This window comes from Paenibacillus sp. 276b (assembly GCF_900107875.1).
Classification (GTDB): Bacteria; Bacillota; Bacilli; order Paenibacillales; family Paenibacillaceae; genus Paenibacillus; species Paenibacillus marchantiae.
Map to the genome: position 1 here is coordinate 749,727 of NZ_FNRR01000002.1, position 115,017 is coordinate 864,743.

Genomic DNA, 115,017 nt, shown 5'->3' on the forward strand with positions numbered 1-115,017 from the left:
GAAGTTACTTTGGCGGATTGATATCAGGTTTGTTTACACTTGTAGGAGTTCTAATGGCTATCAAAAGAGAACAAATAAATAAGACGCTAGATGACTTTGGAATTAAAGCAAGGATGCTAGACGAATTAATACATGAAATAGATATGAAGTTTGCTATTGGGATTGATAAATTGAACGATCCTGCTAATGATGTTGAATTCGTGAATTTAGAAACAGAGTTTGATGCCATTATTTTTAATGAATTAAGAGAAACGAAAAAATTTTCTTCTGAAATTAATGCAGATGCTTATTACGTTATGCTGGACTTCCAAAAAAAATTGACTTGTATCTATCAGGAGCTTTATGAGAAGGTTTTAAATTACGTTATGGATTCTGTAAACAATAATAAACTAATAGGAGAAGAAGAATTTAGATCATATTTTAATAGAGAACTTGTCGTTTTTCATAGTTCTGATTTTTATGATTTACATAATGAAATAATTATTGAACTAAATGATATCAGAAAGAAATTAGAAAACGATTTTAGAAAAAATTACGAAAAAAACAAATTAAAATAAATATGACTACCTATAATCGAAGTGGCATCCGATAACATAATATTCACGCTGCGGACATCCGTCCTTGGCCCGGCATACTCCGGACACCCGACAGCCTTGGGTCGTGAATACAGGAACGTTATATGACATACCACAATTGACAGAGGAGATTAAGGCATGAAATATCTAGTAATAGCATTAGTTTTTCTAATTGCAGTTTTACTTTGGAGACAGTCGCAACAGATGAAGTTAATTAAAGCACTAAAAAAACAAATAACCACCGAACCAATAAAAGTCGAAACCGACAGTAACCCAAATGAAGAAGTTCTTTTTTGGATGAGATTTCCTTTATATAGTTGCTTGGTGTTTATTCTAGTATTATTTGCTCTTATGTTCATAAGCATATCAGGCTTATATAGTTTTTCCTCGCTTCAACTATTGTTCTTGACCCTTTCTTCTTTATTTTTTGTTTCATCAGATTTGTGTCTAGTTGGTATTAATATGAATTCAAATGGAATAGCACCTAAATGGGTTGAAGCCGTATATAAAAAAACATCTAGAAATTCATATAAGAGATTTTTTTGGATTGCATTCATTTGTTTCATCACATCCTTTATACTGCATTCTTTTGAACCTAACTCTTTGAAGGGAATTACCGATATTATTAATCAAAGCTATGGCATACTTTCATTATGTTTTGTTCTTTTTATATATGGAATTAGGAGTTTAGAGGAAATATCAAAGCACTTGAAAAAAATGTAATATAACTTAGCTAATCTTCGAAGAGTGGTACGTCATATAACATAATATTCAAGCAGCGGCTCGGATGGAGCTTTGGTCTATAGGAAGGATTTCAGGGAAGAATTCCAACAGATACCGCTTCGCAGTTCATGAATATAGGAACGTTATACAAAACCCATAAACCAAACAAAACAAAAATACAACACATTTGAAAGTTGAGGATGAGATTAATGGAGAATCGAGTAGAAGCTTGGAGGGGGAGAAATTTCTTAACAGACCAGTGAATTTGCTGTGACTGTGAGGTTGGATAGGAAGCTGAGAGTTGATCTTATTATTGACACCGAAAGTTTATATCGGTGTTTTTTTATTTTTAATTCGATTTCCGCATTAAAGCAATCATAGTTTATCTTAAAATTAGGATTAGATGAAAATATTAGTATTCAACATCGGGCAAAGATAATCGCATTAAAGACTACTCTTATCTAGCATTAACAAGACATGGCGTAGTTTAGACCCATCAGAGAGGTGGATGTATGAGCCGGTTGCTTGACTTATTGGAAGAGGAACGGCGCAAGCTTAATCAGCTTGGAGAGGCATCCTTGAAGCAAGCGATTCCGTTGTGGGACAATCCCGAGGTTCAGGAACAGAGCCGAAGGGTGGACAAACTAGTGGCACGAGTGAGTGAAATGAAGGCGAGACATAACCGAGTTGTACGATGATGAGTGAGAGTACATAATGCGTAGGGGAGGAGAAGCTATGGATTTTCCACCGTGGATACAACGAGTGATTCAGGCAAGGCTGGATGAGGTATCTGCTCTAATTGAATATGATCCTGAACTTAGTCGTGTACGTGGGGAAACAGACGAAGCGTTCGGAGCATTGTTTGGAGGAGAGGATGTCGAACAGACAGCGGAGTATATCGAATGGGAGAATCGTTATATTGTCAGCAAAGGAATAGAGAATGAGTGGTTGTACATGCAAGGGCTTAGGGATGGTATTCAGCTCACAGTATCCATACTGGGCCAGTCAACGCCGGAGGAGAGCAATACAAAGACTCATCAACCCTCTAACGCGAACCCATAAGACAGGGGAAGCGACCTCAATCTCTACCTAAAAAACAGCCGAAGCGTGAATAACTCGCTTCGGCTCGGGTTTTTGATGCTCTACTTTTCCAAAATCCAAAAACTTACTTGCCGCTCACCGACTTAAACCAATCATTCACTTCTTGCGTGATCTGATCTCCGCCGTTGGATTTCCAGTTGGCGACGAATTGGTCAAAGGCATCAACCGGCAGTTGGCCGTAGATGATTTTGTTGAAGGTTTCCATCTCGGACTGGCGGAGCAGGTTCCATTTGGATACCATGGTTGGTGTGGCAGCGCCAGTGAAGTAGTTTTGTTTACGGATGTCGATCTGGGACATAACGACTTTACCTGCATACCAGTTTTCCGGTTTACGGAATTCGGCCATTTGTTTCTCGTACGGTGTTTCAGGCTTCTCGCCGTTTGCCAGCTTCACGAGTGTTTTCATGTACAGATCCGGAATACGAGCCGGGCCGGTCAGGAACGGGAATTCGTTGGAGAAGTCTTTGATCTTCTCTTTGTCACTGGTCGGTTTTCCGTCAATGATATCCCAGTCGTAACCTTTGGCGAAACCGTATTCATACTCACTTCCCGCAGCCGGGTTAGCCAGGTTATCGAGCAGGTAGTTGTAGTACAGGAAGATGGCTTCTGGATGCTTCGCATCCTTGTTAATCATGATACTTGCGTTGACACCAGAATTCTGCCACTTCGTACCGATCTTGCCGTCTGGGCCAGCCGGAACGGGGTAAGCTTTATATTTTGATCCAGGTACGTTCTTCAGCAGGTCAGGTGCCGGCCAGTCGGGTACCCAGTTTGCGCCAGGCAGAATGCCCGCTTTGCCAGCGGTCCAGCTCTCAGCGGATTTACCTTCATCCCACAGGGCGGAGTCGGTATGGATATAACCTTTGTTCATCCATTCAGCCAGCTTGGCAAGTGCTTGTTTCGCACCCGGGTTAACGGAGCCGTACTCCAGATTGCCGTTTGCGTCTTTGTTCCATTGCTCCTCGATTGTGCCATATGCACCGAACAACCAGTCGAGTTGACCCATCCAGGTGTTGGTGTTATTTTTCAGCGAGATCGCCAGCGGGAATACTTTGTCTGGAGACAGACCGTCCGGGTTCTCGTTTTTGAATTTGTCCATGATGTTCTCAAGGTCTGCGATGGTTTTTGGAGCTTCCAGGTTCAGCTTCTCCATCCAGTCCTCGCGGAGCCAGAGCAGTGTATCGTCGTTATCCGTATACTCCATGATCGGCATGTTGTATTTCTTGCCGTCCTTGGTGAACGGATACCACAGTTCAGGATGTGCAGCTGCGTGATCTTTCAGGGTCTGACTCGCGTACTTGTCGAACAACTCATCAATGGCGATGAATTGACCGGAGTCGATCAACTGATTGGTCAATACCGCATTGGTCGGTACGGATACGAAATCAGGCAGCTTCTCGCCAGAGGCGATAGCCAGTTGAAGCTTTTGTCTGTATTGATCGTCATTGGCCGGATACCAGGTATCTTTATGCTTCATACCCAGCGTTTCCAGCATCCAGCGATCGTGTACGTTATTTTCTTTGGTATCCCCTTGAACATATTTCTTCGGCATCAATACCGAACTGAATTCGATGGGTGGGTCGTATTTACCTTTGGCAAAAGCAGCTTCTGCTTCAGCTGAACCGACGGTCGCCGGTGTATCATCTTTGGTACCATTGTCACTGGCTGTATCGCCACTGCCGCACGCAGTGATCGTGATGAGCGCGATAACCATGAGCAGTGACCACCATGTTTTGAATTTGATCATTGTTCAATCCCCCTACGATGTATGATCTTTACAGTGTAACTGTACCAATTTGGGTGGGAGGGCATCTATATGAGTTTTTTAGTTTCGATAGGACTCTATTATGTTATTTATTCTGGTCTCTATATTCTTGCGGTGTGACGCCAAACTGGCGCTTGAACACTTTAATAAAATAAGCCGGGTCCATATAGCCAATCTCCATGCTGATTTCATATACTTTTTTGGTGGTCGTAACGAGCTTGTGACAGGCCCGATCCATGCGCAGGCGCGAGATATAATCACTGATGCCTTCACCCGTTTCGATCTTATAGATCTTGGACAAATGGGTCGGATGCAGATTAACATGATCGGCCAGTACACGCAAGGAGACATCCAGATGCAGGTTTTTATCTGTAAAATCCTGAATCTTCTTCACATACTCGGAACGGATGTCTTTGATCTCGTTGGACGTGCCTTCCTTGAGTTTGCCAAGTACACTGAGCGACCATTTGCGCAGCTTACTGATGGTAGTAAAGGCTTCTCCACTCTGTAACAACCCGACATCGTCACCCATTAAATTAGCTAAAGTCAGCCTGTTCCGGTGTGCGAGATTGGTGAACGAAGCCGTAATTAGAAATCCAGCCTCCATACAATGCTCCCACGACTCCGACCATTTCTCATCCAGCTCCGCACAGACGGCTAGTATTTTTTCTTCTGCCGCATCCCATTGACCACTCTCTAACAGATGAATGAAAGTGGGCGGGGTATACAGGACATCCAGCGGGCCTTGTGCCGACGGAGTCTCCACGTCGCTGACCCGCATGACGAATTCACGCTCGTCCCCGACAATTTGCCGGAAATAAGCGGAGGCCTGCCGAAAACGATCATATAGCTGATCGGGAAACGCGAACCATTCGGTGATGACGATGGAGAGGGAACCTTTCAGGAACTGCTTAACTTTGGACTGAAGTTGTACCGAAAGCTTCTCCAGTATGGTTTCTTTGCCAATGTCGGTGTTGTTCACTTTCAGTTGAAGCAGAAACACCAGATATCCATGCTCCTCCTTCACGCCCCACACTTCCATAAACTCACCCATAATCTCTTCCGCCATATTGATGACCGCATATTCAAGCAAGGTTTGATCGTTGTTGTCATATTGCCCGAATTCTTCTTCCATACGTACAAGCATTAACGCGCAATCCCCGGCGTGGAAGGGCAGATCGTAATTGGCAAGTTTTCGTGCCCATTCGCTGGAGGAAATTCGATGTCCTTGCAAAGCCTCAAGCAGCAGTCGACCCCGCAAATGCGGTAGGTTCTCTCGAAGGGTGAACTGGGTTCGTTTCAGTGAACTTACGAGTTCCCATTCGGTGTTTAATTGATCGATGGCTTTCTGAACGGCTCCCATTAATTCATCGTCTGTTGGCGGCTTCAGCAAGTAATCGACGGCCTCGAACTGGATGGCTTTTTTGGCGTAATCGAATTCGGAATGTCCGGATAAAAGAATACACTTTATTTTTTTGTCACGGACTCTGATCCGTTCGATCAGTTCAATACCTGTCATTTCGGGCATTTGAATATCCGAGATTACAATATCTATAGGGTGCGTATCAATCAGCTGAAGTGCTTCGTGCGCCGAGTATGCTTTGTGCACCTGTTCGATCCCCAGCGTATGCCACGGTTTGGTCATGGACAGGTTATCTACCCAGTGTGCTTCATCGTCTACGATGATCATTTGCATGATGTTTGTCTCCCTTGGTGGTTGGTATATAAGGCCAATAATTAAAATCAAAGGATACGTGAATTGAACAAAGTCGCTACGGATTTGAAGGGTTCTTTCGATCGCTGTTCAAGCCCCATTTTCTGAATTAGATGATTATAAGGTTAAAATGATGCTTGAAAGGCGAACACTTCGTTTCTACAGAATCCCTTCAATCCTTCGCTTGGTTCACATGTACTCTAACCATTTATTTTAAACAAGGCCTTATATAAAGGTGGAATTGTAATAATGGCGGAGCCTATGCCCCTATTCAGCCTTCTTTCAAGAAAGGCTTTCATGCGGGCACTTCCGAATGCTTTGCTTCTTCAGGTTTTTTCTGTCCTCTGCGTTCACGTGTAAATGGTTCGTTCAAAATTAAATATTCAAATTATCGTTAGTATCGATATCATTTATTATCGATATTTCCTTTATCGGAATCAGTATCCTCTTTGGGGATCTCCCAGATCATCTCGGTTCGGAATCCGCCGAGAGGGGATGGGCCGAATAGAAGGTAGGATTGATTGCCGAATAGATGCATGATTCGCTGATTCGTGTTCCATAGGCCACAGCCCATTTCCTCCTGCAGCGGCTGCTGCATTTTCAGATTCAACGCCTCCAACTGATCCGGGCTTAAGCCGGGTCCATCGTCATCGATGTAAATTTTGCAGAACCCGTTCGAGCTCTCGCCAGTAATTCGAATTTCACCTGATGAATACGACTTCGCTACACCGTGAATGACGGAATTCTCCACAATCGGTTGCAGCATTAATCGTGGTACGGACTGTGCAAGCATATCCTCAGGGATGTCGATGTGGTATTCAATTCTGCCATTGCGCAGCTTCTGGATATCCAAATAGTTGACGAGCAGATTGATCTCTTCCTTCAGAGAAGATGTCTCCCGCTCCACACGTGTCGTATAACGGTAGTAGGCACTTAGGTTATGCGCCATGGAGACGACGGCTTGCTCGTCCTTCATCTGGGCCATGTTGATGATATAGCCAAGACAATTATACAGAAAATGAGGATTGATCTGCGCCTGTAACTGTTTCAGTGTAGCTTCTTTGGCCCTGATCTTTTCCTGGAACACGTTCTCGATCAGGTCTTGAATCTGATGGGACATATCATTGAATCGATGGAACAAAAACGAGAATTCATTCTGATCCTTGCTATGCAGACGTACGGAATAGTCTCCGCGCTGCACACGGCGTAAGCCCTGGATCAGCTTTTTGATCGGATATTGAATGTTTCGATATAACAGGATCGAAGCGGAAATGCCCACCACAAACAGCAGAATCATAAAGAGATAGAACAAATTCCGACTGAGCGAGATCGGCTGTAGAATCTGATAGAGAGGTACCACATCGACCAAATGCCAATCCAGATAGGAAGATTTCACCGAGCTAACCAGATACTTTTTCCCGTTCAGCTTGACGACATCCTGTGTGGTATCCTCTGGCGAGTGCTCGTCCAGATAACGAATAAGTTCCTCGGATAGTTGCTTGTCTGCACTGCGATTCAGAATGGGTGAATTTCCTTTGTGATAAAAGAAGGGATCGCCTTGTCCACCTGCCTTATACGTATCCAGCATGTTCTGAATGTTCTCATAACTGAAGCTGGCTTCAATCACCAGATTGCTTCCCGTCAACATACCCGGCTGGGCCAAGGAATCTGTAAAGAACCAGTAAAAGGATTTCATATCCTCTTTGGACTCGGCACCATCACCGTAAGTCCATTGTCCGCTCATATTTCTTTTCAAATAATCCTCATCATAACCGGTTGTTCTATTATAGTTGGCAATGACATCTTGATTCTGCTGTGAATGCACAGCGTATCGGGTAGGCCATATATCGGTAACACCGGATTGAAGCATCAGTTTTTCCTGAATAACATATCGGGTCTGCATCTTGTCATATCGATCATTCCATATGTTCAAGCCATTAAATGCTCTGACATTGGGATCTCTAGAGAGAATAAGACTAAAATCCATCATCTGATTGATTCGTGAATCGATCTGACTGGATAAAAACGTGAGCTGCTTCGTATTGGAGACCTGTAGCTCTTTGCTTACAACATCATAAGTGACGTTGTTCGAGTAGGTATACATGATAATAATGGGGATGAACAGGACCACAATTAAACAGTTTATTTTGGCAAACAGACTAAACCGGGATCTGGACGTTCTTCCCAGAGTTATAAAGCGCTTCCATGTATTCATAAAAAGTCTCCTTCAAATTCTGTGTAAACAACCTCTTCAGATGATGTTCCTAACAAAACACTATCAAGCCTAACAATGTTATATAGTCAGACCTGAGAAATGCCTGATACTATTTATAGCAGAGATCCCCATTACACACAAAAACTTTTTTTGGGAACAGGAGCGCGCTATGGAGGCTAATATGGAAGCTAACCGGGTACCTCAGGCGGACATTGGGAGCAAGCCGAACAGAAAAACAAAAAAACGCTACAAACAACCATGGATTCTGCACTTGATGGTGTTGCCGGCGGCCATTATGGTCTTTATATTTTCATACATTCCGATGTCCGGGATTTTGATGGCATTTCAAGACTATAAACCTGCACTGGGTTTTTTCGATTCCGAATGGGTCGGACTGAAGCACTTCAGATACATGTGGGAAAATGATTATTTCCTGCAAATTACGTGGAATACGCTGTTTTTTGCCTGTTCCAAGATCATTATGAACCTAATTATTCCGTTTGTCTTCGCCTTATTGCTCAACGAGGTACGGAAGATGGCGCTGAAAAGAACAATTCAAACGCTCGTATATTTGCCGCACTTTTTGTCTTGGGTTACGCTGTCAGGCATTCTGATCGATATTCTGGCGCAGACGGGTATTGTCAATCAGTTCCTGGTCTCCGTATTCGGCATTAAGCCAATCTTCTTCCTGGGGGATGGCAGCTGGTTCCGATTCACGATTATTGCGAGTGATGTCTGGAAAGAGTTTGGCTTCAACACGATCATCTTCCTCGCGGCACTGTCTGGCATTAACCCTGCACTGTATGAAGCAGCTGAAGTGGATGGGGCAGGACGCTGGAAGCAAACGATGTATATTACCATCCCGGCACTTATTCCGATTGGGATCGTAATCGCAACCCTGGCACTGGGTAATGTGCTTAACGCCAACTTTGACCAGATCTTTAACTTATATAGTCCGTTGATTTACCAGCAAGGAGATATTATCGATACGTTTGTGTATAGAGAAGGTCTGCTAAGTGGGCAGTTCAGTTTCGCTACCGCCGTGAATCTATTCAAATCGGTCATTAGTTTGATCCTGATTGTGATCTCCTACCGACTGGCTTACCGATTCGCCGGATACCGAATTTTCTAGAAAGGATGACGAACTCATGTATCATAAAACGATGCCTTACCGCATATTCAGCATAATCAACAATGTGTTACTGACCATCCTTTCGCTGCTCTGCTTGCTGCCTTTGTATCACTTACTCATGGTATCACTGAGCGCATCTGCTCCTGCCAATGCTGGACTGGTGACGTTCTGGCCGATTGGTTTTACACTGGAGGCGTATGCTAAGACGTTTGCCAATAGCAATTTCCTCTCCTCCCTGTGGGTGTCTGTGGAGCGGACGGTACTGGGAACAGGGCTCGCGTTAATCGTCAATACGATTGCAGCCTACGCGCTCTCCAAAGAGACGCGGGTGTTCCGTGCACGCAACATCTATCTGTGGTATTTTGTCATCACGATGCTGTTTAGCGGTGGTCTCATTCCGGGGTACATCCTGATTCTGAAGCTGGGACTGATGAATACATTGCTGGCCTTGATCCTGCCGGGATTGGTTGCGGTGTTCAACATTATTCTGCTGCTGAATTTCTTCCGAACTGTACCGAAGGATCTGGAGGAAGCTGCATTTATTGATGGGGCAGGGCACTTGCAGACATTTATCAAAATCTATCTGCCCGTCTCTGTACCTGTCATTGCAACGGTTTCCCTCTTCATGATGGTTGGACATTGGAACTCGTACTTTGACGGGATCATCTACATCCGTGATGCAGAAAAGCTGCCACTCGCGACATTCATGCAGACGATCATCGTGCAGGCCGACATGTCGAAGCTTGATCCAGAAGCGGTGAAGAACCTGTCCCAACGGACCATTCGGGCCTCACAGATCTTTATCAGTGCGCTGCCGATCCTGCTCGTGTATCCTTTCTTGCAAAGGTATTTTGTAACGGGAATCGTGGTTGGGGCTGTGAAGGAGTAGTTAAATGTAAGGGTTAGAATAGGGTTGTGAAAAAGGAGTCACTGAACTGGGGAAGGCCAGGGAGGTGGCTTCTTTTTTGTGTATGGAAAAAGACGTGGCGGATATGTAGTGCATTACCTTTATTTGAATAAAATGGTACGATGAAAAAATAAAATGCAAGTATATCCTGACTATTCATAATGAGGAGTTGTACATAGTGAAAAAGATGATGATGTTTACACTTGCTGTAGCGTTATTAAGCTGCTCCATGGCTCATACCGTTTCAAGTGCACCTAAGAAAATCAGCGTGATTTTTAATGAAAAGGAACTCAAAACACAGGCAGGTGCCGAAGCGAAAATGATAGACGGCCGAGTATATATCCCGGCTAATATCCTTCAAGGTGCGAGATTCTCAGTAGAGTATAAAAACTCAACGCTTCATCTGGTCAATAGCTATTTTCTGTACACCAGAAATTTGATGGAGATGCATGTATTTAATCATGTCTTTACAACTCGATTCAACAAGATAGATCAGGAAGTGGTTCACATTTTGGGCAATGTGCTGCTGGAAGAGCCGGTAGATTTCTCGAAATTACACGAGTTCATAGCGGAAGCTGAATCAAATGCGGGAATCCGACCGGAGGACTTTACTCCCGTGCTAGACTTTAATTCGTTTGATTTTGCACCTGCGAGAGAAAGTGTAGAAGCATACAAAAAAGCAAGCCGTGAGTTAATCGCTTATGTCGATACTGGAGACAAAGAGAGGTTGAAGTCGTTTTACGAAGAAAGAAAACAGGCACTTGAATATTATAATTCATACACATATGTATATGATCTTATTTTTAAAGCGAGTTTTACGAGTGCAGTAAGATAGGAAAAGAAATATCTCTCAAATCGCATGATCAACGTTAAATTTATGCATTTTGGGTGAAAGGAGAAATGTCAATGATTCAAAACCATAACTCATGGTCTGTTTGTATATCCAGTGATTTTGAATTGAACTTTTTGATCTATGTAGCGAGTACGTATGGCCTTCTTAAAGAGGACATCAATGAGAATATTCTATGGCCATCCCGGCAAATGGTAGAATCAGATGAACTTCATCAAAAACTTGAAATACAATGGAAATGGTTCTGGGATCGCAGCATTAACCAAAAGGCGCATAAAAATAATAATCATGTATCATTTGTGCTAGGACTGCCCGACTTTGAGTTAGTTGAACAACATGAATTAAGGGAGGTATTGGTTCATTTATGGCCATCCTTTAGGCAGTGGTGGTACATGCCTGCGGGCGGGCAAGCTGCAATGAATTACTGGGAAGGGATACCTGACCTTATACGTTATGTTCAAGAATTTGAAGATGAAGTGGGTAGAAAAATTAAACCGTTTCACTTAAATGTGGATTTAATCTATAACGGTCCCAATGAGCTGATTGAAGTAACGGAAGAATACATTATTATGCCAATCAAAGTTGAATATTTAATGAAGAGGGATTGGTGGATGAGTAGGTTTACAGAACGATATTAAGAACGTAAACATAACTCTGGAGTTGATGGATTACACATATACAACCTATCTGAGTAACCATAATATCACCGATATCACCATGCTGGAGAAGTTTCTTCTCTCGACAGTAAAATAATGAATGACACAAAGGTAGGGTCGCTCTTCGGAGCGACCTTTTTGCCGTGTTAAAAAGTAGTTGTTCTTAAACTCGAGAGATTAGCGTGATGGTTAACGTGATTTATTTGCACAAAAAAGGCTTCAAGCCACCGAACTTACAACAAAACTTCAGACCCTATATAGGGGTCGTAATACCGTCATAGAGTCGGATTATCGTTGGCATAATTCAATCCTAACTGATACGCCAGTTTCAGAAGTGCCTCATAATGCTCAGGCTGCGCATCCAGCGTTTCATATAAAAATTCAACGCTCGACTGAGGCACGCCGCAGTAATTGGCAATACCCACATTAAGCAAATTGGTGATCGATTCATCATAGTTTCGCTTTTGCATCTGTTCTTCCGTCACGCCTGCTAGAGCAATCCATAACATCTGCTGATGATGAAGCTTGTTCGAGCCGTAGGCAAACCCGTTGTTCATTACACGATCCACATACCCTTTCAGCATGGCTGGCAGATGCCACCACCAGAGAGGAAACACAAAAGCGACAGCATCGTGCTTCTTCAATCGCTCGATCTCCGCTTCTATCTCAGGGGAGAAAACCTGATGTTCCTTGGTAAAGTCAGGTTCATCTATGCCTTGGAGAACAGGGTTGAAGCCAATGCCATGCAAATCCAATATCTCAAAATCGTGACCAGCCTCGGCAAGGCCCTGCACGAAATGCTCGGTAACCTGGAAGGTCAGGGAATCTTTTCTCGAATGCGACACAACGACTAATACATTCATCTTATCTTTCACTACCTTTCTGCATTGCTGTCTTGTAGCCATGAATCGCTGGCTGATGCTATTATAAACAGGTATGAAAACATCTGGAAGTACGCACTTTGATGTACTATAGGAAGAATGAGGTGCCATAGGAACATCAAAGTACCCTGAATCACTGCCTCGAAATGGAGTTCAAATAACGAAACGAAGAGAAATATGAAGGTTATGATTTTACCTCGGCAACAGCTTGATGAAGGAGGGTTAAAAGTTGACGGAACATGGAAAAACGAGCACTCCAAAGAAATATAAAGTCGGTGTGGAGGCGGCCTTGGAAGTGATGGGCGGAAAGTGGAAGCCGTTGATTATTTATCATTTGATGACAGGGCGAAAACGTACATCGGAGCTGCGTCGGTTGATACCGGACATCACGCAGAAAGTGCTGACAACGCAGCTCAGAGGTTTGGAAAAGGACGAGATCGTGCAGCGAAAGGTGTATTCGGAGGTTCCTCCAAAAGTGGAATATGAGTTAACGAGTTACGGTTGGGGACTCAAACCTGCTTTGGACTTTTTGTGCTATTGGGGGGAGGAGCACCTTGAGAAGGTTCACGGGGATAAGTTCAAGGTGTTGGAGGAGTTTGACTCTCCAGAGTGTTGAAGAGGCGAACCTGGTCGAGTTAAGTAAAGGACCATCGCTTAAGCGCAAATGTTGGTGATTAATGGAGATGTGGAGCAATATGATTAACGAGAGGCTTAGCTTCATCATATAAATTCCATCATATTCACAAGTAGAAATAGGAGGGATAGCTTATCAAATATATGACTACATATCCACGGTCCAAGTGGAATTTAATCGTTATGCTGATTCTTGAATGTTTTTTTTTCAGGAATTATTCCGTTAGTCAAGGCGGTATTTCCAGGTTCATAATAATATTTTTGATGATCTATACTTTCATCTATATCATCATCCTTATCAAACGTTTATTTTTCACCAAACCAAGCATTACTCTGGGAAGCGATTATGTGATATCTACGAAAAACCAGAAATATGAAGCAACTCAAGTTGACTGCATCTATATGAATTACAAGCGGATTGGTTTCAAACTTCATGGTCGGCGATTAGTTCCTATGGATTTATGTTTTTACTTTGATAGTAGCCAAGAGATAGAGGGTTTAAAGCACTTAAATGATTGGGCAGAACATAATAAAAAACAAGTGAAACAGAAGTTCTTTCAAACATTAATGTAGTCTTCTACGTTGGTTAGAGCATCTAGAAGGATTCGTCGAGATAGGAGAGATCACTCATGAAATATCGAACAAAAGAATGGTATGAGACGTGTCAGCGTACTGGACTTCATTTTGGGATGAGGGTACATAGAGGGGCTTACGAATTGGACGAAGCACTTTTTCTGAGGCTGTACAAAAGAAAAGAAAAAGCGCATGTAAATGTGGAACGTGAGATATATAACATCGATCCTCGTTCTATGCTGAAGCATGATGGTACGGTTCTTGTACGTGCTGACCAGTTTTTTAGTGAGGAAGCGGTAGCTGAAGAGGATAAGATGATTTATCATATGCCGCCAGAACAAAGAGCGCATATTGAGAAGCTTATAGCGGAGTATGATGTCCGCCCACCTTTTGACGAGGGAAAATGCAAAGAAGAGTATAAAGAAATGATGGAATGGAGTGTCCAAAGCCAGAAAGAGCGTTTACCCCAAAACATCGTTGAGCAAATTGCGGATATCCGTTTGTTTACGCTTGGGTATTGCACAAGAGAAATATTGCTTCAGTTAAAGAAACAGAGTGCGGAAAATACGAGAGAGATGGACCGCGTATCGAAAGAATACAGGGAGGCCATTTTAGCGCAGGATATTTCGGATGAAATTCGTAGCCGGGTTCAATTTCATGATTGTACAGTGACGGAACTGCTAACGGGAGAGGAAGTTGTCATTCGTTTTGATACCAGTGGAGGCTTCACTAATATGAATAAACTTACGCTGATTGCACCCGAAATTATCAAGCAAGAAGGAGAGATTGTAGGCAGTTACTGGCTGTATCAGGAATTGTACCGGATTGATAACGGATATGAACTTCATGTTTTATTTTATGGAGAAAATATGCCTGAACTGATCGTTCGCTGTGCTGACATTATTGTAGAGGAAGAGTGAGACAGAGGCGGCGGTAGAGAAACTAAAGCTTCTCGCAACAATAACGTTACACAAGGTAATTTTATGTTAAAAGAAATCAGAAAAAAGAGATAATACCACTGATTAAACAGGTATCATCTCTTTTTTATATGAAACGTAATGTCGATACTGGATAAGTTATTTTAATTAATCCCAATTCCATATCTCTACTCGATTCAAATGGAAATGTTGGAATTCCGGGACCTTTGTAAGTTTCTCTAACTCTCGTACGGGACCAGTAACAACCGCGCCATATACTTGAACGCCATTCTTTTTTAAATAGGCAAGACGTTGTTTATCCAGTTCAGCACCACTGTACTCAATATGGTTTGACATCCATTCTAGATCAGACATCATGGCTTGAACCTGTTCTTTCATCTGTCCTGCATCGTCAGATACAAAGTAATTAAACCATCTTGCACCATTGTCATTGAATTCATAAAGAGGCTTAAGGCTAAGATGAGGAATATTATAGTCGAATATTCCTGCGCGTGAATAGGAAACACCAGGCTCGGTGAATTCGCCTGAATAGATCGGCATGGCGGTCACCGCAACATCGTAATCTGAGAGAAGCTGCATCAGTTGGTCGGGAGACGCTAGATTTTTCAAGGATAATGACATCTCTGCGACATGTCCATCATCAATTTTACCTAGCCGCTTAAGGCTACTATTTTCCTCAGAATCATTATGATCAGATTTGCCACCCACTAGTGAATAAGGGAGATAGAAAGGGCCTGGGTTATTGCCATTCATATACGCTCCTGTATTAGTAATCGTATAGGTGAATTTACCGGTTATACTGAGTTCAGCTTGAATTTCACCTGTGATTACCTCCCATGAACCTACGTGTCGATATATTTTCAAATTAGCTTTTTGAGTTAAAAACGGGGTTACTTCAAAAGGTTGAACATTTATTTTTTTTTCTACACGAAGTCCGTCACCATGCATTTCAACAACAGATATAATGGACCGCATGAAATTGTTACGTACCGCTGATTGATCAAAATAGATATGGAGTGACGATACATAGATGTGATATACCATAAATACTAGAAAAAGAGCTCCTCCTGCATTTAGGAAAAACTTCCATCTCGTTTTCCAAACCATTCGTTTAAACTGCTTATGACCCCATTCAGGACGCTGATACTCAAAATCCTCTTCCTGAAATACACGTTCCTCATCATGTGGTGTTTTAGACATTCTCAAACGTCTCCTTTCATTTGAAGCATCTCTGCTTTGAATCGTTCTCTGGCGCGAAAAAGAGTGACCTTAACCTTGTTCATGTTCATATCCAGAATCTCGCAAAGTTCTTTATAAGATAACTCGTTCATTTCTCGTAGCACCAAAATGGTCCTATACTGTTCGGGAAGTTTCTTCATCACTTGTTGAATACGAAGGGTACGTTCACGAGCTGTGAGCACTTCCTCAGGGGAACGATATGTATTTTCTGTCGCTTGTTGCTCCATCTCTCGATTCATTTGAATTTCTCCACGATATTTACGATACCAATCAATAAATAAATGCCGAGCTACTTTGTATAGCCAGGCTCTGGCGTAATTTGCATGCTCGGCTTTCATGGATACCATGGCTCTGTAAAAGGTTTCTTGAACTAACTCCTCAGCTGTCTCCTGAGATCCACACATACGGTATAGATAGAGATGCAGGGAGGATTGGTACTGCTTGAATAGTTCGGCATATAGATCACTCCTCATTTCAAGTTTCCTCCTCCTTCTCTTTAGACAACGGGTCAAGTCAAATAATGTTACAGTAAAATTGAAAAAATTTAGGAGGTTTCTTTAGGAACTAAAATAAGAAAAAGGAGTAACCATAAGTAAGAGAACAAAAAACATATCATTAATGAGAAAGTTTAGAAAAAAACTTATAAATTGGGCCCGAAAGATATAGTGTAGCTTAACAACTTAAAATTCTCTTGGAATGCCAGGTGTGGCTGGGGTTATCCGAAATGAACAAGGAGAGATCTTGTTCGGTCGTAAACATAATGAAACCAACTGGGGCTTAATTGCTGGGGCAATCGAGCTCGGTGAGACACCTGCTCAAGCGATGATAAGAGAAGCATGGGAAGAGACAGGACTTATCATAGAACCGGAGAAAGTGATAGGGATCTATGGTGGTGAAGAGCAGCGGTTTACATACAGTAATGGTCACCAGGTTGAATATTTAACGATCGTATTTGGATGCAGTATCAAGTCTGGACAACTGGCATCCGATAATGAAGAGATGAAAGATCTGCAATTTTTCCCCGAGCATGAGCTTCCACCTATTGCAAACAAGTATTCAGACTATATTTTTAGTTCTAACCAAGAGGAAAGGGCGCATTTTAAATAATTCTATGAATCTATATGGGAAGAAACCAAATGGTATTGATATTGAGTGGACGACCAGCACATTTGGTTATTTATCCATTCCGGTGTTTGTCTTGGGGATTGTATTTTATTTCTTTCCTGATATTTTATATAAATGCTTTGTTCTGATGAGATATAGGGGAATCAAACCAAATTGGGAATTTGAGGACAACCCTCCAAACAGAGATATTCCAAAATTGATAGAAGTGATATTAAAAGCATTAGGCTGCATCATGATGATATTAGGAATCATATGGTTTTGGTTTTCGGAAGAGTTTTATCATTTTTGGTTTGTTTAGCAATAGTACGCATCTTATAAGCAGGAGTGAAATGAATGAAAGCATGGTTGTTAGATTACTATCCACCGAATAATACGATTGAGTTTAGCGATTCGGAGGAATCAGATCAGGTTTATGAGGCATTAGGCAGTGATAAGCCGATTATTCAGGAATGGTCTGCACCTAACGTAGAATTTAATGATGTGGGCAAACCAGCCGATATTTTAAACAGATACACAGGAGCGCTTGTCATTAGTAGGAAAGTGAAAGAACTATTGGAACAGAATCACATTGAACATATCGAGTTCTTGCCACTTTCAACGGCTACTGAAGAGGAATACTATATTTTACACGTGATGAGTGTTATCGATTGTATAGACACGGTAAACTCTAAAGTAAGGACTTATTATGACGACGTTCCTCAATTCGATGAGTATTCACTCGTTTTAGATCATAAAGCTTTACAAGGACAACACATATTCAGAATTAAACTACCAAGCGAGGATAGAGAGTTATCTTACATATATGTTTCAGATTTTTTGCAAGAGATATTAAGTCATTCCATCGTGGGTTATCAATTGGTGGAGATCTGGGATTCGGAATTTTCCTGGAAAGCCAAAGAAGAAAAGCATGAGCGGATGGGTCAGGAAATTGATAGCTCCTTGCTAGAAGTGTTTGATTTTGATAAAGCCAAGAAGTTCGCTCGTAAAAATAAAGGCCATATGGTGTACTCCGGTGAGTGGGCGATCAAGGCAGATAAGGAAAAGCAAATTTGGTTAGGGAACCTTCAATTGGATGGGAGCTACTCATGGATCAATCCCATCTATTATCCTCCCATTTTGTTGGAACTTCAGTGGGGAATTCCAGAAAGAAGTAAAACGATGTTTAGCCGTTTGAAAGAGAGTGTTGGCTTTAAATAACAAAATATTCAGCTAAGAATTACCTGGAAGGAGGAGTGGGCGTGAGAAGCTCCAGGTTTACACCGTATTTAAGTTTCATTGGTTTAGGATTAATTATTATGACTTTGGCCATAAATCTTATTTTTCATTATGGAAGGGGATTGGATGAAGGTTCCCTTATGCTTTTGTCGGTTGCCAATGCCGTGTCATTGTTTTTCACTTTAGTATGGGGATTGTTTGGGCTTATTGAGTTGTATTTATTATTGATATCGAATAAGAAACTTAAATCCGGATTGGATACTGGAAATATTAGTAAAGAAGAGTACATGAATAAAGCCAAAAATCTTAAATTCTGTTATGTTGTAAATATAAGTTATCTGGTTATGCTTTTAATTCAACTTGCATATGTCATTATGAATTGGGACGAGGTCGATGTTTAGGAGGAACTATAATTGAAAGCATTGTCGATCATTGGTATTGTGTTATTTACATTAACGTTTTTAATGATATTCGGGCTAGTGCCAGAAGATCCCGATAGCGCAGCAATCTTGGGACTTTTAAGCATGCTGTACGCCATACCCTTCTCAATTATTGCTTTGGTTGTATCTTCTCGGAGGAAAAAACAACCTGTAAATGTCCATGAACAACTTTTGCAGCTAGGTGAGTTGAGAGAAAAAAATATCATTACTGAGTTTGAGTTTGAACAAAAGAAAGAGAAGCTGTTCTCTAAAATTAAGTAGTTCAGAGACAACTACATACCATAATGGAGGCCCACCTAAGATAATAGTTATCGGGGGAGGCCTCCATTATTAATAATATCTCCCTTAATTAAAGGATTTAAATCAACCTTACTCATTCGTAATCTTTATCGTTTCATCGGTTATGGTCTTACCATCACTCCCCAATGCCTGAACAATCACATGGTGATGCACAGACTTACCCGCAATATCCCACGTTATCTTCCAACCATCGTCCTCGTTAGTATCATACCCAATAAGTTCTCGTTCTCCCCAAGTCTCAGTTCCTGTTGGAACGGCCCAGAAAAGAAGTGTTTCTGCGTTGGTCGCCTCTACTGTGACATTTAACTCTGTGCTATCTGTAGGAATTATAATCCAACCTTCTTTTTCGGGAAAGTTAGTCTCAACATTTGCAATCATGGGCATAGCCTCATTTCTTGGGATAACCTCAGTGTCATGATTATCAGTAGGAACTTCTGAAGCGCAGGCTGTGAGAAGAAGGAAGAGCAGAAGAATCGGGAAAAATGCTCTATTTGTCATGATGATTACCTCTTTCTATATAGTGGTATTCACAAATCCTCCAGAGTAATTCCCTCGCACTTGGTTTGACAATACGTTATATGCATGTAAACATAACAGTTAATCAATTACAGTTTAATATAAGTAAGGAGTTGTAAATCAGGATGGAACTCTTTGGAGCTTTTATAGCGTTGATCCTATGTTTTATTGTGTTTCTTATCGTTGCTGCAGTTATACGTTATGCGATAGATTCTTCAAAAACATCGAAAAGACTTGAGGATCTAATAAAAGAAGTACACTATTTGAGAACTGAAATTAAAAAACAAAATAACAATAAACAAGGCGATAATAAATATATTATTGACGAGAAAGTATAGTATAGGTGCCTATTCAAGAAGCAATACCTTGCATCATGCAGGTCGTTTTATGGAAGGAGGGTTAAGGTGCGAAGTGATTTTATTGAGCTCGTGGAAGAGAGTGATGAGAGGTACAAATGTTATGTTTTGAAAAATACAGTCCAAATATTTAAGCAATCCATAAAGGATGAGGATTTAAATGATGTCCGACTCTATATATCGACGACTATTCAGTTAGATGCAATTGCTGATGTAGTAGAGTCATATCTGCATTGGTTTACGGAGTGTGAGGCCGTATTTCGAAATTACTATGAGAACGAACTTCACGAACAAGTACATAAGGATTGGTTTAATGAAATTGAAGTTTATCAAGTAGACATCACATTTAATAGCAATGAGGACTACGGAGCAACGATAGCCTGCGGAGACAATGTGTTACAAGGTCACATTATGATTATTGATTTTGATCGAGAACAAATCGAGGCCATCCACTTAAATGGATAAGCTAATTAAATATACCATTGATGATGATATTTTGTAGTCTATTGTTTTCTCTTAGCTCCAGGTAGTTAAGAAATAGGAGCAGCGTTATCAGTACAAGGATCACTGACATGAACTTTTGGAATTTCCCCATGGTAGATATAACCTCCTCGTTATATTAAGTAAATTACGGTGTACAACAAATTAATTTGATAATGCCATTTGTATTACATAACACCTGAATGGAATTAAAGTTACGTGCAAAATGAAAAACAGGACTATTCCTCTAACGGGAATAAGTCCTGTTTCTATTTACAACTATTAATCTCAATGATGATGATGCGCATGAGCATCCGGTGCGTCGCCTTTGACGGTGCATAATACCGAGGTATCGTGAAGATGCTTCTCAGACTCGACTTGCAGTGTCACATGTTTGATTTCTTTATGCTCCAACAGATGCTCAATCTTCTGAACAAGCACCTCGGATGCGTAGACATCCATCGTTCCGTCCACCACAATATGAGCGGTCAGTGCATTCAGGTTGCTGGTGATGGACCAGACATGCACGTCGTGCACGCCTTTGACGCCATCGACTTGTTTGATGGTCTGAACAAGGTCATTTACATCCACATTCGCTGGCGTTCCCTCCATCAAGATATGCAAGGATGATTTGGTGACAAAGAATCCACTGCGCAGGACCAGTACAGCAACAATGACACTCGCGAGTGGATCGGCCCAGCCCCAACCGAAGAACATCATGAGCAAAGCCGCAGCAATGGCGCCAACCGATCCCAGCATATCACTAATGACATGGAGATAAGCTCCGCGCATATTCAAGTTTTTCTCTGTATCGCTGCCGCGCATCATGATCCATGCCACCAGGATATTAATGAGCAAGCCGATGATACTGATAATTAACATACCTACTGTTGCGACTTCTGGTGGGTTGATGAAGCGACCAATTGCTTCGTAAAAGATGTAAAGTGAGATGGCGATTAAGGTGACCCCATTTAACGTGGCTGCCAAAATCTCAAAGCGTCTGTACCCGTACGTTTTACCTGTATTCACCGCTTTTTCGCCAAAGGTGAACGCCAGCAAGGCGATCCCCAAAGCTATGGAATCAGATAACATATGACCTGCATCGGAGATGAGGGCTAAGCTGTTCGTCATGAATCCGCCAACGGCTTCAACAATCATATAAACGGTAATAATAATGAAGGAAAATAACAGTACTTTCTTGTTATTGGTACTACCATGATTGTGTCCATGGTCGTGGTTGTGATGATGTCTGGACATATGAGATCCTCTCCTTTGGAGCCGTGCTCCGTTATGTAATTGATTTCTTTTGTGACTAAAGTAATCCTTGGTAATGATAAAGTTTTTATAAATGAACATATGAGCAATCATTCATATGTTATGGTTTTATTATAAGTGGGCCTAATAATAGTGTCAACCAGAATTGAGAAAATATAAACATGCACGCGGGGCTTCATTGCATGTTCGCTGGCGATTTACGTTGCTTTTGTGCTACCATCTGTGCAGGATCAAAGTCGCGGAATTTATATTCATTCAACTTACAGAAAAGGGGCGGACAACAATATGAAGAATCTGCTTCTGGCGGACGACGACGCCAATATTAGAGCACTCCTCCGGCATGTCATGACCAAGGAAGGGTATCGGGTACATGAAGCACAGGATGGAGTGGAAGCAGTCAAGGTTATGCAAGCAACACCAATCGATCTGGCGATTCTGGATGTGATGATGCCAGGTATGGACGGACTGGAGTTATGTGATTTCATTCGGCAACATTATGACATACCGATTATGCTGCTGACAGCACGGGATCAACTATCCGACAAGCGGGATGGGTACTTGAGAGGCACAGATGAATATGTGACGAAGCCATTTGAACCCGAGGAACTGGTCTACCGGGTTAAAGCATTATTTCGTCGGTACCATCGTACGTCCAGTGATATCATTCGTATGAATCGCATCGTGATTGACCGGAATAATGTCGAGGTCTCCGATGGGCAATCGATTCTCTTTTTGCCAATGAAGGAGTTCGAGCTACTCTCTCAACTTGCTCAGTTTCCGGGGCGATTATTCTCGCGTGATGAACTAATTCGGTTGGTCTGGGGAGCGGATTATGAAGGCGATGACCGCACCGTGGATGTACATATCAAGCGGCTGCGTGATCGTTTTGCCGATTATGGGGATGATTTTGTCATTCAGACGGTACGGGGGATTGGTTATAAGATTGAGGTGAAAGCGCATTGAGATCACTGTATTTTCGGGTGTTCATGATTACAATCGCGGTGATTCTGGTCAGCGCTATGCTGGGTTTTCTTTTATCGAATATTTATTATCATGCGAAGCTGAAGTCTTTCAATGACGAGAAGTTAGTTGGCATCGCGACGCAAATGAAGCAGTTTGTGGAGCAGGAACCCGCTACGGTAGAGCATTACCTGGACAATGCCGCAGCGCTCGGTTACGAAATTTATGTGACGGATGGAAAAGGGAATGACCAATTCTATGGCCGCGAATTCCGCCAGAAAGATCTGGACAAGCAGGCTGTAGATCGGGTATTAGGTGGTGAGATATACCACGGCGTTGCCGAGTTTCCCAGCAAACCTTTCATTACGGGTTTCTTCGATAATCAATTGAGCAATACCGTTGGTGTTCATCTACAGATGGGCAATGCAAGTTATGCGTTGTTTATGCGCCCTGATGTTATTTTGCAGTTCGGTGAGCTGCGTATCTTTTTTGCGTTGATTGGAGCGTTTACGGTGGGCATTAGTATTCTACTCTTTATAATCAGTACCCGCTATCTGGTGAATCCGATTGAACGTCTGTCCGAGGCGACCAAGCGCATTGCCCAAGGAAACTATAATCTGAAATTGTCCACGACTAGGCGTGATGAGATTGGACAGCTGGCCCAGCATTTCATGACCATGAGTCGTGAATTGGAGCGGGTGGATCAGGCCCGTCAGCAGTTTGTATCGAACGTATCTCATGAGATTCAATCACCGCTGACCTCGATTCAGGGTTTTGCCCAACTGGTAGCGGATCGAGATCTGCCTGAACAAGAACGGGAGCACTATGCTTCCATTATTGAAGAGGAGAGCCGCCATCTCTCATTGCTCAGTAAACAATTGCTGCTGTTGTCCTCTCTGGAACAAGGTCATGAGGATTTGACCAAAGTGAGATTCTCTCTACGAGATCAATTCCGCCAATCGGTTCAGGTGCTGCAATGGCAGTTGGAAGAAAAAGAACTGTTGCTAAGGATCTCGGTACCCGAATCCATCCAGTTATATGGCAATGAAGTGCTGCTCATGCAAGTATGGATGAATCTGCTGGGTAATGCCGTGAATCATCTTCCACAGGGGAGAAGCATCGAGATTCGTGCAGAAGAGACCAATGCCCAGTGCGTAATCTATATTCGGGATACAGGAGATGGGATTGCGGCAGAGCATTTGCCTTTCCTGTTTGATCGTTTCTACCGAGTAGACCGTGCGAGAGAACGTTCTTCCGGCCGAACCGGGCTCGGGCTTGCCATTGTGCAGAAAATTATCCGCATCCATGACGGTACGATCGAGGTCTCTAGTTCGTCTGAAGGAACGGTCTTTACCGTGACGCTCCCGCAGATGTAATCTGTTATTCATTTGCCGTTCATTTTCGCCTCCTATACTTGGGTTATCAAGAGGAGGTCAGAGAATATGTACTTGGCTATTAGAGAGATGAGGTTTGCCAAAGGGCGATATGCATTAATTGCTACAATTATGGTGCTTGTATCATTTCTGGTTTTGTTTGTCACAGGTCTGGCACAGGGGCTCGCGTATGATAACGCGGCATCCATCAAAAATATGGCAGCAACCCATTTTGTTCTGGAGCAGGATTCGAATCATCGGTTTACCCGCTCCCAGGTGAATCAGGACCAGCTGGAGCAGACACGCTCCATTGTGGGGCAAGAGAATGCTGAACCGCTGGGTGTGAAAATGACAACAGTCAGTCCAGCTGGTGACACAAAGAAGATTGATGTAACGCTATTTATGGTGAACCCGGAAGGCTGGCTGGCTCCAACCGTAACCGAAGGCTCTGCAATTACGGATCTGAAAGACGGGCAGGTTGTAGTGGATCAAAAACTGTCTGAATCTGGCGTGACGATTGGAACGGAACTGGTCGATCAAGCCTCGGGAACGAAGTGGACCGTGGGTGGATTTGTGGAAAATGAGTCCTTCAGTCACTCACCGGTTGTGTTTCTGAACGAGCAGGAATGGCTCGCTATTCAAGAAGGTTCTCGTACTTCGCAAGGAACAGCAACCTCTAATGCTCCGGTATACAATGCGATTGTCGTTAAAGATGCAGGTGAGAAGGTAGACAGCCTCAGTACTGCTTTGCCGAATACGGAAGTAATAACGAAGTCAGATGCGGTATCCGCTATTCCTGGGTACAAGGAAGAGCAGGGCTCACTGCTCATGATGATTGCCTTTTTATTTGTCATCTCGGCGTTTGTGCTTGCGGTATTCTTCTACGTCATCACGATTCAGAAAACGAGTCAATTTGGTATTTTGAAAGCCATTGGGACGCGAAATTCATATCTGGCGGGCAGTGTTTCGTTGCAAGTATTGCTTCTGTCCATCGGCAGTCTGGTGATCAGTGTGCTGTTGGTTCAGCTGTTTGAATTGATCTTGCCAGCTTCGATGCCGTTTCAATTAGGCTTGTCCACCCTGGCACTAACCTGTGTGTTATTCGTGGTGATGTCTATGGCGGGTTCGCTATTCTCGGTGTGGAAGGTTACCAAAATTGATGCGCTTGATGCGATTGGGAGGACAGCAGCATGAGAAACCGACTGGTATTGCAGGGAATTACACAGTCTTTTGAAGATGGTGGAGTCAAACGGACGATATTGGATAAGTTGGATCTTAAGGTGGCCGAAGGAGAACTCGTCGCGGTCATGGGGCCTTCCGGCTCAGGCAAAAGTACATTTCTGTCCATCGCAGGTGCACTGCTTGAACCGACGGAGGGACAGGTTATGCTGGATGGCGCATCGATTATGGGCAAAAACAAACAGGACATATCCGATGTACGGCTCCAGCAGCTCGGGTTTATTTTTCAAAGCGCCAACCTCATTCCGTATCTGAAAGTGGAAGAACAACTGATGGTGGTCGCCAAGCTCGCTGGAACGGACAAAAACAAGGCTGAGAAGCGGGTAGATGAGCTGCTGGATACGGTAGGCTTATCGCATCGACGTAAGGCATATTCCGAGAAGCTTTCTGGCGGAGAACGCCAGCGGGTTGCCATTGCCAGAGCCTTGATGAATGATCCGGCCGTCCTGCTGGCGGATGAACCGACAGCCAGTCTGGATGCGGAACGTGGACTGGATATTGTGAGCATGATCGCACGGCTCGTGAAAGAACAGGGTAAGAGTGCAGTCATGGTTACGCATGATGAGCGGATTTTGCCGCTATGTGATCGGGTTCTCTTTTTGGAAAACGGGAAGCTGGTACACCATTAGTGATCAGAGTGGATAGTGTGAACATTCTTTAGTTCAACTGAAATAACATGAGAAGGTCCATGGATTCCCGATGGGAAAAGTGGCCTTCTTTTTTCTTTTTTGATCTATAATGAGAGATAGAACTTATAATGGAAGATTTATTTTACATAGAGAGGATCGGATAGAAAAATGAAGACTTTGGATCGGGAACAGTTCCCGGCGCTCAGCACATCGATTCACTGGGGAATTGTTAAAGCAGAGTTTAGATTGAACGACATCGTGGATGAAACGCTGGTAAGTAATGTGAGCATTATCCCGTTTGTGGGGGAACGAGTGGTTGTTTTTCAGATCGATAACGGAAAATGGGAGCTGCCCGGAGGAACGTTGGAGGTAGGAGAGAAGTATATGGATGGTCTGCAACGTGAAGTGATGGAGGAGCTCGGAGCCAAGTTGGTCACGTATCGGGTGTTTGGACAATTTCATTGCATGTCGAGTGAACCTGAGCCGTATAGACCGCATATTCCACATCCTCATTTTGTGAGAATTATTGGCTATGGAGAAGTTGAACTCGTGGGCCAACCGCTGAATCCGATAGATGGGGAACAGGTAATTGCCGTAGAGGTTGTGGAAATTGGTGAAGCGATCAGGAGATTTGAAGAACAGAATAGATATGACATTGCAGAAATGTACCGATTGGCCTATTTGCTTCGAGAAGAAGCAAATGGTGAGTAACTGGAATGCTAGTTTATTCTTAAATCTTAAATCTTAAATCCTACAAACTTCGGAGGTTATGATGATTAGAGATGAAATTAATGAGTTGCTGGATGCTCTACCGGACCATGAACTAAATGTGGTGTACTCGCGAATCGAGCTTGTGCACCGCAAATATATGTATAACAAAAATTTGGAGGACAAGGGGGTCCTTGTGACTGAATTGTGCGAGGAATCCGAAGAGATTATACAGAAATGGGATAACACATTTGCCAAGAACATCAGTGAAGAGGTAAAAGAGGCCATCTATTATAGCCAGTACAAGTGGCATATGTTCAGTTATGAGAAACAGGATTGCCTAACAGACGATGCAGCACGAGATGCTTTTAATGCCGAAAATAATAACGAGTTGTATGTCATGTATCAACATACACCATTCATACAGGTATTTCAGAATGCGAATAAGGTCATCGCAGAAGATTTTGATTCGGAACAGGACATTTATATTTTTGACCAAGAATTCACGTGGACGTATGTACATACCCATGAATCCAGGTGCGGACCGTATTTTTATAAAGTGAAGTAACAAGGAGCAGTAAGGAGTCACGAGTGAGGAGTTTTGGTTCAGCTTTTTAAACAAACGAATATCTGCCGGAGGAACCTTCTGATGCGTAAGAGGTCGATTAAAATATTCAGACGCGCCATGCTTAGTATCGGTAATAGACCGTTTGCAATAAAGTAATTATCCAGGGAAAAGATTTTAACTTTTGAATAAGGGAGGGATCTTGATGGAGCAACTTAATACTAAACTCATAACTAGACTTGCATTACCGGAGGAAGCTTCCATTGTGTTGAACCTATGGCAGGAGTCTGCCCGGTGGCTGAACTCCAAAGAGATATTTCAATGGCGTCCTGAGTATTTCAATTTGGAACAAGTAAATGAATTCATGACGGATGGATCTGACGTATATCTTGCTGAAATAAATCATGAAATCGTAGGGACGTATACCTTAACGTGGTCAGATCCCCTGATTTGGGAAGAGCTCGACAACACCAATTCCGGATACATACACCGATTTGCAGTGAATAGAGATTTTAAAGGGCAAAATATAGGCCTGCTCCTTCTAAAATCAGCTGAAGAGAACATTAGGCAAAAAGGTAAAACATTGATCAGGCTGGATTGCATGGCAGATAACCTGAGACTTAATCAATACTATAAAGACTATGGATTCCAATACATTCGCAGAATGAAACAGGGGAACTGGAGCGCCAGTCTGTATGAAAAAGAATGATGGTGTCTCTATCGACTTCATTAAGCTCGTAAGTGTATAAAAAGGGGGACTATTCATGCTTTTATCCTATCATCCAATGAAAATAGCTGATGCAGAAAAAATCGTTACCTGGAAATATGAAGAGGAATACGCGATGTACAGTTTCTCTGAATCCAATGAAGATATTCAAGAATTGATGAATGAGGAGTACTTTTCAGTCCTGGATGAACTGGAGAGGTTAGTAGGATTTATTTGTTGTGGGGAATCAGCTCGAGTTCCGGGAGGAACCTCAATCGGATTGTATCAAGAAGAAGGATATCTGGATATAGGCCTTGGATTAGATCCAGATCTGACAGGACAAAAGATAGGGTCTGTGTTCCTTAAACAAAGTTTAGTATTCTTGCAAAACCATTTCAAAAGTTCTCAGTTTCGGCTGGTTGTTGCCAAATTCAACGAACGAGCAATTAAAGTGTATGAGCGGACAGGCTTTAAAAGAGATAAGGAGTTTTATAGCAAAGTGCATGACGAGGACATGTTATTTATCAGTATGAAACTGGAAATGTCCATCTACTCTTTTGAAGAAATAACGGAGCAGGATTTGACTGAAGTCAGAGAAATATATAATTACTACGTTTCCAACACGACTATCTCGTTTCATACTGAAGAATTGACCCTGGAAGAAATCAAGGCATCTGTCATAAACAGAGATCCGCGCTTTAAATCGTTTGTCATTAAAGAAGAGAACGAAATTAAAGGGTATGTGCTAATTACGCAATACAAGAGCAAACAAGCCTATGACTTCTCGGGAGAAGTAACCATTTATTTGAAACCGGATATTGTAGGCAAGGGCATTGGTGGAACGGCACTGCGATTTATAGAGAATGTTGCGCGCGAGCAAGGGTTCTACACCTTAATTGCTACGGTATGCATGGAAAACACACTCAGCAAGTCCCTGTTCGAAAAGCATGGGTATGAGCAATGTGGGATGTTTAAAGGCGTGGGATATAAATTTGATCGCAGATTGGATATTGGTAGTTTCCAAAAGGTGTTGTAACGTATGAATAATGTTCAATATAATCTAAAATTCGAAAAACTCGTCGCTGAATTAGAACTTGGTGAGTTGAACAGTAAGCCCAAGGCAATCTCGGGTGGGCTTTTACATCGCATGTATGCCATTGAAACTACACATGCCAAATATGCTGTGAAAGCACTGAATCCTCAAATTATGAGTAGACCTACAGCTATGCAGAATTATATCCAATCCGAAAAAATAGCAAACGTGGCAGCAAATTTTATCCATGCTCAACCTGCCAAAGTGATAAACGGTTCTTCAATGCAGATCTTAGATCATCAATGTTATCTTATATTTGACTGGATCGATGGTAAAAGTCTGGAGCATCATGAAGTAACTGAAACCCATTGTGAGCATATGGGCATGATTCTTGCGGAGATTCATAAAACTGATTTTTCACAGCTTCATATTCCTGACCTTCAGTTGGATGATTCCAAAGAAACCGATTGGAATGATTATTTAAACAAAGGGCAGACAGAAAATTCGGATTGGACAATCTTATTAGCTGATAACATTCAAAAGCTCTATGAGTGGAGTGCTCAGGCAAAAAATGCATCAGTAATACTGGCTTCAGATGCAGTTATTAGCCATAGAGATCTTGAATCTAAGAACGTGATGTGGCAGCAGGACAACCCCATCATTATTGATTGGGAATCAGCGGGTTATATCAATCCGATGCATGATCTGGTGGAAACAGCGACGTATTGGTCGGTAGATCAGACCGGAAACGTGGGCAAAGAAAGGTTCTTGGCTTTTATAAATGGATATCGGTCTCGAGTGGGGAATTTAAACGCCAATTGGAGAAGGGTTCTCGATAATGGTTTTTCCGGAAAATTGGATTGGCTCGAATACAGTCTAAAACGCTCTTTGTGGATTGAATGCACAGACGATGAAGAACAACAAATGGGAACATCACAAGTTACATGGACTATAGAGGCTTTAAAACAATATGAGGATATGATCTCAGATGTTGAGAACTGGTTGAGTAGCTAAATCCGAGATAATTGTTATCCGATACAGGAAGGGGTGACTAACATGGCAAACACTAAAGGAACACTAAGAACATGTGAACAAGGGCATTCCTATTACAAAAGTAGCGATTGTCCGACCTGTCCTGTCTGTGAGAAGGAACGGAAACCGAAAGAGGGATTTCTTTCCTTGTTGTCTGCACCCGCCAGACGTGCGCTGGAGAATCAGGGGATTACGACATTGCAGATACTCTCGCAATACACCGAAAAAGAGATTTTGAAGCTGCACGGGATCGGGCCTTCTGCAATGCCAAAACTTCGACAAGCACTTGAAGAAGAGGGATTATCTTTTAAAGTGTAACCCTCTTTTGTTGGTCAATGGCTTTAATTGGAGAAATTGGTATCGTATCTCTTCCTCGCATTGTATAATAATACAGTTGTGTAAAAGTTTACACGAGAAAGAGGAGTCATCTCAGAATAACAAAACAGAATAGGAGGTATTATTTAGTGGAACCACAAATTGAAGAAAAGAAGGTTGATTATAGACCTTTGGGTATATCAGGACTTGGGGGATGGTTGATTCTTGTCCATATTGGACTTTATCTCACCATCATTATGCTTGTTGTGCAAATATTTCAATACTTTGTACCTTCATTGACGACAGAGACTTGGGAACTCTTAACTTCCAAACAATCTGACTATTATCACCCATGGTGGGGTCCGGTTCTCATTTTTGAAACGGTATATAATGTGCTATTTTTAGTATTTAGCGTATATACGCTGATTACGTTTTATAGAAAGAAATCGATATTCCCTCGTCTTATGATTATGTTTTACAGTGTGAGTCTAGCCGTGGGCATCATTGATTATCTGTTGTTACTTCAGATTCCTATGGCGGTAGAACTTGAGGATGGAAGTTCGTTAAAAGGGATAGGTAGGACGGTACTCACCTGTGCCGTATGGATTCCTTATTTTATAAAATCAGTTCGAGTTCACAATACGTTTGTCAAATAAAAACATAAGCCCCGACCTAAGATGGAAGATCTAGGGCCGGGGTTTGTTATAAGAGGATTCAAATAGAGGAGGAGATATCTTGAAGATTTTCTTAGTAAGGCACGGCATGGATGAGGAGGGTTACAGAGGTGGTTGGAGTCAGCGAGGGCTCATTGAGGAAGGTATTACTCAATCGGCGAGGCTCGGAGATTACCTGTACCAACATTCAGAGCAATATAAGATAAACACGGTGATTAGCAGTGATCTTCCGCGTGCAGTACAGACTGCCAAAGAGCTTGAAAAAAGACTGTACATAAAGGGGCTTTATCTGAAAGACTGGAGAGAAATGAACAACGGACATTTGGCTGGAATGCCAAATAAGGAAGCAGAAGTGAAATATGCAGGAGTTTATTTTAACACTCTTGGCATGGATACCCCGTTTCCAGGAGGAGAGAGTCCTCGAAATTTTTATAACAGAATATGTACATCCTTTCGGGATTTATGCCGAAGTATAGAGGAGCAACAGATCAAATCGAATGTTCTACTGGTCACGCACGGCGGAGTAATCAACATCCTTTATTATCTCTTAGGAAACCAAAATTGGACCAATACATCGGTGTTTCATTCTATTGGGAATACCAGTGTTCATACGCTTGAAAAAGGAGTGAATGGTTGGGAGTTTAGCAGCATGAATATGATGAGTCATCTAGGTTAGAAAAGGGAGTATATAAAAGCAGCAATTTTCACAACAATTAATTCTTTTTCAGTCATAATAAAGACTGCCGACAGGTGCCGTCAGTCTTTATATATATTATTTAGTTTATCTGAAGCAGACGCACTATTTCACCATCTATTACTTCTTCACTAGTTTTTATAAACCCTAAAGATTCATACAACTTTCCCGCAATTAGATTGTCTGGTCGGTGTCCAATCATGATTCTTGTGCAATTTGAAATACGCATAAGCTGGATCAAAGTTTTCATTGCTGCCTTGCCATAACCTTTTCCTTGATGCTTCTCGTCAATCATTATGGCAGGAATCCAGTAGTTATCATCCTTGTCTGGGTTCGCACAGAATACGAGAAAACCGACTAAAACCTCTTCCGAGTAAATAGCACGTAATTCAAAATCATTAACATATTTAGATTCAGCAATCCAATAAACGACAGGTGCAGGAAAGATATGAAGCTGTTCTGGCTTAACTTTAAGCTGGGTACATTCATACCAATTTTCATTAGACACTGGCTTTAATACAACTACCATACAAAATTCCTCCCAAATTTTACTTTGCAGAGGAATTTATCCTCTGCACTTACTTCGTATCCTTCCTAAAAATCATTGCAACATGGTTATTCTTCATACCACATCACTCCTTTCGAAATGAAAAAACTCTAATGTAGGTTATTTGCTATTTTGTTTAATATATCCTTCTTTTATCAGTGAAAATAGATTGAACATATCAATCATTTCAAAACAAATAGTTGAGAAAATGGCCTACTACGCTACAATGGAATGAAATGGAAGTATAAGGAGGTTGCAGATATGATTAATAAACCAAGTGATTTGTTGCGTGAGTTGAAGTCCTTGTCTGGACCTTTTCCGACTTGGGATACCGAACAGTTACCGGATCGACCAGGGGATCTTTTTCTGGAATGGCTGAGACTGGCCATTGATTATGAGGTAAAGGAACCCCATGCGATGACGATCTCGACGGTGGACTCGAATGGTTTTCCAGATGCACGAGTATTGATTTTGAAAGACGTGGTTGACGAAGCTTTTTATTTTGCATCTGGCTGGGAGAGTCGAAAAGGACAGCAGCTGGAGAACAATCCGCATGTGGCACTGACCTTTTACTGGCCTACATTGGGCAGACAGATCCGCATAAGGGGAGAAGCCGTGGATATGGGCGAGGAAGCAGGTGCAGCGGATTTTCGGAAAAGATCGGCAGGTGCGCGCGCAGTTGCGATGACAGGACGACAGAGTCAGGAGCTGGAGAGTGAGGAAGAATTGGAACGCGCCATTGCCGCTCAGAAAGAGCGGATCAGCCGGGATTCTGATGTCATTACACCGAATTGGAGACTGTACGCCGTGAACGCAAAGGAAGTTGAGTTCTGGCAGGGAGACCCGGAGCGAAAGCATGTGCGAATCCAATATGTTCTGCAACATGGGCAATGGAAGCAACGGCGATTATGGCCGTGATTTGATAAAGGGGGGAATTGTGTGAGTCGTAGAACTACAGGGACACTGCTGCTGGTCATAGCGGCATTTCTATACGGTGTTCGATATTTGAGTGCTGCCATTTTTGGTTCTGGTGTGGCTTCGTGGAATTCGGAATTGTTTCAGGAGATGCTGAATTATGTGGGAACCGCTCCGCAAAGTTGGAGTATAGCTGCTTTAATCCTGGGTTTGTTCTATTTAGTATGGGCGGAATATGAAGCAACCAGCTCCAAAACCAAAGAAAGTCTCAAGCGTTTTGTGAGTTATGAATCTGTAGATCAAGAAGCGGGAAGCCAGAACAAAACAGATTAACTGGATAGTGTGAGTTCTTATCAGCAACAGTTGCTAAATTAATTTGTATAAGCTGGGGAGGCATACATATGAAGTCCATTGAAAGTTATTTTGATCCATTTCCGGTATTGGAAACAGAACGATTGCTCCTTAGGCCCATTACCTATGCTGATCTGGATGAGATGTACCGTTATTGCGCGGTTCCTGCTGTATCGGAGTACACAACTTGGGACGCACATCAGAGCAAGGAGGATACGAAAGCCTTTATTGATTTTGTGACGAGTCGATATGAAGTGGATAAGCTGGGGCCATGGGGGATTGAGTATAAACAAACGAAGAAGTTGATTGGCAGCTGCAATTATTTAGGATGCGACAGCAACAGTATGAGGGTGGAATTAGGTTATGTGTTATCCAATGAGTACTGGGGCCAAGGCATCATGACGGAAGCGGTTAGCCGAATCATTCAATTTGGATTTGAAGACATCGGGTTGGAACGAATTCAGGCTAAATGTCTGGTGGGTAACATCGGCTCCGCAAAGGTCATGGAAAAGACAGGCATGAAATTCGAAGGGCTTTTACGGAGTTATATGAAAATTAAAAACGAAATGCAGGATTTGAATTTGTATGCGATGACCAGAGCAGATTATGATTCAAATGTTGATATGATTCCCAACGTACACAATGTCATATCGTGAATCGACCGAGAACCGCTATAATCTCCAAGTTGAAAAAACATGGATAAGGAATCGGGAGGTACATTGAATTGACAGCGAAAAACAAATATAAATCACTTGAACTTGAAACACCCGGCGTATATGAACTGGAAGGACTGGAGGTCGGCGTGACCTCCAATTGCAATTACAAATGCGACTATTGCTGCGCCTACAATCGGGACGATGGGCAATGCATCAGCGGTCAGGAGGTTATCCGAATCATCCGTGAGCTTCCGCGGCTCAAGCGGGTGCGTTTGTCCGGGGGAGAGGTGACTCTGAAATATCAGGATTGCCTGGAGATTGTGACGTATTGTGGGGAACATGGCATCGACACGCAATTAAATACCAATGCCAGCCTGCTAACGGAAGAACGAATTCATGCTTTGCGGGATGCAGGCTTGTCCAATATTCATATATCTTTTAACTATACAGACCGGGAGGCTTATGCAGCCTATTACCGTGTACATCCGCGCATGTATGAGCGATTGGAGCATAACATTCGTCTTTGTACTGAAGCGGGGCTGGAAACTGTGCTTGAAACGCTGTTATTCGAAGGAACCCAAGCGAACATGCAAGCTATTAGCGATAAAGTCTATGAACTGGGTGTGCGCATCCATGAGATTCAGAACAGCATCGTGATGCCACACAGTAGATGGAGCAAGATTGCCTCCAAGGAGTCCCTCATCCAGTCCGTAAATGATCTGATCAAGCACAAGAAAGAAGATACGACATTATATTTTACCTGTATGGATCGTTTCGCGGAGCAATTGGGGTTACGAGAACAACCGGGTGTGTATTTCTCCAATTGTGTGGATGGGACGAAGCAGCTACATTTACACGGTAATGGGGATATTCTCATCTGTGAGTTATGCCACCCAGTCGTGATCGGCAATATCTACGAGGGTACGTCTTTGAAGGATATTTATACCAAGCAGCCACAAGCGTTAATGGATTATCTAGAAAAGCAGCCCTGCCCTGCATACGATGCTCTTTTTGCTGGTGAACAGTCCCGTTTATAGAAAGTTGTTTAGCATCGTACTTGTCCCTATTTAGGGTACATATATAGATTGAGATCCATCATTATCACTTATATGGAAGGTTGTCTGATTTCCTCTCGGGGGAAAGGATGACCTTCTTTTTTTGCGTTCAGCCTGTTTCAGATTCATTTAAGCTAGCCCGCCTATGATGAGCCTTAAGAACTTAGATGAAGAGGTGAACTTCACATGATGAAGATCTATCCAAAAACCAACGAGAACGACCCATATAAAAATGCAAAACCAAGGCGCAAATGGCTGATGATTATCCTTGTTATTGTTCTGGGCCTTGGTACCGTGATATACAGCCTGGCAGATCGCTACTTAATCCGGCATGTACAGGTTGTTGTAGCGGATGACAATACATCAGTAACCAGCACCTCTAATGATACTTCAACCCCGACGACTGAAGTAAATGCAACGTCAGATGACTGGAACTATTCCAGCGATGATATGCAGGTCAAAATCGACAAGGTGCAGACGGGGTCCGGCTCAGATCAGATTACGTATTACGTCGCAGATGTACAGCTAACAGATGCGAGCAGCCTGCGCTCGGCTCTGGCAGATAACAGCTTTGGCACGAATATTACCGAAAACACTTCAGAGATAGCATTGGCCAACAATGCCATCTTTGCTATCAATGGTGACTATTACGGCTTCCGTGATGATGGCGTAATTATCCGCAATGGTACGGTATATCGGGATGATCCGGTGCGTGATGCGATGGCATTGTTCAGTGATGGCACGATGAAGACATATAACGAGACGGAAGTATCCTCATCGGAATTGCTGGCTGAAGGTGCGACCAATACGCTATCTTTTGGACCAATTCTGATTCAGGACGGTGAGATTGTAAGTGACTTCAGCAGTGTGAAAATCGATAACAACTTTGGCAACCGGTCGATCCAGGATGCCAATCCGAGAACTGCAATCGGCATGATCGCCCCGAATCATTATGTATTTGTTGTGGTTGACGGACGGCAGGATGACAGCCGTGGCATGACGCTGGCAGAGCTTGCCGATGTCATGAAAGGTCTTGGAGCAACGGAAGCCTACAATCTGGACGGCGGCGGTTCATCCACAATGTATTTCATGGGTCGGGTTGTTAATAATCCGCTGGGGAGAAACCAGGAACGCGGCGTAAGTGACATCCTTTATCTGAAAGAGGGACAATGATCATGACTATATTAATTCCATCATACGAACCGGATGTTCGTTTATTGAATCTCGTGTTGCAGTTGCAGACGTTTCAGTTAGGACCCATTGTCATTGTAGATGATGGTAGCGGACCAGGTTACAGGGGGATTTTCGAGACGGCAGAAGCCTATGGGTGTACAGTCCTGACACATACAGTTAATCTGGGCAAGGGACGTGCACTCAAGACAGGATTTCAATATATTAAGGAACATGGCCCACAGGGCGGTATTGTGTGCGCAGACAGTGACGGCCAACATCTGCCGCATGATATCAAACGTATCTTTGATGTACTATTGGAGCATACGAATCCGGGGATTGTACTGGGTAGCCGTCGGTTCAGTGGAACCATTCCAGCGCGTAGTCGTTTTGGCAACACGGTCACACGAGGTGTCTTTTCTCTCACGACAGGTACGAAAGTATACGATACACAGACAGGCCTGCGAGGTTTTCCGTACTCAATGCTGGACTGGCTGTGCCAGATACCGGGGGAAAGATTTGAATATGAAATGAACATGCTGCTAACAGCACATAAAGAAGGGTATGAGATTACAGAGGAGTTTATTGATACGGTCTATCTGGATCATAACAAATCTTCTCATTTTCGCCCATTGGTAGATTCATTCCGCATTTATATGCCGATTCTGATGTTCAGTACGTCTTCGGTGTTATCGGCCTTGATCGATTTTGGCTTACTGTTCGTGATCCAGTACTTCACGCATAATCTGTTCCTATCGGTCGTTGCAGCGAGACTGTGCAGCTCCATCTTCAACTATACGATCAATCGGAAATATGTATTTTCAGCTGGAAAAACGTCCAGAGTCCGTCAGTCTTTACCGAAATACTTCTCACTGGTCATTCTGGTGCTGTTATTAAATTACGGATTGTTGTACTTCTACAATGAAAAATTGATTATCCCGCTGATTGCAGCCAAGCTGTTAACAGAGGTATCGATCTTTGTGTTCAGCTATTGGGCGCAGCGCAGATTTGTATATTAACTTTGTATATTAATACTCATAGACCACAAGAAGACACGGCCACTCAAAAGAATATCATGCGCTTCTTGGTAATAAAAAAGGTCGAGAACAGGGTAAAGCATACCCCTGTTCTCGACCTTTTAAACTCAAAGGAGGACGAGCGTTACATCAGTTTCTTAATCTCATCCTTCAGAATTTCGGACTGGGTGCCGAAGATGACCTGCACAGCTCCGCCACCAAGCCTCATGATGCCGGAAGCGCCAAGCTGTTTGAGCGCCTGGTCGTTGACGGCTTTGTCGTCTTTAACAACAAGACGGAGGCGAGTGATGCAGGCATCGATGCTCTCGATATTATCTGTTCCACCGATCTCGGCGAGCACTTTGCCAGCCTTGGTGTCGCCAGACGCCGCTGCCACGGCGGAAGCATCAGTGGGGCCATCGGCATCATAAGCGTCATCCTCGCGCCCCGGCGTTTTCAGGTTGAACTTGAGAATCATGAACCGGAACAGGAAATAATAGACGACCGCAAATGCGAGTCCGACTGGAATCATGAGCAGCGGATTGGTCGATAGCTTCATGTTCACGAGGTAATCAATCAGACCTGCGGAGAAGGCGAAGCCCAGCTTAACATCCAGCAGGTACATGATCAGGGCCGCTACACCGGTAAGAATAGCGTGCACCACATACAGCAGAGGCGCCGCGAACATGAAGGAGAACTCGAGCGGCTCGGTAATACCCGTTAAGAACGAAGCCACCGCTGCGCCGATAAAGATCGAAGCGACCATTTTCCGCTTTTCAGGCCGGGCTGTATGAATCAAGGCAAGCGCCGCCGCCGGAAGAGCGAACATCATAATCGGGAAGAAGCCAGACATGAACATGCCTGCCGTAGGGTCTCCGTTGAAGAAGCGGGTCAGGTCCCCGTGCACGACTTCCCCGGCTGCATTGGTATAATCTCCGATCTGGAACCAAGCGATGGAGTTGAGGACATGATGCAGACCGAGCGGGATGAGCAGGCGGTTGGCGATCATGAACACCATGGAGCCAACGCCTTCAAAGCCTACAATCCAAGCGCCGAAAGCGCCGATGGCATCCTGAATCGGGCTCCAGACCATGCCGAACAGGATGGCCAATACCAGCATGGAGCCGGCGGTGACCATCGGCACAAAGCGTTTGCCGGAGAAGAAGCCGAGCCAGTCAGGAAGCTTGATATTATGGTATTTTTTATACATATAGGCTGCAAGCAGTCCGGCAAATATCCCACCCAATACGCCCATATCCAGCTTGACATCGTCAGGAATATAGCCGAATACACCTGGAACGGCTCCCAGAATCCGCGTCAGCACCATATAAGCGATCAGGGCGGAAAGAGCGGCGACCGCATCCCCCGCCAGTCCGATTGCCACCCCGATGGCGAAGATGAGCGCAAGGTTGCCAAAGATCGCCCCCGCTCCCTCATTCATGAATGGAACTACATACTGATTGAGAAATCCCCCTATCACGGGTCCAAGCGGAATGTCCTTTTCATAATTAAGAAGACCCAAGCCTTGAAGAATACCTGCTGCAGGCAGGGTTGCTACAGGAAGCATCAGGGATTTCCCTAGCTTTTGCAATGCTTTCAGCATATTGTTCTTCCTTTCTTTTTTAGATTCATGTTATTTGGGCAAGCTGACTTTCATGATAGTTCCCAAGCCCGCTTCTACGTTGCCATACGTCGGGTGTGACTCCCACGGCTGTTCTGCCGCATTCGCAACGATGACAGGGGTGATGACCGGATAACCAGCCGAAACGATAGCATTCAGGTCAAATTCGATCAGGGTCTGACCGACAGCGACCTGATCCCCGGTCTGCACTTGGGGTGAGAAGCCCTGTCCTTTCAGACTGACAGTATTCATACCGATATGCAGCAGCAGCTGTAGCCCAGAAGCATGCTCAATCATTACGGCATGATGCGATTTAATCAGGTGCACCACAGTGCCGTCGATAGGTGCGACCAGCCTGCCCTCCTGGGGAATCACTGCAACTCCTGGACCCATTAGTCCTTGCGCGAACGCTTCGTCAGGCACTTCTTCCAAACTGACGCAGGTTCCGGTGAGTGGGGAGACGACGGATATTGTCTCAGATGTTTTGGCAGATTTATTGTTTTTCCATTTCCAGATCATTGTGTGTTATCCTCTCTGTTGTTGGTTTTGGCTTGGGTTTGAAAAAGCCGGTATAAATGCATGGCGAGAAAAGCCGTTTCTTCCTCGGGTACCTCTGTACCCAAATCCTCGGCCATTACAGCACTTAGCTTTCTGGCCAGCTGGTATTCGGACGGATATTCATTTTTCACATATTGTGCGAAAGTGGGGGCCGTCATCGGCTGCTGATACAGGCGTTCCATGGAGAAGCGCAGGTGTATCAGGAGTCTTGCCTGGCTAAGGCTGCCCTGCTCAAAGCGAACGCCACCCTGCTCTTCAATAATGGACTGAAGCTTGCTGATCACATTGGATACCTTAACCAACTGTCCGACAGGGACGTGATTCACGGAGGAGTACACATGGTATGTCAGGAACCCGGCCTCATCCTCCGGTACCTCTACGCCAAATGCCTCTCCGATCATGGCCGCCGCTTCCGAGGCGATTTCGAATTCTTTCGGAAAACTGAGCTTTGTCTCCGTGAGGAAAGGATTCAGAATCTCCATCCCGTTGCGGATACGATATAAGGTGAACTGAATATGACTTGGAAGAGCAAGGTAGATCTTGTCATTCAGCTTGCCAGGAAACTGATCAGCGATGAGACGGATAATCTGATCAGAGATGTCGATGACATTGGGGTCCAAGTCCTTCATCAACTCCTGCGCCTGCCCCCACTCCTCCCGGTCCTCCAGCCGGAACCTTTTCTCAATCCGCGGATCATCGGACTGAATGGTGCTTTCCACCTTGAACGCAAATCCCAACCCTTTGCCGATCAGTACGTACTCCTTGGTATTCTGGTGCGACCGGGCCAGAACAATATTGCTGCCGACGACCCGCTCCACCTGCAGCATCATTCCTTTACTCACGGTTCACCGCCTCCTCGTTTCTAAAGTTAACGCTTCCAGGTCTCCGGAACGCAAAAAGAGCCAAGAAGCGAGTATAGTCTCATGTTCGCTTCTTGGCTCATGCCCTCTGGGGTGGTAACACGCCAATTCATTTTATGTTTTTATGCAGAACGTTCTTCCTACATAATATAGAAGCTGATCTGCCGCCGTCAACCATAATTTTGTCATCCGTTTGTTCGTCGTTTAATATAGGGGATGTGTAAATGAAAAGCTACCTTCGCCATGAAAGACTGATGCGGGGAAGCAACTGCGTCTATTCGGCTTCGATGCTCATGGATTATCTGACGGACTGCGCGCTTCTCGGGCACACCCGCTTTTAGCATATGAACGCTTTGCAATCCGATCCAGACTATCAGAGGGTCAACGAAATCAAGCGATTCCCGGACGAAAGCACGTGACGAACGGCCTCAATCCCCGCTATCAAGGTCGTCCTTCGTACAAGGTGTGGCAGGAACGGGAGAACTCATCCACATTCCGAATTCATGTTAAAAAGATATGGGAGGAATAATTTATGGTTCCACAACGAGTGAGTCTGGTCACCATTGGTGCAATGCATCTGCCTGAGCTGCGTTCGTTCTATCAGAAGCTTGGGTGGAGTGAGACCGCAATCAGTTCAGATCAATACAGTGTTTTTGAAACAACAGGTGTATTGCTATCGTTATATCCCATTCAGGAGCTGGAGAAAGATACGGGGATGATATTCAGTGTATCTGATGGGTTGAAAGGAACGCTGCTGGCCATCAATGTGGATCAAGCGGAAGACGTTGACGATACCATTGTGAATATCCGCGCTGCCGGAGGCAATGTAATCAGAGAGCCATATGACGCTGCCTGGGGCGGGAGAATCGCTTATTTCCTGGACCCGGAGAATAACTGCTGGGAAGTCACTTGGAATCCAACCGCCGTATTTGATGAAAAAGGAGCCATGATCACATTTTAGGGTGAAATGAGTGTGACCGGATGTTGAATCGTGTTCGCAAAGATTTGCGTTATTATCTTCAGGAACATCAGGATCGGAACAACCTCATCTTGCATTATTTCGCATTTTTATCGGCGTTTGCGGCTTGGATTTTCTTGTTTATAAATTTTAAAGTCATGCTGGTTCTGGCACTTATCCATTACGCCCTTTCCTGGATTGGGCACTTCTATTTCGAAGGCAACAAACCGGCGGCATTCCGATATCCGCATATCGGTTTTTATGCCGGGTTCACCTGGTTTTTTATCAGGACCATTGAGATCATCACCCGCAAAGAAATCATCCATCCGTGGATCAATAAACAGGACTGAAACCACAGGAGTCGAACTTTATAAAATAGTAGGAGTGTGTCTATGTATCTTCGAAGTGTGGAGTTACTGTCTGCTAAAGTCGAGAATCCGGATCAATATCCGTTTCACATACCGTCCATACAGTCTCTGGAGCGATTGGAATTCAACAATAACATTACTTTCTTTGTTGGTGAGAATGGATCGGGTAAGTCCACACTGCTCGAAGGTATCGCTCATCAATGTGGATTTAACACAGCAGGGGGCGGGAAAAATAATGCATTTGAGATTGATGCTGCTGAATCATCATTAGGTGACTATTTGCGGCTATCCTGGTTGCCCAAAATCACGAATGGTTTCTTCATGCGCTCGGAGTCCTTTTATCAATTTGCATCGCATGTAGATAAATTGGGGCCGGAGTCGCTCAAGTATTATGGTGGGCGTTCGTTGCATGAACAATCCCACGGGGAGTCTTTTCTCAATCTGTTCGTGAACCGATTCAATTCCAAAGGCATTTATCTGCTCGATGAGCCCGAAGCCGCCTTATCGCCAGCCCGTCAACTCTCCTTGTTGCGCATTCTGCATGATCTATCAGGCACTTCCCAATTTATTATCGCGACGCATTCGCCGATTCTACTGGGATATCCGGGAGCATGCATTCTGAGCTTCGACGATGGGATTCAGGAAGTGGAATATGAGGATACAGAACATTATCAGATCACCCGCAGTTTCCTGGAAAATCGCGACCGGATGCTGAATGAGTTGTTCAAGGACTGACTTTGATTTTAATGCTAAGAAGTGTTTAGATCAGTATCAGCGACTCAAATATCAAGTAAGTAGGGACGGATGATTATGAATGATAAAGACAGACCCAGATTAATAAGTTGGAAATTTGATGATAAAGTAGAAAGTGATAACTCGAAAGAGTGGAATTGGGTCGAGATCACAATGAACTTTTCAGACGATTCTAGGCGCTGGAGTATTCTGTACACCCCAGAGCGGCTCCTTAATAATCTTTCAAGAGAAGGAATTGATCCACCCGGGCTGCATATGCAGCAACTTATTGTCGTAAGGAGTTATTCCGTGGAGGATATTGAACGAGTATTAATATATTTTGATGAGGAAGATAGTCTAATAGAGGCATCAAGGGCTTATCCGGAGGAATAACGAATAAATCAGATGAAAGTAAGAATAACACTACAGTGTATTAAGGAGAAATGATATGAAAATAGCTTTTATGATCTTGGATATGCAAGAAAGTATTGTACGGGATAAATTAGATCAAAAAGCAATAGACCGCGCTTGTGAATATATCAATCATGTTGCAGACGTGCTTCGTTCGAGCGACCATGTGGTAGTTCATGTCCAAGACGTGGAAGGGATGGAGGATTCAAATTCTGAGGCGTATCGGATTATTTCTGAGGTTGATGTGAATGAGAAGGATCTTAAGGTTACGAAGGAGAGCTCCAATGCATTCTGGCAGACAGACTTGGAGCAGATTCTGAAGAGTAACGGTGTAGAGCTGTTGATCATATCGGGATTTGCCGCCGAGGAATGTGTTCTGTTTACTTATAATGGCGCGATGGAGCGAGGATTTAGACCTGTCATGTTGCAAAATGGAATTCTCAGTACGCATCCTGAAGCAGTGATTTCGACCTATAGAGACCGGAACGTGATTTCTTATCCAGTAGTTAATTATCTAATCCATTGAGTCTCAGTCGGAGGTGATGGTTTTAAATATGCTTAGCATCGCTTTGATCATGTGGATTGCAGTAGTGTTAGTACTTTTCGTTCAGGGGTTGAAGAAAGGATCTCCACTTATGCTGTTTTTCGGTGTGATATCGATCCTGGCACCCATACTTACGTTCATAGGTTGGCTGACTTTTTTACCTTTTGTTAATCCCGTTGCACTTGCTATTGCATACCTAGGGAAGAAAAAGCAAACGACAAATATGCTTAAAAGGACTCTGTAAAGGGTCTATTTTTTTATACATAAGCATCTTCTCCAAGACAGGATACTTCACGATTTAAATCACACTTTGCCTATATCTGCTGTGGTTGAAACGATATATTGAGAGCAGGACACAGCAAGCGCGCAGTGTATATCGATAAGGTTGAGCGTAGATCACATGATAAGGGAGATATGCAATGATGATGAATGTACAAATCACGAGTATTTTGGCAGAAAAGAAGGAATTATTTCTTAACCTCTACAACTTGTATTTATATGATCTTTCCGAATTCTCGGGTGAGGATTTGCTAGAAGAGGGGAAATTCGATCCAACGAATACCTATCTCTATCTGGAACGGGCGGAATTACATCCGTTTTTTATCCATTATGATGGAAAGGTAATCGGATTTTTGCTGGTTTGCTCTCCTCCTTATGTAGATGAGGATATCGACTTTACAGTTCAAGAACTGTTTCTGGTCAAAAAGTATCGTGGACAAGGATTGGCGGTTCAAGCGGTTGATCTGGTGTTTGCACAATTTCAGGGCAGATTCAAAGTGGAGCAATTGGCTAATAACCGATCAGCTGTTTCATTCTGGAAAAAATACTATGAACAACATCACATTGAATATGTAGAGTCTGAGTATAGCATTGAAATTGAAAACATCGCTGGCAGCCATTGGATTCTGTCTCAAACCTTTGTACGTGCAAGAACGGACTAGATATATGTAATTGTAGCTAGGAAGGATGATTATTTGATTGTTATAGTAGCTTCAAAAGGCAGGTTCAGGTGGATTTCAGGAATATTTCAAGCAGAAGAGGTAGCGCTACATTACATGGAACAAATTCCCGAAGAGCTGAAAGAATACCAAAATTTAATTCACGTAGAGGATATGAAATTTCCTTTTTATATTATTGAGAGTCGAGGGGATTTTCAGTTTCTAACTAAAGATGAAGTGATTGTACTTTTCAATCATACGGACGTGTCAGAAGACGAAGATGAGGTGCACTTCAATATCTATACGGTTGATTCCGATTACAGACCGAAGAAGCCGGGCACAGACTATATGGGCATACTTCATCATGATCATGTGACCAATGAATTTATTGCGAAGTACAAAGAAAAAGGAACTGAGATTCTGGTCAAAAAAAGGATCTTTTAGATGTAAAGTAACAGAATAGTGTTACTATTTCAATTATCTAACTATATATTCAATTAGATTCTGTTTGCCTTCCTTCTTTTGGAGTCAAAAAAGGATCTTTTTGTATTTTGTCTATTTTCAAAAGGAGTTGAAAGTGCACAATTCTGAACTTAAAACCACTTCGTATTTACCAATAAATGGGTTATGATGAAATGAAAAGGGGACTACCAAAGAAAACGGGGGTTCGGATAGCATGCCTATTCATAATTTTGTTATTGAAAATAAGTCGGAAATCAATGAATCTATCTACACCTCCTACTCATGGGATGCTCATGGAGTTATACATAAAAGTAGACTAATGGCAGAGGAACATGCTTACTTGGAAGATGAGTTCATTTCATACATTCAGGATTCTCTTAACTGGCTGAATACATGGAACCCATCTACCTGTAAAAGATGTAGTGGACTGAACAATTATGGGATAACGGTTATTGAAGAAAAAGATGCTTTGTCGAAGTTTCATCAACTAATTAGCGCATGGATTGATGTATTCAACCTTGCTCCTGATCAGTTCAATCTTACAGGGGATTATTGTTTTGATGGAAATGAACAGAGAGGCTATTATGAGAAACTCATATATAACAGAGTTGAATTAATAAACGAATTAAACAAGCTTGCCAATATGGCAAAAGATGCAGGGCTAAATGGGAAATGCATTTTGCATTTTGGTATTTGATCTTTTAAAGTGAAATTTTCTTATGGAACATAGCTGCTGACTAAAAGGGGAAGCGAGCCATTAGAGAGGAGAATGATGAATGACAAGCCGCATTGTGGTTACGGGCGGAGCTATTATCCGTGATCATATGGGTAGAATACTGCTGCAAAAAAGATCAGATTATGGCGATTGGGGATTACCTGGTGGTGGTATGGAGCCCGGTGAGAGTATTGAAGAAACTATGATTAGAGAAGTAAAAGAAGAAACGGGGCTTGACGTGAGTTCATATGAACTGGCATCCATCTACACAGGTGAGAAAATGAAATATACATATCCGGATGGCAACGAGGTTGTATTTGTAATGTTCTTGTTCAACGTCACCGCGGAGTTGGGTGGGAAACTTGATGATGATCAAACAACCCTTTTATTTAAAGATGAACAGAATGAATCACTAGAGCTTGTTTTTAAAAGTCTAGATGAAATTGATATTTCCACAATCAACAAGGTACAGAAGCCTATGTTGGTAGATTTGATACAAGGGGAACTCACAATTCTGCGTTAAGCCCTAGAGGATATAAAGAAGATTTTGAGAGGGAATAGGGAAAATATAGTTTGTGAGTAAATTAAAATCCCTGATTTTAATAGAGAGAGGAGCATTTATTATGCCTTGGCCCATGGTTCATTTTGCAATCGCATCTGAATTATTATCTAATCCAACCCCTGAATTTATAATGGGAAGTCTTGCTCCTGACTCCATTCATGTGAGAACGAATGAAAGAGCCGAAAAGGCAAAAACTCATCTCATGCCAGAGACAGCACGATTCGCAACAGACGAAGAGCTCAGGGCATTTTTCAATTCCAACAAGAAACGTGCGCAGAGTGAGCCTAAGTTCATGCAATATTTGTGCGGTTACATTTCTCATGTATATACGGATCGGGTTTGGACTTTCGAGATTTATCCTGCATATGAAGTTCATCCGAGTGGACGAAGTATTTATACGCAGGATGTTACGAAGCTGGAATTTATGATTTTGAGAAGAGGGTCTGATGGCCAGGATTTATTGAATAAGCTGGAAGCAGGTCAAGCATTTGACTTAGGTGGATTGCTGGAGCAAGAGGTGTATCAGTATAGAAAAGAAAAAGTAGACTTTTTGAATAACTTTGAAAATGAGCCCTTAGGTGATTTGAACATTTTATCTATGGAAGCTATAGAAGAATTTATACAAACAACGGCCCAAAGACTTAGACATTTGTTTACAAAGTGGGAGGTATTCTAAATGGAAAAACGGATTAGCCTCGCCCCATATAATGAGAAGTACGCTCAAGACTTGGCTAATTTTGTACTAAGTGATGAACAGGTTCATTTTACTGCATTGCCTGCGGAAGTGATGGAGGAGGCATCGCAAAATCCGAACAAATATCCGGTAGTGATTTTAAATGATGAGACTCCAGTTGGTTTCTTCATATTACATAAAAATTCTGAATACGTAGAGGAACGAGATACTTCCCGTACAATACTGGTACGTGCGTTATCCATTACGTTAGAACATCAAGGGAACGGGTATGCACTCACTGCCATGAGGGAACTGCCTACACTGGTTAGGCAGCTTGATCCGAAGGTCGATGAAATTATTTTAGCTGTGAATGAGGGGAATATTGCAGCACAAAAGCTGTATCTAAAAGCAGGTTTTCTGGATATGGGCGAGCGGAAAATGGGCATCAAAGGTCTTCAACTGATTTTGCAATATAGAATGGTTTAGGGCATGAATTACGGCAAACAAGACGGCTTATTTGATGAAAAGGAGGACTAATGTGGCGAACATACACAAGGGAAGATATTCGGCTGAGATCGATGGCGAGTTTGTTGTTTTTATTATTGGAATGAGAGTTAATCGCCTGTGGGCCATACATAAGTGGTTGCCTGTTTTTAAATCCATGGGCCCGATGATCAAAGAACTGTACGTGAACCCAGATACCGGGTTTCTGGGAACGGAATTTTTTATGAGCTGGCGTGGAGTGACTCTGCTGCAATATTGGAGATCTTATGATGAATTGGAGAAATACGCACGCGGTGGCCTGCACTTGGAGGCTTGGAAACGATTTAACAGTTCCGTTGGATCGGATGGAAGCGTGGGGATTTATCATGAAACGTACAAAGCTCAATCCGGTTCATATGAGACCATCTATGCGAATATGCCCAAATTCGGGTTGGCTAAAGTGTCTAACCATGTTCCAGCGACAGGCAGGAAAGAAACGTCCAGACGTATAATGGGTGGAGAGAGTGATCCCGCAGTAGAAACACCAAAGAATCCTTAACAAATGACTAGTGTAGTTCGAATGTACAATCATCGCAAGTAGAGAGGAGCATGTTATTGAAAGTTAATGTCAAACCAGAAGATTTGGGTTCTGAGCAGCTTAGCTGGCTATGTGTCCAACCGATGTTGATCTCCGTTCGTGGTAAAGATGTTGCAGCAAAGGTAGAGGTATATCGGCAATTACATGAAGGACAACAAGCGATATTTTTGTTCTATTCCTATCATAACCATACCAAGAGCTTGGCGGAGTTTTATTGGTTTTCGGCGTACAACATTATCGACATGAAGAGCTGGAATGGAATTAAAAACGGGATGCGCTATTTTAACCAAGATGAAATGGTAACTCTCCTGGACGACATTGAGCGTTTGATTACAGATGAAAATAAAGATGGAGACACGTGGCGTGAGGTTCTGCCCACGGATTTGGAGAAAGACCCGATCCTGCTGCAAAGAACGGAAGAACTATACGTTAAATATCGAGCCGCGGCTCAGGAAGCTATTTTACACATGAATGAAATAATTCGGCAAAATCAGGAGATGTATCTGGAGATTACGGAGATCAACGCCTAAAGTAATCTCAAAATATAAGGAGTGATCATTTCATGAAATCTCCAGGTGGATCTATTTTTCCTTATTATTATAAAGGTGGAGAAATCCATTGTCTGAAATATGGCAGCAAGCATAAGGACCAAGATAAGCTTTTCGATGTGATGAGACAAGAAGAGGCTTTCATCTTAGGGATCAATAAAAAGCTCAAGGTTTGGGTGGATATGTATGAGACGAAGATTACCAAAGGAGTCTTGGATCAGTTAATCTGCAACATAAATAATCTCAAAGATCATGTGGATAAGCTCTCATTTGTAGGCAAGGGGTACTAAAATGAACGAAGAAGAGATCTTGGAGTTGTACGGTTTAGATCCAGATACCAGACATAGGGAGCAAATCAGAGAGTTGTTGCAGCAAGAGATTGAGAATCAAGAAGCAGTGGATCATGAGTATCTCAAAACCTTATGTATTATGTTATTCTGCATAGGAAATGTAGAGGACACTGGGCTGATCTGGCAGGCAAAACGCAAGAATCAGGATACGGGCAGTTATATTGATGTGCAGCTTCTGTGTGGTGCCGGTTATGAGAAGACAGTGACTTATCTGGAGCAGAATCTCGAGGACTCAGCGGGAGAGCAGTTGAATTATCTTAGACAGTGTGAGTTATATGACTTTGTTGATTTTTCCAAAGAGGAGTGGGTCTCTACCTATAAAAAATATTATGAACTACCTTAGTCATATACAACATGTGAGAAATGAGATGATCAATGATGACAAATGCTGCTTCCATCCAGGAACAGATTCAGATGTGCCAGAAATATAGCGCAGACTATGTAACCAGCGAACTGCACCATAAGATTGGAATCGCCTGGAACGTCAAAGAGAAGTTGGAACCGATCCACGGAATGCGTATTCAGCCCGAGGGAGATACAACCGGTTGGTATATTTGGGCAGAAAAATACTCGGATACAGATGATTTTTTTGTACCTTTACATGTAACACACATCGATGACTGGGACCCAAAAATTAAGAAGTACCTCGGACTTGCGCCGGGATGGCGGTTTGTGATTGCAGAAGATTATGAGGATGTATGGTTTGATGGGCAGTTGCTTAACAGATTATAAGCAGAGCAACCAATGAGTTAAAATGGAACTTTGAAAGGGGTCATAAAATGGCAAGTGTGCATGATAACATCATATTAAGTTACGAAGTCGATTTGGAGAATGAGAAGATTAGGATGCGTACACGTTCGCATCATCCTGAATTGCATGGTGATACGGATATCCTTTTCTCGGATGTATTGGCACATTCATTTGATACTCCGTTGCAAGGCAGCATTATCTTCGATATTGACGACGTTGGTTTGGATTATTTTATTAGTTACAATCGCGATTTGTTGGAGAAAGGGAAAGGTCAGGGCTGGCCTATCATGTATGAAACTGATGAAGAACTGGAAACCAAGTTGCTCGAGGGGGAATATCTGTACTTTGTCATTACATCATCATATGGATTAAGTGGCTGGGTATTGGCTAAAAAGCTTGAAATGATAACAAAGATACGGAATGAAAAAGATGAAGAATAGATTTGGTTATGAACCGAACTTGATCCGTAAAATACTAGTTATGAGTCTTGTCATTTTAGTTGTCATTATGATTATTACCAATCCATCCAGAACAGATTTCTATACATGGCTGGAAAGCGAGTATGGTATACATGTCTCCTACGACATCAATGAAACGACGTATACACAGATCACGAACGGCCAGGAAAGAAGTCTTAATTTCAGAAGCGGACATATACAGCATGTGGGAATCTTTACTACGTATAATGAGACTTTTATGGATGCTGAGGGTAATGAGATCAACATTAAAGCCATTGGTGTAATGAACATGTTCTTTAAAAGATAGTTGGTTTCTGTTCTATGATGTTGGAAGTTGTAAAGGCTTTATCGATATACCACGCTTCTTTGTATGATGAAAACATGCAGAGCATCGTGGTTTTTGTGTTGAGCAAAATCCGTAAGGAGGGGGAGGATTACGTTATTTGGTTCATTCGCAAATTCCACATTATGGGTTATGATGTACCTACAGAGAAAATTTAACATACATAGGAAGTTTTTCGGGGATTGAGATTATTCCAGTAGGAGGAATAGAATGAAAGCTATTTTCCTTGATTTCTATGGGACAGTTGTTCATGAAGATGATGATATTCTACCCGTAATTTATAAACAAGTTCAAGCGACAGCGCAGGTGGAATGTACAACGGATGAGATCGGTGCTTACTGGTGGAAGGCTTTTTCAACATTGTTTTATGCAAGCCACGGCAGCCAGTTTACCACGCAAAGAATGCTGAATGTGCAATCTCTGGCAGAAACGCTTCTCCATTTCAAATCGGATCTGGAAGCTGAGTCGCTTAATCAGGAACAGTTGGCACATTGGCGTAACCCTGGCATATTTGCTGATTCAATTCCCTTCCTTCATTCTCTTAAAATTCCAGTATATATCCTGTCCAATATCGATACTGATGACGTGAAAGCTGCAATGAAGGCACATAACATTGAAGTGGCCGGAGTGATTACCAGTGAGGATGTTCGTTCTTATAAACCAAGGTCAGAGATGTTTGATGAAGCGATCAACAGGTATGGTTTGCAGCGAGATGAGGTGATCCATATAGGCGATTCTCTGGTAAGTGATGTACAAGGAGCGCAAAATGCGGGAATTAAGGCTATCTGGTTGAATCGAAAAGGAAAACTCAAACCGCAACAGATTACACCGGATTATGAGTGCAAAGATCTTGGCGAAGTTGTGCATATGTTGGAGGCTTGGATATGAAAAAGTTAACCGTGTTGTCGTTATTATTTCTGTTCTTAATCGCCTGTCAGGATAAAACAACCCATGAAGCTGTACAGAAACCAACGATTCCTGTGACGGAAAGCGTTACTGATGAAGCAATCGAGCAGAAGGACGATGAAGCAGAAGCACCCAAAAAAGACAAAGGCATCCCTCCTGTTTACCTTGATGAAACGAAGTACACAGGTGATGAACTGGAAATCGTCAAACTGATGAACGATCGCATGCGTTATATGTGGGAAGAGGATGAGAAGGGCTATATGAGCCTTTTTGATCCACAATCGCCAGTCTCGGGCATGCCAGTCTCAGGATTTTCAGGTTTTAAAGTTCGCAAGATCATCTCTATGAGTGATATCAACATTCGAGAGCAAAAGAAGCTTTATGAAGCACTTGTGATGGTTACTGAATTAAGAGAGAACGAGGAGGAGGCCAGCTCTAGCATGGTGTTTAGGAAAAAGAAAGCGGATGGCGATGCTGCGAAGTGGATCTTTGCAGACATCGATTAACAACGACTGAATGAAAAGAAGTTAAGGGTGATGAAATCATGACAAAACAATTGATACTTATTGAGGGATTACCGGGTTCAGGAAAGTCGACGATTGCCAAGATGGTTTCCGAGATTCTGACTGAGCATGGCAAAAAGGTGCAACTCATCCAGGAAGGGAATCTGGATCACCCTGCTGATTATGATGGTGTGGCCTTTTATTCTGCGGAAGAGTTCAGATCTTTGGTGGATGCTCAGGAGACGTGTAAACATATATTGGAGAGCAGAGCAACAGCCTATCAAGAGGGTTTTCTGATTCCTTATCGCAAAATGAAAGAGGAATTCGGAGTGGATTTCCCCGATCATGTGGTGCAGGAGATATTTAGCAAAGATATTTACGAACTACCTTTTGAACAAAATGTGAAGCTGATCACCGAAAAATGGCGGAGTTTTACCGAAAGCGTGATAAGTGCGGATGATGATTCCATCACCATATTCGAATGTTGTTTCATTCAAAATCCACTGACCATAGGTATGGTGAAATACAATCAATCCAGAGAAGAAAACGTGCAATATGTTTTGGAATTGGAGCGCATCGTTCAACTATTAAATCCGCTATTAATTTATGTACATCAGCAGGATCTTGCGCACACCTTTGACAAGGCAATCCAGGAAAGACCCAAGGAATGGTCAGATGGATTCATACAATACTACACAAATCAAGGATGGGGACTCGCGAAAGGATATCACGGTGTTGAGGGCACGGTGAAGGTTCTTCAGGCAAGAAAAGAGTTGGAGACCGAGATTTATCAGTTACTGAAGATGGACAAACACTGGCTGGACAATTCGGAATATAACCGGGCTGCTTGTCAGGAGGAACTGGTGAAGATCCTGAAAGTTTCACTTTGAGATACTAAAGTACAAGTACAAGATTTCTTAGCACGGCAATACAATACATAACGGAGGTTTATTTTTATGTTATTTCTTGAGGCAACGAAATAGGAGGAGCTTATGGATCTCACATTTATTCGTCATGGTCACGCTGAACATTTGCTTCATTATCCTCATCAGCTAAACCAGTTGCATCCGGGACTTACTGAACAAGGAAAGAGGCAGGCAACTGAATTACGAAAGCAGATTAAATTCTTACCGGAAGACATCGTTTTGGTGAGTCCTACGAAACGAACGATAGAAACGGCATTCCTCTTAACATCAAGCGATAAACTGACAGTCTGTCCACTCGTTGGCCCGAGAATGTTCCCTCAAAACCCGGAGTTCCCCGTTCTGCGCTGTGATCAGATCTATTCGAAAGACGAATTAAATGCTCAGTATACGGGGCTGCGAATTCTTGATTTTGAACTTGATTGCTGGTTGGATGGGATTAATCGAACGGAAGAACATCTATTTGAGGCTTATGCTGGACAGCTAATTCAATGGTGCAGAGAGCAGAGCGGAAGAACTTTTATCATTTCACATGATGGTACGATAACAAATTATAGAGCTTTTCTTGGAGAGCAGGGGTTAACCCGAAGTGACTTTCTAGGCGAAGCGGGTCATTACACGATTAGAGATCTGTAATAGAGAAGAGGGGACATTGGACATGAACCCTTTTCTCGGAATAGTTTGAAGAACCAGGACTTTATTTTGTAAGCGGTCAATACTACACTAAGGGGGATTTTCCGTGAGATTATCGGATTATGAATATTTAGTTTTGGCTCTGGAAGAGGCAGATCAGGCGCTAATAGAAGGAACCTATCCGATTGGAGCGATAATTGTGGATATGGATGGGGATGTAGTGAGTAAAGGAAGAAACCGAGTCTTCTCTGAATGTGATCCCACCGCACACGCTGAAGTCGATGCTATCCGTCAGGCAGGGCAACATTTGCTGGATGTAAGTAAGAAGCGATACACGAAGAATGACCTGACCCTCTACTCCACCTGTGAACCTTGTCCCATGTGTTCAGGCACTATATTAATGTCGGGAATTAAGAAGATTGTATGGGCAGCGGATGATGAAGGGTATGGCGGGCTTAGACGTTTTAAGGAGGGCCCTCATTTTATCCATCTGTTCGACACACTATCCTGTGTTGCAGCGCCATATCTTGATTTGGAAAATAGACAGCGGGCATTGCTTGCCCAATGGAATATTGGTAGAGGATTGCTTAATACAGAGTGGGAGACTCCCAAACAATGAAATCCATTCCGAACTCTATTTTACTAGCCAGTGTTATTCTGGGAATATCGTTCATAGTTGGCTGCCTGTTGCTATCAAATCAGTGGAGAGCTAGTGAATCGGCTCAGGTAGTGGAACAGGATGTGCCGAACAATAATAAAACATTAATGACGATCCAAGAAACGGCGGAGTATCTGAGTATGACTAAAGAACAGGTGATGGACATTATTAAGGCTGAACAAGGAAGTTTCTCGGCATCGGGTTTCTTTGAAGGGAAAATGTTTCCTTTCATCAAGGTTCAAGATCAATTTTTGGTTAGTAGAATCGAGTTGGAATTGTGGGCTCAGGACGCATCTTCAAGTCATAGAAGGTATATTAATGGGCAGATGTATTAAGTAATCTGGAGATTAAGAAAGGGAGAAATTCAAATGACCAAGCTGGTTTTGTTAAGTGACTTATATTTCGAATCTAACCACGAACTAAATCAGAGGATATTGAGTTTGTTCAACTCTGACCAGCCTTCCATCGGTTATGTGCCTTCGTGTTCCGACCCGGGACGGAACTATTTCGAGCATACGAGACGTTACTATAATCAACTGGGAATCAAATCAATTGATTATTATGATCTAGACCTAGAATATGAGGAAAACAGATTCAATACGATTTTTGAAACCGACGCGATTCATTTATCTGGAGGGAATACATTTTATTTTCTAAGTTTATTGCAGAAGAGAAATGCAATGGGATTGTTGCGTTCCTATGTGCTTAAAGGTGGCATTCTGATTGGTGTTAGCGCAGGCAGTATTCTAACTACACCAACGATTGAAATGGCCGGATATGGTAAAGATGCAGACGAGAACCATGTTGGATTAATGGACAAGCAGGCTCTGGCGCTCGTTGATTTTGAATTTTCACCGCACTGGGATGGAACGGAAGAAGCTTTGGATTCATTAAGAGATTACGCGCGAGACAACTCTACAACAATCTATGCTTGCAAAGATGGTGGCGGGATCGTTATCGATGGTGAAGTGGTAGAGTCCTATGGCGATGTACGTTGTATAAACTGAAAATAAGGTGGGTTTACAATGAGTGAAATCACTGTATATCATTATGATGCTTTTTCGACGGTTCCTGGTAAAGGAAATCCGGCTGGAGTCGTCTTTCATGCCGATTCGCTCAGTGAAGAAGCGATGCAGCAGATTGCGCATAAAGTCGGCTTTAATGAAACGGTCTTCGTGATGAGTTCAGTAGTTGCAGACGTTAGATTACGATATTTCACACCGGGTCATGAGATTAATCTGTGTGGCCATGCAACAATGGCATCCATGTATGGGTTAAAGACTAGAGGGCTACTGGAGGATAAACAGTCGATCACTATTGAGACTAATGTAGGCATATTGCCGATTCAGTTCCAGCAGGATGGCGATACGATCAACATTGAGATGAAGCAGGATCAACCCCGTTTCATGCCATTCCAAGGTGACATAGAGAAGCTGGCAAAATCCATTAATCTAACCACGGATGATATTGATCTATCCACACCTATAGTTTATGGAAGTACAGGCACCTGGACTTTGTTGATACCGATTCGCAAACTGACTTCTTTCCAACAAATGAAACCGGATTCTTCTCTATTTCCTGAGATATTAGATGAAAATCCGAAAGCTTCTCTGCATCCATTTGCTTTGGAAACCCGCGATTCAGATGCGCTAATGCATGCCAGACATTTTTCCTCGCCGTTTTCGGGAACTACGGAGGATCCGGTTACGGGAACAGCTTCCGGTGTGATGGGTGCCTATTATTTGGAGTATAAATGAATTCTGGAATGGATCAGACTCATTTTGTTGTGGAGCAAGGGCATGAGATTGGCAGAGATGGGAAAGTTCATGTCAGTGTGGTCAGAAATGGACAGGACATGGATGTCAGAATACGAGGCACGGCTGTTTTTGTGGAAGAAATGAAAGTGGAGTTGAATACGTAACAACGTAAATGAAGGAGAGGGTTTAGGTGGATGAACAGGCGGTATTACATACAGTTTCTCATTTGTTACAAGAAGAATGTTCGGACTCTTTGGTAGGAATTTATTTGCACGGGTCCATGGCTATGGGGTGCTTCCTTCCTAATCAAAGCGATATTGATATACTGGTGGTATGCCGGGAGCAGCTGTCTGCTGATACCTATCGAAGGATTGCGAAGAGATTGATGCAGACCGAAGATGAAATGCATATTGTCACAGGGTTTGAACTTAGTATTGTTTTGGAGTCTACGGTTGCTAAACTGACGTTTCCGACTCCATTTGAGTTTCATTACTCGGGGTATCACCGGGAAAAGTATAGAACTGATGATCAATATCTTTGCGGTGGATACGAAGATCCGGATCTGGTAGCACATCTGGCCGTTATTGTTGACCGTGGAATTGTGCTTGTCGGCAAACCGATTAAGGAGTTATTCCAGCCCGTAAAACGTGAATATATGTTGGCCTCTATTACATCTGACGTTGGTTCAGCTATGGAAGAAATAACGGAGAATCCTGTCTACTATGTTTTGAACCTATCACGGGTTCTATTGTATGTGAAAGAGTCGGTTATATACTCCAAGCGAGAAGCAGGCGAGTGGGCACTCATTCATATTTTACCGAAGTACAAAGAAGTCATCTCACAATGTATAGCAAAATATAACGGAGAGCTGGAAAGCGTGAATCTAAGTGATGATTTACTTCTGGATTATGCGAAGTACATGTTGGATGAAATAAAAAGGAGACATCATGATGATTATAACGACAGAGGATCTGGAACTGATTGAAGCAGCAAAGAACGTAATTTTGCGTTTGTATCAGGAGGGCAAGCATCACGTTGGGGCAGCAGTACGAACTCGATCTGGAAAAATATTTACGGCGGTACATCTGGAAGCCTATATCGGTCGTGTCTCAGTATGCGCGGAAGCGATTGCTATAGGTAAAGCCATTTCGGAAGGGGAACATGAATTCGAAACGATCGTGGCCGTAAGACATCCCGAAGTTGATCCTAATGATGCACCGAACGGAGCGGAAATCCAGTTAGATGTGGTATCTCCTTGCGGTATTTGCAGAGAACTGATTAGTGATTATGGGAAGGACACACAGGTCATCTTGCAGGGAGAAGAGGGTTATTCTAAAACAACGATTGGGCAGCTATTACCACAAAAATATACAAGAACATAATAAGGAAGGTTGACTGTGATGTTTGAGATAGTTGATATTCGGCAAAAGCCGGACATGCTGCAGACGGGATTGCATTGAGCGTTCCGTGGAAACCGAGAGTGATGTACCCCGATTTTATGTACTGTTGGATGGGGACAGGATTGTTGGAGGATATGCTCTGTTAAGGAGTGATTTGAATAGCCGCCAGGATCTGTTCCCGTGGTTTGCGTGCCTTCATGTTGATCCAGAATACCGAGGCAAGAACCTTGGTGGGCAACTACAGAATCATGCGATTAATGAGGTGAAGACGAAGGGCTACGATAAGCTGTATTTATGTACGGATTTGACGGACTATTATGAAAAAAATAACTGGGCGTATATCGGTAAAGGATATTTGCTAGATGATGAAGAGACTCGGATCTATGAAATATGCATATAAAGGAAAGCTTTAATAACAAAAGAAAAAGGGAAATACGGATCCAGTAACCGAACGGAGTGATTGTCATCGAACAAACCATTCGTTTAGCTCAAGACCTTGCGGAGAGAGTCATTCGAAAAGCAGGAGAGGTTGCTAAAGAGCATTTTGATCAGATCACCTGTGCAGTGGAGAAGGGCATCTTTGGTGATGTTGTTACTGAAGTAGATCATGAAGCAGAGCGGATAATATGTGATGAAATTAGCATTCGTTTTCCCGATCATGAGATCCATAGTGAAGAGCGGGGGCATAACGGACAGAAGAGTGACTGGCTGTGGATGATTGATCCGTTAGACGGAACAAACAACTTTGCCATTGGCCTACCGATATTTTCCGTTTCCATTACATTAATGTATCGTTTAGAACCCGTCCTCGGAGTTATTTACGAACCTCTGGTGGATCGTTTGATTGTGGCATCACGTGGGAATGGGGCAAGTTGTAATCAGAACCCCATGAAAGTCCAAAAGAAAGAGCATATTCATAAAGGGACCATTGGATGGATTCAGGGACATCAGGTGCAAAATGAGGAGAAGGCTGTACGGCTACGTCAACATCTGGATGTTTGCTTCAAACGAATGATGCGATTATGGGCTCCAACCTTACAGTGGTGCATGTTAGCTAAGGGGGATATTGACGGCATTGTGCTCTACAATTCGGAAGGTGACGATTTGTATTCAGGCATATTAATGGCGAAAGAAGCAGGTGCCATTGTTATGGATTTTGAAGGGATTCCCTTTGAAGGCATGAATTCAGAGCCATATCTGATTGCCTGCCATCCGGATCATCGTGAGTATTTCCTGAGTGTCGTTCGGGAGGGAATGAACTCATGATTAGCGAGCTTAATAAGCATGAATTCTGTAAGTTGAGGCACTTCACGGACTTATACAGAAATATTGAGGTGAAGGCCGTGGTATCTGGGTTGAATCCTGGCCGAATCTACGTTGATGATGCAGCAAATATCACAGCAGCGTTAATTTGGGTGAAGGGACAAAACGGTTTTCAGTTGGTCGGAGACGCTCGAAGTGAACCCTTCCTGAATGAATTGGAAGATTTCATGAAAGAACACATAGAACCTGAGTTATTAAGATTAAATATCCACACAGTCGAGGTAGGTGTGGCGGATGAAAGCTGGGAAGATGTGCTTCATCATATGGCCGCGAATAAAGAGCTCTATAGCGATATTCAGCATGTATTCACATTGGATTCAGACCAAGGAATGACTGAACATCTACGTCATCCGGGTAGTCATGAAGGGTATGCTTCTCAGAATGAGGTGGTCAGGCTTCTTGAATTAGACGAGGCATTACTGAAAGCTGGGAAGTTCAACAATCTATCTTTTCTGAAGGACAAAGTCTCACGCTTTTGGGATAACATGGATGAGTTCTTGGAACATGGCTTTGGATACATTGCAGTACAAGGCGAGGATATCGCGAGTGTTTGCTTTTCGGCGTTTATATCAGATCAGTGGCATGCAATTGATATTGAAACTATCGAAGCCTACAAGAGAAGGAATTACGGTGCACGGGTAGCGCGAGCATTTGTAGAAGAATGCAGGATTAAAGGTATTCATCCGTATTGGGACTGTTCCCCAGATAATGCAGGTTCAATACGTTTGGCAGAGGGTGTGGGTATGTCTCTGAACTTTGATTACAGAGTTTACTGGTACAATCTCTCTTGATAGGGTTTGGAAAAAAATGCTGAAAGGAGACTTAAATGAACGAATCATTACAGAGTCAGATTCAATTTCTAATTGAGATTGATAAACTGAAAACGATTGAACGAAAAACGAGAATCATCCATGGCGACAGACTTGAAAATGATGCGGAGCATTCATGGCATCTGGCGATGATGGCCTTGATTTTGCAGAGTCACTCCAACAAGGAGGTGGATATTCTCAAAGTCATTAAGATGCTTCTTGTTCATGACCTCGTTGAGATCGATGCCGGAGATACATTTGCCTACGATACGGTAGGGCATGCGGATAAATATGACCGAGAGATCAAGGCTGCGCATCGACTATTTGGGATTTTACCTGAGGAACAAGCCGAAGAACTGTTGAACCTATGGCTGGAGTTTGAGGCAAAGGAGACCAACGAAGCGCAGTTTGCCTCGTCGATGGATCGGTTGCAGCCGTTGATCCACAATCATCAGAATGAGGGAGATACGTGGCAGAAATACAATATAACAAGTGAACAGGTGTTAAATAGAAATCGTGAGATTGAGAACGGTTCCAAAACATTGTGGACGTACGCACAGCAGATTATCCAAAATTCCGTAGACAAGGGAATCTTGACTAAATCCAAGTCTTAGAGACACGTTGTTGAACTTATCTGATTACAGACGGGGGAAAATCTTTATGGGATATATCATGGAGTTGAGAAAGCTGGTGGGTTCGCGCCCTCTAATCATGGCTGGTTCATGTGTGTTGGTCTTCAATGAGCAGGGCCATCTGTTATTGCAAAGACGTACAGATAGTCTGGATTGGGGAACCCTTGGCGGATCATTGGAACCGGGAGAATCTTTGGAGGAAGCTGCTGCCCGTGAATTATATGAGGAAGCTGGACTGAGAGCGGGTGCCTATAAACTCATTACCGTTTTCTCTGGTCAGGACATGTATTACAAGTATCCGCATGGAGATGAAGTATATAATGTCATGGCTGTCTATGAGGCTACTGAAATTCAGGGCGAACCAACGGTCATGGATGATGAAGGACTGGAACTACGTTATTTTGATCTGAGTATACCCATCCCAGAGATTAACCCGTTCACGGAATATGTGCTGAAAAAAGCGGGATATATTAACTAAGTAGTGAAAGGGGATCGTATATGACACAGGATTTTTATTGTGATGAAGTGCTTAGTGGTAATACCAAAGTAAATATCGTCATGGAAACAGACAAGGTGCTGGCTTATCATCATACCCGACCATACTACAAGCATCATATTGTTGTTATTCCAAAGATCCATATCCAATCGTTCATTTCACAGGAAGAAGCTAATAATGATGAACTATTACTGGAGATCATGCGGGTTATCAAAAAGGTTGCTGCGGACATGGTTGTCCAGACGGGTTCTTCCAAAATCGTAACCAACCTGGGCACTTACCAGGATTCGAAGCATCAACACTGGCATGTGGTAAGCGGTGAACGTATCCAATAAAATAAGTCTTAAGTAGAGTCTTCCTGCCGGATGTTCGGGGGAAGACTTTTTGAATTTAATGATTAGAATTCACTCTATCAAGAATGAGGAATTTGATTGGAGAAAGTAAATGGAGGTAAAATATGCTAAAATAGTTTGGTGAATTAATAAATTGAACTATTTATCAATCATGATGATCATATGAATTATGAATTCAGTACGTTGATAAAAAAGGAGGAATTGTGATGAGCTTTTCATTCATTTCAACATTCGCAGTTTTATTTAACTTGGTGTTATTCGGTTTGGGTGTATATGCCCTCATTTTATTTATCAAACTTGCTAAACTCGGGATTCAGGCGTTGGACATTTATCTATATGAGAAACGAGGAGAACGGTTCTAAGCTGTAGAAATCTCACTCAACAATAGAATTATCATTTTTCTCTCAGTGTTTTATTGTTGTTCTATTGATATGATTAATTCATTATTCAACTAAAGAGAGGGTAAATGACATGGATACTTTTTTAGAGCAAATCAACGAATTGCAGGAGCTTCAAAAAGATTTGGTCAGTATACATCCTTTATTCGCAGACTATTATCCCGTGGTTGTGGCATTTGAAACTTTATTATATATCTATGATTATTCGTCCAAGACACAGCAATATGAATGGGTGAAAACCGTCCCGGATGACCTGAATATTCCCGAAGGATGCCTTGCGGCGTTTCGAGTGCATCACATGGATGAGCGGATGTGCGCAGTGGTGACGGATGCGGCGTTCCAAAATTTTGAGCAGAAAGTCTATCTCTTTCATGAATTTGTCCATTGTTACGTAAATGAGCATTACACCGACATGGGTGACCGACTTGAGATCAAACATAAGATGGAGCAAATCAAACGTGTAACATGGGAACTGGATTATGAGTTTCCTTATGACAATGAGATGGTTGTCCAGCGGATCACTTCGTTGCTGTCAGCCTTGAAGAGTAAGGATCTCATACAAGTGAAAGAGGCGAGATTAGCTCTCTTCAGCTCTTTGAGTGAAGAACAAGGGGAGTACTTCAACTGGCTGGAATGGAACGAAGGTTACGCGCGCTATCTGGAGAATCGAATACGGGAGAAATTTGGACTGGAAATCAATCATATGGGGGATACAGCTCCGTTTAATCGTCTTGTTTTCTATGAGTGCGGGTCCGAATACATAAACCTGCTCGTTAACGAACAGCCGGATCTTCATACGGATTTGGAGCAGTTATTTGTGAGGATACAAACAGAGCGAGTGCAGGGTTGAACACCGGGTATAGTTCCCAAATTCATTACGGACGTAAAGATAAGTGCTTTCGTGGCCGATACTGCACAGCGTTTAAAAGTCCTGCTCCAAGGATGGGACACCGAGCTGCAGCATGTCAGCATAAGCATCTAGAGCTAGATACAGATGATTGCTTAGAGAGTGAGTACTATGTGTTTAGTTTAGCCGGGAGGTATATATGCTAATGAAAAAAGCAGGGATTCTCTTAGTTCTCTTCGCGGTGCTCCTTGCAGGGTGCAACCATCCAATTGGAACTAATTCTAATCCGAAAGAAGCTCTACCTTCGCTCATTACATTAACATGCAACCCAAACTTCATAACTGAAGCGTGCGAGGATGTCAAAATTGAAGATCCTGTTGAGATTGGAATCGTAATCGAGGCTATAAACAAAGCGGAGCGTATATCGGGAAGTCTTGATTATAGCGCGGAGTACAAGATGATCTTAACAGATGCAGATGGGTCCTTAACGAAGTATGATTTTTCCATAGGCAAAGATCCCAAGCAGTCAGCCCTTCTGGTTAACCATGAGGATACTCACGTAGGATACAGCGTACCCATAGAGGATGCAAACCGAGTGAGGAAACTGATCCAGAGTCATACGGACTTACACAGAAGATTACAGGTTACCTTCGGTAAGTCAGTTTACTATATAAATTCAACAAAAAATTACACGATAACGGAGAGGACAGAAAAAACCTAAAGAAGCGAAGCTAAAAGCTTTCTGAAAGAAAGCTGCATCGGAAGCATCAGCTTCGCCTTTCTCCCCGGATTTTACCCTTTGAAAATAGGAATCAAAAAAATCTGGGGATAACAGCGATCGGAAGGTTGTTCTGTCATCGGAGTGGCAAGTGTAAATATTCTTTGGTTTAATTTATATATCTATTGAAACGGAGAGAAGGTCATATGAGTCACCTGATTACCATTCAACCTTTAACAGCATCGGATATGGAGGGTGCCTGCAGGGTATTCGAGACATCCATAACGAATGCATTTACACAGGAAGGGCTGGGTTCCCTGCACGAAGACATACGCGATGAAATTGAACACAAAAAAGCGATGCTTTACGCAGCTTTGCATCCTGACAACAAACAGGAATTGAATGTTTTCTTCTTGCTGGCCAAAAGGGAAGATACCGTCGTAGGCACTATTTCGTATGGACCTTGCGGCGAGGAGATTCAAGAATGCACCGACCACCAACTGAACCATGTAGGAGAATTGGGTAGTCTCTACGTTCTGCCAGAGGTTCAGGGTCAGGGAATTGGCTCTGCTCTCATTCATGCCTTGGCTACTGAACTTCAGAGACGTGAGATTACGCAATTTTGCCTGGATAGTGGATACCGGATAGCCCAGAAGAAATGGCAGCGGAAGTTTGGAGAACCCTATGCCGTGGCAAAGAACTACTGGGGTGAAGGCACGGACCATATGGTGTGGTTATGTAATGTGAAGGATTTTGCTGCAATAAATGACTAAGAGATGACGACCTGTACTGAACAGGGGTCATCTCTTTTACTAAGTCAATCTTTCTGCATCGATAGAGGACTATTCTTCGTACAGTAAGAAAAAGGAGTGAAGATATGCAGTACATACAGAGTACACCCGAGCAACGTTTATCGCCGGATGCCATAACCATATGGAGAATCAGTGCGATTATATCGAACGGAATAGGGTTGATTGTGCTTGCAGCACTGCTGATTCTGGATTCCGTCTTTGGATGGAGGGCGTGGATTGGTTGGTTGCTGTGGGGAGTGACTGCCATATCAGTGCTGTATGCGGTGTGGGAGGTTTTTATCCGGCCTTCATTGTTATACAAGCATTGGTATTACGATGCGAATGAGGAGTTCTTGCAATTGAAACACGGCGCTTTGAAAAAGGTACATCAGATCGTTCCCATGGCCAAAGTACAATCCGTCACGACGAACCAGGGTCCTCTTTTGAGAAAATATGGCCTATATTCTGTATCGGTTGGCACGATGGGTTCATCTCATACGATCCCGGCGCTGCCAGAGGAAGTGGCGCTTGAACTGCGTAATCAGATTGCGTCCTATGCAAGGATTAATGAGGTGGATGAATGAACGAGATGAAAAGACAACACCCGTTAGCCATGCTCTGGAGTTTGTGGAAACTGGTGAAAAATTCTTTTGCATTTATCGTTTTTTTATTTATTCTCCGTCATGGCTCGGCGTCCACGTGGATTATGTATGGCAGAATCGTCTTCTATGTGGCTATCGCGGTTAGTGTGATAAGCATCATCTGGAGTTGGTTTACACTACGTTATACCGCAGATGATAAGGCTTTTCAGATCTACAGTGGGGTGTTCAATCGCACAAGAAGAACGATACCCTATACCAAAATTCAGAACGTGAACCGGCATACGTCGCTGTTTCATCGTTTGTTCCGAGTCACATCCATTCGTTTTGAGACGGGCATCAAGGGAGAAGATTCTACTTTTCAGTTGCAAGTCGTTTCACTTACGGAATCGGATAGGCTTGAAAAGGTTGTAGCAGGGCATATATCGGAAGCGAATGTCGTCAGTGATGCTGTAGAACCAAATGAAGAACACGTGACACCACTTGAACACGTAACACTGGAAGAAGATATTCAACTACCTGTAAAAGAAGAGCTTGAACGGATTGTCCATTACAAGTCCACTCGAAAAGATATATTCAAAGCTTCGTTTACGTCACTTAGCTTTCTGGTACTTATTCCGATTCTGGGATCGCTCTATTCGTCGGTGAAAGATTTCTTTCCCGATGAAAAAGTGACGGAGAGCATCCTATTAACGTGGCTGGATACATGGTGGATTACCGCATTGATCATCACAGGACTTATTGCTGTTTCCATTATGCTAGGTATTGTCAGAACCTTTGTGAAGTATGGTGATTTCCAAATCTCCTCTGATCGCAAACGTATCTACATTACGAAGGGTATGTTGGAACAGACCGCATTTTCGATCCTGAAAGAGCGAGTACAGGCGGTGAAAATCACACAGTCTCCGATGAAAAGACTGCTAGGATTGGCAGAAGTGGAACTGACGACAGCAGGTAGTGTGGGAGAATCCGAACAGGAAGTTAACTCGCTCTATCCTTTTCTGCCTGTGAAGCAAGCTTACGATATGATCTCGGAGATTTTGCCATCCTATCAGGTTACGCAGGAGATGCAAAAGCTTCCACGAAAATCATTATGGCTGCGCATGCTGACACCAAGCTGGGTGTGGATCATTGCAACAGGGTTACTGTTTTATTTCAAACCGCCGATTCTGGGACAGAATCAGGCATGGTGGATGATTTCCGCTATTCTGTTACTGTGGATTGTCATATGCAGAATAATTGATTTTCTCCATACACGATACGTCCTGAATCAGAACTTTATCCAATTGCGAACGGGTGCATTAACCTCAACACTATACATCTCCAAGCGAGAGAAAGTCATTGAGGTACAGATCACCCGGAATCTGCTGCAACGCTGGTTTGGAGTTGCTTCGATTCAAACCGTGAATCGTGCCAAACCTGTTCTGCATCATACGCTAAACGATATACCGCTTGAAGCCGTAGAGTCGTTTCAGCTGTGGTATATGGAGCGGAGCCAGAACGTCCAGACCCGTTAATGTAAAGGCAAGTGCAGGAAGACTACTAAGTTAACTGCGCACTTGCCTTTTGTATTGAAGGTGGATGCTCAATTAATATAGTTTAGGAGGTGTTCCTTTGATTAAAATCGTATTTATGGACGTGGACGGTACGTTACTCAGTGAGAAGGATCGAAGTCTCTCTCCAAGTACAGAGGAGTCGATTAGACAATTGGTTCGTAGGGGCATACAGGTCGTGCTGGTCACTGGCAGACCGTACAATTTATGCAGAGATTTCAAGAAACTCGGGATTAATACCATAATTTCGGCTAACGGGGCATTGATCAAGAACGGTGAAGAAGTGATACATAAGTCGGTGCTTTCTGAACGAGTGGTAAGAGAATTCAGTGAATTTGCCAAGCTGAACGGCAGCAGTATATCTTATTTTACAGAGTCATTCGAGATGAATGGTTTATGCCCAACGGATGTACGTGTCACCGATGCATTGAGAGATACGCTCGGTCTGATGGAGTACCCCTTGAGCATCAGTTCTTTGGAACAGGAAGTGTATTGCATTTGCTTATATGCCGATCAAGACGAAGTGGAGAAATTCCAATCCAGATTCCCTGCATTAAAATTCGTGAGGTTTCATCCTTACGTGTCTAACGTACTGGAAGAGAACGAAGTATCCAAATCGATAGCGGCAGGAAAAGTGCTCGCCCACCTGAAAATATCGAAAGAGGAAGCAATGGCTTTTGGCGATGGTGAAAATGATATTGATTTGCTAGAGTATGTGGGACTTGGCATTGCGATGGGAAACGGAGGAGAACGCGTCAAACAAAGTGCCGACTATGTCACACTGCGAGCAAGTGAGGATGGCATCACACATGCGTTGAGGAAGTTTAAAATTATAGAATAAGCAAATTTTGGAGTAATAAGGATATCCTAATTATGGGTTTTCATGTAGAATGATGGAGGATGAATTAAGCCCTATAGCATAGGGTGTGATCGAAGGGTGACTTATGAAAAAGGTTGTCATTGTAATCTTGTCTTTTGTCGTACTTATTGGTGTATCTTCTTCAGCTTATGCCCATCCAGGTAGACTGGACAAAAATGGTGGACATAATTGTTCCGCGAAATCCAAACAAAAGGGCCTTTGCACAGGCTACCATTATCACAAAAAGAAGAAATGAAATTGAGTTTTACAAGCTAAACCCAGCCCTGGTCTAATCTATGGTTGGGTTTGCATGTTTATAATTCATGGTAGTCGCAGCTAACAGAATACAATAAACATTACGTTAGAGGTGAGTAGTATTATGGGGTTTATTGGGATCATTTGTGTAATTATTATGACGGTCACACTCATCAGTATAGAAAGTAATACGAAACGGTTAATTCAAGAGCAGGCCGAAACCAATCGGAAACTGGAGCAACTATTAAGGAAAGAACGTTTTTAAGACCAGACAGGAGGAGTATGACGATGGATCATATTAAAGCAATTATTTTTGATCTAGACAATACAATTCTCAACAGAACAAGTACCTTTGAAGGCTTCAGCCAGAGCTTGATCAACACTTATTTTGCCCATCTTGAGACTACGGATGATATTTTTAAACGAATTATTGAGCTGGATGAGGATGGTTACAAGGACAAGGATGTCTTGTTCAACGAGCTGCTCCATGAATTACCTTGGGCTGAGAATCCACCTCACGCAGAGCTTATGGAGTTCTATGGCAGAGAGTATGTGAGAAGTGCTGTTCTGATGGAGCAGGCGAGAGAAGTGGTTCAGCATCTAAGAGGAAAATATAAAACAGGTTTAATCACCAATGGTAAAACTGAGATTCAGTACGGAAAAATTGATCAACTCGGCATCCGGGATGATTTTGATCATATTATCGTTTCAGAAGAGGCTGGAGTCAAAAAGCCCGATCCTCGTATTTTCAAATTGGCATTGGATCATTTCAACCTCTCTCCTGAGCAGTGTATCTACATTGGAGATCATCCCGTCAATGATGTTGAAGGAGCGGCAAAAGTAGGCATGAGCACGATCTGGATAAAGGTCAATCAGCCTTGGCAGGACAGCATTACAACCAAACCATTACATTCTATTGAGCATCTTGGTGAATTAAAAGGCCTGCTCTAAGGGGAGACCTTCAGATTAGATTCAAGCAACACAACATTACATAACAGAACAGTGAGGTAGGTGCACATGGAGATCAGACAAATGGCTACCGCATTTTTGAGTAATGGCAACGACATGTTAATGATGAAGAAGGCAGGCAGCAGGCTGTTCGATTTTGAGTTCTGGGGTGGTATTGGCGGGCATCTGGAGCACAGCGAGCTTAACTCACCAATGACCGCCAGTTACCGGGAGATTGAAGAAGAGACGGGGTTCAAGCAAGCGGAAATTGAAAATTTCCGTCTTCGATATGTTTTGATGCAGTATAGCGACGGTGAAGTTCGGCAGCAGTTTGTATATTTTGGTGAGACGACACATCGAGCCTTTATTCCATCAGATGAAGGGGATTTATTTTGGGTTCCTTTGGATGAACTGCTGGATTTACATACATCCATTCTGATTAAAGCTGCGATCCGGCACTTTTTGCAGAATCAGGAGACCGACGAGATATGGATCGGTAATGTCCTAAAGGGGGAAGGGGCAGCGGCTAGTCCCAGGGTAGAATGGAGTATTATGCAAGACACGATATCCTTTGAACCCGTTGTGTAATGTTAGACGTCTTGACCGGGAAAGGGACCTATCTCTGATCGAAAAAGCCATACGTTTAAACGTATGTAGGCAACTGTTATAAAGAGCGAGGATATTAACCATCCCCGCTCTTTTTTAATACCTCGTATTGAATATAAATTCTCTCTTTGGAAGGATGATGGATATGAATATCCAAACTTCAATAGGTGGGTCTTGGAGCAGCAGTGATCATCCATTATTCAATTCGGTTTATTTAATGAAAATCAAGCTGTGATGATTCGATCTTTCGTGCGTCTTCTCCGATTCTCAATGGCTTCCTCATAATCTCTGACCAACCTGTCAAAAATGTGATCCCACGAACGCTGTTCAGCAAGTTTCCGGCCTTCAAGACCCATATTCCTCAGTTGATCCATATGATCTCCCCAGAGGCATATCTCCCGAATCAATGCATCCGCATGGCCTGGCTTGAACAGAACACCGCTTCGATGATGTGTGACCAAGTCTTTTACACCGCCACCATTCGCAGCGAGAACCGGCAATCCCGAAGCCATCGCTTCCAGCACCACATTGCCAAATGTTTCTGTTGAGGAAGGAAACACAAAGATATCTGCCGAAGCATACATAGCAGCAAGCTCTTTACCATGCAGATACCCTGTAAAGGTGACATTGGGTGGGGATTGCATACGCATTTTGGGGAGCAATGGTCCATCGCCTACAATGATCCAGTGTACACGGGCTTGCATATGTTCTGGCAACTGCTGCATGGCAAGTGTGAGGGTAGCGATATCTTTTTCCGGGGCAATTCGTCCAACGTAGAGTAGAATTAGAGGAGCCGTTATGTTGTAGCGAGTACGCATATCGGAACTTCGTTTATCAGGCGAATACAGGCTGCAATCGATCCCGCGGGACCATAACTTCAGACGTTGAATACCTTTTGATTGCAATGAGTTTAAGGTCTCCTGAGACGGTGTCAATGTTGCATCACAGGCCCGGTGGAACCATTGGATATACTTCCAGTAAAGAGGAATGACACTTTTCAACTTGTAGTATTCGAGGTACCGATCGAAGTGAGTATGGTAGGAGATGACATGTGGAAGCTGATACTTGAGCGCATATCTGAGACCAAAAAGACCCATATTGAACGGAGTGGCGATATGCAGCAGATCTGGCTGAAAGGTATTTAGCTCTCGATGGATGGATGCTCGATTAGGTAAGGCGATACGACATTCCGGATAGAGGAAAAAGGGGATGTTGGTAACCGAACGGACCGGAGCGGCATCATTGCCTTCAATAACAGACTGCGGTGTGAATAACAGATGCTCAATGCCTTTGCGGTTCAAGTGATTACTCAAGCGGTGCAGCGTACCGGCAACACCATTGGTTTCCGGAACATAGGTGTCAGTGAACAAGGCCAGGCGCATCATAACCCCTCCCAAGACTCTTGATGACAAGATCATAACAGCGGATCATTTTCCAAAGGTCAAGTGAAGGTTAACTTTATCCGTATTTCGTGTAAAGTGTGTGGGGAATTGAATTGGTGCAAACGTACAGCGGATAAACTTATATAATAAATTCTGCTATGATGTATAGGCGTTTCGTTTTAGTGGACCCGTGTGAAATCATTCGTCCCACTTATATATAGAGATAGATACAGGAGGCAGAGAGATGAACAAATTACAGGAAGAATTGCAGCAATTATTACCTTTGGATCAGTTTGACAGCATGTCGGGTGAGGAAGTGGTGGGGAGTGTTGCCATGGATCTGTATCGCGCGGAATTTGCGACCATTCGGGAGTGTGGACCTGAACTTCCACAGGTATTGCGAGATACCATCCTGATCATAGATCTGGATACAGAGCTATCCATGAGCGGCATTACTGGTTTTCTTGAAAATTTGAGTGGGCGTTTTCTGGGTGAAACGACGGAAGCGATGCAGCGCATAGGCAATGATGCTGATGCAGAGATTCTGAAGAACATCCAGCATATGTTATCCGAAAGTGGTGTAACACCTGAGCAGTTAAGAGAAAATGTGAATGCACTCTCCGAACAGGATGTAACGACGACCCTGAATACGCATGGACAGCAGATCCATGAGGTTTTGCAACGGGTTGAGCTGGAAGCGGGTAATTTAAGCATGCAATCGGATAATGAAGAGGTATTTGAACTCCTTTATCAATATGTGGATACGAACAAAGATCGCCTGAAACAGGAGTTGGAGCACCTCTTGTCTAATTCAATCTGACACGCAGGAGGACTTCACTATGATTGTGATGATTAATGGGGCATTTGGCTCGGGTAAAACCTCTGCTGCAACCAAGCTGCAGCCGTTAATTCCGAACAGCATGATCTACGATCCAGAAGAGATTGGATACATGTTAAGAAACGTGATTGTGGATGACGTCCGAATGGATGTGGAGAAAACGGACGATTTTCAGGATATGGAGCTGTGGAAAGTCCTTACCGTGAAAGTCGCCCGTGAAATCAGGCAGAAGTATAACAAACATCTGATTGTTCCAATGACCATCTACAAGTCAGAGCAGTTCAGTTACATCCATCGAGGTCTGAAAGAGATAGATACTGACCTTTTTCATTTTACCCTAATGACATCCATGGAAACATTACATGAGAGATTGTTGAAGCGCGGGGATAAGCCTGATGGATGGACTTTTCAACAAGCGGTTAAGTGTGTCGAAGCATTCCATGGATCACGCTTTGAAGAGTACATTCAGACGGATGGGCAAACGACAGATGATGTAGTGAATTTTATAACTTCCAAAGTGTTGTCAAACCGTAAATGAGGAGGCAAAATGATGAGTATCAACAAACGATTAGGTGTGGAATCCCTGTTGGTAACTTTGCTTTTCACACTGGGTTTTATGGCTTGGAATGTCGTTCAAGGAATGTTAATGACGCTGAATCATACACCTGAAATGATGCACACCGATTCATCCGTTATGATGTTGCAGTCCAAGGTTGACTTTGGCTCCATTGCCCGTTGGGATACTACTTCCATTCTGATCGCTGCCGTTGGATTTCTCTTGCTTGCTGCTGCATACTATGGACTTCGATCGGGGATACAGCGCTGGACACAGCGTTCCTGAGGTGAGCTTTTTAATAAAAGAAAAGCATAGCCAAAAAACAGTTCTATACCAATGAAGTTGGTAGGAGAACTGTTTTTTGTTTTTGGATCTATTTTTAATAGATCATAGATGCTTGGAGATGACTTCTTCCAGACCTTGGGCAACCGAATCCGCACCCCGTGCAAGGTGTCTCTCGTAGAGATGCAGTCGGACAAAGCTCTCATCCGTCCCCATCGCCTCCGAGAAAATGCCACCGAGTCCACGTGCGCGGCGGTCGATCTGAAGCAACAGTTCAAGTGAATCTCCCATCGGGTAGAACAGTACTTCCAGCTCATCCAAATAACCACGGAACTTGCTCGTTGGCACGAATTCAAATTCCTGTACAAATGGAAGATTGCCACCAAGCTTTGGAGCATAGTCATTGGTCACTTCACGCAGCTTGAAACCAAGGAGATCAATCGCATCAAGCACAGTATTCATATCTTTTGTAGGAACTACATGGAGTCTGTCCCGGTCTGAGGGGTCCATGGCGCTTGAGATATCGAGGCCCGTTTCAACCCATACCTCTGCACGATGCAGTGTAATTGGGAGATTTTCAGGTAGATCAAAGGAGAAGGATTTCTCCAGTTTGGCGCCAGGCTGTAAAATAAAACCTTCTGTAAGCAAGTATTTGGCTACAACGGCAGTTTCATTTACTTTTCGATCATTGTGCTCCCGTATGTAATGGGTTTTGATCGTAAGGTAGATTCGGTCTACATTCTGTTCCACGTCTCCACCCTCGATGTAGACGATCCCAGAGATGATTCCTCCAGGCGTAACCTCAGGTGTATGTAATTCTGTATTTACTTTGGCTGCTCCAACACCTACACTGGCTAACATTTTCTTAAAAAAAGACATTCATTCAACCTCCACATCCTATTGGTTTATCCAAGTGGCAAAATACGACTTCGAGCATAATACGGCGCCTACGAGAGAAGCGTTTCAAATTTTAACAAGCACAAGATGAGGATAGATAAAACTCTTAAGTGAGAAAAAAGTTAACCTATGGACAGGAAAATCGACTTGTCTGTGTCGAATGTTGTTTAATATGGGATTTTCTTCTGGGGGGATATCTATTGGGGATGGAATGGTATGACATGATCGGACAACGTAACGGAGGATACAAGGGCAGATCGGTATTTACATGGGAGGGCAATTCCGCAGAAGATGTATATGAAGCGCGCTTAATGCAGTTGCTGCCTCAGTATAAATCTGTGCTTGATGCAGGTTGTGGTCATGGGGAATTCACATTAAAAATGTCGGCCTATACCGATCATATTACGGGTTTTGACAACTCGAAGGAGCTACTGCGTATCGCTCAGGCTGGGCTTGTGGCCAGTGACGTTGGCAATGTTGAATTTGTCTTCGCTACAACCAAAACAGAGTTGCCCTTCCAAGACGAACAGTTCGACCTGATCTATGACCGCAGAGGACCTACGTCGATAATTGAACATAGGAGATTGTTGCGAAAGGGTGGCGTTATCTTTGGCATTCATACCGATGTAATCAAGGTACGAGAAAGGCTGCATACAAATCAGTATGAAAACATTGAAATTGAGGAATTCAATGAGGCCCTAATGGTCTTCCCTGATGAAAAAGAGTTCGCTATTTTTCTTTCCGATATCCCTGGCAACCCGGATTACACACAGCCTGAGTACCATGAGCAGCTTCAAGTTAAGCTGAAGGGAATTCAGATTGAGGGGAGACTTGCTGTGCGTGAGCACAAATATATCTGGAAGGCCGTAAGGCGTTAAAGAAAGATTATAAAATATGAATGCCTGACTTCGTATTTCAGATCTGGAGGTTGTGTTTTGGATAGAGAAACTTTAGAACAAAATTTAGGACCAGATAATGTGAATACCAGCTTCGAGCAGATGGCTAACGGGGAACGGAAATACAAAATGGTTTCAGAGGATGGCAGTTATTATTGCAGAACGATAGCTTCATCTCAGGGAGCGTGGCAAAATAGCCATTTTCATAACCATATAATCGAGTTCTATGTTGTGCAGTCTGGTTGGATCGCTTATGCAAATTTTACGAATGATCAGACGCTTGAAATGAGAGTTATGGGCGAAGGAAATCACGTCATTGTGCAACCAGGAGTACACCATAATTTATATATGTCAGCTAATAGCGTTATCCATACGATTAAATATGGTTTGAATACAGATAGTGATTGGTCTGCTTCTCCGGAACTGGACAGCGTTACACAGAGGCTAATGGAGAGAGAATTACTTCAGACTTACGGTTAATCAGCTTGGGGGTTGAATACATGCGAAAAAGTACGATATTTTGGCTAACAGGCATTGCGATTATTATTGTAGCAGCTTACATTGTATATAATAATCTGGCTCCAAGCATTACAGCGCAGGATGTTAACATGAAGGGCACGATTCGGCAGACAGCTACGGATGAATACGAGGTGCAATTAGCCATTACACGCACAAAAGAAGATAAAGGTCAGCACACTATATATCCCCTTGTAGCTGGCTGGGGTTCAATATCTTTTGATGACAAACAGGACAACCGATTTATTCGACCTACTTCCGTCGGCAGCACAGGTGCAATGGAAGAGATTCTTCGTCAAGTGTTACAGAGGCAATCATCAACAGCGATTACTGAATTTGCAGGGTTCTCCATACCTGATGCGGTGGGCACGTACAAGGTGCGTTTTACCATTCATCCTTTGGGTGATGAGGCAGAACTGATTCGGCAACCGATGATCTATTATGTTCATCAGGAAAAATTACTGGGCAAAGACCTGAGCTGGGTCTCAGGAGAGCCTCTGGAGATCATTAAGGAGTATGCAGAGTGATGCTAATCTATCAATGGAATGAGATTACGGTACGTTTACTGGATGAAAAAGATGAGCAGTTCCTTGTTCAATGGTTGTCTGACCCAGTAGTGCTTCAATATTACGAAGGCCGTGATCAGCCGCATGATCTGAATTTGGTCAGAGAGCACTTTTATAGACAAGAGGATACGGCAAATCGTTGTATGGTTGAACACGAAGGTAAACCGATCGGCTATATCCAGTTCTATGAACTGGAGGAGGAAGAACGGAATGAGTATGGTTATGGAGACACCGATGAAATCATCTATGGAACAGATCAGTTTATTGGAGAAGCTGATTACTGGAACCGCGGTATTGGTACACAACTAGTAAAATCCATGTTGGGCTATCTAGTCAACGAAAAGCAAGCTCGGAAAGTGGTCATGGACCCGCAATCATGGAACGAACGAGCCATATCCTGTTACGAGAAGTGTGGTCTCAGGAAGGTCAGACTGTTACCAGAACATGAGCTGCACGAAGGACAGATGAGAGACTGCTGGCTGATGGAGTATGCCCCATAGGTAGTGCGCCGTGCTATATAAACCATTTAACCAAGGAGGAATGATCGATGGATTTGAGATACCCGATTGGATCATTTGAACATACAGGCGAGGTTACACCAGAGCAGCGGAAGCAATGGATTCAGGATATTGCCAACTTGCCGGAGCATGCCCGCGAAGCGGTCAAAGGACTGAGTGAAGAACAATTGAGATTACCCTACCGGGAAGGTGGCTGGATGCTCAAACAGGTCATACACCATATGGCAGATAGCCATATGAATAGCATGGTTCGTTTCAAGCTGGCACTGACAGAGGATAACCCTAAGATAAGACCATATTACGAGGAACGATGGGCTGAATTGAGTGATTCGCGGGAGCTGGATGTCGAGTTTTCCCTGCAAATCCTGGATGCGCTGCATCGACGTTGGGTAGCGCTACTGAACACATTAACAGATGCAGACTATGCCAAAACCTTTTATCACCCCGCTTCCAAAGAAACGACCAGACTGGACTACAATTTGGGCGTATATGCATGGCATGGCAGACACCACGTTGCCCATATAACGTCGCTTAGAAGCAGGTTGGGAATCTAGTGGTGAAATAAATAACTTATTAAGGAGATTATATCGATGAATATACATATCAGACTATTAAATGAAGGCGATCCGGTCGTAATTTCGCAGGCGTTTCAGGAACAGGGTTGGGCGAAATCGGCGGAGCAGTACATTCAATATCTTGCAGAGCAGCAGAATGGTGAGCGGGTGACTTTGATAGCGGAATTGGATGGAGCTTTTGCCGGTTACGCGAATGTATTGTGGAATTCGTATTACCCTTCGTTCAGGGAACAGGGTATTCCGGAAATTAATGATTTCAATGTGCTGATCAAGTATCAGCGTCAGGGAATTGGATCACGTTTGATGGACCGGGCAGAAGAAGTCATTCATGAGCGAACCGAAACTGCCGGGATTGGTGTCGGGGTGTTCTCCGATTATGGCAAAGCTCAAATTCTGTATGCCCGTCGTGGATATATACCAGATGGACAGGGCATTCACAAGCATGATCGTTATCTAAAATGGGGCGATGAAACGATCATCGACGACGATGTAGTGCTCTATTTAACGAAGAAGTTAAGCTGATCGAATCCTGAATAAAAAGGATTATAACGCTGTTGAGAGGACAGGGAATTACTTTCTTCTAAACAGCGTTTTTTTACATATAATCAGACTGTTTTCGGCTCGAATCTTACAAGAAAAATAGAGTTAAATTGGGTGGGAATGTTATAATAGAGGGTAGTTGATTTAGCGTAGAAACCGTGATGGAGCGGGCGATTTAAAGGGGAAGAGATCGATACATAAGAGGGAATGTGCAGGATGTTTGTATGAATTCGAGGAGGAATGTGTTTATGGAGAAGACAATTAAAAGTGTCCAGGATCTATATGACATGCTTGACGCAGAATTCAGATCAGCGAAGCAATTTTGGGAACCTTTTTACGAGGATAGGGACCGGCCGATTCCCTTTTTTTCAAACAAACCGGATGAAAATTTGGTAGCACATGTGAACTCAGGAATATTACCTGGGGGCAACGCATTGGAGCTCGGTTGTGGCCCGGGAAGAAATGCAATATATCTAACACGTCAGGGTTATAAAGTAGATGCTTATGATCTTTCAGAGACAGCCATTGCCTGGGCCAAGGAAAGAGCTGTGGAGGAACAGCTTGAAGTGAATTTTGAATGCAAATCAGCATTTGAACTCACGCCACAGGAAGAGTACGATCTGGTCTATGATTCGGGCTGTCTTCACCATCTGCTGCCACATCAGCGAATTCCCTACATACAGATGATTCAGAACGGACTTAAACCTGGAGGGTATTTTGGAATGACATGCTTTGCTCCAGGATTTGGCGGTCAAGGTGGACCGGAGAGCGTTATGGACGATTGGGAAGTATACCGTGAGAAGTCGATGAAAGGTGGTCTGGCTTTTACGGAAGAAAAGCTTCGCTATTTGCTGGAAGATCCTTTTGAATGCGTGGAGCTGCGACCGATGAAGGCGATGGATCAGGATGAAGATTGTTTTGGCTTGCCCATCCTATGGGTGACATTGTGGAGAAAACCAAACGTGTAGTCATAGACGAAGGGTCATAGATTTGACGTGTTTAACCAATATTGCACAGAGCGAGAGAAAGGCGGGGAAAATATGGGACTAAGGTATTTTATCATTACAGGTACATCCAAAGGAATCGGCAAACAGCTTGCGGAATTGTTATTGGAAAAGGGAGATCACGTCTACGGTATTGCACGCAGAACGTCTGACTTGGAGGAAGCCTATGAGCGTTACCAGCATGTTCAGTTTGATCTGGCAGATATTCATAGCATCGACGATCTTGTCTCAGGCATATTGGAACAGATTCCACCGCAAGAAGTTGAATTCATCGGGCTCATTAACAATGCAGCGATGCTGGAACCGTTGAAATCGATAGATCGGTGCAGTGCAGAGGAGATCAGTCTTAATCTGAACATCAGTTTGGTAGCGCCTATGATTCTGACTTCATCTTTTATACAACATACCAACCACCTGACCACTCGCAGAAAAATAGCCAATATATCGTCGGGGTCAGGAAGTTATCCGGCACCTTCAATGGCATCTTACTGTGCCTCCAAAGCTGGAATAAACATGTTCACCCAGTGCGTAGCGATGGAACAATCCGGGCAGCCCAATCCCGTTGAAGTGATTGCATTCGATCCAGGGATGGTAGATACTGAGCTACAGGCTGTGGCAAGAGGCAAAAATGCAGAGGAATTTGCACTGTCTGAGGTATTCGGTCAGGTCTATGAAGCAGGCCAATTAAGATCGCCACAAGATGTCGCAAAGCAATTGATAGAACGGATGGAAGAAATCAGTGATCCAAGCAAGGTCCTCCATACTATGGAGGGATAACAGATTAAAAGTTATAAACGTTTAGATTCATCTAAATTGGTAAGAGACTATGGATTTTACTTTGCCTCGACAATTTGTATTGTTCTATGTAATAGCAGCAGGAGTGGAAGAGACGGAATCGATTCTGAAGAAGCGGTAGCGTTCGCCTTTGTCACCTAATTTCTACATTTAATAAATTTAATAAAGGAAATTTGGGGACAACAGCGATCGGAAGAACGATCCGTATCTGGAACGGTCCCCCGTAGATTGTCAAACAATATGCTTCGGGCAATACCCAAGAAGAACAGAAACGTGGTGAAGGTATGTTTAAAATTATGCTCATTGAAGACGATGAATCGTTATTCAGTGAAATCAAAGAACGGTTATCCCAGTGGTCATATGACGTGTATGGCGTGAGAGATTTTGGCAAAGTGATGCAGGAATACAGTGCCATTCAGCCACAGCTAGTGATTATTGATATTCAGCTTCCCCAGTATGACGGATTTCATTGGTGTCGCATGATTCGAGCCCATTCCAATGTACCGATTATCTTTCTGTCCTCACGTGATCATCCTACGGATATGGTCATGTCGATGCATCTGGGCGCAGATGATTTTATCCAGAAGCCCTTCCATTTCGATGTGCTGATTGCCAAGATCCAGGCGACCCTGCGTAGGGTGTATAACTACAATACAGAGCGGATTGAGCTGCGCACATGGCGTGGGGCTACCATTGAATATGTGAAAAATACACTTACCCATAACAATGAATCTGTCCTTTTGACCAAAAATGAAATGTTCATTCTCAAAGTGCTAGTGGAGCACAAAAATCAGATTGTGACCCGGGAAGACCTGATTCGCAGCTTATGGGATCATGAACATTTTGTGAGTGATAACACGCTGACAGTCAACGTCAATCGCCTTCGTAAGAAGCTAGAGCCGCTAGAACTCGATAGCTATATCGAAACGAAAGTAGGTCAGGGCTATATGGCAACAGAAGAGGCGGAAGTATGATTCGCAAATACATACGGGAAAAGCTCAGCTGGCTAGTGTTACTTATAAGCATGCAGCTCATCATTTTATTTGTAGCCTATATCGACACGTCCATTCCATTCCGATCTGTAGCGTATATCGTCGTGCTGAATGTGGTGGTATGCATTGTGTTTATCTGGGCGAGATATCCAAGAGAGACTCGTTTCTACAAAAGATTAACTGCCTGGGATCACACCTATGATCCAGGGGATTTAGATATCGTTGAAAGCCCTTATGAACGGATTGTGCACGATGCTGTCACTTCCCAGACCGAACGTTATCGGAAGGAGTCCTCAGCTCATTTTATTTTGCTGGAGCAAGAAAAGGATGAGATGCTGTCCTGGATTCATGAGGTGAAGACGCCCTTAACCGTGCTACAATTAATGATTGAGCGAATGCCGGATGACAAGCTGCAGGGTCAGATGACGTATGAATGGCTGCGAATTCACCAACTTCTCGATCAGCAGCTTCACCAGAAGCGTATTCCATTTATGCATAATGATTTGTTTGTGGAAGAAACAGAGCTTGAACCGATTTTGAATGGCGAGATTAGAGCTTTGAAGTCGTGGTGTATATCCAAACGGATTGGCTTCGACGTGTCATTAGATGTGACAAAGGTGCTGACAGACAGCAAATGGTTAGGTTTTATCATACGGCAGCTGCTTAGTAATGCCGTGAAATACAGCCATTCCTCTGACATTGTCATTGAAAGCAAGGAACAGGATGGGCACATCATATTGACCATTCAGGATTATGGAAGAGGGATCGAAGCGCAGGATTTACCACGTATCTTTGATAAAGGCTTCACTTCAACTCAGGGTAGACTGGAAGGAACGGCAACGGGAATGGGCTTGTATTTGACCCGACAGGTGGCACAAGCACTTCGTATAGACGTTAAAGTACAGTCTGCTCCCGGAGAGGGCACTAGTGTCAAGCTAACCTTCCCGAGAAAAAATGACATGATCCACCTAGCAGGCGTGTGACAACATTGTCACATGCTTTTTGGTTTTGTTCGGTGAATCGCACGATAAATTGGAGCATCCCGCCTATGATGAAGATATACCAGAGAGGAGTGAGTGGGATATGTGGATACTGGAAGCCAAAAAAATTCATAAAGTCTATGGCAACAAATTAAATAAACAGGAAGTCCTCAAGGGGATTGATCTGGGGGTAAGCAAGGGAGAGTTTGTTGGCATTATGGGACCTTCCGGCTCAGGGAAAACGACATTGCTCAATGTCCTTTCCTCGATTGATCGGGTAAGTCAGGGCACGATTGAAATCGAAGGCCAGGAGTTTACCGGCATGAAGGAGAAACGGCTGGCTGAGTTCCGCAAAGACTATCTCGGATTTATTTTTCAGGATTATAATCTGCTGGATACCCTCACCGTGAAGGAAAATGTATTGCTGCCGCTCTCGATTACGAGTATTCCGAAGCAGGAGGCACACCTGAAGTTCGAACAAATCGCTCGTGAACTGGGCATATACGAATTGAAAGACAAATATCCGTCCGAAATTTCGGGTGGACAAAAGCAGCGGACGTCGGCTGCGCGTGCGTTTGTGCATGATCCGAGCATTATTTTCGCTGACGAGCCGACAGGTGCACTCGATTCCAAATCGGCTTCGGACCTGCTTGGCAAAATGGGTGATATGAACAGGAAACATCAGGCTACGATTATTATGGTTACACATGATCCGTTTGCCGCAAGTTATTGCAGCAGGGTGATTTTCATTCGGGACGGTCAGATCTACACTCAATTAAATAAAGGAGACGAGTCCCGGCAATCCTTCTTCAACGATATTATCAAAACTCAGGGCGTATTGGGTGGTGTGCAGCCATGAGTCTGAACTACATCATTTTTCGCAATCTGAGGAAAAACCTGAAGAATTATTATCTTTACGTCTTCGCCCTGATCTTTAGTGTGGCGCTGTATTTTTCCTTTGTGACATTGCAGTATGATCCCTCCATGAATGAGGTTGCTGAATCAACGAAAGGGGCTGCCGCGATAGGGGCCTCGTCCGTGTTACTGATTGTCATTGTGGGCATTTTTCTGCTCTATGCCAATACAATCTTTATCAAGCGACGCAGTAAGGAGATCGGTTTGTTTCAGCTAATCGGACTGACGAAAGGGAGAATATTTGGCATCTTGAGTGCGGAAAATTGTATTCTCTACTTTGGTTCTATGGTAATCGGTATTCTAATCGGGTTTCTGGGTTCCAAGCTGATATTAATGATTTTGTTCAAAATTATTGGCGTTGATGCGATAACAAAACTATACTTCTCACCGATGGCGCTGTTGCAAACGCTGATTGTCTTTGCGGTCATGTACTTGCTCATCATGCTGATGAATTACCTGTTTATCCGAGCACAGAGCATCCTATCGCTCTTCCGAGTATCTTCTACAACGGAGCAGCAGGTACAGAAGTTATCTGTGGGGCAGATTCTGATGGGTATCTTGGGTATTGCTCTCATCGTGTTCGGTTACATCTTGTCTGCACGGCTGTTCAGCGTCGAGAAATTGGATATGCAGCAGTTAATGTACACCATGATTTTGATTTTGTTCTCGGTTATTCTGGGGACATATCTGTTCTATAAAGGTTCCGTCAGTTTTCTCTTTAATCTGATTCGCAAAAGTAAAAAAGGCTATCTCTCCATTAATGAGGTATTGTCGTTATCCTCCATCATGTTTCGCATGAGGTCGAATGCCTTGCTACTGACCATTATTACTACCGTATCTGCACTCGCCATAGGTTTGTTGTCGCTCAGTTACATTTCCTATTATTCGGCAGAGGCACAAGCCAAGGAAAGCCTGCCGGAGGATTTCTCTTTTGCTCAGGCGAATGTAAAGGATCGTTTTGTAGCTGAGCTGGATAACAAACAAATTCCGTATGAAGAAAAGCACAGACAACCTTTATATATTGAGATTGATGCATCGAAGGTCATGAATGACTCCCTGTCGGAAGATCGATTGTTCAGCAGTGTGTTAAGTGACAGCATGGTGGATAACATCGACCTGAAACCAGGCGAAGTTATTTTCATGGGATATGGCAATGTGATTCAGCAATTCTTTTCTATTAAGGATGAAGGTCCCATTGTTCTTCACGGGTTGAAGAAAACGATTGACCAGCAGCTAATCGGAACCACGAAACAGGGCGTGCTTCCCGTATACTATAACCAAGGCACGCCCGTGACGGTTGTGGATGAATTGGTTTATGCAGAGCTTGCGCAGGATCTTGATCCAAAACTTCAAAAAGGGCAAGCGACCGATTATTACGGTGTGCAAATTACAGATTCGAGGCAAGACGAGAATGCATATGCTATTTTTGCAGATCTGCAATTGAAGGCCCCAAGCTTCTCCCAGATCGAGTTCAGAAATAATCAACGTACCAGTATGGGCCTGATTATGTTCATTGTTGGTTTCCTGGGACTCACCTTCTTGATTACATCCGGGTGTATCCTCTATTTCAAACAAATGAATGAGAGCGAAGAAGAGAAATCAAACTATACGATTCTGCGCAAACTCGGGTTTACGCAAAGCAATCTGTTACGCGGAATTCAGTTCAAGCAGTTGTTTAATTTCGGCATTCCCCTTGTTGTGGGACTGAGCCATAGTTATTTTGCCGTGAAATCAGGCTGGTTTTTCTTCGGTACAGAACTTGCCACACCGACTGTAATCGTCATGATAGTGTATACGTTGTTGTATTCCATCTTCGGCCTGTTGTCCATATGGTATTACAAACGAGTGATTAAGGAATCATTGTAGACCAGAGGATGAGGAACAGAGGAATACATTAAAAAATTCCGAAGAAGGGCAACTGTATGATATACAGTCTGCTCTTTCTTTTTTTGTGAAAAAAAGGAGGATGGCGCAAGGGTGGAGAAATCACAACATATTGGAGTGAAGTAGAGGGAGGTTTTCCATGAACCTGGCTAACAAGATTACCCTGGCAAGAATGACATTGATTCCTTTATTTATGTTGTGCTTCATCCCGTTGCCATCATGGATACAGGAGTCGAGTGAACTTATTCGTTTTTTGGATCAGCATGGTCTGGTGATTGGCGTTATTATTTTTGCACTGGCTGCGGGTACGGATAAGCTGGATGGGTATGTGGCCCGAAAATATAATCAGATCACCAATCTGGGGAAATTGCTTGATCCACTGGCAGATAAACTCTTGATTTCGGTTGCACTGATTATGATGGTTCAGGAGAATCTGATCGGTTCATGGATTGCTGGCGGCAGGAGTTACGCTGTTCTCAGGATTGAACTATATCTTAGTAAATTATAGACTACTGAAATAAAGAACCCCTGCGAAACCTAACGGAAAGAAGGAAATAATCTCATGTTATCGATTCATAAGGCGGATTACCAACATAAATCAACTTTGCGTAATCTGATGGAATTGTACAAATACGATTTTAGTGAGTATGACCCGGAAGATGTTAACGAAAACGGGTTATATGAATATGTGTACCTGGACCATTATTGGACAGAAGCGGGCAGATATCCTTTTTTGTTTCGGGTAGAAGGACAATTGGCGGGATTCGCACTGATTCGTGAAATCGAGAGTGAACAGGGAACGAGTATATACGCTATGGCAGAGTTTTTTGTAATGAAAAAATACAGAAAGCTGGGAATGGGTGCGCAAGCGGCCATCCATGTGTTCAACCTTTTCCCTGGGACATGGAAAGTAGCGGAGATGGAGACGAATGAGCCTGCTCAGATTTTCTGGCGTAAGGTCATCGCACGCTATACCGATAATAAATACCAAGAGGTTAGAGAGCCTGACTGGGAAGGTCCTATTCAGATGTTTACCACGAAGTAATGACGAGAAGGAGGAGAAGAGGATGTCCCAAATAAACATCAATCCAAGTACTTCAGAGGATTCAGAGTATGTTCGCCAGCAACTTATCGCATTTAATGCTGCGCATGTGAGCGAGGAATTAAGGCATCGTTACGAAGAACTGAATTTCAATATCAAAAATGAGACCGGCGAGATAGTTGCAGGTGTGCTTAGTACACTTTGCTGGAACTGGCTGGAAGTTGATATTCTTTGGGTGGATTCTGAACAACGGCATCGGGGATATGGTTCTCAGTTGTTGCTTGAAGTTGAGCGAATTGCGCGAGAGAAATCCTGTGACTTCATCCAATTGAACACATTCTCATATCAAGCACCGGAATTTTACAAGAAGCATAGCTACCAATTGATCACAACGATCGAGAATGCACCGACCGGACACAGTCATTATTATTTTAAGAAGGACCTAACGTAAGACAGCGTATGTGAAATAGGGCAAAATCAGGAGGGTTATTATGGTTACCATTAAAGCAATCGAACTTGAGGATTTACCGGCGCTAAGCCAATTATACAACGAATTGATGGGTACACCGACTAATGAACAACAGATGCAGAAGATGTTTCATTATATCCAGCAAAATGGGCACTACCATGTACTCGGTGCATTTTACGACGACGAACTGGCCGGATCGGTTATGGGTATTGAATGTATGGATCTGGCGGGTCAGTGCAATCCCTTCATGGTTGTGGAGAATGTGATTGTATCCGATCGGGTACGCAGACAGGGAATTGGTCAGAAGCTTATGCTTCAGATTGAGCACATTGCGAGAGATCTTGGATGTGAATACATGATTCTGGTGTCTGGCGATCAGCGCAAAGAGGCTCATATTTTCTATGAAAAGCTGGGCTTTAAAGATGAGAAAGTTCAGGGTTACCGGAAGCATTTTAATTAATCAATATATCACGGAAAATGTCTAATAGATAGAAGGACTACTTAAGGAGCAGGGCGAATAAGGCATAGTCTCGAAATAAATGAACTGATATGAGGGAGGCACTCTCGTGTTCAAAAAATGGGCTAATGTCTTGATGATTCTGAGTTTGGTATTCGCTGTATGTTCCCCAACATCCTATGCCGCTGCCAAGACGGTTAAAGTGACCGTGACGCTTGTCAGTGCAGAACTGGTGGAGAACAATTCCGTTGGTAATGAATGGGCTATAGGGGCAAGTGTGAACGGCAAGAGCCTGGAGGAGGGTTCGTCGGTCACGTTGAATCTGAAACCTACAGATATGCTGAAATTACAAGCGAATGCCGAAGAGCAGGACAAAATCCCTGATCTAGGGAGCAAAAGTATGAACGTTAAGGTTTCCTCCATTACCAAATCAATCAACAAGACTCTATCGGTTGTCGTGACGGAGAACAGGGGCCGTTATTCGGGTAACACAGCGACGTGGGAGTTCAAGTTTAAGATCAGTAAGAAATAAAATAGGGACTGATCATGTAAAAGAGAGCCTAGCTCTCTTTTTTTACTTTATACGGATATCTTTGAGCTGAAGGAATGTATAGTTTCGGGAAGGGTCCCTCTTTGGTAAAATAAAGAAAGTTGTGGGCAGGGACGTATATATTTAAATGTACATATTTAATTGTAAGTTTTAATGAAGACAAAAGGAGGTTAACCAGATCATGCGTATCGTAGATAACATTAAAGTCTGGGGGGAGCCGCTGGAGAATGCGGTAAGTCAGGCGGTGACTTGCTCGCAGTATGGAGATGTACTGGGCGTGGCTCTAATGGCAGACCATCACAAAGGATATTCACAGCCCATCGGGGGCGTAGTTGCCTACCGGAACATGATCAGTCCGTCAGGGGTTGGATATGATATTGCCTGCGGTAACAAGGCAGTGCGCACCAACCTGATGTGGGATGATATACGGGATCAGATTGCTTTGATTATGGATGATATTAATGCGACCATATCCTTCGGTGTAGGACGCAACAATCCAAATCCTGTGGAGCATGAGCTGTTCGACGATGCCAGCTGGAAGCTGTTTGATTCCATTGAGCCTGGACTACAACACAAGTTGAAGACACTCGCGCGCAACCAGCTCGGGACTGTGGGCAGTGGTAATCATTTTGTTGATATTTTTGTGGAAGAGGCGACGGGTAAAGTATGGATTGCAAACCATTTTGGCAGTCGTGGCTTTGGGCATAAGGTCGCCAGTGGTTTTCTGAATCTGGCTGCCGGACGTGCGTTTAGTGGCAAAGCGCCGGGAGAATCGATGGACCAACCACCAACACTGTTTGACCTCAAGAGTGAAATGGGTGATATGTATTGGGACGGGATGACATTGGCCGGCCGGTATGCATACGCAGGGCGCGATTATGTGATTGAGCAGGTTCTGGGCATCCTCGGAGCGAGCGCAGAATATTCGGTTCATAACCATCATAACTTTGCCTGGAAAGAACAGCATATGGGCGAAGACGTGGTGGTGGTCCGCAAAGGAGCAACGCCGCTGGCACCGGGCCAGCTCGGTTTTGTGGGCGGAAGCATGGGAGATATCTCGGTGATCGTGGAAGGAATCCACAGCGAAGAGAATACCGAGTCTTTCCGCAGCACCGTGCATGGTGCAGGGCGCACTATGAGCCGAACCCAGGCGGCTGGCAAAATGAATTATAAGTTGCGTACACGCATGGGTGGGGAGATCAGCGAGGAACAGATGCAAGCGGCGATTCGTGCCTATGGTGTGGAGCTTCGGGGTGCAGGAACGGATGAAAGTCCATTTGTGTACAAGAAGCTGCAGGATGTGCTGAATGCGCATGCGCATACCTTGAAAATCAACCATATCATGCGTCCCGTAGGTGTCGCGATGGCCGGGGGCAACGAATTCGACCCGTATAAGGACTAGTTAGATATGTTCAACTCAACATTTACACAACAACGGAGAGGACAGAAATAACCTGAAGAAGCGAAGTGTTCGCCTTTATCCCCGGATTTTTCCCTTTGGAGAAGGGAATCAACAAAATCTGGGGATAACAGCGACCGGAAGGTTGTTCTGTCATCGGAGTGCCAGTGTAAATATTTATTAGTTGAACTTATATAGAAAGAAGAAGGTGAACCTCATGAGAAATTGTGCGATATACAGCTCGCAGTTTGACCTGGATCAGTTGTTTGAAATGATACAATCCATATACCCTCAGGATACAATTGAGCGTAAGGAAGACAAAACCCATATTCAAGTTACACGCAAGAAGTTATTTAGTAAGAAGACAAAGGGCTTCAATATCATGACGAGCCAGACCTACCCTGAAGAATTTACTGCAATGATTCAGGGGATGCTGGGATTTCTAAGTCAGATTGAGGGAAAGAATGCTGCGCTGCAGGAAAAGGTACTTATTAAATGCTCTACACTGAATATGGTTGTTGGGATCGAGACAGAAGAAGACATTTCCGAAGAATTCTTTAATGAATTATTGCATCTGGCCGATGCCCTGGATGCAGTCATCTTCTGGGGAGGTGGCTCCTTGCTGAATGCGCAAGGTCAGCTGCTGTTGGATGTCAACGGAGAATCCGAAGTAGAGGATTACAAAGTGACAGCGCACACCAGTTTTCTGGATGATGCCAGACCCCCATCGGAATCTGCAATGCAGCGTAAAGAGCGCTCCGAGCAGCTTCTAACGGAGCAAGGAATCCCATTCAATGTTCATTTACCTGCAAGAGCGGAGGATGAGCATACAACGATCCGCAGTGTAGAACAAGTCGCAGATCGCGCGGTAGCCCTCTGTATTGCAGCTCTCAAGGGTGAATGCCTGGGGGCGGGGGAGAGCGCAGAAGATACAGCAGCGCTGGTCCAGGAAGTGATCGACAAGTATGATGCAGCTTCATTCTTTTCACCTGTGGAGAGAAGATTTGTGGAGCAGCATGGGGCAGAGCATCAGGAGGTTATCTCCTTTTCATGGGGATATGAGGCTTATCATGTGATGTTATGGGCGCTTGGCTACGTCAAGGAACTTGGAGCACCAGTAAATCTTTGTAACGTAGGACAAGATGTAGGGTATTTGCAGCAATGTGACGATGTTGAAGCCTTTGTAGCCGGGGCACAGCTTCGCTCCAAAAGTGAGATTTTGGATGCAGCGGATCTAATCTACCGGTACAACTGGGTGTGTGTAGACAGTCGTGTGAAGGAGCAAACACCTCCCGGGGGTCTGAATGGCGGAGTGGCCTACGAACGTCACCGTGCGCTCAATTGGCTGATCTGTTATCTGGATCAAGATTGGGATGATGTCCGGACAGATACGTAGAATGGACTTTTAACATCAACTATTTTTTATTTGACATTCAAATTCAAATACCCCCAAGCCAGCCGAACACTGGATATGGGGGTGTTTTGCTGTCTATGGTTACCTTGCCGTTTTATCCGCTATGTCTTCCGTACTGTTCCCGAATCATCACATCAGCAAGAATCAGCTTTTTCTCCACACTGCTCTCCGGGTTGACAATTCGCCATAACATCTGGTCAACCGCACGCGCACCAAGCAATTCCTTGTTCACATTAACTGTGGCGAGTACAGGGATATTATCATACACATTATCGAAACCGGTGACTACGCACTGGTCGGGTACACTAATCCCAATACTTTCCAGAGCCTCGATGGTGTATAGCGCATAGAAGTCATTGGCACAGACAAAAACCTCAGGCAAATTCCCCTCATGAATGACCGAAGTGAACGTCTTGCGAAAATCATCCACATCCGGGCTGCTTAGTTCGGGGATCTGATTCATTTCCAATCCATGCCCCATTAATACCGAAGTATAGGCGACCCATCGTTCATAGAAGCTGTGCGCATCACTGGTATTTCCAACAAACTGAAACCGTTTGAATCCCTTGCGCAGCAAATAGAGCATAATGTCACGCATGGAAGCAAAGTTGTCTGTGAAAATACTGTCACTGTGAAAGACGGGGTCCAGATGATCCACCATGACGACGGGAATGCCCAGACGCTTAATTTCAAGCAGAATGGGTGTGGAGATAGAACCAACCGTAATAATGCCCCGAATGGCATCCGGATTCAGCAACGTGAACAGTTGATCCGCAGAAGGCTCTGTCAGAGTAAGAATATTGATGCCTTTCTGGTTCAGTCTGGAGGATATCCCGTTAAAGACAGGCCCCCAATATACGGATTCCTGATTCTGATAACGAACATTAGGAAACAAAATCAAAATGGTGCCACTCCACCGCGTGTTCTGCGGGTCCTGAAGTTCATTGCTGCTATACATATCACCAGACAACATGCTGTTATCTTTGAAATATCCAAGTTTGCCAGCGGCCTTAAGAATAACGTCCCGTGTCTGCTCACTAACACCTGATTTTCCGGACAGTGCTCGTGAGACCGCAAATTTCGACAGACCTGTAAAATGTGCAATTTCCTGAATTGTTACCTTCGTCTTCATCATACCATCCTTACACTCGTAGTTCTGCCGTATTCCTTACATTGTGCAATAAAGCTGTTTCTAGTATATCATGATGTATTTCTCTTAATCTAATAACGGCTGTAGAAGTGAAAATGTTAGTGTTCCATACATGTACCGACGAAAATAGACCTTGGCGAATGGACGTGTTGCAGGAGAAAAAGGCGAATTTTGAATGGGTTATTATCTTTTTGTTATTTTATAAAATAACAAAATAATCAAAAATGATTTTCGTTTTGGATATGGAAGTACTCAGAATGGTATTCGGATAATATGCTATATCATAAGGTATTAAAGCGATATAACAGCATTTTATCAGAATAATTAGAAAATGTTAACAATAAAAATGTTGACGCTTACATTATGCTATGTTAAATTTTGTTTGTCAAAACCAAACGATAAAATAACAAATGGTGGTGGTCGTCGAATTTCATTAGGGTAAATGAAAGTCAGGGAGTTATGCCGGACCATGATTTGTATACACATTCGGGGAGGTTGTTAAAATCGTGACTAGAAAATGGAACGTTTTGCCGCTCATGTTATTGGTCGTAATGCTTTTTGTATCCGCTTGCAGTGGTGGGGGGACGGCTCAGCCGGCTGATGATGCACCAGCGAATTCGGGCAATAGCACTGGAACCGTCGAGACAGACAAAGAAGGCGGAACAGAAGAAGTGGCCGTAGATGTACCTGATTTGGGTGGACGTGTCATCAAGGTTGCGGCCTGGTGGGATCTAAAGCCAGCGGGGGAGACCGCATCGGATAAGGCTAGACTGGATAAAATCGCTGAAGTCGAGAAGAAATACAACGTGAAAATTGAGTTTGTAAACGTGCCATTCGAAGAATACATGAACAAATTTACCACGACAGCGCTAGCTGGCGAACCGTTCGCAGACATCGTTCAGATGGAGTACAAATCCGCATTACCCGCCATCCTCAAAGGGCAACTGCTTCCGATCTCCGAATTCACCACAGCTGAGAATAACATCAACCAAGAGGCAAACCTGATCACGAAATTCCCTGCCATCGCAGGCAACTACTACGCATTTGAATCTCCAACCAGCATCGGTCTGGGACTTCACTATAACCGTGACTTATTCAAGAAGTTGTCGCTGCCTGATCCTCAGGAGCTATACAACAAAGGCGAATGGAATTGGGATAAATTCATGGAACTGGCGAAACAGGCGACCAAAGATACGGATAACGACGGAAAAATTGACGTATACGGGTTCTCTGGCTGGGCCATCGACGTACTTCGTCACTTTACTGCAGCCAATGGCGGCACGATCGTAGACGACGAACATTCAAAAGAAGGATTATCCGATCCGAAAACGATTGAAGCTGCCGAATTCGTCAAACGCCTGTATAACGTCGAGAATGTTGTGAAAGTCAAAACAGGCGACAAAACGAACTGGGAGGAAAGCAACACATTCAAGGATGGAGATGTGGCTTTGTTCACTGCTGCGGAATGGCAGTTGGGCGATATCACCTTTGCTGCTGGAGTCGTACCAATTCCGAACGGTCCTCAGGGCAACAAGGATGTAACATACGCCAACAACGCTGCCTCAGCAAAATTCATTCCCAAAGGTGTGGAAGATCCTAAAATGGTATACCAAATCTATGAAGAAACCTTCGACATTCCGCAGATTGAAGAGTACCCAGGTCAGGATTACCTGGAAAGCCGTTATACCGACGAGAAGGACATCGCTATGATTCGCGAGCATATCGCGGGAACGGGCCGCATCCTGCTGGATGACGCCTACGCGGGTTATCCAATCGGTGACTATGTAAACGACATTATCAAAAACAATGCTTCCGTTACAGCAACGGCTGAGAAGTATAAAGCGCAGGCACAAGCGGCAGTCGATAAACTTGGCAAACAGTAATACCAGCATGATTCAGACAGGGGTACCTCGTGTCCGGGCTCACGCACGGGTACCTCTTTTCCTGTATCACCATTTAAGCATTGCTGGCATCAGCCTTGATGAGGAGGGCTCGTAGGATGGCTGGAATTCTACAACGAAAGAAATGGATCCTGCCCATAGTCATTGCAGCAGCGGCAGCCTGCGTCATACTTTTGCTTACTTCCGGTGCAGGTGTAAAGAGTGCAGTTGTGCCTTCTGGCAGTTTGCCTGCCATTAAGGTGGATGCCATCTTGCAGCAGACGAGGCAGAAGAACGGATATGAACAATATCTGTCCCAAGCAGGCGAGGCCTCACGTCCGAATGTGGATATGACCATCGAAGCAGGAGACTACATACGGGCAGAGGGTGAAGAGGTACGCAAGCTGAATAATTATGAGGGCAGGCCGGGTGTATCGCTTCATACTGGGGAGACAGGCGAGATCGACTGGGTAGTTGAAGTACCGGAAACCGGGCTGTACAACCTCTCTGCTGTCTATTTTCCCGTAGAAGGCAAGAGTTCGGCCATTGAGCGTGCATTGTACATTGACGGTGAACTTCCGTTTGCGGAAGCCGCCTATTTGCAGTTTGACCGGGTATGGGGCAATGAGAAACAAGCTGTTGAACAGGATAATCAGGGCAATGATCTTCGTCCAAAACAAGTGGAGAAGCCCCGCTGGATGGAGGAAACATTTCAGGACTCGGACGGGTATGAACAGGCTCCATTCAAATTCTATCTGGAAATAGGGAAGCACACGTTAACGCTGAAATCCTCTCGCGAACCCATGGTAATTCGATCCATACGACTATTCAACGAGAAGCCAGCCGTTGCTTATGCGGAAACCGCGGGGGCCAAGCAGATGGGTCCTTCCGGTCAGCCTAAGGATGTGCTCATCCGAATTGAAGGGGAAGCGGCTGTTGCCAAATCTTCACCTACGTTATATCCAACCAGTGAAAGATCAAGTTCAGCCGTATCTCCGTACAGTGCTTCCCAAGTGCGTATTAATACGATTGGTGGCTTTAACTGGCGTCTGCCAGGACAGTGGATCGAATGGGAAGTGGATGTGCCGGAGAGTGGACTTTATCATATTGGTTTTACCGCTCAGCAAAATTTTGTCAAAGGCATCTATTCCACACGCAAGCTGACCATCGATGGCGAGATTCCGTTTGCGGAGATGACGAAAGCCCCGTTCCGTTACCAAAGCGACTATCGCATTGATGTGCTGGGCGGTGAGGATGCTTACAAGTTCCAGTTGGATAAAGGCAAACATGTCATTCGGCTGGAGAACAGCCTGGGCGACTTCGCACCACTTATTCGCAATGTGGAGGACAGCCTGTACAACCTGAACTCCATGTACCGGAGAATCCTAATGATTACAGGCACCAAGCCGGATGAATTCCGGGATTATCGGGTGGAGAAGCAGATCCCAAATCTGCTGGAGGTGTTTAGCGGAGAAAGCAAACGTCTGAAGGAAGTTGCAAGGCAACTTCGTCTTCTGTCAGGCCAGTCCAGCGATCAGGAAGCGTTGATCAAAACGATGGCCCAACAGCTGGATGAGATGATCGACAAGCCGGATACCATTCCAAGAAGACTTGCCGCTTACAAAACGAATACGGGCGGACTGGGGACTTGGGTGCAGCAGGCTCGCGAGCAACCGCTTGAGATTGATGCTCTCTATGTAGCTTCATTAGACAGCAGTATTCCCGGAACGGGTACGGGTCCACTGGCGAAGCTTGGTCATGAAGCGAAGACATTCTATCACTCGTTCTTCATTGATTATAACCAGATCGGGAACGTAGCCACATCAGAGGATCAGCGCACGGTGACGGTCTGGATCGGCAGTGGCCGTGATCAGGCGAACACGATGAAAGCGATGATTGATGAGACATTCACACCGGAGAGCGGCATCAACGTCAATTTGAAGCTGGTCAACATGGGTACGCTGTTGCCAGCCACCTTGTCGGGTGAAGGACCTGATGTAGCGATGCAGATCGGCAATGATCTGCCGGTGAACTTTGCGATGCGGAACTCGGCGGTGGATCTCACCCAGTTCAGTGACTATACCACGGTAGAACAGGAGTCTAGAGACAGTGCCATCGTACCGTACGCCTATGATTCAGGCGTGTACGCCCTGCCGGAGACACAGACCTTTAATATGTTGTTTTATCGAAAAGATGTGCTTGCAGAGCTGGGGCTTGAAGTTCCTCAAACGTGGGATGATGTCGAGAGCCTGCTGGCGATTCTGAGTAAAAATCATATGGAATTTGGCATGCCGGTGGTGGCCCAAGCCAACATTCAGGGGGTCAATATCCCGCCTAACTCGCAGTATGCCACAATGCTGCTGCAGAACGGAGGCTCCTTCTATCGGAATGACGGCAAGGAATCGGATCTGGACTCGCGCATCGGTATTGAGACCTTTAAGAAGTGGACAGAGTTTTATACCGATTACAAGCTGGAGCGGGAGTATGACTTTGCCAACCGTTTCCGGACCGGACAGATGCCGATTGGTCTGACGGATTACACGATGTATAACCAGTTGTCTGTATTTGCACCGGAGATCCGTGGATTATGGGGATTTGTTCCGGTTCCGGGGACTGTGCAGCCGGATGGAACATTGAATCGGGACGTTCCGGGTGGCGGCAGCGCGGTCATGATGCTGGAGAGCGCCAAGGACCAAGAGGCCGCGTGGGAGTTCATGAAATGGTGGACCAGTACAACGGTTCAGGCTGAGTTTGGCCGCGAGATGGAAGGGCTGATGGGTGCGGCTGCGCGTTATCCGACAGCCAACATCAAGGCACTCGATTCACTTCCGTGGCCTGCTGAGGATTATGCGAATCTGAAAGCACAATTCGAGACGGTAAAGGGCATTCCCGAGGTGCCTGGCGGTTATTTTACCGGACGCCATCTGTTCAATGCATTTTACAAGACGGTTGTTGGCCAAGTGGAAGCCAGGGAATCCATCATGGATTACACCCAGTATATTCAGGACGAGATTCGAGTCAAGCGTAATGAATTTGGTCTTCCGTAAGTAGAGGGAGGGTTAACAGTGTCACAAATATCACTCCGAGACGGACAAAACAGTCCTCCTGAGAAAACACCAGGCATGGGCATGAAATCATGGTGGTCCTGGAAGCTCAAGGAAATGAAGGCCAGCAAACATTCCTATGTACTGCTAGCTCCTTATATGATCCTATTCATCATGTTCACTGTGATTCCGGTGGTCATCTCCATCATACTCAGCTTCACTTATTTCAACATGTTGGAGTTTCCGCGTTTTATTGGCTGGCAGAACTATACCCGGCTGTTTCTGGAGGATGACGTATTTCTGATTGCTATCAAAAATACGTTGCTGTTTGCCATTATTACCGGACCCATCAGCTATATTGCCTGTTTCGTATTTGCGTGGATCATTAATGAATTAACACCCAAATGGAGAGCGTTCATGACGCTGATTTTCTATGCGCCATCCATATCGGGGAACGTCTATTTTATCTGGCTGATGATTTTCTCGGGGGATCGCTACGGTATAGCCAATGGACTGCTGATCAAATGGGGATTTCTGCTGGAGCCAATCCAGTGGTTGAAAACGGAAGCCTATATTATGCCAATCCTCATTCTGGTGCAATTGTGGCTCAGTCTTGGCACAGGCTTTCTGGCGTTTATCGCCGGTTTGCAGACCGTAGACCGGACGTTATATGAAGCAGGTGCGGTAGATGGAATCAAAAATCGCTGGCAGGAGCTCTGGTATATTACCCTGCCTTCGATGCGCCCGCAATTGATGTTCGGTGCGGTCATTCAACTTACGACCTCATTCGCGGTGGCGGATGTGTCCATTGCGCTGGCGGGGTTCCCAAGTGTGAACTATGCGGCGGAGACGGTGGTGACCCATTTGATCGACTTTGGTACAACGCGGTTTGAGATGGGATACGCCTCGGCGATTGCAACCGTGCTGTTCATGATTATGGTGGGCACCAACCTGCTGGTACAGAAACTGCTTCGAAGGGTGGGAGAATAGCTATGGCTGCAATTGCGACAGGCAAAAAGAGGGTCAACCGCTCTTTATCAGGAAGCATCTCCCTGTTTGCCCTTCTGCTCGTATTTGGTGCTTTCATGGTGCTGCCGCTGATCTATGCGATCAATAATGCGTTCAAACCGCTGGATGAGATTTTTACTTTTCCACCCACACTATTTGTCAAAAATCCAACGTTCAGCAACTTTACGGATCTGCTGAATCTGCTGAGTGACTCGTGGGTTCCGTTCTCACGATATATATTCAACACGGTATTTATTACGGGCATTGGCATCGTGGGCCATGTACTGCTCGCTTCGGCAGCGGCGTACCCACTCGCCAAGCACAAATTTCCGGGCAAAGTGTTCATGTTCCAGGTTGTTGTGCTTTCCCTGATGTTCACACCTGCCGTGACGGCCATTCCCAACTATATGATCATGTCATGGCTGGGTTGGATTGATACGTATTGGGCCGTCATTATTCCGGCATTTGCCTATTCATTGGGTCTGTATCTGATGAAGCAGTTCATGGAGCAGATCCCGGATGCGTTGCTGGAAGCAGCCAAAATTGACGGTGCCAGTGAATACCGGATTTTCTGGTCCATTGTCATGCCCAATGTAAAGCCAGCCTGGCTCACATTGATCATTTTGCTGTTCCAGATGCTGTGGGGCAGTGATGGCAATGGGTACATCTACAGTGAACAGCTCAAGACCTTGCACTATGCGGCGGGTCAGATCATTCAGGGCGGGATATCCCGGGCCGGGGCAGGTGCTGCGGTAGCACTTATTTTGATGAGTGTGCCCATTACGCTATTCATTTTCTCCCAGAGCCGCATCATTGAGACGATGGCGAGTTCGGGCATGAAGGAATAAGGGGGAACGATATGGCACGCACAGTGAAAAGATGGCTTGTTCTCCTGGCGGCAGTATCGCTGCTGCTGGTGAATGCCGTGCCTGCGGCGGCCTCCCCGGCGCCGTATGAGAGTTATAACTACAACTACTGGAAAGAGGCCGTTCCTTCACCGGATGCCTATCTGCCCAAGCAAACCATCTCGGGCAGCGACCTGGGCATTGGCGAATTCAAAGACCCCGGTGATGTAAACGTTTCTCCCTCCGGGCAGATTTATATTTTGGACAGTGGCAACAGCCGAATTGTTGTCCTGGACGCGGATTATAAGCTGCTGCGGGTGATCGAAGGATTTATGATGGACGGCAGCAAGGAGAGTTTTAATACGCCAGGTGGATTATTCGTGGATGAAGAGGATCGAGTATACATCGCTGATACGGGGAACAGCCGTGTAGTTGTCCTGGATGCGGAAGGTCAGCTGGTCCATACGATTACGAAGCCGGAGTCCGATATCCTCGCGACCAATTTTCAGTTCCAACCGCTGAAATTGACTGTGGACCGGGTAGGCCGCGTGTATGTGGTGGCTCAGGGTGTTTACGAAGGAATTATGCAGTTTGACGAGCGCGGCCAGTTCATTGGTTACGTTGGTACGAACAAGGTGGAACGCGACTACGGCGAATACATTTGGCGGATGCTCTCAACCAAAGCCCAGCGGGCGCAGATGGTTTTGTTTGTACCGACCGAGTTTTCCAATGTCGATATCGACACCAAAGGGTTCGTATATGCGACCAATATCGACCCGGGTTCCAGCGAACCGATTAAACGTCTCAATCCATCCGGCGAGGATGTGCTGAAGAGATTTGGTTATTTTGAAGTCAAAGGAGATATCAGATTCCGCAATAACCCGGGCCCGTCCAAGCTGATTGATGTGAAGGTACTGGGCAACGGTATGTACAGTGTGCTGGATGCGACGCAGAACCGGGTGTTTACTTACGATGATGAAGGTCATCTGCTCTACGTATATGGAGGCAAAGGTAATCAGGTGGGAACGCTCAAAACACCAGTCGCCATGGAACAGTCCGGGGATCATCAATTAGTGCTGGATCGGGGAAAAAGCAATCTGGTTATCTATGAGCCAACACGGTTTGGAGCCAGCGTGAACCAGGCGGTTGCCCTTCATTATCAGGGTGAGGATACGGAGGCTGTTCATATCTGGAAAGAAGTGCTGAAGCTGAACGCCAACTATGATATCGCCTATATCGGTATCGGAAAATCCTTGCTGATGGAGAAGAAGAACGAGGAAGCTCTGGGTTACTTCGAACTGGGTATGGATCGCAAAAGTTATTCTGTCGCGTTCAAAAGATATCGGCGAGAGATGATGAAGGAACATTTCGGCACCTTTCTGACACTTGCCATCGCACTGATTTTCATTCTGATCCTGGTCCGAGTGGCGGTTAAATGGAGACGGAGGAGGCAGATTGACCGTGAAGCAGGATTACATTAGGTTTCCGCTGCATCTCATTTTTCACCCCATTGATGCATTCTGGGATATCAAGTCGGATCAGCGGGGCAGGTTGACCGTTGCTTTTGGAGCACTGGTGCTTACCATTATCATGATGATTTTGCAAAAACAATACGCGGGGTTTCTTGTGAATTACATCGATCCTCGCACAATCAACAGCATAGGGGAGATCGCAACGGTTGCAGTACCGTTCTTTCTTTGGTGCATAGCCAACTGGGCGGTAACCACCCTAATGGAAGGTGAAGGAAAGTTCAGGGAGATTTTTCTGGCAACAGGATACTCGCTTATTCCGATTATTTTGATCTATGTCCCGATGATTATCATTAGCCGGTTTATGGTACAGGAAGAGACGGCTTTTTATTATTTATTTAATAGCATCGCGTTCTTCTGGTTCGTGCTGCTGCTCTTCATTGGCACGATGACGGTACACCAGTACACCGTGATCAAAACGATCCTGACGATGCTGCTGACGTTAATTGTCATGGGCATAATCGTGTTCCTCGGAGCATTGGTGTTCAGCATGTTGCAGCAGTTATATGAATTCGGTTACAACATCTACCGCGAGTTGATTTTTCGGACCTAAAGGAGGCGGCATCCGTGAACAAAAGGCAACGAATATATACGGTGCTGGCCAGTGGTGTTGCTGTGATCCTGCTTACAGCCGGACTGCTGTATATCAATAACAGGGGAGTTCCAGCCGTGGAGGCAACGACTTATCTTGAAGCAACAACAGAGGCTATGCCAACCGAGACGGAATCATTGCAATTCCTTACCGATTCCTCGCAGGGGGTGCCGGGTATGCAACTGGTCGCCGAGGATCAGGGTCTGGCTCTTTATTACAACGAGGAGACGACGGAAATTGCCGTTCGTGATGGAGCGAGTGGACAGATCTGGTACAGCAATCCGAACGAACGTAATCAGGATGGCCTGGCTTCTGCTTATGAAAAGGAAGTGTTGTCCTCCCAGCTGAACGTGTCATTTCGGGATGCGATCGGTACACTGGAGAACTTTCCGAACTTTAGCTCCAGCATCAGCAACAAACAGTTCGCAGCTGCCAATGTGGATCAGGGCATTCGTGTTACATACACGCTTGGGGATACCTCGCTAGGCATTGATGCTCTGCCCAAACTGATCAGCAAACAGCGTCTGGAGGAGAAGGTCCTTTCGAAACTGGATGCCACAGTCGCAAGATATACATCTGCCCGCTACTATCCAACCAAGAACAATCCGGATGTGCTGGAACGGTTGGATGGACAGATATCAAAGCAGCTTGTACTGAACAAGATGCTGGATGCCTTTGAGACGGCGGGTTACACCGCTGAAGATCTTGCTTTTGACAATGAGGAGAATGGAGTCGAAGGCGGGGGCACATCGGATAAACCAAGCTTCGTCATTCCGGTGGAATATCGGCTGGATCAAGGTTCGCTGGTTGTAACCGTGCCGCTAAGTCAGGTGAAAGAGAGCGGTCAATACCGTATTCGTAATATCGATCTGCTCGCTTATTTTGGTGCCGCCGATACGAAAGGTGAAGGTTATATGTTTGTACCTGACGGTTCAGGTAGTCTGATCCATCTGAATAACGGAAAGGTCAAAGAGGAGCAGTACGTACAGCGTGTGTATGGTGCAGATCCGAATGACAATTCACTCAGTCGCCCGCAGGTTAGTGAATCTGTGCATATGCCTGTCTTTGGTTTGAAGAACGGTGAACATGCTTGGTTTGCCGTGATTGAAAAAGGGGATGGCATGGCCAGTATCTCTGCGGATATTGGAGGCAGGCAAAATAGCTATAACCACGTCTACGGCACGTTCTCCCTGCGGGGTGAGGATGAGTTGGAGATGTATACCTCGCAAAAGATGCAGGAGATTCAGCTACTAAGCGAGGAACCATTCCGCGGGGATATTCAGGTGCGATACCATTTCCTTAATGGTAAGGATGCCAGCTATTCCGGGATGGCCCGTTTATATCAGCAGCAATTGGTGGGGCAGAACGTACTGAAACCGCTGGAGGACGAATCAGCCTTGCCTTTTTACGTGGATGTGTTAGGTGCAGTGGACAAAAAAGCTTCATTCCTGGGTGTACCTTATCGGACCACATTGGCTATGACGACATATGAACAAGCGGCTGAAATGGCTGCGAAGCTGCAGCAGGAAGGTGTGAACCGTGTGCAGATGCGGTATCAGGGATGGTTTGGCGGAGGTTTCAGTCACCATACACCGACCCAGGTCAAGCTGGACAGTGAAGTGGGCAGTCGTTCCGAGTTGCATGATCTGTCTGAACAACTGAAGCAGTCCGGTGGAGCGTTATTCCCTGATGTGGCGTTCCAGCGTATCTATCACGACGATTGGAACTTTGCTCCTTCCTCCGATGCAGCGCGATTTGTCACCAAGGAGACGGCTGAATTGTATCCATACAGTCCTGCCCTCAATCGGATGGATCAGAGCAAAGACAGTTATTATCTGTTGTCGGCCGCCAAGCTGCCGTATGTGGTGAGCGAGTTTGCAGAGAAAATCAACAGACTGGAACTCAGCGCATTATCGCTACGTGATCTCGGGCAGGTATTGAGCTCGGATTATCGGGATAGTCGTGTCATCCACCGTGAAACCGCGAAGAACATCGTGAAGGAGCAACTGGGCAAGCTGCAGCAGGAATATCCAAACATGATGTTATCATCCGCTAATGCGTATGCGTGGGGATATACGCAGCATATTGTTAATGCTCCCTCAGGCTCCAGCCGGTTCAACATTACCGATGAGGAAGTTCCTTTTTATGAGATGGTCATTCATGGATATATGGACTACGCTGCTTCCGCAATGAATACGTCAGGGGATCAGGATCTGCGCAAACAGCTGCTCCGCAGTCTGGAGCTGGGATCAGCTCCGCAGTTTCAATGGACGTATGAACCATCGTCCAAGCTGAAGCTGACCAGTTATGATTCGGCTTATGCCACTGACTTTGCCTATTGGGTAGATGACGCAGCAGCCTTATACAAGGAAGCGAATGAGGTATTAGGTCATTTGCGGAACCAGCCAATAACCGAGCATGAACGAGTTCAGGATGGCGTGGTGCGTGTCACATATAGTGGCGATGCAACGATTTTGGTGAATTATACGGCTGATCCGGTAACGATTGATGGAATTACCGTTGGCGGGGCGGACTATGCAGTGGAAGGAGTGAACCGATGAGAACCCTTCGTTTATCCTTGAAATCACGGAGAGCGCTGCTTGGCCTTGCGTTTATTTCGCCCTGGTTGATTGGTTTCATCTTCTTGTTCGCTACGCCGCTGCTGCAATCGATCCGGTTCAGTTTGAGCAATCTGTCGGTTGCCCCAGGAGGCTATGTACTGGATTTTGTCGGTTTGAAAAATTTCAAAGATGCCATCCTGGTCGATGCAACATTCAACCGGATTCTGGTGGATTCGGTCGGAGCGATGCTGCTGAATGTGCCGATGATTCTATTCTTCAGTTTATTTACGGCGACACTGCTTAACCAGAAATTCAAGGGCAGAACGATGGCACGTGCGATCTTCTTCCTGCCGGTCATTCTGGCCTCCAGTGCGGTGGCGGCGGCCGAGTCCGCAGGTCTGATCAATCTGATGGGAGACATCAGTGCAGTGGATACGTCGGCGGAGGGGGGAGCTTCGTTCAACGTCGTTTCAATCGTGCGAATGCTGAATGATGTGGGGCTGCCAATGGCATATGTCGATTACATCGTTGAAGCCATCATGCGCATTTACGATATTGTCAGCAGCTCTGGGGTACAGATTTTAATCTTCCTCGCTGCGCTGCAATCGGTACCCGGCTCGATGTATGAAGTGGCCAAAATTGAAGGTGCAACGGCCTATGAATCCTTCTGGAAAATTACGTTTCCGATGGTGAGTCCATTGATCCTGACGAATGTCATCTATACGATTATTGATTCCTTTGCAGGCAGCCCGGTGACGGAGGCCATCTACCAGACGGCATTTAAAACCCAGAACTTCGGCCTGAGCTCAGCCATGTCCTGGCTGTATACGCTGGTCATCGGTCTGGTATTGGTTGTTGTGGGATGGGTACTGTCACGACGGGTTCATTACAACTGAAAGCTAACGAACGTTGAAGGAGGCATGAGACTATGGCTGTGTCGGGAACGGATCGCATGGTGGTGGTTCCGAAAGAGAACTACCGCATGCAGAGGGTACGAAACAAGACATCGGACCTCCTGTATGCCATCTTCAGATATGCATTGATTATTGGTATTTCATTTATTATTTTGTATCCATTGTTTCTTAAAATCTCGGTTGCGTTCAAAGATAAACAGGATATCTATAATCCGACCATCTATATGATTCCCCAGCATTTTACGCTGGATAATATCAAGCTTGCGGCGCAGGTGATGGATTATTTACCTTTGCTGGCGAATACGTTGTTGTTCGTCACGATTACAACGCTGCTCACAGCGATATCCTGTGCGTTAGCTGGGTACGGCTTCGCCCGCTTTTCTTTTCCCGGCAGCAATGTGCTGTTTGTATTAGTCATCCTCACTATTTTAGTACCGACAAGCACCCTGATGGTGCCGATGTATCTGCATTTCCGCAACTTTGATTTTCTCGGCATGATTCGGCTGTTCACGGGGCGAGAAGGGATCAACCTGCTGAATACATACTGGCCGTCGATGATTACTGCGGCTACGGCTGGTGGGCTGAAGGCGGGGCTGTTCATTTATATTTTCCGCCAGTTCTTCAAGGGCATGCCCAAGGAAATTGAAGAAGCTGCGTTGATTGATGGAGCAGGCGGATTTCGGACATTTGCTCGAATTATGCTGCCGAACGCCATTTCACCGCTGATCACAGTCATTCTGTTCTCGTTTGTCTGGCAGTACAACGATACGTTCTATTCCGCGCTATTCATGAGTGAAAGCCCGCTTATCTCGCTGAAGGTGGCTTCATTGCCTGCCCAGGCGAACCAGTTAATTCCCCAATTGATGGGTTTTGGCTCGAACTCGGGCATGAAGGCAGACCCCAATTATGTTGCCATGATCGTGGATACAGGAATTCTGCTGGCGATTGCACCACTCATTATTTTGTATTTATTTGTACAGCGCTATTTCGTGGAAAGTATTGAACGTTCAGGTGTAGTTGGTTAACCGGGCTTGGCGTAGTCGTGTAGGATGCGTAATTCGGGTGTTTTTGATATTTGGGTCTCTATGTATCCTACCTTGGAATGGGGGATTATCAATGACGGAACAAAAGATAAGCGGTTATTTGGTGAATAAAGATGCGACTTCCGAGGCTAGAGAACTGATGAAGTACTTGGCGGAGCGTTATGGAAAAGGGGTACTGTCCGGCCAGCAGGATTACGGCAATCTGAACTGGATTAATGAGAATACAGGCCGCAAGCCGGCGGTAATTGGATTCGATCTCATGGATTATTCTCCATCAAGGACAGAACGCGGCGCGATCTCTCAGGAGATTCGGGATGCGATTGCATGGCATCTGCAAGGCGGAATTGTGACATTGTGTTGGCACTGGAATGCACCTACTCATCTGATAGATGAACCAGGCAAAGAATGGTGGCGCGGTTTCTATACGGATGCCACCACCTACGATCTCGATTCAGCATTGGCTCATCCTGAATCGCAAGAGTATACCTTATTGATCCGGGATATCGATGCCATTGCAGTACATCTGCAAGAACTCAAGGAGGCTGGGGTGCCTGTGTTATTCCGGCCGCTTCATGAAGCGGAAGGAGGCTGGTTCTGGTGGGGAGTCAAAGGACCTGAACCTGCCAAACAGTTATACCGCCTAATGTATGATCAATTGGTCAACAAGTATGAGCTGGGTAATCTGATCTGGGTGTGGAACTCGGAAAAGCCGGATTGGTATCCGGGTGACGATGTGGTGGACATTGTGAGTGTGGATGTGTATCCAGAAGCAGGGGATCACAGCCCATTAGCTAAGCGTTATGAAAATCTGCGTGAATTAGTGAATGACAGCAAAATCATTGCTTTAGCCGAGAATGGCTCCATTCCTGATCCAAAGCAGATGAAAGAGCAAGGTGTACATTGGAGCTGGTTCTGTACCTGGACAGGGGAATTCCTAAAGGGTGGCAATCATAATACCGTGGCGTATTTGAAGGAAGTATATAATAGTGAAGAAGTCATTACGCTGGATCAATTACCGAAGTGGAGTTGGAGATAGGACTATCATCTGAACTTCTACCGACGTGAAAAAAAGGGGGCTGTTCCATAAGTCATGAACATGACGGTGGACGCCTCTTGTTCGCGTTAATTTGGCCTGCCTTGAGAATCGGACCTTTAAGGTGCGCTAGATTCGTTAGCACGTTGCAAGTTTGACGCATTCCGCTCACCTGAGTTATTGGATAGCATGGCACTGATTTTTGGATACAATGCCTCATTGGAAGTAAACAAGATGTAGGATTGATTGGTTGTACGGATCAGGATTGTTTCGGAAGCGCCATACGCTGCGCCGATTCGAACGGCTGAAGGCTCACTTCCACCATATGTATCATCAAGGGTAACTGCTTTAATATCTGAGATGGGAATTTCTATTTTGGAAAGCTGCCAACGGATGATGAGTTTATTCTCTACTTGCTGTACTTTAATGCCTAACATACACACAACCTCCTTTTAAGCCTGTTGAAGATAAATGCCTTTTCATTAGTTTATCACTTATTGGACGGAGAATGCTGGATCATTCTGGAGAAGCGAAGCAGCGATCGGAAGATGGTACTGTAATTGAAATGGCATAGTGTACCAGAGGAAATGGTTTGCTACAGTTATTTCCATACATGTTGGCGTGATGTACACTATGACTAACGAAAATGGGGGACGAAGAGATGTACATGGAGGTGGTGCCGTATGACAGATCTGAACGCGTATCATTATTTTGAAAAAAGGGTTGGACCATTCCGCAATCTCTCCAGTCTGTCCGAGCAGGATGCAGAAGCCGTTGCGCAGCATATCCGTCAGGGAGGCCGGAATTTTGCCAGTCAGCGATCAGCAGATTACATGATGATTCGCAGAGAACTTGAGCGGAAAGCGTACGAGCAGTTTATCTCCAAAGGTGGGAAACCCACCAACCGTTATCCTCACTATATGACCCTGGGTGCATGCGCGTGGTTGGAATCATGGTATACCGAACCGGATTGGGTCACGATCTCATGGGAGGATCTGCCTGCCTCAGGAATGGAATCGACAGGGTGAGCTCGCCCCGGAACGTTATATCGAAGTACAGGTGTGGAACGAGAGAATTATCAGGCCATATCGCTGAGACAAAAGGGTTTAGGGGCTATTTATGCCGATTTTAACAGGTGCAAAAAAGTGCAATTGCAGGAAATACGGGTGTTCGATATAGTGAGTGAAAGCTTTGACCAGTGCCGAAGATCATTCTTCATTGGCCTGTAGAAGCCCCTTTTTTTAGGTATTAATCCGATTAATACGATAGGTTTAAGATACTAAGGAGGATGGGAAAGCTCATGCAAAAAGTGGGGAAACGAAACACCCGTAGTTTAACCTGGATCATATCCATTGTGTTGGTTTTATCTGTTGTACTCAGTGCATGCGGAAATAAAGAAGAAGGCCAGGCGAACGGAAGCAATGGTAATGCGGATGATCCATTGGAAGTCAGTATCATGACGATTACGCCAAGTGCGGTTCCTGCAGCGGATGATAATGTCATCAAGCGTGCGATCGAAAAGGCGACGAATTCCAAAATGAACATCCAGTGGGTTTCCAACAATATTTATGGTGACAAGCTGAATCTGACACTCGCTTCAGGGGATATCCCGGATTTGATCATGATTAATGACCCGTTCGGAAGCACGTTTACCAAGATGGTCAAACAAGGGGCTTTCTGGGATGTCACGCCTTATATCAAGGATTATCCCAATCTGAGCAACGGTATTCCCGACATTGCCTGGGAAACAACCAAGGCAGCGGATGGCAACAATTATGGTATTCCCCGCCCCCGCCCGGTAACCGGAGACTCCTTTTTCATCATCCGCAAGGATTGGCTCGACAAATTGAATTTGCAGGTGCCGGAGACCACGGATGAGCTGTTCGAAGTGATGAAGGCTTTTGTGGAGCAGGACCCGGATGGGAATGGAGCCAAAGATACGACGGCACTTGCCGCTTATATCAGTCCGGATGATCTTGGCTGGGGAGGCAATCTTGGTCCTGTACTGGGTGCCATTGAAAGTTCATTTATTGGAACCAACAGCAGTTGGAAATGGGATGAATCGCAAGGGAAGCTGATCTACAGGGAGTTGCTGCCTGAGGTTAGAGAATCCCTTCAATATCTGACCAAAGCCTACAGCAGCGGCATGATGCCGGAAGATCTGCTTTCGCTCAAGCTGACACAGGCAAGGGAATTGTTCAAGCGTAATCAGGCGGGCATTATTGTGGACAAGACAGGAACGATGCGCAAAATCTATGCTGATGATTTGAAGAAGGTTGATCCTTCTTTCAAATATACGGACTTTTACCCTCTGACCAATCTGAATGGATACAACCCAAAAGGGGCTGGATACAACGGTATTCTGGCGATCCCAGCGAGTGTGCCGGAAGAGAAGATGAAACGTATTCTGAAGTTGCTGGACACCTGGATGAACCCCGAAGTATTTGAAATTCAGCAGTTCGGGATTGAAGGCACACATTATGAAGTGGTGGATGGCAAAAAGGTAACGAATACCGAGAAATTGACGGCGGATAACGCCTCGGATTTCAATCATATCGTCAACGTTATTGACCTGCCTTGGGATACGACAGGCGAAACGGATGAAGAAACACAGGCGAATGAACTGTTCAAGAAAGTGGAGGCCGAACGGGACAAAACCAGTGTAGCCGATCTATCTGCAGGCCTTCAATCGGAGACCGGGCAGAAGGTTCTGCCTGAACTCAACAAGAAGATTCAGGACCTGAAAGCGAAGATTATATTGGGCCGAGAGCCGATTGAAGCTTGGGATACCTTTGTGGAATCGCTGCGTAATGACCCGAATGTTCAAGCGATGAGTGATGAGATGATAGAGGCGTATAAGAAAAGAAACGGACAGTGAGTCTGAGGGAAGGAGCTGCAAACCATGAGCATCCATGAGCAACGAATGAACACGGTCAAGGGGAAGCAGACTTCAGCCAGAAGCAAATGGTTAAACTTGCTGTCCGCGCTCCGGCGTGACCAGTCGTTATACTTGCTGGCCTTGCCAGGTATCCTGTTCTTTCTTGTTTTCAAATATATCCCGATGTGGGGCATCATCATTGCTTTTCAGGATTATTCCCCTTTTCGTGGCATTCAGGGCAGTGAGTGGGTCGGGCTGCAGCACTTTACTGAACTCTTTGCCAATCCGGATTTTGCTTTGCTGTTCCGAAACACACTGGCGATTAGTCTGTTGAATCTGATTCTGTTCTTTCCTTTTCCGATTCTGATTTCTTTGGGACTTAACGAACTGCGAAGTGTGGCGTACAAGAGACTAATTCAAACGATTATCTACATGCCACACTTTCTGTCCTGGGTAATTATTGACGGGTTAACGCTGCTGCTATTCGCCAAAGGAACGGGACTGATTAACGAACTGTTCACCTTATGGGGCTGGCCGCGAGTGGATATATTGACGAACCCGGACAGCTTCTGGGTGATGGTGACTTTGCAAGCGATGTGGAAGGAAGCAGGATGGGGAACGATTGTGTTTCTGGCCGCCATGGCGAGTGTGGACACCCAACTATATGAGGCGGCACGAATGGATGGGGCAGGGCGGCTGCGTCAGATCTGGCACATTACACTGCCTGCCATCCGTAGTGTCATCATCGTGCTCCTGATTTTAAGACTGGGAGACATCATGGAGGTTGGATTTGAGCAAATTTTCCTTATGTACAACGGTGCTGTATCCGAAGTGGCTGAAGTATTCGACACCTATGTATACCGTACAGGGATCGAGCAGGGAGATTTCAGCTATAGTACGGCGGTTGGACTGTTCAAATCGGTGATTGGACTGGTGCTGGTTGTGGTTGCAAACCGCGTGGTAAAACGCATGGGCCAGGAAGGTGTTTACTAGTTTCGATACCCGTATTCGGATCAGACATTGTTTCAGGGGAAGGAGGTTTCGCATGCATCGTTTGAAATGGAGTGAGAGAGTTGGGCAATCCCTGAACGCTGTTGTTCTTGGATTGTTGGCCGTGGTCATGTTCTTCCCGCTGTATTACGTTTTTGTCGTTTCGTTCACCGATCCAGGAGAGTATTTGCAAAAGAAAATCGTACTCTTCCCGGAACACTGGTCTGTCGAAGCGTATACGTATTTGTTATCCACGCCTGCCTTTGCACGCTCGCTGGGAAACAGTGCATTTCTGGCAACCGTGGGCACGGTGTGCAGCCTGGCTGTATCGTCTTCTCTGGCTTATGCGCTATCCCAGAAGCGGTTTCAATTCAGAAAGATTCTGATGTTTCTGATTGTACTGACCATCTTGTTCAGTCCGGGCATCATTCCGAATTACTTGCTGGTACGGGAGCTGGGGCTGATCAATAATATTTGGGCATTAATCCTGCCTGCGCTCGCCAATGGCTGGACGGTGTTACTAATGAAAAATTTCTTCGACAGCCTGCCGGCAGAGATCAGCGAAGCGGCGTCCATTGACGGCTGTAGTGCCATCCGAACCTGGTACACGATTGTACTGCCACTGTCCATGCCGGCATTGGCTGCTTTCGGTTTGTTTTTCGCCGTAGGCTACTGGAATCAATTCTTTGCGGCGTTGTTGTACCTGAACGATTCAGCCAAATGGCCTATTCAAGTATTGCTGCAAAACATGCTGCTGAATGCTTCCAATATAGATCTGGTTGCACCTGGACAGCAGATGGAGACACCGCCGACAGAGATGTTGAAGATGGCCGCGATCATTGTAGCCATTTTGCCTGTGCTGATTGTGTACCCTTTTATCCAAAAACACTTTGCCAAAGGAGCCTTGATCGGCTCGGTTAAAGGATAAATCTGTGTTCAGGATTCAGGCTGTAATTCGGCTGATATTCGGCTTATATTCCCGGGAAGGAGGCACAGACAGATGTTATTCAAGCGCACAGTAGACAACTTGCCCAAAGGGCGCTATTTCAGACGCAGTCTGATGATGATTCTGTTTATCGCCTGCATTCCGGGTGTGATCACAGGTGTGTTGTTGTACGGCTGGGTCACCGTCAAAATGGAGAACATTTTGCAGCAATCCCATCTGCGACAATTCGAGCAGCGGACTGCATGGGTTAGCGAACAATTGGATGCGCTTGAATTGACCTTTTCCCAGTGGGCGTTCGATCCGGTCTTTGATAACCGCCTGAAAGAGCTTGATTTTGTATACAAATATAAGCAGGTACATGAACTGTATCGTTTGCTGCTCATGATTCAGAATTCCAATACACTTATCGGCAAAGTTCAGCTGTATCTGGATGAACCCCGAGTCGTGAAGATGGATTCGGAACGATATGATTTTATAAGTGACCCCAGTGAGATCACAAAGATGGAACGGTTGACCGAACAGCCGCAGGCGACGTATTGGTCCCGCTCCTTGGAGGGCAGTTCCATGATGATGGTGAATCGACTTCCGGGTGGAAATGATGATGCGCTTGGTGCGTTGACCGTCACCCTGGATAACCAACAGCTGGGAAGCATGCTGCAGACCTTGTCCCCGTATAACGGCGGAACAACCTTTTTGCTGGATGAACAGGGGAAGCCCATGCTGCCACAGGACAAAGAGCTGGGTGGATTACAGCAAGCCGTTCGGGAACGTGTGTTAAATTTTGAAACCAATCCGTCTTCCTTCCTGATGGAGTATGGCGACATAACCTATTCCGTTCAATCAGGAACCTTCCGCAGACTGGGTACGAATTGGACTTATATCTCCGCGGCTCCCCTCAATGAAATTGTCGCTCCAATCGTGTCAGTACCCCGTATCGTGCTGCTTGTGAATGGAGCGGGATTGTTGCTGGCACTAATCCTGTCCTGGGTCGGTTCACTCCAACTCTATAAACCTTTTACCAAATTGTTGCGGATCTTTACCGTGACCGAGGCACCGATAGAAGCTAAAAAACCGGAAATGTCTTCGTTATCCAAAGGTTTCTCATCAGCATCAATCCGCTCGAATGGACCTGTACATCTGGATGAAATCAAGCATATCGAACAGCGCTGGATCGGGATAAATCGGGAACGGGAATCGTTACAACAGCGCTTGGAAGAACATCTGCCGCTTGCCCGGGAAAGCCTGTTAATCCAGCTAACCCTTGGTCATCTCTTGTTGCCATCAGACCGTGAATGGCGGGAACGACTGTCCCAGCTCGGATGGGACCTAAGGGATGAACAGTTCGTTATTATGCTTGCCCATATTCGTCCTGAAGTTATTCTTCTTCATGGGAGTGAACATCATGGGCGTGAATCCCAAGAGTGGATCAGTTTTGCCGTAACAGACATATTGGGCAGACAATTGCAGGAGCTTCCTTATCGGGCTGAGACACTCAATTATCATGATATGTCCATTGCCTTGCTGCTTGCAGTTCCTCCGAAGATCCAGCCGGATACGGCTGAGTTCAGAAATGAACTGATGCGTATGGGCCAACAGTGGATGGACAGTGTACATTCGGAATTGAATATCAGGTTGACGGTGGTCCTTAGCAAACTCACATCGGACGCCTCGCACATTCCACAGCTGATTAGAGAATCACGATCCGTATTGAGGAAAAGGCAGTTCTCTTCCAACCTATCAATCATGGATATGAATGAGGAGGCGGAGCAGGATGTGAAGCAAAGAGGAGCTTATCCACTCGAATTGGAGCAGGACATCATTTCAGCATTGCGCAGTGGGGATGAGGAATTAGCTCTGGAGCATTTTGGGCGATTTATAGACACATACGAAGGGTCTGAATCGCCAGAGGAGCACATTCGTCAGGCGTTATTCCAATTGCTGGCGCGGATACAGCATGCCCTGCTGCAATTAGGTGAAAATCCGGTTGAACTGTTCGGCTTGGCAATGTATGAGGAAGTGGTGCATTTGCATGATCTGGATGAATTGTTTCAGTGGTTCAGGGAACGAATCGTGCATGTATGTGTAGAGGAATTCACAGGCAGGGAAGAGAAGCAGATACAGATGGCCGTTCATCAGATGAAGGAGCACGCCGAGTGGCAATATGCTGAAGCGTTATCGCTGGATGAACTGGCAGACCTTCACGGGATTCATGCCTACACGTTAAGCCGGGCCTTCAAGCAGACATTTGGACAGAATTTTGTGGATTATTTAACCGAAATCAGATTGAATCGGGCTAAAGAGCTGCTCGAATCAACAGACGTCAAGATCAACGAAATTGCGGAGCAGGTCGGTTATCAGGCGAGTTATTTTAATCGTTTGTTCAAGAAAAGCGAGGGCACGACGCCGAGTCGGTACCGGGAAGACATTCGCAAGCAAACCGGGCATTCGCGTGGTAACCGTTCCGTATAATTTTCTGCCGAAAGGAGTGTGGGATCTAACGTGTCACATCATAAGCCCAATATTATTTTTCTTATGACGGATCAGCAGCGATGGGACTGCATTGGAACGTTTAATGAACATATTCATACGCCGAATCTGGATAAGCTTGCAGCCGAGGGAATCGCTTTCCAGGATGCGGTCTGCCAATCCCCGATGTGTGCACCCAGCCGAAGCTCCATGATGATGGGATACTATCCCTCACAGCTGGGGGTTCGAACGAATTATGGTGGTTTGTTTGAGGAAGACAAGCTGCCTTCTGAGCCGCTGCCGGAGTTGATGCATCGCGCAGGGTATCAGACGGCTGGCTTTGGGAAAACGCATTGGAACCATAGCGAGGGTGTAGACGAGCCATCCACACGTGGGTTTGAAGTGAGATCGATCGGTCTCTCCCGCCAGAGCGGCCATTATGAGCAGGGGGCAACGATGATGGGGGACACCCATCCCGAAGCGCTGGAGGCGTATCATCAGGAGACGAAGGATTTTGGCGGCGGGGAGGAAAATGTCAACGGTTATACCGGGTTCACTAGCCGAATTCCGATGAACCAGCATCGGGATGGATGGGTAGCCGAACAGGCACTGCAATTTTTGGAAGACGGAGTAGACACGGAGAGGCCACTGTTTTTTTATTTGTCCTTTCTCAAGCCGCATGCCGGGTTCAACGTACCCCAAGAATTTGAAGACCTCTACCGACTGGAGGATATCCCGGACATTCCGCAGCCACCTTGGGAAGACGAATTGAATACCCATCTGGCAGCCTCGGATGATCTGAATGTGAACAGTCGTCAGTCGTATCTGGACAAGAAGGCCGTATGGGAGCAGCGCAGTTCGGAGGAGAGAAGAAGAACCACATTGAGGTACTGGGCGAATTGCTCCTGGCTGGATCACTATTTTGGGTTGGCATTGAATAAGCTGGGGCAGCTCGGAAGGCTGGAGAATGCGCTGATTGTATTTGTATCGGATCATGGAGAGATGTTGGGGGAAAGGCAATACCGCTTCACCAAATACAATCTGTATGACAGCAGCGTTAGAGTTCCGCTCATTTTGTCCGGTACATACATCCCGGAACAGAAGCGAGGAACGAGGGATCAGAAACCCGCCGAATTGGTCGATCTTGTCCCCACATTAACGCAAGCAGCAGGATTAGAGGCCAACCCGATGCTACCGGGTGTGAACTTATTGGGTGAACTCCGGCATCGCGGAACGTTCTGTGAATTTCATGGTAAAGGTGTAACAGCGCCCCATTCGGCCCCGGCTTATATGTGGCGTACAACGGAGTGGAAGCTCATTCTGTACCTCGAAGGCTCTGTTGCGGAATCGGCCTCCAGGGTGCATGAAACAAAAGGTGAATTATATCACCTGACCGTTGACCCCCATGAATGGACGAATCTATATGATGAAGAGCAGCATGCTGCAATCCGGGAACAGTTAAAGACTGAACTGTTAATGCATCTGGCCGTCAGCTGGGCCAAGGGACCCTTCTTCTATGATCGTGGTGGCACCAAGCCGCTGGAGACATAAGGAGAGTAACATTGAGTTGTTTATGTAAATGTGTGAAGGACCAAGTGTATCCGTTGACCGGGCAACCGGAGGCAAAGCGAAGATTGCTCCCACGATTAGACGATTAAACGATGTCGGCTAAAGGGGCGCGGATCATCTGCTTTGCTTTTTTTATGACCGGATAAGGCAGGGGAACTTGATGTGAGATACAGACGGTTTATGAGTTTGGCAAATTAATCGATGGAGGGGAATCATTGATGAAAACCGAAATGACTGTGGCAAAAGGAAAGAAAGTACTGTTCACATGGCTATTAAGTGGAGTCATTGGATTGACAGGCTTGGCTTCACCCGGAGGTTTAGCACCCAAGGCAGAGGCCGCAGAAGTGTCTGCACCACGGCTGGTAGAAGACCTGGGACGAGGCCTTACTGCGGTGTACCTGGGGGAGAACCAAGTCTATCTGAGCTGGCGTTTACTTGGGACCGAACCGCAGCAAGCTACCTTCAATGTCTATCGACGGACGGGCACAGAAGAGGTGAAGCTGAATGCCCAGCCTTTGACGCAGGGAACCAACTATACGGATACAGACGTGGATGTAAACCAGAGTCATACGTATATCGTGAAGTCTTATGTGGATGGTACTTTGCAGGGTGCAAGTGCAGAAGTAGTGCTGGCCGCAAACCCCGAGATTCGCAATTATTTCAGTATTCCGCTGCAAAATATAACGTCCAATCCGTCCGATTATTTTGTCCAGCATGGCTGGCCAGGGGATCTGGACGGCGATGGAGAATATGAAGTTGTGGTCACCCGGATTCCGGTGAATGGAGGCAACAAATATGTGGAGGCGTACAGCTTGACCGAAGGTTTCCTATGGCGAATTGATCTGGGGCCTTACAGCGTGACCACGATCGATACATATAATGCACCACCTGCTTCGGTAAGCGAATTCGGTGTGGCTGGACTGGGCGGCTGGCGTGACAATGACAATATTACAGTGTTTGATCTGGATAGTGACGGAAAGGCTGAGGTACTGCTGCGTACCTTTGAAGGTGTGACGTTTGCCGATGGTCAGGTCGTCCCTGCTACGGTGCAGCGCGCACAATATGTATCTGTTGTGGATGGATTGACGGGTACAGAAGCTGCACGTACTACAATTACGAATAATTATGCAGCCGATGGACCGCTCAGCGGGCATTTCGGTATAGCTTATCTGGATGGTGAACATCCGAGTCTGATTACGGCGCTCAAGAATCGTGCGCTCAGCCGGAATTTCCAGTATGTGACGTCAGCTTATGATTATGCAGGTGGAGCCCTAACCGAGCGATGGAGACATGTAGGGGCGGACGGTGAGTTTTTCCACCAGATTCGTATATTGGATCTCGATGGGGATGGAAAGGACGAGGTTTCTTTTGGCGGCTGGGCACTGGATGATAATGGAGAGACATTATACAGTCTGCCTGGTGTAGTCCATGGTGATCGATTCCACATTACGGATATTGATCCGGATCGGCCGGGGTTGGAGCAGTTTGGAATTCAGCAGGCGGAGAACGGCAACGTTAATCAATTTCCTTGGTTTTATGCGGATGCAGCGACGGGTGAGATCATTCGCACGGGAGAACTGCCCCAGGACGTGGCAAGGGGAACGCTGGCGGATATTGATCCACGACGCAGCGGGCTTGAGATGTGGTCCAGTTCAGGCAATATTTATAATGTGGATGGTGAAGTGATCAGTTCGGTTCAACCATCAACGAACTTCAAAATCTGGTGGGATGGAGATGTGCTCGGCGAGCTGCTGGATAAGAACTTTGTGGAAAAGTGGGACTGGCAGCAGGACACGACGACACGTCTGTTTACAGCTGATGATGTGCGTGTGAATTCCAGAAACGCCCCTGTACTCTATGGGGATCTGCTCGGGGACTGGCGGGAGGAAATTCTGTATGAGACGAGTGATTTCCAAGAGTTGCGTCTGTACAGAACGACGATACCGTCAGATGTTCGCATCTACACACTGCCGCATAATCCGGCATACCGTAACGGACTGGCTGTCAAAGGATATATGCAGTCTTTGCTAACCGATTATTATCTGGGTGAAGGAATGACAACACCACCGTATCCCAATATTCGCCCTGCCGTGTACAATAGGGAGAACGAGTCTTAAACCTAACCATGAAGGGGATGCTTGAGATGCATGATCGGCTGCCAAAGAAACCTTCTTCCTGCTGCTGCGCTGCAAGTCGGAGCGGCAAGCTCGAGGAAAAGAGTCTGCCAGAGGAAACGGCTGCATCGGTAGAGGCTGTTGAGGACAAGCCATCAAGTCATACCAGTTATTCAGCTGACTTCACAATAGCTCTAACCAAAAGAGCAGAGAAGAAAGAAAGCATTCGTATTGAAGGTGGACGTTTCCTGATGGGCACGAATGACCCTGAAGCTTTTGCAGAGGATGGAGAAGGCCCCGTTAGAGAAGTTCAGGTGAACTCCTTTTATCTGGATGCCTGTACGGTAACCAATGCGGAATTTGCACAGTTTGTTCGTGAGACGGGGTATCGGACTGAGGCGGAGCGGTTTGGCTGGTCTTTTGTTTTTCATCTGTTCGTTTCTCCGCAAACGGCGGCTCAAGTTCGAAACGTGGTACAACAGACACCCTGGTGGTGGGTTGTTGAAGGTGCAGACTGGGCTCATCCTGAAGGACCCGATTCTCATGTGAATGATCGCTCTGATCATCCGGTTCTTCATATCTCATGGAATGATGCCAATGCCTATTGCCGCTGGGCGGGTAAACGTTTGCCCACAGAAGCCGAATGGGAGTACGCAGCCCGGGGTGGACTGATTCAGAAAAAATATCCTTGGGGCGATACGTTAAGGCCGGATGGACAGCACTATTGCAACATCTGGCAGGGTGTATTTCCGGCGAAAAATAATGCAGCCGACGGTTATGCAGGCACCGCTCCATCTCAATCGTTTCCTTCCAATGCATACAGACTTTATAATATGTCAGGA

134 protein-coding genes and 2 pseudogenes (2 of these 136 running past the window's edge) are annotated in these 115,017 nt (G+C 44.7%); 120 read left to right on the forward strand and 16 right to left on the reverse strand.

What is annotated here, in order from left to right; translation table 11 throughout:
- From BLV50_RS14270 to BLV50_RS14285, 4 genes are all read left to right on the forward strand, one after another.
- Positions 1-557 carry the 3' portion of a hypothetical protein gene (locus tag BLV50_RS14270; RefSeq protein ID WP_090808384.1) on the forward strand. The gene continues 157 nt to the left of window position 1, outside the view, so the window shows 557 of its 714 coding nt (coding positions 158-714); its start codon lies beyond the left edge, outside the window; the stop codon is at positions 555-557.
- Between the two features lie 156 nt (positions 558-713).
- Positions 714-1,298, forward strand: a complete 585-nt coding sequence (locus BLV50_RS14275) for a hypothetical protein (RefSeq protein ID WP_090808385.1) — start codon at positions 714-716, stop codon at positions 1,296-1,298.
- Between the two features lie 512 nt (positions 1,299-1,810).
- Positions 1,811-1,996: a hypothetical protein gene (locus tag BLV50_RS14280; RefSeq protein WP_090808387.1), complete on the forward strand. Its 186-nt coding sequence runs from the start codon at positions 1,811-1,813 to the stop codon at positions 1,994-1,996.
- Between the two features lie 37 nt (positions 1,997-2,033).
- The gene (locus BLV50_RS14285; protein WP_090808389.1) at positions 2,034-2,360 is read left to right on the forward strand and encodes a hypothetical protein; all 327 of its coding nucleotides are present in this window, start codon (positions 2,034-2,036) and stop codon (positions 2,358-2,360) included.
- A 103-nt stretch (positions 2,361-2,463) separates the two neighbouring features.
- On the opposite strand, the gene BLV50_RS14290 is transcribed toward BLV50_RS14285, so the two are convergent.
- From BLV50_RS14290 to BLV50_RS14300, 3 genes are all read right to left on the reverse strand, one after another.
- Entirely contained in the window at positions 2,464-4,146 is a 1,683-nt protein-coding gene (locus BLV50_RS14290; RefSeq protein ID WP_090808391.1) for a type 2 periplasmic-binding domain-containing protein, read from the reverse strand.
- A 103-nt stretch (positions 4,147-4,249) separates the two neighbouring features.
- Positions 4,250-5,860 carry a response regulator transcription factor gene (locus tag BLV50_RS14295; protein ID WP_090808393.1) on the reverse strand — a complete coding sequence of 537 codons (1,611 nt, stop codon included), beginning with the start codon at positions 5,858-5,860 and terminating at the stop codon, positions 4,250-4,252.
- Between the two features lie 424 nt (positions 5,861-6,284).
- Positions 6,285-8,093, reverse strand: a complete 1,809-nt coding sequence (locus BLV50_RS14300; protein WP_090808395.1) for a sensor histidine kinase — start codon at positions 8,091-8,093, stop codon at positions 6,285-6,287.
- 274 nt (positions 8,094-8,367) lie between these two features.
- On the opposite strand from BLV50_RS14300, the gene BLV50_RS14305 reads away from it, so the two are divergent.
- From BLV50_RS14305 to BLV50_RS14320, 4 genes are all read left to right on the forward strand, one after another.
- The gene (locus BLV50_RS14305; RefSeq protein WP_371129260.1) at positions 8,368-9,225 is read left to right on the forward strand and encodes an ABC transporter permease; all 858 of its coding nucleotides are present in this window, start codon (positions 8,368-8,370) and stop codon (positions 9,223-9,225) included.
- 16 nt (positions 9,226-9,241) lie between these two features.
- The gene (locus BLV50_RS14310; RefSeq protein WP_064639786.1) at positions 9,242-10,114 is read left to right on the forward strand and encodes a carbohydrate ABC transporter permease; all 873 of its coding nucleotides are present in this window, start codon (positions 9,242-9,244) and stop codon (positions 10,112-10,114) included.
- Positions 10,115-10,310: 196 nt separating this feature from the next.
- Positions 10,311-10,967 (forward strand): hypothetical protein, encoded by a 657-nt coding sequence (locus BLV50_RS14315; RefSeq protein WP_063564041.1) that lies wholly within the window; start codon positions 10,311-10,313, stop codon positions 10,965-10,967.
- Between the two features lie 71 nt (positions 10,968-11,038).
- On the forward strand, positions 11,039-11,620 hold the full coding sequence (locus BLV50_RS14320) for a hypothetical protein (protein ID WP_063564042.1): 582 nt from the start codon (positions 11,039-11,041) through the stop codon (positions 11,618-11,620).
- A gap of 293 nt (positions 11,621-11,913) precedes the next feature.
- Here the strand turns inward: BLV50_RS14320 and BLV50_RS14325 are convergent, their stop codons facing one another.
- Positions 11,914-12,501, reverse strand: a complete 588-nt coding sequence (locus BLV50_RS14325) for an NAD(P)H oxidoreductase (RefSeq protein ID WP_063564043.1) — start codon at positions 12,499-12,501, stop codon at positions 11,914-11,916.
- A 316-nt stretch (positions 12,502-12,817) separates the two neighbouring features.
- Here BLV50_RS14325 and BLV50_RS14330 point away from each other — a divergent pair, with 316 nt between their 5' ends.
- The gene (locus tag BLV50_RS14330) at positions 12,818-13,135 is read left to right on the forward strand and encodes a winged helix-turn-helix transcriptional regulator (RefSeq protein WP_176854745.1); all 318 of its coding nucleotides are present in this window, start codon (positions 12,818-12,820) and stop codon (positions 13,133-13,135) included.
- Positions 13,136-13,781: 646 nt separating this feature from the next.
- Positions 13,782-14,645 (forward strand): DUF4085 family protein, encoded by an 864-nt coding sequence (locus BLV50_RS14340; RefSeq protein WP_063564046.1) that lies wholly within the window; start codon positions 13,782-13,784, stop codon positions 14,643-14,645.
- A 165-nt stretch (positions 14,646-14,810) separates the two neighbouring features.
- Here BLV50_RS14340 and BLV50_RS14345 read toward each other — a convergent pair whose 3' ends face one another.
- Together BLV50_RS14345 and BLV50_RS14350 are read right to left on the reverse strand one after the other, a co-directional pair.
- Positions 14,811-15,863 (reverse strand): anti sigma factor C-terminal domain-containing protein, encoded by a 1,053-nt coding sequence (locus BLV50_RS14345; protein WP_090808398.1) that lies wholly within the window; start codon positions 15,861-15,863, stop codon positions 14,811-14,813.
- Positions 15,864-15,865: 2 nt separating this feature from the next.
- Positions 15,866-16,375: an RNA polymerase sigma factor gene (locus tag BLV50_RS14350; protein ID WP_063564047.1), complete on the reverse strand. Its 510-nt coding sequence runs from the start codon at positions 16,373-16,375 to the stop codon at positions 15,866-15,868.
- A 223-nt stretch (positions 16,376-16,598) separates the two neighbouring features.
- Between BLV50_RS14350 and BLV50_RS14355 the strand changes: the two genes are divergently transcribed.
- The 5 genes from BLV50_RS14355 to BLV50_RS14375 are packed head-to-tail and all read left to right on the forward strand — an operon-like array spanning position 16,599 to position 18,943.
- A complete protein-coding gene (locus tag BLV50_RS14355; protein WP_090808400.1) occupies positions 16,599-17,009 on the forward strand; it encodes an NUDIX domain-containing protein in 411 nt (136 codons plus the stop codon).
- Between the two features lie 4 nt (positions 17,010-17,013).
- Positions 17,014-17,325, forward strand: coding sequence for a hypothetical protein (locus BLV50_RS33100; protein WP_090808402.1), 312 nt, complete (start codon positions 17,014-17,016; stop codon positions 17,323-17,325).
- A 35-nt stretch (positions 17,326-17,360) separates the two neighbouring features.
- Positions 17,361-18,224, forward strand: coding sequence for an imm11 family protein (locus BLV50_RS14365; protein ID WP_090808404.1), 864 nt, complete (start codon positions 17,361-17,363; stop codon positions 18,222-18,224).
- A gap of 41 nt (positions 18,225-18,265) precedes the next feature.
- Positions 18,266-18,643: a hypothetical protein gene (locus BLV50_RS14370; RefSeq protein WP_090808407.1), complete on the forward strand. Its 378-nt coding sequence runs from the start codon at positions 18,266-18,268 to the stop codon at positions 18,641-18,643.
- Positions 18,644-18,655: 12 nt separating this feature from the next.
- Positions 18,656-18,943, forward strand: coding sequence for an SHOCT domain-containing protein (locus tag BLV50_RS14375; RefSeq protein ID WP_090808409.1), 288 nt, complete (start codon positions 18,656-18,658; stop codon positions 18,941-18,943).
- Positions 18,944-19,051: 108 nt separating this feature from the next.
- Here BLV50_RS14375 and BLV50_RS14380 read toward each other — a convergent pair whose 3' ends face one another.
- Positions 19,052-19,480, reverse strand: coding sequence for a hypothetical protein (locus BLV50_RS14380; RefSeq protein ID WP_090808411.1), 429 nt, complete (start codon positions 19,478-19,480; stop codon positions 19,052-19,054).
- Positions 19,481-19,623: 143 nt separating this feature from the next.
- Between BLV50_RS14380 and BLV50_RS14385 the strand changes: the two genes are divergently transcribed.
- Complete coding sequence (locus BLV50_RS14385) at positions 19,624-19,836, forward strand: hypothetical protein (protein ID WP_063564054.1); 213 nt, start codon at positions 19,624-19,626, stop codon at positions 19,834-19,836.
- A 90-nt stretch (positions 19,837-19,926) separates the two neighbouring features.
- A complete protein-coding gene (locus BLV50_RS14390) occupies positions 19,927-20,319 on the forward strand; it encodes a hypothetical protein (RefSeq protein ID WP_256337955.1) in 393 nt (130 codons plus the stop codon).
- A gap of 303 nt (positions 20,320-20,622) precedes the next feature.
- Here the strand turns inward: BLV50_RS14390 and BLV50_RS14395 are convergent, their stop codons facing one another.
- Positions 20,623-21,591 carry a cation diffusion facilitator family transporter gene (locus tag BLV50_RS14395; RefSeq protein ID WP_090808413.1) on the reverse strand — a complete coding sequence of 323 codons (969 nt, stop codon included), beginning with the start codon at positions 21,589-21,591 and terminating at the stop codon, positions 20,623-20,625.
- A 303-nt stretch (positions 21,592-21,894) separates the two neighbouring features.
- Here BLV50_RS14395 and BLV50_RS14400 point away from each other — a divergent pair, with 303 nt between their 5' ends.
- The 12 genes from BLV50_RS14400 to BLV50_RS14460 all read left to right on the forward strand — a co-directional run bounded on the left by BLV50_RS14400 (position 21,895) and on the right by BLV50_RS14460 (position 31,519).
- The gene (locus BLV50_RS14400) at positions 21,895-22,572 is read left to right on the forward strand and encodes a response regulator transcription factor (RefSeq protein ID WP_063564057.1); all 678 of its coding nucleotides are present in this window, start codon (positions 21,895-21,897) and stop codon (positions 22,570-22,572) included.
- Complete coding sequence (locus tag BLV50_RS14405; RefSeq protein ID WP_090808415.1) at positions 22,569-23,945, forward strand: sensor histidine kinase; 1,377 nt, start codon at positions 22,569-22,571, stop codon at positions 23,943-23,945. Before BLV50_RS14400 ends, BLV50_RS14405 begins: the two co-directional genes overlap by 4 nt.
- A gap of 66 nt (positions 23,946-24,011) precedes the next feature.
- Positions 24,012-25,136, forward strand: a complete 1,125-nt coding sequence (locus BLV50_RS14410) for an ABC transporter permease (protein WP_090808417.1) — start codon at positions 24,012-24,014, stop codon at positions 25,134-25,136.
- The gene (locus BLV50_RS14415; RefSeq protein WP_090808419.1) at positions 25,133-25,810 is read left to right on the forward strand and encodes an ABC transporter ATP-binding protein; all 678 of its coding nucleotides are present in this window, start codon (positions 25,133-25,135) and stop codon (positions 25,808-25,810) included. The genes BLV50_RS14410 and BLV50_RS14415 overlap by 4 nt, the downstream gene beginning before the upstream one ends.
- A 168-nt stretch (positions 25,811-25,978) precedes the next feature.
- Positions 25,979-26,521 (forward strand): NUDIX hydrolase, encoded by a 543-nt coding sequence (locus BLV50_RS14420; RefSeq protein ID WP_072734165.1) that lies wholly within the window; start codon positions 25,979-25,981, stop codon positions 26,519-26,521.
- A gap of 61 nt (positions 26,522-26,582) precedes the next feature.
- The gene (locus tag BLV50_RS14425) at positions 26,583-27,086 is read left to right on the forward strand and encodes a DUF4275 family protein (RefSeq protein ID WP_083584726.1); all 504 of its coding nucleotides are present in this window, start codon (positions 26,583-26,585) and stop codon (positions 27,084-27,086) included.
- A gap of 202 nt (positions 27,087-27,288) precedes the next feature.
- On the forward strand, positions 27,289-27,792 hold the full coding sequence (locus BLV50_RS14430; protein ID WP_090808421.1) for a GNAT family N-acetyltransferase: 504 nt from the start codon (positions 27,289-27,291) through the stop codon (positions 27,790-27,792).
- Between the two features lie 55 nt (positions 27,793-27,847).
- Positions 27,848-28,825 (forward strand): GNAT family N-acetyltransferase, encoded by a 978-nt coding sequence (locus tag BLV50_RS33460; protein ID WP_256337956.1) that lies wholly within the window; start codon positions 27,848-27,850, stop codon positions 28,823-28,825.
- Positions 28,826-28,828: 3 nt separating this feature from the next.
- Positions 28,829-29,836, forward strand: a complete 1,008-nt coding sequence (locus BLV50_RS14445; RefSeq protein ID WP_090808423.1) for an aminoglycoside phosphotransferase family protein — start codon at positions 28,829-28,831, stop codon at positions 29,834-29,836.
- Positions 29,837-29,878: 42 nt separating this feature from the next.
- The gene (locus tag BLV50_RS14450; protein ID WP_090808425.1) at positions 29,879-30,172 is read left to right on the forward strand and encodes an RNA polymerase alpha subunit C-terminal domain-containing protein; all 294 of its coding nucleotides are present in this window, start codon (positions 29,879-29,881) and stop codon (positions 30,170-30,172) included.
- Between the two features lie 146 nt (positions 30,173-30,318).
- A complete protein-coding gene (locus BLV50_RS14455; RefSeq protein WP_177031191.1) occupies positions 30,319-30,825 on the forward strand; it encodes a DUF2569 domain-containing protein in 507 nt (168 codons plus the stop codon).
- Between the two features lie 79 nt (positions 30,826-30,904).
- On the forward strand, positions 30,905-31,519 hold the full coding sequence (locus BLV50_RS14460; RefSeq protein WP_090808429.1) for a histidine phosphatase family protein: 615 nt from the start codon (positions 30,905-30,907) through the stop codon (positions 31,517-31,519).
- Positions 31,520-31,619: 100 nt separating this feature from the next.
- Here BLV50_RS14460 and BLV50_RS14465 read toward each other — a convergent pair whose 3' ends face one another.
- Positions 31,620-32,066 (reverse strand): GNAT family N-acetyltransferase, encoded by a 447-nt coding sequence (locus BLV50_RS14465; protein ID WP_090808431.1) that lies wholly within the window; start codon positions 32,064-32,066, stop codon positions 31,620-31,622.
- Between the two features lie 279 nt (positions 32,067-32,345).
- Between BLV50_RS14465 and BLV50_RS14470 the strand changes: the two genes are divergently transcribed.
- The 6 genes from BLV50_RS14470 (at position 32,346) to BLV50_RS14495 (ending at position 37,250) form a co-directional block, all read left to right on the forward strand.
- The gene (locus BLV50_RS14470) at positions 32,346-33,002 is read left to right on the forward strand and encodes a pyridoxine/pyridoxamine 5'-phosphate oxidase (RefSeq protein WP_090808433.1); all 657 of its coding nucleotides are present in this window, start codon (positions 32,346-32,348) and stop codon (positions 33,000-33,002) included.
- 21 nt (positions 33,003-33,023) lie between these two features.
- Positions 33,024-33,332 (forward strand): hypothetical protein, encoded by a 309-nt coding sequence (locus BLV50_RS14475; RefSeq protein ID WP_072734157.1) that lies wholly within the window; start codon positions 33,024-33,026, stop codon positions 33,330-33,332.
- A gap of 68 nt (positions 33,333-33,400) precedes the next feature.
- Complete coding sequence (locus BLV50_RS14480; protein ID WP_090808435.1) at positions 33,401-34,006, forward strand: GNAT family N-acetyltransferase; 606 nt, start codon at positions 33,401-33,403, stop codon at positions 34,004-34,006.
- Between the two features lie 68 nt (positions 34,007-34,074).
- Positions 34,075-35,043 (forward strand): radical SAM protein, encoded by a 969-nt coding sequence (locus BLV50_RS14485; RefSeq protein ID WP_090808436.1) that lies wholly within the window; start codon positions 34,075-34,077, stop codon positions 35,041-35,043.
- Positions 35,044-35,247: 204 nt separating this feature from the next.
- Positions 35,248-36,234 (forward strand): phosphodiester glycosidase family protein, encoded by a 987-nt coding sequence (locus BLV50_RS14490; protein ID WP_090808438.1) that lies wholly within the window; start codon positions 35,248-35,250, stop codon positions 36,232-36,234.
- 2 nt (positions 36,235-36,236) lie between these two features.
- On the forward strand, positions 36,237-37,250 hold the full coding sequence (locus BLV50_RS14495) for a bifunctional glycosyltransferase family 2/GtrA family protein (RefSeq protein WP_090808440.1): 1,014 nt from the start codon (positions 36,237-36,239) through the stop codon (positions 37,248-37,250).
- 142 nt (positions 37,251-37,392) lie between these two features.
- On the opposite strand, the gene BLV50_RS14500 is transcribed toward BLV50_RS14495, so the two are convergent.
- Genes BLV50_RS14500 through BLV50_RS14510 form a run of 3 tightly spaced genes read right to left on the reverse strand, consistent with a single transcriptional unit; the run spans position 37,393 to position 40,268 of the window.
- The gene (locus BLV50_RS14500) at positions 37,393-38,850 is read right to left on the reverse strand and encodes a PTS transporter subunit EIIC (RefSeq protein ID WP_090808442.1); all 1,458 of its coding nucleotides are present in this window, start codon (positions 38,848-38,850) and stop codon (positions 37,393-37,395) included.
- Between the two features lie 30 nt (positions 38,851-38,880).
- A complete protein-coding gene (locus BLV50_RS14505) occupies positions 38,881-39,387 on the reverse strand; it encodes a PTS sugar transporter subunit IIA (protein WP_090808444.1) in 507 nt (168 codons plus the stop codon).
- Positions 39,384-40,268: a PRD domain-containing protein gene (locus BLV50_RS14510; RefSeq protein WP_244552152.1), complete on the reverse strand. Its 885-nt coding sequence runs from the start codon at positions 40,266-40,268 to the stop codon at positions 39,384-39,386. The genes BLV50_RS14505 and BLV50_RS14510 overlap by 4 nt, the downstream gene beginning before the upstream one ends.
- 278 nt (positions 40,269-40,546) lie before the next feature.
- On the opposite strand from BLV50_RS14510, the pseudogene BLV50_RS33805 reads away from it, so the two are divergent.
- The 45 genes and pseudogenes from BLV50_RS33805 to BLV50_RS14735 form a co-directional block, all read left to right on the forward strand.
- Positions 40,547-40,702, forward strand: a pseudogene (locus BLV50_RS33805) (IS1380 family transposase); the annotation flags it as partial.
- Positions 40,703-40,818: 116 nt separating this feature from the next.
- Entirely contained in the window at positions 40,819-41,247 is a 429-nt protein-coding gene (locus BLV50_RS14520; protein WP_063564076.1) for a VOC family protein, read from the forward strand.
- 20 nt (positions 41,248-41,267) lie between these two features.
- The gene (locus tag BLV50_RS14525; RefSeq protein ID WP_063564077.1) at positions 41,268-41,594 is read left to right on the forward strand and encodes a DUF962 domain-containing protein; all 327 of its coding nucleotides are present in this window, start codon (positions 41,268-41,270) and stop codon (positions 41,592-41,594) included.
- A 42-nt stretch (positions 41,595-41,636) separates the two neighbouring features.
- Positions 41,637-42,347, forward strand: a complete 711-nt coding sequence (locus tag BLV50_RS14530) for an AAA family ATPase (RefSeq protein WP_090808446.1) — start codon at positions 41,637-41,639, stop codon at positions 42,345-42,347.
- Positions 42,348-42,422: 75 nt separating this feature from the next.
- Positions 42,423-42,737: a hypothetical protein gene (locus tag BLV50_RS14535; RefSeq protein WP_090808448.1), complete on the forward strand. Its 315-nt coding sequence runs from the start codon at positions 42,423-42,425 to the stop codon at positions 42,735-42,737.
- Between the two features lie 55 nt (positions 42,738-42,792).
- Complete coding sequence (locus BLV50_RS14540; protein WP_090808450.1) at positions 42,793-43,281, forward strand: cysteine hydrolase family protein; 489 nt, start codon at positions 42,793-42,795, stop codon at positions 43,279-43,281.
- Between the two features lie 440 nt (positions 43,282-43,721).
- Positions 43,722-44,240 carry a GNAT family N-acetyltransferase gene (locus BLV50_RS14550; RefSeq protein WP_256337957.1) on the forward strand — a complete coding sequence of 173 codons (519 nt, stop codon included), beginning with the start codon at positions 43,722-43,724 and terminating at the stop codon, positions 44,238-44,240.
- Positions 44,241-44,354: 114 nt separating this feature from the next.
- Positions 44,355-44,681: a hypothetical protein gene (locus BLV50_RS14555; protein ID WP_177031192.1), complete on the forward strand. Its 327-nt coding sequence runs from the start codon at positions 44,355-44,357 to the stop codon at positions 44,679-44,681.
- A gap of 232 nt (positions 44,682-44,913) precedes the next feature.
- The gene (locus BLV50_RS14560; RefSeq protein WP_090808455.1) at positions 44,914-45,396 is read left to right on the forward strand and encodes a hypothetical protein; all 483 of its coding nucleotides are present in this window, start codon (positions 44,914-44,916) and stop codon (positions 45,394-45,396) included.
- A 79-nt stretch (positions 45,397-45,475) separates the two neighbouring features.
- Positions 45,476-45,937: an NUDIX domain-containing protein gene (locus tag BLV50_RS14565; protein WP_090808457.1), complete on the forward strand. Its 462-nt coding sequence runs from the start codon at positions 45,476-45,478 to the stop codon at positions 45,935-45,937.
- A gap of 52 nt (positions 45,938-45,989) precedes the next feature.
- Positions 45,990-46,652, forward strand: coding sequence for a zinc dependent phospholipase C family protein (locus BLV50_RS14570; RefSeq protein ID WP_143038125.1), 663 nt, complete (start codon positions 45,990-45,992; stop codon positions 46,650-46,652).
- Positions 46,653-47,135 carry a GNAT family N-acetyltransferase gene (locus tag BLV50_RS14575; RefSeq protein ID WP_090808462.1) on the forward strand — a complete coding sequence of 161 codons (483 nt, stop codon included), beginning with the start codon at positions 46,653-46,655 and terminating at the stop codon, positions 47,133-47,135. It abuts the gene before it with no gap.
- Between the two features lie 52 nt (positions 47,136-47,187).
- On the forward strand, positions 47,188-47,691 hold the full coding sequence (locus tag BLV50_RS14580; RefSeq protein ID WP_090808464.1) for a DUF4188 domain-containing protein: 504 nt from the start codon (positions 47,188-47,190) through the stop codon (positions 47,689-47,691).
- A gap of 56 nt (positions 47,692-47,747) precedes the next feature.
- Complete coding sequence (locus BLV50_RS14585; protein WP_090808466.1) at positions 47,748-48,260, forward strand: hypothetical protein; 513 nt, start codon at positions 47,748-47,750, stop codon at positions 48,258-48,260.
- A gap of 32 nt (positions 48,261-48,292) precedes the next feature.
- Positions 48,293-48,568 carry a hypothetical protein gene (locus BLV50_RS14590; RefSeq protein WP_090808468.1) on the forward strand — a complete coding sequence of 92 codons (276 nt, stop codon included), beginning with the start codon at positions 48,293-48,295 and terminating at the stop codon, positions 48,566-48,568.
- Position 48,569: 1 nt separating this feature from the next.
- A complete protein-coding gene (locus BLV50_RS14595) occupies positions 48,570-48,971 on the forward strand; it encodes a hypothetical protein (protein ID WP_090808470.1) in 402 nt (133 codons plus the stop codon).
- Between the two features lie 35 nt (positions 48,972-49,006).
- Positions 49,007-49,360 (forward strand): immunity protein Imm33 domain-containing protein, encoded by a 354-nt coding sequence (locus BLV50_RS14600; protein ID WP_090808472.1) that lies wholly within the window; start codon positions 49,007-49,009, stop codon positions 49,358-49,360.
- A 47-nt stretch (positions 49,361-49,407) separates the two neighbouring features.
- Positions 49,408-49,818 carry a hypothetical protein gene (locus tag BLV50_RS14605; protein ID WP_090808474.1) on the forward strand — a complete coding sequence of 137 codons (411 nt, stop codon included), beginning with the start codon at positions 49,408-49,410 and terminating at the stop codon, positions 49,816-49,818.
- Positions 49,808-50,143, forward strand: a complete 336-nt coding sequence (locus tag BLV50_RS14610; RefSeq protein ID WP_090808476.1) for a hypothetical protein — start codon at positions 49,808-49,810, stop codon at positions 50,141-50,143. The genes BLV50_RS14605 and BLV50_RS14610 overlap by 11 nt, the downstream gene beginning before the upstream one ends.
- Before the next feature lie 246 nt (positions 50,144-50,389).
- Entirely contained in the window at positions 50,390-51,067 is a 678-nt protein-coding gene (locus tag BLV50_RS14620; protein WP_090808478.1) for an HAD family hydrolase, read from the forward strand.
- Positions 51,064-51,591 (forward strand): hypothetical protein, encoded by a 528-nt coding sequence (locus tag BLV50_RS14625; protein WP_072734136.1) that lies wholly within the window; start codon positions 51,064-51,066, stop codon positions 51,589-51,591. The genes BLV50_RS14620 and BLV50_RS14625 overlap by 4 nt, the downstream gene beginning before the upstream one ends.
- A 38-nt stretch (positions 51,592-51,629) precedes the next feature.
- Positions 51,630-52,478 carry an adenylyl-sulfate kinase gene (locus tag BLV50_RS14630; protein WP_090808480.1) on the forward strand — a complete coding sequence of 283 codons (849 nt, stop codon included), beginning with the start codon at positions 51,630-51,632 and terminating at the stop codon, positions 52,476-52,478.
- Between the two features lie 102 nt (positions 52,479-52,580).
- Positions 52,581-53,147, forward strand: coding sequence for a histidine phosphatase family protein (locus BLV50_RS14635; RefSeq protein WP_090808482.1), 567 nt, complete (start codon positions 52,581-52,583; stop codon positions 53,145-53,147).
- A gap of 103 nt (positions 53,148-53,250) precedes the next feature.
- On the forward strand, positions 53,251-53,763 hold the full coding sequence (locus BLV50_RS14640) for a nucleoside deaminase (RefSeq protein ID WP_079696447.1): 513 nt from the start codon (positions 53,251-53,253) through the stop codon (positions 53,761-53,763).
- On the forward strand, positions 53,760-54,137 hold the full coding sequence (locus tag BLV50_RS14645; protein ID WP_090808484.1) for a MerR family transcriptional regulator: 378 nt from the start codon (positions 53,760-53,762) through the stop codon (positions 54,135-54,137). The genes BLV50_RS14640 and BLV50_RS14645 overlap by 4 nt, the downstream gene beginning before the upstream one ends.
- A gap of 33 nt (positions 54,138-54,170) precedes the next feature.
- Positions 54,171-54,809 carry a Type 1 glutamine amidotransferase-like domain-containing protein gene (locus BLV50_RS14650; protein ID WP_090808486.1) on the forward strand — a complete coding sequence of 213 codons (639 nt, stop codon included), beginning with the start codon at positions 54,171-54,173 and terminating at the stop codon, positions 54,807-54,809.
- Between the two features lie 18 nt (positions 54,810-54,827).
- Positions 54,828-55,723 (forward strand): annotated as a pseudogene (locus tag BLV50_RS14655) (PhzF family phenazine biosynthesis protein).
- 26 nt (positions 55,724-55,749) lie between these two features.
- Positions 55,750-56,544 carry an aminoglycoside adenylyltransferase domain-containing protein gene (locus BLV50_RS14660; RefSeq protein ID WP_090808488.1) on the forward strand — a complete coding sequence of 265 codons (795 nt, stop codon included), beginning with the start codon at positions 55,750-55,752 and terminating at the stop codon, positions 56,542-56,544.
- Positions 56,510-56,941, forward strand: coding sequence for a cytidine deaminase (locus BLV50_RS14665; protein WP_371129251.1), 432 nt, complete (start codon positions 56,510-56,512; stop codon positions 56,939-56,941). Before BLV50_RS14660 ends, BLV50_RS14665 begins: the two co-directional genes overlap by 35 nt.
- An 85-nt stretch (positions 56,942-57,026) precedes the next feature.
- Positions 57,027-57,359 (forward strand): GNAT family N-acetyltransferase, encoded by a 333-nt coding sequence (locus BLV50_RS14670; RefSeq protein ID WP_256337958.1) that lies wholly within the window; start codon positions 57,027-57,029, stop codon positions 57,357-57,359.
- 65 nt (positions 57,360-57,424) lie between these two features.
- Positions 57,425-58,225: an inositol monophosphatase family protein gene (locus BLV50_RS14675; RefSeq protein ID WP_090808831.1), complete on the forward strand. Its 801-nt coding sequence runs from the start codon at positions 57,425-57,427 to the stop codon at positions 58,223-58,225.
- Entirely contained in the window at positions 58,222-59,073 is an 852-nt protein-coding gene (locus BLV50_RS14680) for a GNAT family N-acetyltransferase (protein WP_090808492.1), read from the forward strand. The genes BLV50_RS14675 and BLV50_RS14680 overlap by 4 nt, the downstream gene beginning before the upstream one ends.
- 35 nt (positions 59,074-59,108) lie before the next feature.
- A complete protein-coding gene (locus tag BLV50_RS14685) occupies positions 59,109-59,705 on the forward strand; it encodes an HD domain-containing protein (protein WP_090808494.1) in 597 nt (198 codons plus the stop codon).
- A gap of 46 nt (positions 59,706-59,751) precedes the next feature.
- The gene (locus BLV50_RS14690; protein WP_076290022.1) at positions 59,752-60,201 is read left to right on the forward strand and encodes an NUDIX hydrolase; all 450 of its coding nucleotides are present in this window, start codon (positions 59,752-59,754) and stop codon (positions 60,199-60,201) included.
- Positions 60,202-60,221: 20 nt separating this feature from the next.
- Positions 60,222-60,554, forward strand: a complete 333-nt coding sequence (locus BLV50_RS14695) for an HIT domain-containing protein (protein ID WP_072734123.1) — start codon at positions 60,222-60,224, stop codon at positions 60,552-60,554.
- A gap of 224 nt (positions 60,555-60,778) precedes the next feature.
- The gene (locus BLV50_RS32785; RefSeq protein ID WP_162842428.1) at positions 60,779-60,934 is read left to right on the forward strand and encodes a hypothetical protein; all 156 of its coding nucleotides are present in this window, start codon (positions 60,779-60,781) and stop codon (positions 60,932-60,934) included.
- 109 nt (positions 60,935-61,043) lie between these two features.
- Positions 61,044-61,820, forward strand: coding sequence for a hypothetical protein (locus BLV50_RS14700; protein ID WP_090808496.1), 777 nt, complete (start codon positions 61,044-61,046; stop codon positions 61,818-61,820).
- A 202-nt stretch (positions 61,821-62,022) separates the two neighbouring features.
- Positions 62,023-62,538 (forward strand): hypothetical protein, encoded by a 516-nt coding sequence (locus tag BLV50_RS14705; RefSeq protein ID WP_143038126.1) that lies wholly within the window; start codon positions 62,023-62,025, stop codon positions 62,536-62,538.
- 203 nt (positions 62,539-62,741) lie between these two features.
- Complete coding sequence (locus BLV50_RS14710) at positions 62,742-63,308, forward strand: GNAT family N-acetyltransferase (protein WP_090808500.1); 567 nt, start codon at positions 62,742-62,744, stop codon at positions 63,306-63,308.
- A gap of 104 nt (positions 63,309-63,412) precedes the next feature.
- Positions 63,413-63,910, forward strand: coding sequence for a PH domain-containing protein (locus tag BLV50_RS14715; RefSeq protein ID WP_063564113.1), 498 nt, complete (start codon positions 63,413-63,415; stop codon positions 63,908-63,910).
- Entirely contained in the window at positions 63,907-65,442 is a 1,536-nt protein-coding gene (locus tag BLV50_RS14720) for a PH domain-containing protein (protein WP_090808503.1), read from the forward strand. The genes BLV50_RS14715 and BLV50_RS14720 overlap by 4 nt, the downstream gene beginning before the upstream one ends.
- A 97-nt stretch (positions 65,443-65,539) precedes the next feature.
- The gene (locus BLV50_RS14725) at positions 65,540-66,319 is read left to right on the forward strand and encodes a Cof-type HAD-IIB family hydrolase (RefSeq protein WP_090808505.1); all 780 of its coding nucleotides are present in this window, start codon (positions 65,540-65,542) and stop codon (positions 66,317-66,319) included.
- Between the two features lie 103 nt (positions 66,320-66,422).
- Positions 66,423-66,593, forward strand: a complete 171-nt coding sequence (locus BLV50_RS32480; RefSeq protein WP_094030628.1) for a YHYH domain-containing protein — start codon at positions 66,423-66,425, stop codon at positions 66,591-66,593.
- A 287-nt stretch (positions 66,594-66,880) separates the two neighbouring features.
- Positions 66,881-67,543, forward strand: coding sequence for an HAD family hydrolase (locus BLV50_RS14730; protein WP_090808507.1), 663 nt, complete (start codon positions 66,881-66,883; stop codon positions 67,541-67,543).
- 66 nt (positions 67,544-67,609) lie between these two features.
- Positions 67,610-68,128, forward strand: a complete 519-nt coding sequence (locus BLV50_RS14735; RefSeq protein WP_256337959.1) for an NUDIX domain-containing protein — start codon at positions 67,610-67,612, stop codon at positions 68,126-68,128.
- Between the two features lie 242 nt (positions 68,129-68,370).
- Here the strand turns inward: BLV50_RS14735 and BLV50_RS14740 are convergent, their stop codons facing one another.
- On the reverse strand, positions 68,371-69,528 hold the full coding sequence (locus BLV50_RS14740) for a glycosyltransferase family 4 protein (protein ID WP_090808511.1): 1,158 nt from the start codon (positions 69,526-69,528) through the stop codon (positions 68,371-68,373).
- Between the two features lie 244 nt (positions 69,529-69,772).
- Here BLV50_RS14740 and BLV50_RS14745 point away from each other — a divergent pair, with 244 nt between their 5' ends.
- From BLV50_RS14745 to BLV50_RS14755, 3 genes are read left to right on the forward strand one after another with little or no spacing between them, the layout of a single operon-like run.
- Positions 69,773-70,348 carry a DMP19 family protein gene (locus tag BLV50_RS14745; RefSeq protein WP_090808513.1) on the forward strand — a complete coding sequence of 192 codons (576 nt, stop codon included), beginning with the start codon at positions 69,773-69,775 and terminating at the stop codon, positions 70,346-70,348.
- 19 nt (positions 70,349-70,367) lie between these two features.
- Positions 70,368-70,904 (forward strand): AAA family ATPase, encoded by a 537-nt coding sequence (locus tag BLV50_RS14750; protein WP_090808515.1) that lies wholly within the window; start codon positions 70,368-70,370, stop codon positions 70,902-70,904.
- A 12-nt stretch (positions 70,905-70,916) separates the two neighbouring features.
- Positions 70,917-71,207, forward strand: coding sequence for a hypothetical protein (locus tag BLV50_RS14755; RefSeq protein ID WP_076290010.1), 291 nt, complete (start codon positions 70,917-70,919; stop codon positions 71,205-71,207).
- Positions 71,208-71,309: 102 nt separating this feature from the next.
- Here BLV50_RS14755 and BLV50_RS14760 read toward each other — a convergent pair whose 3' ends face one another.
- Entirely contained in the window at positions 71,310-72,083 is a 774-nt protein-coding gene (locus BLV50_RS14760; RefSeq protein ID WP_090808517.1) for a sporulation protein, read from the reverse strand.
- A gap of 224 nt (positions 72,084-72,307) precedes the next feature.
- Between BLV50_RS14760 and BLV50_RS14765 the strand changes: the two genes are divergently transcribed.
- From BLV50_RS14765 to BLV50_RS14855, 19 genes are all read left to right on the forward strand, one after another.
- Positions 72,308-72,979 carry a class I SAM-dependent methyltransferase gene (locus tag BLV50_RS14765; protein WP_256336665.1) on the forward strand — a complete coding sequence of 224 codons (672 nt, stop codon included), beginning with the start codon at positions 72,308-72,310 and terminating at the stop codon, positions 72,977-72,979.
- Between the two features lie 57 nt (positions 72,980-73,036).
- Positions 73,037-73,477: a cupin domain-containing protein gene (locus BLV50_RS14770; RefSeq protein ID WP_090808521.1), complete on the forward strand. Its 441-nt coding sequence runs from the start codon at positions 73,037-73,039 to the stop codon at positions 73,475-73,477.
- Positions 73,478-73,497: 20 nt separating this feature from the next.
- Positions 73,498-74,040, forward strand: a complete 543-nt coding sequence (locus BLV50_RS14775; protein WP_090808523.1) for a hypothetical protein — start codon at positions 73,498-73,500, stop codon at positions 74,038-74,040.
- Positions 74,040-74,579, forward strand: coding sequence for a GNAT family N-acetyltransferase (locus BLV50_RS14780; protein ID WP_090808525.1), 540 nt, complete (start codon positions 74,040-74,042; stop codon positions 74,577-74,579). The genes BLV50_RS14775 and BLV50_RS14780 overlap by 1 nt, the downstream gene beginning before the upstream one ends.
- A 47-nt stretch (positions 74,580-74,626) precedes the next feature.
- Positions 74,627-75,151, forward strand: coding sequence for a YfiT family bacillithiol transferase (locus BLV50_RS14785; protein ID WP_090808527.1), 525 nt, complete (start codon positions 74,627-74,629; stop codon positions 75,149-75,151).
- A gap of 36 nt (positions 75,152-75,187) precedes the next feature.
- Complete coding sequence (locus BLV50_RS14790) at positions 75,188-75,694, forward strand: GNAT family N-acetyltransferase (RefSeq protein WP_090808529.1); 507 nt, start codon at positions 75,188-75,190, stop codon at positions 75,692-75,694.
- A 266-nt stretch (positions 75,695-75,960) separates the two neighbouring features.
- Positions 75,961-76,680, forward strand: a complete 720-nt coding sequence (locus BLV50_RS14795) for a class I SAM-dependent methyltransferase (RefSeq protein WP_090808531.1) — start codon at positions 75,961-75,963, stop codon at positions 76,678-76,680.
- A 72-nt stretch (positions 76,681-76,752) separates the two neighbouring features.
- The gene (locus BLV50_RS14800; RefSeq protein WP_090808532.1) at positions 76,753-77,493 is read left to right on the forward strand and encodes an SDR family NAD(P)-dependent oxidoreductase; all 741 of its coding nucleotides are present in this window, start codon (positions 76,753-76,755) and stop codon (positions 77,491-77,493) included.
- Positions 77,494-77,795: 302 nt separating this feature from the next.
- On the forward strand, positions 77,796-78,485 hold the full coding sequence (locus BLV50_RS14805; RefSeq protein ID WP_090808534.1) for a response regulator transcription factor: 690 nt from the start codon (positions 77,796-77,798) through the stop codon (positions 78,483-78,485).
- Positions 78,482-79,486: a sensor histidine kinase gene (locus BLV50_RS14810; RefSeq protein ID WP_090808536.1), complete on the forward strand. Its 1,005-nt coding sequence runs from the start codon at positions 78,482-78,484 to the stop codon at positions 79,484-79,486. Before BLV50_RS14805 ends, BLV50_RS14810 begins: the two co-directional genes overlap by 4 nt.
- Positions 79,487-79,586: 100 nt before the next feature.
- Entirely contained in the window at positions 79,587-80,342 is a 756-nt protein-coding gene (locus BLV50_RS14815) for an ABC transporter ATP-binding protein (protein WP_072734101.1), read from the forward strand.
- Positions 80,339-82,264 (forward strand): ABC transporter permease, encoded by a 1,926-nt coding sequence (locus tag BLV50_RS14820; RefSeq protein ID WP_072734100.1) that lies wholly within the window; start codon positions 80,339-80,341, stop codon positions 82,262-82,264. Before BLV50_RS14815 ends, BLV50_RS14820 begins: the two co-directional genes overlap by 4 nt.
- 157 nt (positions 82,265-82,421) lie before the next feature.
- Entirely contained in the window at positions 82,422-82,790 is a 369-nt protein-coding gene (locus tag BLV50_RS14825; RefSeq protein ID WP_090808537.1) for a CDP-alcohol phosphatidyltransferase family protein, read from the forward strand.
- 54 nt (positions 82,791-82,844) lie between these two features.
- Complete coding sequence (locus BLV50_RS14830; protein WP_072734098.1) at positions 82,845-83,327, forward strand: GNAT family N-acetyltransferase; 483 nt, start codon at positions 82,845-82,847, stop codon at positions 83,325-83,327.
- Between the two features lie 22 nt (positions 83,328-83,349).
- Positions 83,350-83,775: a GNAT family N-acetyltransferase gene (locus BLV50_RS14835; protein WP_063564137.1), complete on the forward strand. Its 426-nt coding sequence runs from the start codon at positions 83,350-83,352 to the stop codon at positions 83,773-83,775.
- 40 nt (positions 83,776-83,815) lie between these two features.
- On the forward strand, positions 83,816-84,253 hold the full coding sequence (locus BLV50_RS14840; protein WP_090808539.1) for a GNAT family N-acetyltransferase: 438 nt from the start codon (positions 83,816-83,818) through the stop codon (positions 84,251-84,253).
- A gap of 106 nt (positions 84,254-84,359) precedes the next feature.
- On the forward strand, positions 84,360-84,782 hold the full coding sequence (locus BLV50_RS14845; protein ID WP_256337960.1) for a hypothetical protein: 423 nt from the start codon (positions 84,360-84,362) through the stop codon (positions 84,780-84,782).
- Positions 84,783-84,981: 199 nt separating this feature from the next.
- The gene (locus BLV50_RS14850) at positions 84,982-86,202 is read left to right on the forward strand and encodes an RtcB family protein (RefSeq protein WP_090808541.1); all 1,221 of its coding nucleotides are present in this window, start codon (positions 84,982-84,984) and stop codon (positions 86,200-86,202) included.
- Positions 86,203-86,416: 214 nt separating this feature from the next.
- A complete protein-coding gene (locus tag BLV50_RS14855) occupies positions 86,417-87,595 on the forward strand; it encodes a DUF4272 domain-containing protein (protein WP_090808543.1) in 1,179 nt (392 codons plus the stop codon).
- Between the two features lie 112 nt (positions 87,596-87,707).
- Here BLV50_RS14855 and BLV50_RS14860 read toward each other — a convergent pair whose 3' ends face one another.
- Positions 87,708-88,745 carry a LacI family DNA-binding transcriptional regulator gene (locus BLV50_RS14860; RefSeq protein WP_063564142.1) on the reverse strand — a complete coding sequence of 346 codons (1,038 nt, stop codon included), beginning with the start codon at positions 88,743-88,745 and terminating at the stop codon, positions 87,708-87,710.
- Positions 88,746-89,269: 524 nt separating this feature from the next.
- On the opposite strand from BLV50_RS14860, the gene BLV50_RS14865 reads away from it, so the two are divergent.
- The 10 genes from BLV50_RS14865 (at position 89,270) to BLV50_RS14910 (ending at position 103,215) form a co-directional block, all read left to right on the forward strand.
- Positions 89,270-90,646: an ABC transporter substrate-binding protein gene (locus tag BLV50_RS14865; RefSeq protein WP_240321348.1), complete on the forward strand. Its 1,377-nt coding sequence runs from the start codon at positions 89,270-89,272 to the stop codon at positions 90,644-90,646.
- A gap of 116 nt (positions 90,647-90,762) precedes the next feature.
- On the forward strand, positions 90,763-93,690 hold the full coding sequence (locus BLV50_RS14870) for an extracellular solute-binding protein (protein ID WP_090808545.1): 2,928 nt from the start codon (positions 90,763-90,765) through the stop codon (positions 93,688-93,690).
- A 75-nt stretch (positions 93,691-93,765) separates the two neighbouring features.
- Positions 93,766-94,677 carry a carbohydrate ABC transporter permease gene (locus BLV50_RS14875; protein WP_064641001.1) on the forward strand — a complete coding sequence of 304 codons (912 nt, stop codon included), beginning with the start codon at positions 93,766-93,768 and terminating at the stop codon, positions 94,675-94,677.
- A 2-nt stretch (positions 94,678-94,679) separates the two neighbouring features.
- Positions 94,680-95,543, forward strand: a complete 864-nt coding sequence (locus tag BLV50_RS14880) for a carbohydrate ABC transporter permease (protein ID WP_064639582.1) — start codon at positions 94,680-94,682, stop codon at positions 95,541-95,543.
- A gap of 11 nt (positions 95,544-95,554) precedes the next feature.
- Positions 95,555-97,021, forward strand: a complete 1,467-nt coding sequence (locus tag BLV50_RS14885) for an NHL repeat-containing protein (RefSeq protein ID WP_090808547.1) — start codon at positions 95,555-95,557, stop codon at positions 97,019-97,021.
- The gene (locus BLV50_RS14890) at positions 97,002-97,622 is read left to right on the forward strand and encodes a YIP1 family protein (RefSeq protein WP_090808549.1); all 621 of its coding nucleotides are present in this window, start codon (positions 97,002-97,004) and stop codon (positions 97,620-97,622) included. Before BLV50_RS14885 ends, BLV50_RS14890 begins: the two co-directional genes overlap by 20 nt.
- A 14-nt stretch (positions 97,623-97,636) precedes the next feature.
- Positions 97,637-100,222, forward strand: a complete 2,586-nt coding sequence (locus BLV50_RS14895) for a DUF5696 domain-containing protein (protein ID WP_090808551.1) — start codon at positions 97,637-97,639, stop codon at positions 100,220-100,222.
- Positions 100,219-101,118 carry a carbohydrate ABC transporter permease gene (locus tag BLV50_RS14900; protein ID WP_064639573.1) on the forward strand — a complete coding sequence of 300 codons (900 nt, stop codon included), beginning with the start codon at positions 100,219-100,221 and terminating at the stop codon, positions 101,116-101,118. The genes BLV50_RS14895 and BLV50_RS14900 overlap by 4 nt, the downstream gene beginning before the upstream one ends.
- Positions 101,119-101,150: 32 nt before the next feature.
- A complete protein-coding gene (locus BLV50_RS14905) occupies positions 101,151-102,161 on the forward strand; it encodes a carbohydrate ABC transporter permease (protein ID WP_090808553.1) in 1,011 nt (336 codons plus the stop codon).
- A gap of 91 nt (positions 102,162-102,252) precedes the next feature.
- Positions 102,253-103,215: a glycosyl hydrolase gene (locus BLV50_RS14910; protein WP_090808554.1), complete on the forward strand. Its 963-nt coding sequence runs from the start codon at positions 102,253-102,255 to the stop codon at positions 103,213-103,215.
- Positions 103,216-103,331: 116 nt separating this feature from the next.
- Here the strand turns inward: BLV50_RS14910 and BLV50_RS14915 are convergent, their stop codons facing one another.
- On the reverse strand, positions 103,332-103,649 hold the full coding sequence (locus BLV50_RS14915) for a SunI/YnzG family protein (RefSeq protein ID WP_090808556.1): 318 nt from the start codon (positions 103,647-103,649) through the stop codon (positions 103,332-103,334).
- A 246-nt stretch (positions 103,650-103,895) separates the two neighbouring features.
- Between BLV50_RS14915 and BLV50_RS14920 the strand changes: the two genes are divergently transcribed.
- From BLV50_RS14920 to BLV50_RS14955, 8 genes are all read left to right on the forward strand, one after another.
- Positions 103,896-104,240, forward strand: a complete 345-nt coding sequence (locus BLV50_RS14920; protein WP_240321349.1) for a hypothetical protein — start codon at positions 103,896-103,898, stop codon at positions 104,238-104,240.
- 272 nt (positions 104,241-104,512) lie between these two features.
- Positions 104,513-106,090: an extracellular solute-binding protein gene (locus BLV50_RS14925; RefSeq protein ID WP_256337961.1), complete on the forward strand. Its 1,578-nt coding sequence runs from the start codon at positions 104,513-104,515 to the stop codon at positions 106,088-106,090.
- Between the two features lie 45 nt (positions 106,091-106,135).
- Positions 106,136-107,083, forward strand: coding sequence for an ABC transporter permease (locus BLV50_RS14930; protein ID WP_090808836.1), 948 nt, complete (start codon positions 106,136-106,138; stop codon positions 107,081-107,083).
- A 52-nt stretch (positions 107,084-107,135) separates the two neighbouring features.
- Positions 107,136-108,008: a carbohydrate ABC transporter permease gene (locus BLV50_RS14935; RefSeq protein ID WP_090808560.1), complete on the forward strand. Its 873-nt coding sequence runs from the start codon at positions 107,136-107,138 to the stop codon at positions 108,006-108,008.
- A gap of 72 nt (positions 108,009-108,080) precedes the next feature.
- Positions 108,081-110,495: a helix-turn-helix domain-containing protein gene (locus BLV50_RS14940; RefSeq protein WP_090808562.1), complete on the forward strand. Its 2,415-nt coding sequence runs from the start codon at positions 108,081-108,083 to the stop codon at positions 110,493-110,495.
- Positions 110,496-110,525: 30 nt separating this feature from the next.
- A complete protein-coding gene (locus BLV50_RS14945; protein ID WP_256337962.1) occupies positions 110,526-112,043 on the forward strand; it encodes a sulfatase family protein in 1,518 nt (505 codons plus the stop codon).
- 236 nt (positions 112,044-112,279) lie between these two features.
- Positions 112,280-114,178 carry a rhamnogalacturonan lyase family protein gene (locus tag BLV50_RS14950; protein WP_218135398.1) on the forward strand — a complete coding sequence of 633 codons (1,899 nt, stop codon included), beginning with the start codon at positions 112,280-112,282 and terminating at the stop codon, positions 114,176-114,178.
- A 26-nt stretch (positions 114,179-114,204) separates the two neighbouring features.
- Positions 114,205-115,017, forward strand: partial view of a formylglycine-generating enzyme family protein gene (locus BLV50_RS14955; RefSeq protein WP_090808564.1) — the 5' portion only. Its footprint extends 222 nt past the window's final position; only the first 813 of its 1,035 coding nucleotides appear in the window; it begins with the start codon at positions 114,205-114,207; the stop codon falls past the right edge of the window.

Coding starts and splice junctions, on each gene's coding strand:
- BLV50_RS14275 (WP_090808385.1), top strand. CDS start 714: ATGAAATATCTAGTAATAGCATTAGTTTTTCTAATTGCAGTTTTACTT.
- BLV50_RS14280 (WP_090808387.1), top strand. CDS start 1,811: ATGAGCCGGTTGCTTGACTTATTGGAAGAGGAACGGCGCAAGCTTAAT.
- BLV50_RS14285 (WP_090808389.1), top strand. CDS start 2,034: ATGGATTTTCCACCGTGGATACAACGAGTGATTCAGGCAAGGCTGGAT.
- BLV50_RS14290 (WP_090808391.1), bottom strand. CDS start 4,146: ATGATCAAATTCAAAACATGGTGGTCACTGCTCATGGTTATCGCGCTC.
- BLV50_RS14295 (WP_090808393.1), bottom strand. CDS start 5,860: ATGCAAATGATCATCGTAGACGATGAAGCACACTGGGTAGATAACCTG.
- BLV50_RS14300 (WP_090808395.1), bottom strand. CDS start 8,093: ATGAATACATGGAAGCGCTTTATAACTCTGGGAAGAACGTCCAGATCC.
- BLV50_RS14305 (WP_371129260.1), top strand. CDS start 8,368: ATGGTGTTGCCGGCGGCCATTATGGTCTTTATATTTTCATACATTCCG.
- BLV50_RS14310 (WP_064639786.1), top strand. CDS start 9,242: ATGTATCATAAAACGATGCCTTACCGCATATTCAGCATAATCAACAAT.
- BLV50_RS14320 (WP_063564042.1), top strand. CDS start 11,039: ATGATTCAAAACCATAACTCATGGTCTGTTTGTATATCCAGTGATTTT.
- BLV50_RS14325 (WP_063564043.1), bottom strand. CDS start 12,501: ATGAATGTATTAGTCGTTGTGTCGCATTCGAGAAAAGATTCCCTGACC.
- BLV50_RS14330 (WP_176854745.1), top strand. CDS start 12,818: ATGGGCGGAAAGTGGAAGCCGTTGATTATTTATCATTTGATGACAGGG.
- BLV50_RS14340 (WP_063564046.1), top strand. CDS start 13,782: ATGAAATATCGAACAAAAGAATGGTATGAGACGTGTCAGCGTACTGGA.
- BLV50_RS14345 (WP_090808398.1), bottom strand. CDS start 15,863: ATGTCTAAAACACCACATGATGAGGAACGTGTATTTCAGGAAGAGGAT.
- BLV50_RS14350 (WP_063564047.1), bottom strand. CDS start 16,375: ATGAGGAGTGATCTATATGCCGAACTATTCAAGCAGTACCAATCCTCC.
- BLV50_RS14355 (WP_090808400.1), top strand. CDS start 16,599: ATGCCAGGTGTGGCTGGGGTTATCCGAAATGAACAAGGAGAGATCTTG.
- BLV50_RS33100 (WP_090808402.1), top strand. CDS start 17,014: ATGAATCTATATGGGAAGAAACCAAATGGTATTGATATTGAGTGGACG.
- BLV50_RS14365 (WP_090808404.1), top strand. CDS start 17,361: ATGAAAGCATGGTTGTTAGATTACTATCCACCGAATAATACGATTGAG.
- BLV50_RS14380 (WP_090808411.1), bottom strand. CDS start 19,480: ATGACAAATAGAGCATTTTTCCCGATTCTTCTGCTCTTCCTTCTTCTC.
- BLV50_RS14385 (WP_063564054.1), top strand. CDS start 19,624: ATGGAACTCTTTGGAGCTTTTATAGCGTTGATCCTATGTTTTATTGTG.
- BLV50_RS14395 (WP_090808413.1), bottom strand. CDS start 21,591: ATGTCCAGACATCATCACAACCACGACCATGGACACAATCATGGTAGT.
- BLV50_RS14400 (WP_063564057.1), top strand. CDS start 21,895: ATGAAGAATCTGCTTCTGGCGGACGACGACGCCAATATTAGAGCACTC.
- BLV50_RS14410 (WP_090808417.1), top strand. CDS start 24,012: ATGTACTTGGCTATTAGAGAGATGAGGTTTGCCAAAGGGCGATATGCA.
- BLV50_RS14415 (WP_090808419.1), top strand. CDS start 25,133: ATGAGAAACCGACTGGTATTGCAGGGAATTACACAGTCTTTTGAAGAT.
- BLV50_RS14420 (WP_072734165.1), top strand. CDS start 25,979: ATGAAGACTTTGGATCGGGAACAGTTCCCGGCGCTCAGCACATCGATT.
- BLV50_RS14425 (WP_083584726.1), top strand. CDS start 26,583: ATGATTAGAGATGAAATTAATGAGTTGCTGGATGCTCTACCGGACCAT.
- BLV50_RS14430 (WP_090808421.1), top strand. CDS start 27,289: ATGGAGCAACTTAATACTAAACTCATAACTAGACTTGCATTACCGGAG.
- BLV50_RS33460 (WP_256337956.1), top strand. CDS start 27,848: ATGCTTTTATCCTATCATCCAATGAAAATAGCTGATGCAGAAAAAATC.
- BLV50_RS14445 (WP_090808423.1), top strand. CDS start 28,829: ATGAATAATGTTCAATATAATCTAAAATTCGAAAAACTCGTCGCTGAA.
- BLV50_RS14450 (WP_090808425.1), top strand. CDS start 29,879: ATGGCAAACACTAAAGGAACACTAAGAACATGTGAACAAGGGCATTCC.
- BLV50_RS14465 (WP_090808431.1), bottom strand. CDS start 32,066: ATGGTAGTTGTATTAAAGCCAGTGTCTAATGAAAATTGGTATGAATGT.
- BLV50_RS14470 (WP_090808433.1), top strand. CDS start 32,346: ATGATTAATAAACCAAGTGATTTGTTGCGTGAGTTGAAGTCCTTGTCT.
- BLV50_RS14480 (WP_090808435.1), top strand. CDS start 33,401: ATGAAGTCCATTGAAAGTTATTTTGATCCATTTCCGGTATTGGAAACA.
- BLV50_RS14490 (WP_090808438.1), top strand. CDS start 35,248: ATGATGAAGATCTATCCAAAAACCAACGAGAACGACCCATATAAAAAT.
- BLV50_RS14495 (WP_090808440.1), top strand. CDS start 36,237: ATGACTATATTAATTCCATCATACGAACCGGATGTTCGTTTATTGAAT.
- BLV50_RS14500 (WP_090808442.1), bottom strand. CDS start 38,850: ATGCTGAAAGCATTGCAAAAGCTAGGGAAATCCCTGATGCTTCCTGTA.
- BLV50_RS14505 (WP_090808444.1), bottom strand. CDS start 39,387: ATGATCTGGAAATGGAAAAACAATAAATCTGCCAAAACATCTGAGACA.
- BLV50_RS14520 (WP_063564076.1), top strand. CDS start 40,819: ATGGTTCCACAACGAGTGAGTCTGGTCACCATTGGTGCAATGCATCTG.
- BLV50_RS14525 (WP_063564077.1), top strand. CDS start 41,268: ATGTTGAATCGTGTTCGCAAAGATTTGCGTTATTATCTTCAGGAACAT.
- BLV50_RS14530 (WP_090808446.1), top strand. CDS start 41,637: ATGTATCTTCGAAGTGTGGAGTTACTGTCTGCTAAAGTCGAGAATCCG.
- BLV50_RS14535 (WP_090808448.1), top strand. CDS start 42,423: ATGAATGATAAAGACAGACCCAGATTAATAAGTTGGAAATTTGATGAT.
- BLV50_RS14540 (WP_090808450.1), top strand. CDS start 42,793: ATGAAAATAGCTTTTATGATCTTGGATATGCAAGAAAGTATTGTACGG.
- BLV50_RS14550 (WP_256337957.1), top strand. CDS start 43,722: ATGATGAATGTACAAATCACGAGTATTTTGGCAGAAAAGAAGGAATTA.
- BLV50_RS14555 (WP_177031192.1), top strand. CDS start 44,355: ATGGAACAAATTCCCGAAGAGCTGAAAGAATACCAAAATTTAATTCAC.
- BLV50_RS14560 (WP_090808455.1), top strand. CDS start 44,914: ATGCCTATTCATAATTTTGTTATTGAAAATAAGTCGGAAATCAATGAA.
- BLV50_RS14565 (WP_090808457.1), top strand. CDS start 45,476: ATGACAAGCCGCATTGTGGTTACGGGCGGAGCTATTATCCGTGATCAT.
- BLV50_RS14575 (WP_090808462.1), top strand. CDS start 46,653: ATGGAAAAACGGATTAGCCTCGCCCCATATAATGAGAAGTACGCTCAA.
- BLV50_RS14590 (WP_090808468.1), top strand. CDS start 48,293: ATGAAATCTCCAGGTGGATCTATTTTTCCTTATTATTATAAAGGTGGA.
- BLV50_RS14595 (WP_090808470.1), top strand. CDS start 48,570: ATGAACGAAGAAGAGATCTTGGAGTTGTACGGTTTAGATCCAGATACC.
- BLV50_RS14600 (WP_090808472.1), top strand. CDS start 49,007: ATGACAAATGCTGCTTCCATCCAGGAACAGATTCAGATGTGCCAGAAA.
- BLV50_RS14605 (WP_090808474.1), top strand. CDS start 49,408: ATGGCAAGTGTGCATGATAACATCATATTAAGTTACGAAGTCGATTTG.
- BLV50_RS14610 (WP_090808476.1), top strand. CDS start 49,808: ATGAAGAATAGATTTGGTTATGAACCGAACTTGATCCGTAAAATACTA.
- BLV50_RS14620 (WP_090808478.1), top strand. CDS start 50,390: ATGAAAGCTATTTTCCTTGATTTCTATGGGACAGTTGTTCATGAAGAT.
- BLV50_RS14625 (WP_072734136.1), top strand. CDS start 51,064: ATGAAAAAGTTAACCGTGTTGTCGTTATTATTTCTGTTCTTAATCGCC.
- BLV50_RS14630 (WP_090808480.1), top strand. CDS start 51,630: ATGACAAAACAATTGATACTTATTGAGGGATTACCGGGTTCAGGAAAG.
- BLV50_RS14635 (WP_090808482.1), top strand. CDS start 52,581: ATGGATCTCACATTTATTCGTCATGGTCACGCTGAACATTTGCTTCAT.
- BLV50_RS14645 (WP_090808484.1), top strand. CDS start 53,760: ATGAAATCCATTCCGAACTCTATTTTACTAGCCAGTGTTATTCTGGGA.
- BLV50_RS14650 (WP_090808486.1), top strand. CDS start 54,171: ATGACCAAGCTGGTTTTGTTAAGTGACTTATATTTCGAATCTAACCAC.
- BLV50_RS14665 (WP_371129251.1), top strand. CDS start 56,510: ATGATTATAACGACAGAGGATCTGGAACTGATTGAAGCAGCAAAGAAC.
- BLV50_RS14680 (WP_090808492.1), top strand. CDS start 58,222: ATGATTAGCGAGCTTAATAAGCATGAATTCTGTAAGTTGAGGCACTTC.
- BLV50_RS14685 (WP_090808494.1), top strand. CDS start 59,109: ATGAACGAATCATTACAGAGTCAGATTCAATTTCTAATTGAGATTGAT.
- BLV50_RS14690 (WP_076290022.1), top strand. CDS start 59,752: ATGGGATATATCATGGAGTTGAGAAAGCTGGTGGGTTCGCGCCCTCTA.
- BLV50_RS14695 (WP_072734123.1), top strand. CDS start 60,222: ATGACACAGGATTTTTATTGTGATGAAGTGCTTAGTGGTAATACCAAA.
- BLV50_RS32785 (WP_162842428.1), top strand. CDS start 60,779: ATGAGCTTTTCATTCATTTCAACATTCGCAGTTTTATTTAACTTGGTG.
- BLV50_RS14700 (WP_090808496.1), top strand. CDS start 61,044: ATGGATACTTTTTTAGAGCAAATCAACGAATTGCAGGAGCTTCAAAAA.
- BLV50_RS14705 (WP_143038126.1), top strand. CDS start 62,023: ATGAAAAAAGCAGGGATTCTCTTAGTTCTCTTCGCGGTGCTCCTTGCA.
- BLV50_RS14710 (WP_090808500.1), top strand. CDS start 62,742: ATGAGTCACCTGATTACCATTCAACCTTTAACAGCATCGGATATGGAG.
- BLV50_RS14715 (WP_063564113.1), top strand. CDS start 63,413: ATGCAGTACATACAGAGTACACCCGAGCAACGTTTATCGCCGGATGCC.
- BLV50_RS14720 (WP_090808503.1), top strand. CDS start 63,907: ATGAACGAGATGAAAAGACAACACCCGTTAGCCATGCTCTGGAGTTTG.
- BLV50_RS32480 (WP_094030628.1), top strand. CDS start 66,423: ATGAAAAAGGTTGTCATTGTAATCTTGTCTTTTGTCGTACTTATTGGT.
- BLV50_RS14730 (WP_090808507.1), top strand. CDS start 66,881: ATGGATCATATTAAAGCAATTATTTTTGATCTAGACAATACAATTCTC.
- BLV50_RS14735 (WP_256337959.1), top strand. CDS start 67,610: ATGGAGATCAGACAAATGGCTACCGCATTTTTGAGTAATGGCAACGAC.
- BLV50_RS14740 (WP_090808511.1), bottom strand. CDS start 69,528: ATGCGCCTGGCCTTGTTCACTGACACCTATGTTCCGGAAACCAATGGT.
- BLV50_RS14745 (WP_090808513.1), top strand. CDS start 69,773: ATGAACAAATTACAGGAAGAATTGCAGCAATTATTACCTTTGGATCAG.
- BLV50_RS14750 (WP_090808515.1), top strand. CDS start 70,368: ATGATTGTGATGATTAATGGGGCATTTGGCTCGGGTAAAACCTCTGCT.
- BLV50_RS14755 (WP_076290010.1), top strand. CDS start 70,917: ATGAGTATCAACAAACGATTAGGTGTGGAATCCCTGTTGGTAACTTTG.
- BLV50_RS14760 (WP_090808517.1), bottom strand. CDS start 72,083: ATGTCTTTTTTTAAGAAAATGTTAGCCAGTGTAGGTGTTGGAGCAGCC.
- BLV50_RS14765 (WP_256336665.1), top strand. CDS start 72,308: ATGGAATGGTATGACATGATCGGACAACGTAACGGAGGATACAAGGGC.
- BLV50_RS14775 (WP_090808523.1), top strand. CDS start 73,498: ATGCGAAAAAGTACGATATTTTGGCTAACAGGCATTGCGATTATTATT.
- BLV50_RS14780 (WP_090808525.1), top strand. CDS start 74,040: ATGCTAATCTATCAATGGAATGAGATTACGGTACGTTTACTGGATGAA.
- BLV50_RS14785 (WP_090808527.1), top strand. CDS start 74,627: ATGGATTTGAGATACCCGATTGGATCATTTGAACATACAGGCGAGGTT.
- BLV50_RS14790 (WP_090808529.1), top strand. CDS start 75,188: ATGAATATACATATCAGACTATTAAATGAAGGCGATCCGGTCGTAATT.
- BLV50_RS14795 (WP_090808531.1), top strand. CDS start 75,961: ATGGAGAAGACAATTAAAAGTGTCCAGGATCTATATGACATGCTTGAC.
- BLV50_RS14800 (WP_090808532.1), top strand. CDS start 76,753: ATGGGACTAAGGTATTTTATCATTACAGGTACATCCAAAGGAATCGGC.
- BLV50_RS14805 (WP_090808534.1), top strand. CDS start 77,796: ATGTTTAAAATTATGCTCATTGAAGACGATGAATCGTTATTCAGTGAA.
- BLV50_RS14810 (WP_090808536.1), top strand. CDS start 78,482: ATGATTCGCAAATACATACGGGAAAAGCTCAGCTGGCTAGTGTTACTT.
- BLV50_RS14815 (WP_072734101.1), top strand. CDS start 79,587: ATGTGGATACTGGAAGCCAAAAAAATTCATAAAGTCTATGGCAACAAA.
- BLV50_RS14820 (WP_072734100.1), top strand. CDS start 80,339: ATGAGTCTGAACTACATCATTTTTCGCAATCTGAGGAAAAACCTGAAG.
- BLV50_RS14825 (WP_090808537.1), top strand. CDS start 82,422: ATGAACCTGGCTAACAAGATTACCCTGGCAAGAATGACATTGATTCCT.
- BLV50_RS14830 (WP_072734098.1), top strand. CDS start 82,845: ATGTTATCGATTCATAAGGCGGATTACCAACATAAATCAACTTTGCGT.
- BLV50_RS14835 (WP_063564137.1), top strand. CDS start 83,350: ATGTCCCAAATAAACATCAATCCAAGTACTTCAGAGGATTCAGAGTAT.
- BLV50_RS14840 (WP_090808539.1), top strand. CDS start 83,816: ATGGTTACCATTAAAGCAATCGAACTTGAGGATTTACCGGCGCTAAGC.
- BLV50_RS14850 (WP_090808541.1), top strand. CDS start 84,982: ATGCGTATCGTAGATAACATTAAAGTCTGGGGGGAGCCGCTGGAGAAT.
- BLV50_RS14855 (WP_090808543.1), top strand. CDS start 86,417: ATGAGAAATTGTGCGATATACAGCTCGCAGTTTGACCTGGATCAGTTG.
- BLV50_RS14860 (WP_063564142.1), bottom strand. CDS start 88,745: ATGAAGACGAAGGTAACAATTCAGGAAATTGCACATTTTACAGGTCTG.
- BLV50_RS14870 (WP_090808545.1), top strand. CDS start 90,763: ATGGCTGGAATTCTACAACGAAAGAAATGGATCCTGCCCATAGTCATT.
- BLV50_RS14875 (WP_064641001.1), top strand. CDS start 93,766: ATGGGCATGAAATCATGGTGGTCCTGGAAGCTCAAGGAAATGAAGGCC.
- BLV50_RS14880 (WP_064639582.1), top strand. CDS start 94,680: ATGGCTGCAATTGCGACAGGCAAAAAGAGGGTCAACCGCTCTTTATCA.
- BLV50_RS14885 (WP_090808547.1), top strand. CDS start 95,555: ATGGCACGCACAGTGAAAAGATGGCTTGTTCTCCTGGCGGCAGTATCG.
- BLV50_RS14900 (WP_064639573.1), top strand. CDS start 100,219: ATGAGAACCCTTCGTTTATCCTTGAAATCACGGAGAGCGCTGCTTGGC.
- BLV50_RS14905 (WP_090808553.1), top strand. CDS start 101,151: ATGGCTGTGTCGGGAACGGATCGCATGGTGGTGGTTCCGAAAGAGAAC.
- BLV50_RS14910 (WP_090808554.1), top strand. CDS start 102,253: ATGACGGAACAAAAGATAAGCGGTTATTTGGTGAATAAAGATGCGACT.
- BLV50_RS14915 (WP_090808556.1), bottom strand. CDS start 103,649: ATGTTAGGCATTAAAGTACAGCAAGTAGAGAATAAACTCATCATCCGT.
- BLV50_RS14920 (WP_240321349.1), top strand. CDS start 103,896: ATGACAGATCTGAACGCGTATCATTATTTTGAAAAAAGGGTTGGACCA.
- BLV50_RS14925 (WP_256337961.1), top strand. CDS start 104,513: ATGCAAAAAGTGGGGAAACGAAACACCCGTAGTTTAACCTGGATCATA.
- BLV50_RS14930 (WP_090808836.1), top strand. CDS start 106,136: ATGAACACGGTCAAGGGGAAGCAGACTTCAGCCAGAAGCAAATGGTTA.
- BLV50_RS14935 (WP_090808560.1), top strand. CDS start 107,136: ATGCATCGTTTGAAATGGAGTGAGAGAGTTGGGCAATCCCTGAACGCT.
- BLV50_RS14940 (WP_090808562.1), top strand. CDS start 108,081: ATGTTATTCAAGCGCACAGTAGACAACTTGCCCAAAGGGCGCTATTTC.
- BLV50_RS14950 (WP_218135398.1), top strand. CDS start 112,280: ATGAAAACCGAAATGACTGTGGCAAAAGGAAAGAAAGTACTGTTCACA.